Here is a 113,157-nt window from a genome sequence, read left to right as displayed (position 1 = left end):
CGCTGTGGCGTCGGCGTGATAGCATGCGCGCCCATTTGGAGGACCCATGGTCGAACACGATTTCCGCTACAGCCTATTCAACCCTCAACACACCCTGACCGAATGCCGGGCACTGGTGCCTGGGCGCTATCAGGTCACCGGCAACGGCGGCTCGATCAAGGCCGACGACGTGTTGCTGGTCACGCTCAAGGGCTCGAAAACCCTGTCGATGCGCCTGACCGTCGAGAAAGTTCGCCACCTGATCAATCCGCCCGGGCAGTGGACGGCGGTGGCCAAGGGGCCGGTGTTCGGCGAGTTGTCGATTCATGAATGGAAGGTGCAGTGCGACAGCTGCAGCACCGAGCTGACGTTCGAGTTCGCCGTTGATGCCAAGCTGGATCCCAAAGCCCAGCAACCGGCGGCCGTTGCACGGATTGCGGAACTCGGCTGGCGCACCACGGGCGAACAGCATCGCTGCCCGAAATGCCAGGCGGTCGCCGACTGATCCGAAGGATGCGCCGCTTGGGCCGGCCTCTTCGCGAGCAAGCTCTGCTCCCACAGACCTCATAGGAACAATCTTGCTTGCGAAGGCGGCCTAGCACCTGTGGGAGCGAAGCTTGCTCGCGAAGGCGGCCGACCTGACGCCACCGAAGCTCACCCCTGTCGCAACGCCTTCAACCTTGCCTGCACCCCCGCCGCCGTCTGCTCGCCCACCAGTTGGTCGCGCACCTTGCCCTTGCTGTCGATGATATAGGTCACCGGCAAGCCCTCGCTTTGCGGCAGATCGAAGCGCGACGCCGGATCATTGGCCAGCACCGTGAAATGAATCCCCAGATTATCCGCCGCCTGTTTGAGGTCCGCCCCCTGCAGGTTGTCGAAATTGACCCCCACCACCGCCACGCCCTGGCCCTTGAGCTGATCCGCCAGGCTGTTGAGCTGCGGAACCTCGGTGCGACACGGGCCACACCACTCGGCCCAGTAGTTGACCACCAGCCACTGATCGTCGAGCTGTTTCGCCGCCACCGGCCTGCCGTTCTGGTCCGGGCCGTAGTCCGCACCGCAACCGCCCAGCAAGAGCGCCGCCATCAAGGTCAGGCCGCAGATGAAATGCCTTGTCATTGCCGCTTTCCTCTTTATCGATGCCACCACGTGGTTAGAATAGCCGCCACTGAACGCAAGTAATAGGCGCCTACCCATGTCCGACCTGACGCTCTACCACAATCCTCGCTGCTCCAAATCCCGCGGCGCCCTGGAGTTGCTTGAGGCCCGAGGCCTGACGCCGACCATCGTGCGCTACCTCGAAACCCCACCCGACGCCGCCACCCTGCAAGCCCTGCTGGGCAAACTGGGGATCGGCGCGCGGCAACTTTTGCGCACCGGCGAGGACGAATACAAGGCTCTTCACCTGGCTGACAGCAGCCTGAGCGACAGCGCGCTGATCGACGCCATGGTCGCCCACCCGAAACTGATCGAACGGCCGATTCTGGTCAACGGCAACAAGGCCATCATTGGTCGGCCACCGGAACAAGTCCTGGAGATCCTGTAAGTGACCACGCCCTACATTCTGGTGCTGTATTACAGCCGTCACGGCGCCACCCGTGAAATGGCCCGACAAATCGCCCGCGGCGTCGAGCTGAGCGGCCTAGAAGCGCGCCTGCGCACGGTGCCAGCGGTTTCGACCGAGTGCGAAGCGGTCGCCCCCGAGATCCCGGAGCAAGGCGCGCTGCACGCCAGCCTCGACGACCTAAAAGGCTGCGCCGGCCTGGCGATCGGCAGCCCGACGCGCTTCGGCAACATGGCCGCACCGCTCAAGTACTTTCTCGACGGCACCAGCAGCCTGTGGCTCAGCGGTGACCTGGTCGGCAAACCGGCGGGCGTGTTCACCTCCACCGCCAGCCTGCACGGCGGTCAGGAAACCACCCTGCTGTCGATGATGATGCCGCTGCTGCACCACGGCATGCTCATCACCGGCTTGCCCTACAGCGAGTCGGCCCTGCTCGAAACCCGCGGCGGCGGCACCCCCTACGGCCCCAGCCACCATGCCGGCGCCGACGGCAAACGCCCCCTGGACGAACATGAACTGACCCTGTGCCGTGCCCTCGGACAACGCCTGGGCAAGGTCGCAAAGGATCTGGCTTGATGCAAGATTACAAATGGCTGCACGAATTCTGTCTCAACCGCTTCGGTTCGCAAAAGGCCCTCGACGCCCAACTGCCGACGCCGCTCGCCCCGGCCAAGCTGCGCAAGATCAGCGCCGATCGCTATCTCTCGACCATGGCCCTGCGGGTGTTTCGCGCCGGCCTCAAGCACAGCCTGGTGGATGCCAAGTGGCCGGCCTTCGAGAAGGCGTTCTTCGGTTTCGATCCGGACAAGGTGGTGCTGATGAGCGCCGAGCACCTGGAGCGCCTGATGCAGGACAAAAGCATCATCCGCCACCTGGGCAAGCTCAAGAGTGTGCCCCGCAACGCCCAGATGATCCTCGACATCGCCCACGAGCACGGCAGCTTCGGCGCCTTTATCGCCGACTGGCCAGTGACCGAGATCACCGGGCTGTGGCAATACCTGGCCAAGCACGGTACCCAGTTGGGCGGGCTGTCGGCGCCGCGCTTTTTGCGCATGATCGGCAAGGACACCTTCATCCCCACCTGGGACGTGGTGGCCGCGCTCAACGCGCAGAACATCGTCGACAAGGTGCCCAGCAGCAAACGCGACCAGGCACTGGTGCAGGATGTTTTCAACCAATGGCACGCCGACAGCGGCCTGCCCATGTGCCAGTTGTCGGCGATGCTGGCGTTTACCGCCAATCATTGATCCTCTAGCGAGGGGCCGCGCGCCTGGCGCCGCTGTCAGCTACGCCCGCTGTGACTGACACGATGTTTGCGGGCAAGCCCCTCGCCACAGGGGCAACGCGCCGCTTCAGCTTTTTGTACCTCGGCCGATACACCCTTCGAGCACGAGGAATCCCCCATGACTACCGCCCCCAGCAACACCGCCGTCGAGGCCAAGACCGCTGCGCCCGTCCCGGAAGCGCCCAAGCTGCCATGGGATGACGTGCGCCCGGAGCATTTCCAGATGCTGCGCCTGGTGCCCTTGCCGGCCGACCGCAATACCGGCCCGCGACCGCTGCGTTTTATCCAACTGGGCCGCGCTGAACGGCATAACGCCCATTACAGCCTGCTGCGCCTGGAAATCGAGTTGCCGGGGCAACGTACGCGGCCCGAGCAGAACCGCCTGGAAGTGTGGGTCGATCACGAAAAACACACCGTGCACATCATTCCCGAGGTGCTGCAGACCGAACCCGGCAACCGTGGCATCGGCCGCTTTCTGCTGGCCCAGGCGGCGATGTGGGCGCAGCCGAAGTGGTCTGCCTACAGCATCGAAGGCGCCGACCTGCCCAACAAGGAAGCGCTGGTCGAAGGCCATCGCCTGCGCCGCGATCACGTGCTGACCACTCACGGCCTGGAAATCAGCTACGAAGATGCCCAGCACCTCAAGGGCAGCTACAAGGCGCTGAAAGTCGGCGGTTTGCTGGCCACCTGGAACCCGGAACGCATCCAGCCGGTGGAGATTCTCGATGTGGCAACCATGCTGGAACTGGCCGATCACAATCTGGCGGAAAAGGAAGTGCAGCTGCGCAAGCATGAGGAGTCGGTCAGCCAGTACCGTCGCGACGACCACAGCCTGCGTTTCACCATCGCCTGTCTGATTGCGTTCTCGGTGTTTCAGGCTGGTTTGCTGATCTGGATGGCGACGCATCGCTGAACAAATCTAATGCGCTGGCGCTGGCTCTGATTGATGCTCAGGCCCAGGCTCGGGCTCTGTGGTGAGGGGGCTTGCTCCCGAGGGGCCATGGCTGACTCACCGCTGGGTGTCAGTGCCGGCCTATCGGGGGCAAGCCCCCTCGCTACAAGTCAGTGACGGTCCGTCACAGGCCAGTCACTGGTCCGTCACAGGTCCGTCAGACGCGCTCAGCGAACAGAGCCTGATGCTCGCGGCATTGCTGCGCGCTGAGCATGAACACGCCATGACCGCCACGGCTGAACTCCAGCCAGGCGAAGTCCACTTCCGGATACAGCGCCTCGACGTGCACCTGGCTGTTGCCCACTTCGACGATCAACAGACCCTTGTCGCTCAGATGATCAGCCGCGTCGGCGAGCATCCTGCGCACCAGATTCAAGCCGTCAGCACCACAGGCCAGGCCCAGCTCCGGCTCGTGCTGGTACTCCGGCGGCATATCGGCGAAATCCTCGGCGTCGACATAGGGCGGATTGGACACGATCAGATCGAAACGCTGGCCCGGCAGACCGTCGAAGCCATCGCCCTGTACGGTATAGACCCGGGCGTCGACGCCGTGACGCTCGATATTCTGATTGGCCACTTCCAGCGCCTCGAACGACAGGTCGGCCAGCACTACTTCAGCGTTGGCGAACACGTCGGCACAGGCGATACCGATGCAGCCGGAGCCAGTGCACAGGTCGAGAATGCGCGCCGGCTCCTGGGCCAGCCAGGGTTCGAAGCGGTTTTCGATCAGCTCGCCGATGGGCGAACGAGGCACCAGCACGCGCTCGTCGACGATGAAGGACATGCCGCAGAACCACGCCTCACCCAGCAGATACGCGGCGGGGATGCGTTCCTCGACGCGGCGCTTGATCAGGTGCTGGACCTTGCTGATCTCGTCGTCCTCCAGACGGCAATCGAGGTAGCTGTCGGCGATTTCCCACGGCAAGTGCAGCGCCCCCAGCACCAGCTGTCGCGCTTCGTCCCAGGCGTTGTCGGTGCCGTGGCCGAAGAACAAGTCCTCGCCATGAAACTGGCTGACGGCCCAACGGATGTGGTCGCGCAAAGTGCGCAGGCGGGAAGTGATCACAGGCATACTCCAATCGATACGACCGCGGAGTTTATCACGGCTCGTATGGCCAGGCCCTGTAGCGAGGGGGCTTGCCCCCGATAGGGTGTATCAGTTGCAAATTAGTCGGCTGATCCCCCGTATCGGGGGCAAGCCCCCTCGCTACAGGGCCGTCGCGTGCTCCCATACTGGCCACTTGGACAGGCCGCAAAGCCAACAACCACGGGCCGTGCAATCACAATGATTCACAGAACGCGCGAAGCAGTGGAGAATGTCGCAAAAGCCCTAACCAAAGGAGCCCTCGATGTCCGATCCGAAGACGATGTTTCAACTCAGCGGTCGCGGTTACCCGCCTACCAGCCTGAGCCACGCCACCCTGGTGATTATCGATGCGCAGCAAGAGTACCTCAGCGGTCCTCTGGCCCTGTTCGAGATCGATAAGGCCGTCGCGAACATCGCCCTGCTCCTCCAGGCCGCCCGCGCCGCTGGCCGCCCCATCGTCCACGTACGCCACCTCGGCACCGTCGGCGGTCTGTTCGACCCGCAAGGCAACCGCGGCCAGTTCATCGATGGCGTCGGCCCGCAAGGCGACGAGACCGTGATCGAGAAGCGCCTGCCCAACGCGTTCAACAACACCCATCTGCACCAGCACCTTGAAGGCCTGGGCAACGTCGACCTGATCGTCTGCGGCTTCATGACCCATTCCAGCGTCAGCACCACCATCCGTGCCGCCAAGGACTACGGTTATCGTTGCACCCTGGTCGAAGATGCCTGCGCTACCCGCGACCTGCCCTACAAAGGCAGTGTGCTCAGCGCCGAGCAAGTCAAGGCCGTGGGCATGGCGACCATGGCCGACAACTTCGCCTCGGTGAGCACCACCGCCGAACTGATCTGATTTTCATCCTGCGGGCCGACCAGCGCGTTTCGGCTCCCGGGCCCGCACTGCCGGAACATCGGAGCCGCGGCGCAGTCGAAGCCCGACGATCAACCACGTAATGCCCATTGAGGAAAGCGCAATGAAGATATCCGATGGCGGCTTCAATGCCCGTCGGCTTCGCCCTCGCGGCCCAGGCACCTGGCGTATGCGTCTGGCTGCGGCGTTCGCGGCTGTGCTTGCCACCTTGGGGGTATTGCTGACCATGGCCGGGATCGGCAGCCTGCTGGGCCACGCGCCGGCCATCGGCGACCTCAACACCAGCACGATGGGTTCGGGCGTCATTACTGCGGTGGGGCTGCTGGTGCTGTGGCTCGGCGTCAGCCTCTGGCGTGCCTGCCGCCGACGCCTGCGCCGGAGCAGCGCGCTGAACATGTCGCCGCACCTGATGAAAAAGCACGACTGACTCGCGTAAACTCCCGCTCCTGCGCCGGAGGCCGACATGCAAGACGATGATTTTTCCCTGTTCAAGAGCGAAGTGAAAGGCGTCAAGCCGATTCGCCATGACCGTGCCGACACCGGCAAAGCCAAGGTCGACCGCAAAAACCTCAACACATTGCGCCAGGCCGCAACGGTGCGCAGCGATGCCACCCTCGTCGACGGCCTGTCCGACCAGTTCGTCATCGACGTCGGCCCCGAAGACGATCTGCATTGGGCCCGCGACGGCGTGCAGGAAAGCCAGATGCGCAAGCTCAAGCTCGGTCAGATCGGCTTCGAGGGCAGCCTCGACCTGCACGGCATGAACGTCGAGAAAGCCCGGGAGACTCTGTGGGCCTTCCTCGCCGAAGCGGTACGCTTCGAGGTCCGCTGCGTGCGGGTCACCCATGGCAAGGCGGTGCGCCTGGACGGCAAGAAGCCAATGATCAAGAGCCACGTCAACACCTGGCTGCGACAACATGCCCAGGTGCTCGGCTTCACGTCTTGCCAACCCCGTCACGGCGGCGCTGGCGCGGTCTATGTGATGCTCAAGCGCACCATGCTCGAAGGCCGCGACGAATAAGCTTTAACTTGCGGCCCGTGCCTGGGAACCGTACCCTTCGCGTTTGCGAAAAACTTGACAGGTAGATCCATGTCCCTGGAACAGAATTACACCCAGATCCTCGGCCAACTGGGCGAGGATGTGACCCGCGAAGGCCTGCTCGACACGCCCAAACGCGCCGCCAAAGCCATGCAGTACCTGTGCCGCGGCTATGAACAGACCCTCGAGCAAGTCACCAACGGGGCTCTGTTCAGCTCGGACAACAGCGAGATGGTACTGGTCAAGGACATCGAGCTGTACTCCCTGTGCGAGCACCACCTGCTGCCATTCATCGGCAAGGCACACGTCGCCTACATCCCTAGCGGCAAGGTGCTGGGCCTGTCGAAAGTGGCGCGTATCGTCGATATGTATGCCCGCCGCCTGCAGATTCAGGAAAACCTCAGCCGCCAGATCGCCGATGCGGTCCAGCAGGTGACGGGGGCGCTGGGTGTTGCGGTGGTGATCGAAGCCAAGCACATGTGCATGATGATGCGTGGCGTCGAGAAGCAGAATTCGTCGATGATCACTTCGGTGATGCTGGGTGAATTCCGCGAAAATGCAGCGACTCGCAGCGAATTCCTGAGTTTGATCAAGTAAACCACCTGTAGCGAGGGGGCTTGCCCCCGAATGATCCGGATTCCCCATGGTGTGGCAGGATGCTGGTCTTCGGGGGCAAGCCCCCTCGCTACAATGAACGTGTGGAGACCGAAAATCATGTTGATGAAAGCCCTGCGCGTAGGCCTCGGCCAGGTGATCGTGATCGGCGACCTGCTGACCCGTCCGCGCAAGCAAAAACGCAACAGCGCCGACCAGGCCGCTGTCGACATCGCCGCCAAGGGCCTGAGCCTGTATCAGTTCCACGCCTGCCCGTTCTGCGTGAAAACCCGCCGCACCCTGCACAAGCTCAACGTGCCGGTGACCCTGCGCGATGCCAAAAACGACGTCAGCGCCCGCGACACCCTGCTGGCTGAGGGCGGCAAGATCAAAGTGCCGTGCCTGCGCATCGAAGAGAACGGCCAGACCACCTGGATGTATGAATCCAAGGTGATCATCGACTACCTCAACAAGCGTTTCGCCGCGGCCTGATCAGCGCATGCCGACATAGCCTGGCAGCGCCGCGACGCGCTCGAGCCAGGCGCGAATGGCCGGGAATGGCGCGAGGTCGAAGCCGCCCTCATCCGCAACATGGGTGTAGGCATACAAGGCGATATCGGCGATCGAGCACTGCTCGCCCACCAGGAAAGGCGTCAACTCCAGCTGCTTTTCCATCACCCGCAAGGCCTTGTAACCGCGCTTGTGGCAGACCTTGTATTCGTCCAGGCGATCTTCCGGCATCTTCAGGTAGAACTGGATGAACCGCGCCACTGCCACATAGGGTTCATGGCTGTACTGCTCGAAGAACTGCCACTGCAGCACCTGGGTGCGCAGGCGCGGCTCGGTGGGCAGGAAGCGGCTGCCATCGGCGAGAAAATTCAGGATCGCATTGGATTCCCATAGGTAGGTGCCGTCTTCAAGCTCCAGCACCGGGACCTTGCCATTGGGGTTCATGGCCAGGAACTCAGGGGTCTCGGTTTCGCCCTTGAGGATGTCCACCGCGTGCCAGGAGTACTCGAGGCCCAGCAGGTGCAGCATCAGCTTGATCTTGTAGCAGTTGCCTGACAGATAGTCGCCGTAGACCTTGTACATCTCGCGTCTCCCATGGAATAGGCGCTGACTGTAGCAAAGCTGGGGGAGCCGAGGCGAGGATTGGCTGTGCCGGGGCGAAAGGTCGTCCGGTGAATCCGGACCCGAGCGTTTTGCCCAGGCCACTGTATTGCAAAACATTTCCCTACCTGTATCGCAGCCATATCCGCCGCGGCGTTTAGGCTGGCGCCCCTCTGATCGCCCGAGGAGGGTATCCATGCTGTCTCCTGCCCACACGCCCCTGCGACCGCTGGCCGACACCTCGCCGTCGGCGGTGGTCGCCGGGTTCATTGCGATGATGACCGGCTACACCAGTTCGCTGGTGCTGATGTATCAGGCTGGCCAGGCGGCCGGGCTCACGAGCGGGCAGATCTCTTCATGGATCTGGGCGCTGTCGATCGGCATGGCCATCTGCAGCATCGGCCTGTCGCTGCGTTATCGCACACCGATCACCGTAGCCTGGTCGACCCCCGGCGCAGCACTGTTGATCACCAGCCTGGGCGGTGTCAGCTACGGCGAGGCGATCGGCGCCTATATCACCTGCGCAGTGCTGGTGATCATCTGCGGGGTCACCGGCAGCTTCGAGAAGATGGTCAAGCGCCTGCCCTCCTCCCTGGCCGCAGCGTTGCTGGCGGGGATTCTGTTCAAGATCGGCAGCGAGATCTTCGTCGCCGCCCAGCACCGCACCGGGCTGGTGCTGGGGATGTTCTTCACCTACCTGATCGTCAAGCGGGTTTCGCCGCGGTATGCGGTGCTGGCGGCGCTGGTGCTCGGTACCCTGGTCTCGGGCTTGCTCGGGCTGCTGGATTTCAGTGGCTTTGAGCTGCAAGTGGCGGTGCCTGAGTGGACCACGCCGTCGTTCACGCTGGGCGCGACCATCAGCATCGGCATTCCGCTGTTCGTGGTGGCCATGACCTCGCAGAACATGCCCGGTGTCGCGGTATTGCGGGCGGATGGTTATCAGGTGCCGGCCTCGCCCTTGATCACCGCTACCGGCGTGGCTTCGCTGCTGCTTGCTCCCTTCGGTTCCCACGGAGTGAACCTGGCGGCGATCAGCGCGGCGATCTGCACCGGGCCCCACGCCCACGAAGACCCGGCAAAACGCTACACGGCGGCGATGTGGTGCGGGATCTTCTACGGCCTGGCGGGGATCTTCAGTGCCACCCTGGCGGCGCTGTTCGCGGCCCTGCCCAAGGAGCTGGTGCTGTCGATCGCGGCATTGGCGCTGTTCGGTTCGATCATCAACGGCCTGACCCAGGCCATGAGCGAGCCCAAAGAGCGCGAGGCGGCGCTGGTGACCTTCATGGTGACGGCTTCGGGGCTGACGCTGTTCTCCGTGGGCTCGGCGTTCTGGGGCATTGTGGCGGGGGTGTTGACGCTGCTGATTCTCAACTGGCGTAAAGGCTGATTATTGTTGCGCCGGTACGGGCCCCTTCGCGGGCAAGCCCTGCTCCCACAGAGTAGGAGCCGGGCTTGCCCGCGAAGACGTCAAGCACAGCGCCCTGAATCATGTTGTTTGGCCGCCAGCCCCTTCGCGAGCAAGCTTTTTGCTCCCACAGTACAAGCAGACCCTCTAATAGCAAGGCAAGCCGACCCACTGGGGCAAGCATAGGCATCTGAGGGTGCAAGCCGACCCTCTGTGGGAGCAAGGCTTGCCTGCGAAGGGGCCGTGAAGTTCACGCCGTACTACAGCCGAAAATGCCCGACCATGCCCTTGAGCTCGTTGCCCAACTGCGCGAGCTCGATACTTGAGGCGGCGTTGCCCTGCATCGCCACCGCCGACTGATCGGCACTGGCGCGGATGCTGGTGACACTGCGGTTGATCTCCTCCGCCACCGAGCTCTGCTCCTCGGCTGCGGCGGCGATCTGATGGTTCATCTGCTGGATCATCGACACCGCCACGGCAATGCTGCCCAAGGCGCTTTCGGTCTGCAGGGCGTCGCTGACCGCCAGCTTGACCAACTCCTCACTGCTCTGGATCTGCTGCACCGAGGCCTGAGCGCCAAGGCGCAAGGCGCTGACCAGCCGCTCGATCTCTGCCGTCGATTGCTGCGTGCGGCGCGCCAGTGCCCGTACTTCATCCGCCACCACCGCGAAGCCACGGCCCTGCTCACCGGCCCGGGCGGCCTCGATGGCGGCATTGAGCGCCAGCAGGTTGGTCTGCTCGGCCACGCTCTTGATCACCTCCAGCACCGAACCGATGTTCTGGATCTCCGCGCTGAGGCTGGAGATCCCATGGCTGGCCGATTGCGAGCTGCTGGCCAACTGCTCGATACGCTGCATGCTCTGGCGCACCACCTGCTGACCGCTCTCGACCTTGCTGTCCGCCGCCTGCGCCGCGTGTGCCGCCTCTTCGGCATTGCGCGCTACGTCATGGACCGTGGCGGTCATCTGGTTCATCGCCGTGGCCACCTGCTCGGTTTCCTCCTTCTGCGTGCTGACTTCCAGGTTAGTCTGCTCGGTCACCGCCGACAGCGATTGCGCGGAGTGCGCCAACTGATCGATGCCGGTCTGCAAGCCGCTGACGATCCGGCTCAGCCCGGCCCCCATCTGCTGCATCGCCGCCATCAACTGGCCGATTTCGTCACGCCGATCGACGCTTGTCTCGCCGCTCAGATCGCCGTCGGCAATCTGCTGGGCGCGGCGAATCACGCTGCGCAACGGTGCCACGATCAAGCGCGTGATCAACCACGACGCCACTACGCCCACCAACAGCGCCAGGCCCGAGGCCACGATGATCAACAGCCTGTTTTTCTGCAATTCGACCTGCATCGCCTGATTCTGCTCGGCATAGGCCTGATTGACGCGGTTGACTACCTGATTGGCGCGGTCATGCAGTTGCGTGGAGGTCTGTTTTTCCTTGGCCAGCAGATCGGTGTACTCGCCCAGCGTCTGACTGAAAGCGGTGATATGGGTGACCGTCTCGCCGAGCACGGTCTGATACCCCGCGTCTTCAACCTTGGTCTGCAGCTCCTTGGCCTGGGTCAATGCCTCGTCCGCCTGGGTGATGCGGCCTTGGCTGCTGTCGTCCTCTTCGCCCTTGCGGTTCTTGTCGAGGCGTACCCGGGCCTCCTCCATGGCCTGCAGCATCAGCCGGCCAACCTGGCCCACCTGGTTGGCCTGATCGATGAACTCGCTGCCCCTCTCCCCTTGGGATTTCTTCAGCTCATAGGTGCCATCATCGGACAGCCCGGCTTGCAACACATCCAGGTTATTGGCGACGTTGGCCACCGACCAGCTGGCCATCTCCAGCGACAGCTCTTTGCTCTGGCTGATATCGAAAAACTGATCGAACGCGGTGCGGTAGGCCTTGAGGTCGACCTCGGCGCCGCTCATGACCGATTCGTTGGTCGGATTGAGGGTCTTGAGTCGAGCAGCGGTCGCCAGCAACGCGTCGACGCCCTTGCGCAGGGCGTCGGCCTGCTTGGTGTCCGAATGCAGGGCAAAATCCTGTTCCAGCAAGCGGGTGGTCAGCAGCTCGCTCTTGAGCGCCGACATCTGCTGGAGGCCATCGACCCGCTGGCTGATAGCCTGCAAGGACCACACCCCCAGCGCCGCGACCGCCACAGTCAGCAGCAACACCAAGGCGAAGCCCACCGCCAGTTTTTTCGCCATGGCGAGGTTGGCAAACCATCCACTGCTGGCCGACTTCATTGCTTCGCTCCCTTGATGCCCCCCAGTGGGCGGCATTCCTCATACAAGTTTCATGCAGAGTGGGCTGTGTATCAGCGTGGCAACAAGTGTTTGACGTCGGAATAATGGCAAATAGCTATGTGGATGTCGCTTTTGGCTATGTCGGGAGTCGCTCCAGAGGCGCGGCGGATTATTGCCCTAGCTGGGCCACCACATCCGCCAGCGCCTTGGCCGGATCGGCAGCCTGGCTGATCGGGCGGCCAATCACCAGGTAGTCGGAGCCGGCATCCAGCGCCTGACGCGGGGTGAGGATCCGGCGCTGGTCGTCCTGCGCGCTGCCCGCCGGGCGAATGCCCGGAGTGACCAGCTGCAGGCTCGGATGCGCGGTCTTGAGCGCCTGGGCTTCCAGCGCGGAGCACACCAGACCATCCATACCGGCCTTTTGCGCCAGTGCCGCGAGGCGCAGCACCTGCTCCTGGGGCTCGATGTTCAGGCCAATGGCGGCCAGGTCTTCACGCTCCATGCTGGTCAGCACCGTCACGCCGATCAGCAACGGCTTGGCACCAGTGCGCTGGTCCAACACCTCGCGGCAGGCCGCCATCATGCGCAGGCCGCCGGAGCAGTGGACGTTGACCATCCACACGCCCATTTCGGCGGCGGCCTTGACGGCCATGGCGGTGGTATTGGGGATGTCGTGGAATTTCAGGTCCAGGAACACCTCGAAGCCCCGCGCGTTGAGCGTCTCGACGATGCCCGAGGCGCTGCTGGTGAACAGCTCCTTGCCCACCTTGACGCGGCACAGGGCCGGGTCGAGCTGGTCGGCCAGCTTCAGGGCGGCGTCACGGGTAGGAAAATCCAGGGCGACGATGATGGGCGTCTGGCAGGCGGACATGGCGGGGCTCTCAGGGCAAGTCGAAATCGGCGCGCATTGTAGCGGATTTTGCGCGTGCACTGTGCAAGCGTAGCTACCCGTCACACCCCTACAATGGAACCACTGCGACATCAGGTCGCTCCAACGATTATCAGCGCCAGTTCCCCGCAGCCCTTGCGGCGAGTCCGCTGTCTTAGGAGGGTCATATGCCCTGGTATGCCTGGTTGATTCTGTTAGTGGCGATCGGCTCGATCGTCGGGGGCCTGATGGTCCTGCGTCAAAGCGCACAAAAAGTAGAGCTGACGCCTGAAGAGCTCAAGCGAGTTCATGAGCGTAATTCGGAGATGGATGCCAAAGAGGCGCGAGAACGCTGAACGGGTATTTGTATCGTCGCAGCCCGGCGGGATAACGAACCCATGCCTTCTCGCCTTCGGCAAGAAAGTTGCGCCGTCTGCTTTCATTTTTTGCGTCTGTTAACATGTCGACCAACATCCAACTCTCCCCAGCAGAGGTATTTCATGCGTTACTCAGCTGATCACAAAGCGCAGACCCACGAGCGCATCGTCAAGGAAGCCGCAGCGCGCTTTCGCAAGGACGGTATCGGCGCTACCGGTCTGCAGCCATTGATGAAAGCCTTGGGCCTGACCCATGGCGGGTTCTATGCCCATTTCAAATCCAAGGACGATCTGGTGGAAACCGCCCTGTGTTCGGCCGCCGAAGAAATGGGCGCCTTGGTGGCCGGCAAGTTCGCCGAGGACAAGCCGCTGGAAGGGTTCATCGACATGTACCTCAGCGATGCTCATCGCAAGCATCCGGAGCGTGGCTGCCCGCTTCCGACCATGGCCGCCGAGCTCGGCCAGCGCGGCCAACCCAGCCCAGCGGTGGACCGCGCGGTGCATCAGCGCGTGGAGCTGATGGCGCAGGCACTGGGCGACGACGATGAAGCGCAGGTGCAAAGCCTGGTGATGCTCTCGACCCTGATCGGCGCCCTGGTACTGTCTCGCAGCGTGGAAGATCAGGATTTCGCCGCGCGTATCCTCAGCACTGCGCGTGAAGCACTCAAGAGTCAGGCGCGAGCCAGCGCAGATATCCCATGAAACCTTGAATCAGTCTGTGCATAAGCTGGGGGAATAGTTTACCGGGCCTTGTAAACCGCAGCTATCGCCAAGTTGAGCAAAAAACGAGCAGTTTCAATGGCTTGTGCACATTTATGCTGTGTCTGCCTGTGGACAAGCTTGGGAGAACTGGCTGCAGGCCACGGCCCGCAAGGGCTGCGCAAGATCGATCAGTTATTGATCAACAGTAAGCGACTGATGTGGTTAAACCTTCCTGCAATCTTGAACGTTTTAGTTGTTCAGCAAAATCTTGAATGAGCCTGTGCATAAGCTGGGGGAATATGGCGCAACGCCATAGCCCGTATGGTTTTCCACCTGCTGAGCAAAAAACGAACAGTTTCAAAAGCTTGTGCACATTTTCCCTAGCTCTGCCTGTGGACAAGCTTGGGAGAACTGGCTGCAGGCCACGGCGCACAAGGGCTGCAGGAAGCTGGTTGTTTTTTGATCAGTACAGTGCCGGAATCCTGACAGCATCCAGTGCCAAGTCGAGCCCTCTTGGCTGCCTTTGCCGAATACGCGGCCGGCGAACTTGGGCCGTGATCGCTGCAAGGAAGGTTATTCAACAAAAACCTGCACCAGCCTGTGCATAACCTGGGGGAACACCGCGCAACGCCATAGCCGGTGCGGCTTGTAGCGGCTTGAGCAAAAAACGAGCAGTTTCAATAGCTTGTTCACATTTTCCCTAGGGCTGCCTGTGGACAAGCTTGGGAGAACCCGCTGCAGGCCACGGTTTACAAGGCCCGGAGGAAAATGAGTGTTTTTTGATCAGGCACAATCCGTGTGCCTTGATCCCGTCAGGCCGGGCTACTGCGTCCAGCGACGGAAGACGACGCTCGCATTCACGCCACCGAAGCCGAAGCCATTGCTCATCGCGTAATCCATCGCTAACGGTCGCTTCTGACCGTTGACGATATCCAATGCGCCGACGGCCTCGTCAGGGGTCTCGAAGTTGAGAGTTGCCGGCGCCACCTGATCCCGCAATGCCAGCACCGTGAAGATTGCCTCCAGACCACCCGCTGCGCCCAGCAGATGCCCGGTTGCCGACTTGGTCGAGGTGATCGCCACTTTCGCTTGCTCGCCGAACAAACTGCGGATCGCCGCCAATTCGCCCTTGTCTCCCACGGGAGTGGAAGTGGCATGGGCATTCAGGTGGCCGATCTGCTCAGGGGCAATGCCGGCTTGAGCCAGGGCCTGCTCCATGGCTCGACGCGCCCCGCTGCCATCCTCCGGCCCGGCGGTGAGGTGATAGGCATCGGCACTGGTGCCGTAGCCCACCAGTTCAGCGATCGGCTGCGCACCCCGCGCCAAGGCATGCTCCAGCGACTCGATCACCAGCAAGCCTGCCCCCTCGCCCATCACGAAGCCGTCGCGTCCCTGATCGAATGGCCGCGAGGCCCGCTGCGGCGCATGGTTATAGCCGCTGGACAAGGCTCGCGCAGCAGCGAATCCGGCAAGGCTGACCCGATCGATCGCCGCTTCGGTACCGCCACACAGGGCGATATCCGCCTCACCCGCGCGGATCATCCGCGCCGCGTCGCCAATGGCCTGCACCCCCGCTGCACAGGCGGTTACCGGTGCGCCCATGGGGCCCTTGAAACCATGCTGGATGGAAACATTGCCCGCCGCCAGGTTGACCAGAAACGACGGTATGGTGAACGGCGACAACCGTCGCGGCCCGCGGCTGTCAGTGGTGCGTACCGCGTCGGCGATGGCGCCAAAGCCGCCGATGCCAGAGCCGATCACCGTTGCCGTACGTACTTGCTGGGCCTCTGTCTGAGGCGCCCAGCCGGCATGCTGCAAGGCTTCACGGGCCGCCGCCATGGCAAACAGGATGAATCGGTCCATCTTCTTCTGATCCTTGGGCGCGACTGCCGCATCGGCATCGAAGCCGCCCTGTGGATCATCCGCCAGGTCCGGAACCCTGCCGCCCACCTTGCCGGCCAGATCCGCCACCACGGCCTCGGGCAGCAGCCCCAACCCTGAACGCCCTGCGAGCAACCGCTGCCAGACCGTTTCGACGCCGCAACCCAAAGGCGATACCACGCCCATCCCGGTGACTACAATCCTGCGATTCAACATATGACCCTCTACCCATTGGTTCGCCGGCGCACGTGAGCCCGCCGGGCGATTTAAATTACACCCATAATCTAAAAAATGAAATGACGGTCATCATCCAGTCGCTGCGTACCTTGAACGACGCCCATGAAAAAGCCGGTCAATGACCGGCTTCAATACCGCAGATTGCTATCACCCTAATGTCACTCGATCGTCAGCCGATCGCGATTCTTGTCCACCAGTGACTTGCCAATGCCCTGCACTTCCAGCAATTCGTCCACCGAGGCGAATGCGCCTTTGCTTTGTCGATGCTCCACGATGGCGGCCGCCTTGGCATTGCCGATGCCCGCCAGCTCACGCTGCAAGGTGTCCTGATCGGCCGTATTGAGATTGATCTTGCCCATTGGCGCCATCTCGGCCATTTTCCCGGTGTCACTGGCGGGGGGATTGGCTGCGAACGCTGGCACCGTAGAGAAGGTGGTCGCCAGGGCCAGTACCAGGGAAGGAAGCAGATAGTTGCGCATAACGGAGTCTCCATGACATCGATCGAAAAGAAGCGGCGTTCCTGAGCCGCCCACAGACCTTAGAGCAGCCCCCTCCCTGCGGCAAGCAGGCAGAACCGAGGAACTGTTTCCGGTTGTGCCAACATTGCCCTGGCGCCCCACGACGACTAATAAGCCGCGGCTGCCGACCAGCGGCTTAAAGTCCTGTGCCGGTCCGCCGAAAACCCGGTAACACCCCTTTGATGCTGGAGTTCCCATGGCCACCTTCGCGTTGTGCTGGATAGCTGCTTTGGTTGTTGCTTTTTTCATGACGGTCGGCCTGATCCGCGGCGGCAAGCGCCAGCAGGACATGGTCATGGCGCCGATCAAAGTGGACTCGGACGCCGACCCGCGCCGCCGCCGCAAGGGCTGAAATCCGACTCGCACCCTTCTGGCGAAGAACCCGGCCTTGAACACGAGGCCGCAGTCCGTAAGGCCATGAGCGTATCGCCAACCCGCATGGCCTATCGATACGACCGTCTCGCCCGCTACCTGCGTCCTGCGCAATGGCGACGCGTGCTCACATCCAGTAATAGTTAACCTCTCCCCGTTTCTGTAACGAAAATTTAACATTCGTTTTCGCGCATTGACTATAAAAACGGAGAGTCATGATGTTCGCCTTCCTGCGCCCTGCCCCGCACCTGCCCCCCATTGCCCAAGCCGAAATCGACACCACTTACCGGCGGCTGCGCTGGCAGATCTTCGCCGGCATCTTCATCGGCTACGCCGGCTACTACCTGCTGCGCAAGAACTTCTCCTTGGCCATGCCCTACCTGATCGAGGAAGGCTACACCCGCGGCCAGCTGGGCATGGCCATGTCCGCCATCGCCATTGCCTACGGCCTGTCCAAATTCCTCATGGGGCTGGTCTCGGACCGCTCCAACCCGCGCTACTTCCTGCCACTGGGCTTGCTGGTGTCGGCGGCGGTAATGTTCGTGTTCGGCTTTGCGTCATGGGCGACTTCCAGCGTCACCATCATGTTCATCCTGCTGTTCATCAACGGCTGGGCCCAAGGCATGGGCTGGCCACCGAGCGGGCGGACCATGGTGCACTGGTGGTCGCAAAAGGAGCGCGGCGGCGTCGTCTCGGTGTGGAACGTGGCACACAACGTCGGCGGTGGTCTGATCGGGCCGCTGTTTCTGCTCGGCCTGGGCTGGACCAACGATTGGCATGCGGCTTTCTACGTGCCGGCGGCCGTGGCATTGCTGGTAGCGATCTTCGCTTTGGTGACCATGCGCGATACCCCGCAATCGGTCGGCCTGCCGCCCATAGAGCACTACAAGAACGACTACCCCCAGGGCTACGACGAGAGCCATGAAGCGGAATTCAGCGCCCGCGACATCTTCGTCAAATACGTGCTGCGCAACCGAATGCTCTGGTTCATCGCCCTCGCCAACGTCTTCGTCTACCTGTTGCGCTACGGTGTGCTCGATTGGGCCCCGACCTACCTCAAGGAAGCCAAGCATTTCACCGTTGACACCACTTCGTGGGCGTACTTTTTCTACGAATGGGCGGGCATCCCCGGCACGCTGCTGTGCGGCTGGATGTCGGACAAGGTCTTTCGTGGCAACCGTGGCTTGACCGGGATGGTGTTCATGGGCCTCGTCACAGTTGCCACCCTGGTGTACTGGCTCAACCCGCCGGGCAACCCGCTGGTCGACATGATAGCGCTGGTCTCGATCGGCTTTCTGATCTACGGCCCCGTGATGCTGATCGGTCTGCAGGCGCTGGAACTGGCACCGAAAAAAGCCGCCGGTACCGCCGCAGGCTTCACTGGCCTGTTCGGCTATCTGGGCGGCTCGGTGGCGGCCAGTGCACTGATGGGCTACACCGTGGATCACTTCGGCTGGGACGGCGGTTTCGTACTTTTGATTGCAGCGTGCGTGCTGGCGATGGTGTTCCTGGCGCCGACGCTGTGGCATACCCGAGCGGTGAGCCAGGGGCGTGCAACCAGCGCTGGATAGCCGCCGCCCCCCCCGTTCAGGCCCGACCGCGACGGTTACCGCACGGGCCTGACCGCTGAAGGACGGATACAGCAAACCTCAATGCGCATGAGCCAGAAACTTGCTCAGAAACTGCCGGGTGCGTTCTTCCTTCGGCGCAGCGAAAAGCGCCTTGGCTTCGCCCTGCTCGACGACCACCCCCTTGTCGAAAAACACCACGCGGTTGGCCACATCCCGTGCGAACTGCATCTCGTGGGTGACAATGATCATGGTGCGTTTCTCTTCGGCGAGGCTGCGAATGGTGGCCAGCACCTCACCGACCAGTTCGGGATCGAGGGCCGAGGTCGGCTCGTCGAACAGAATCACCTCTGGCTCCATCGCCAGCGCACGGGCAATCGCCACGCGCTGCTGCTGACCGCCGGACATGCGCCGCGGCCAGGCATCTTCCTTGCCCGCCAAACCGACTTTGGCCAGCAGCCGACGACCTAGCGCGAGAGCGTCGGCACGGGGCATCTTCTTCACCACGATCGGGCCTTCGACGACATTCTCTAGGGCGGTGCGATGAGGGAACAGATTGAAGTTCTGGAACACGAAACCCACCTGCTGGCGCAACCGGCGGATCAGCTCCTGCTGACGCGCCAATGGCTGGCTGGCATCTATCTTGATATCGCCCACCTGGATGCGCCCGCCATCGGGGGTTTCCAGCAGGTTCAGGCAGCGCAGGAAGGTGGTCTTGCCGGACCCGCTGGGGCCGATGATAGCGACCACCTCGCCGGGCTCGACCCGCAGGTCGATGTCCTTGAGCACCGGGATGCCGTTGAAATGCTTGCTGAGCTTGTCCACCACAATCATCGCGTGCTGCTCCTCACTGCTGGTCGTGGCGGTTGACCCGCAGTTCAAGACGATGCTGCAAGTGCGCCAAGGCACTGGCGAGCACCCAGTAGATCAGCGCGGCGCCGATGTACATGGTGAAGATTTCGAAGGTGCGGGCGGTAATCAACTGCGCCTGGCGGAACAGTTCAGGCACCTGGATGGTGGCCGCCAACGAGGTGTCCTTGACCAGCGAAATGAAGCTGTTGCCCAACGGCGGCAAGGCCGTGCGAGCCGCCTGAGGCAGGATGGCGCGGCGCAACGTTTGCCCACGGGTCATGCCGATGCTGGCGGCGGCTTCCCACTGCCCGCGCTCGATGGAGCCGATGGCCGCCCGCAGGATTTCACAGGCATAGGCAGCCATGTTCAGCGAAAAACCGATCAGCGCCGCCGGCAGCGGGTCCAGTTCGATACCCAACTGCGGCAGGCCGTAATAGATCACGAACAGCTGCACCAGCAATGGCGTACCGCGAACGAACGACACGTAGATCCGCGCGATCCAGTTCCACGGCTTGAAGGTCGACAGACGCATCAATGCCAGGCAGAAGCCCAGCAACAGGCCGAAGAACATCCCGCCCAGGCTGAGAAAGACCGTGTAGTAGGCGCCCTTGAGCAGAAAGGGCGCCGAGTCGACTATCAGTTGCAGGCTGCTTTCGATCATTGCGTGACGTCAGCGCCGAAATACTTCTTCGACAGGGCCGCCAGGGTGCCGTCGGCACGCAGTTTGTCGATCGCCTGGTCGATCGCTGCGAGCAATTCCGGCTCGCCCTTGCGCAGTGCGACACCGGCTTCCTGACGAGAGAACGCCGGGCCCGCCAGCACCAGGGTATCGTTGGTCTTCTTGATCAGTTCCAGGGCCGCCAGGCGGTCGACCAGGATGGCGTCGATACGGCCGATGCGCAGGTCCTGATATTTGGTAGGGTCATCATCGTAGGTCTTGACCACGGCTTGCGGCACGTTGTCGTGCAGCCATTGCTCGTAGTTGGAGCCCAGGCCCACACCCACCTTCTTGCCTGCCAGGTCCGCAGGCTTCTCGAACTTGCCGGCATCCTTCTTCTGGGCCAGCGCCTGGATACCGGAAACGGTATAGGGCTGGGAAAAATCATACTTCTGCTTGCGTGCCTCGGAGATGGTGACCTGATTGATCACCACGTCCAGACGCTTGGAATCCAGCGCGGCGAGCATACCGTCCCACTTGGTTTCCTGAATCTTGACCTTGACCCCCAGTTGCTTGGCCAGCGCCTGGGCGAATTCGACCTCGAAACCGCTGAGCTTGCCGTTCTCGTCCTGGAAGCTGAACGGCGGATAGGTGCCCTCCACGCCAACACTGAACGAGCCGTTTTTCTGGATGTTCTTCAACTGCTCGCCGGCCACGGCCTGGCCCAGCATTGCCGAGCCGAGCACTACGCCCAGGCTGCCCAGGAGGAGATTTCGACGCCAAGCGGAAAAAGTCATGTACAGCCCCTTTTGTGGTGATGGGAGTCAATGTGCGGCGCCACTATAAGGTGAGCCGCAAAGCACTCAAAAGAATAAAAAATTCGAGTCTTATGCTATTTATTCCAGACCTCGGGATAGGCGAAAAGTGCAGGTGCGCCGCCGGTATGCAAGAAGATCACCGGCCCTTCAGGCAGGCGCCCGCGCTCGATGGCATCGAGCAGACCGGCCATGGCCTTGCCGGTATAGACCGGATCGAGCAACAGTCCTTCCTGACTCGCCAGGCACTTGATCGCCGCCAGGGTGCCGGCATTCGGCTCGCCGTAACGGGGGCCGAAATACTCGTCCCACAGTTGTACGTTGAAGTGCTCGGGCACATCGATATCCAGCAATTGGCAGGTCTGCTCGGCCAGGCGCTGGACTTTCGGCGCTTGGGTCGCATAAGGACGCGACACGGTCACACCGATGACCGGCAGGTGCGGCAGGCTTTCGCTCAGGCCCAAGGCCAGGCCGCTGTGGGTACCGGCGCTGCCGGAGGCCAGCACTACCGCGGCGAAATCCAGGCCGCTGGCACGGATCTGCTTGGCCAGCTCCAGGCCCGCACGCGCATACCCCAACGCGCCGAGGGCGTTGGAACCGCCGATCGGCACTACATAGGGACGCTTGCCGGCCGCCCGCAGGCGCTCGGCGGCGGCGAGCAGTTGCGCGTCGGCGTCGTCCAGGTTGTCGACGTTCTCGACCTCGGTGCCGAACAGGTCCAGCAGCAAGCGATTGCCATTGCCGAGGTAGTCGGCACCGGCACTGTCGCCCAGCGCGTTTTCCAGCAGCGCATGGCAGCCGAGCCCGAGCCTGGCCGCCAGCGCCGCCGTCTGGCGCACATGATTGGACTGCAGCGCGCCGGCGGTCACCAGGGTGTCGGCGCCCTGTGCCAGCGCATCGGCGGCCAGGTATTCGAGCTTGCGTACCTTGTTGCCGCCCATGGCCAGGGTGGTGGTGTCGTCACGCTTGATGTAGACCTCACGGCCCACCAGCGCCGACAGGCGTTCGAGCTTTTCCAGCGCGGTGGGCGCGCCGACCAGTTCGAGACGGGGGAAATGGCTGAGTGCTTGGCTGAGCATGGACGTTTCCAAAGGGTTCTGATCGCAAAGGACTATAGGCACCGCCGGGCAATGGGGCAACTGCGACCCTGCGCCAGCCCATATTGCATCGACGTGCCCTCGGCCGTTGTCTGGCAAATTTGCGCCATCGGAGCGCCGCTGCTTTCCCCGACCGGAGGCGTTGTGAGGCTCGCAGCGATCCTGTACTGTACATAAAAACAGTATATGGAAAATCCCATGCAGCTGATCGACAAGCTCAGCATCCTCGCCGATGCCGCCAAGTACGACGCCTCGTGCGCCAGCAGCGGCGCGCCCAAGCGCAGCTCCGAGGGCAAGGCCGGCCTGGGCGCGACCGATGGCATGGGCATCTGCCACAGCTATACCCCGGACGGGCGCTGCGTCTCCTTGCTGAAGATCCTGCTGACCAACTTCTGCCTGTTCGACTGCCAATACTGCGTCAACCGCCGCTCCAGCGATGTGCCCAGGGCGCGCTTCACGCCCGAGGAAGTGGTGCGCCTGACGCTGGACTTCTACCGCCGCAACTGCATCAGCGGGCTGTTCCTCAGCTCCGGGATCATCCGTTCGGCGGACTACACCATGGAGCAATTGATTCGTGTGGCCAGGCTGCTGCGCGAGGAGCATCAGTTCCGCGGCTATATCCACCTCAAGACCATTCCCGAAGCCGATCCGCTGCTGATCGAAGAAGCCGGCCGCTATGCCGATCGCCTGAGCGTCAATATCGAGTTGCCCACCGATGCCAGCCTGCAGATTCTGGCGCCGGAAAAGGACGTGGGCTCGATCAAAAGGGCCATGGGCACCATCTACACCGGCCAGCAGACCGTGCTCAACGAACCCCGCGCGCCGCGCTTCACGCCGGCGGGGCAAAGCACGCAGATGATCGTCGGCGCCGACCTCACCGACGACAGCACCATCCTTCACAGCGCCGAATCGCTGTACGGCAACTATGGGCTCAAGCGCGTCTATTACTCGGCCTTCAGCCCCATCCCCAACAGCCCGAAGAGCGTGCCGCTGGCTGCGCCGCCGCTCCTGCGCGAGCACCGTCTGTACCAGGCCGATTTCCTCTTGCGCAGCTACGGCTACCGCGCCGACGAGTTGCTTCGCGGGCCGGGTGATCTGGCTCTGGACATCGATCCCAAGCTGGCCTGGGCCCTGGAAAACCGCAGTGTCTTCCCGCTGGACCTCAACCGTGCCGAGCCCGCCCTGATCGCGCGCATCCCGGGCATCGGTATCCGCACCACCAAGCGTCTGGTGGAATTGCGCCGCCAGCGGCGGATTCGCTACGAGGATCTGACCCGCTTGCGCTGTGTACTGGCCAAGGCAAAGCCGTTTTTCATCACCAGCGACTATCACCCGCAGCAGGCAGAAACCTCCACCCTGCTGTTGCGCGAGCAAATGCGTGACCGCCCGCAGCCCCAGCAGTTGGGGTTGTGGGGATGATCAGCCTGGATTGCGATGACCTGTTCGACACCTGGCGCCAGCAGGCGCGCTGGCTGCTCAGTCACCAGATCGATCCGGCCCAGGTGAGTTGGGACACCGTGGCCGATCTGTTCGCCACCGACGAGGTGGTGCCGCCAACGCCGGGGCCCTATCAGGCACGTATTCCGTTGGCACTGATCGAGCTGTTGCAGACGGCGGCGCGCTGTCGTGGCGAACAGCGCTGGAGCCTGCTCTACGAAGTGCTTTGGCGCGTCAGCCATGGCGACCGCACGGCCATGCTGGCGGGGGATGTACTGGGCAGCGAGTTGCACCGGCGCATCAAGCAGGTCACGCGTGAAGCTCATCACCTGCATGCGTTCTTGCGGTTCATCGAGTTGCCGTCCGCGGAGGGCGCACCTGTAGGCCCCGAGTACGTCGCCTGGCATGAGCCTGCCCACGACATCCTTGCCAGTGCCAGCCAGCACTTCATCGGCCGCATGGGGCAAAAGCGCTGGCTGATCGCAACGCCGCAGGACGGGGTCTATTACGACGGCACGCAGCTCATCCACGAGCGTCGCTGCCCACCACAATGGCAACAGTTGGCGCAGGGTGCCGAGGATCCGCAGGGCGAGTTGTGGCTGACCTACTACAGCCACATCTTCAACCCGGCGCGCCTGAATCCCAAGGTCATGCAAGGGCACCTGCCGACGCGATTCTGGAAGAACCTGCCCGAAGGCGCCTTGATTCCCGGCCTGATCAGCGAAGCCCGCACCGGCAAGCAACGGGACGGCCAGGCCCGGGCCATCGGGGCACGCCAGGGCAAACGCATCGGCCGCGAATGATCCGCGGCCGTGGCTTTAGCTCGAAGCTTGCAGCCCGCGGCAGCGTTTAAACCTTGAAACGCCGCACCACCGCGATCAGCTTGTCGTTCGAAGCCGCCAGCGCCGCCGTACTCTGCTCGCTCTGCGCACCGCCCGCCACCAGCTCCTCTACGATATGCCGCACCGCCACCATGTTGCGGTTGATCTCCTCGCTCACCGCGCTCTGCTCCTCGGCCGCCGTGGCGATCTGGGTGCTGAGGTCGTTGATGCGCACTACCGATTCGGCCATGCCGTCCAAGCCCTCATTGACCCTGGAGGTCTTGTCTACCGTAGCCTGGCAACGCTCCTTGGTGTTTTCCATGGCCACCACCGCGGCGCCGACACCCTGTTGCAACCGGGTGAGCATTTCGTTGATTTCCGAGGTGCTGGCCTGGGTGCGTCCCGCCAAAGCCCGCACCTCATCGGCGACCACAGCGAAGCCGCGCCCTTGCTCGCCGGCACGGGCCGCCTCGATAGCCGCGTTGAGCGCCAGCAGGTTGGTCTGCCCGGCGATTTCGCCGATCACGCCGAGCACCGAGTTGATGCGCTGGGCATCCTGCTCCATCGCTCGCACTTTGCTGGTGGCTTCTTCCACTTCGCTGATCAGCTCGCGCACGCTGCTCGAAGCATCCTCGACCACGATCTTCGAGTGCCGGGCCTTCTCGTTGGCGACCTGAGTCATGCTCGCCGTCTGCGCGGCATTGCGCGCCACATCTTCGGCGGTGGAGCTCATCTCGGTGATGGCGGTGACAGCCTGATCGGTCTCGCTGGCATGCCGGACAAGAATCTGGTTGGTGCCATGGGACTGACCACGCAGTTGCTCGATGTTACCGGCGATGACCGATGACGAATCGGACACTTCGGTGATCATCTTTTGCAGGTAGACGATAAAGCGGTTGACCGAATGCCCTACCGCGCCTACCTCGTCTTCGGCACGGATGACGATGCGTCTGGTCAGGTCGGCATCGCCCGCCGACAGCGTATCGATGTTGGCCTTGAGCACCGCCAGGCGCTTCATCAGCTGGCTCAGGGCGAAGACGATCACCAGCAGCATGACGATAACCATGGGGATCTGCAGCATGGCCAAGGTCGTGAGGACCTTGCTGCTCAGCGCTGCCAGTACTGCGGTAGGCTGCGCCACGGCCATCAGCCACGGCGTGCCCTCGATCGGCTGCAGGAACAGGCTGTAGTCCTTGCCGTCGCTGCCGGTGTAGGTGGTATGGGCCACAGCCACTGCCGCAGGGGTTTTCAAAGCGCTTTGCAGGGCTGCCGCAAAGGGGTACTGGCCAGCCAGATCGCTGAGGTTCTTCAGCACGTTGTTGCCGGGGATTTCCGGCTGGTTGCTGAGCACCTTGCCGTCGGCCTCGACGATCATCAATTGAGCGTGAATGTCACGTTCCTTCTGGGCGACCAGGTCGTTGAAGAAACCCAGGGTCACGTCGATGGTCGACACGCCATAGGCGGCGCCATCCTTGGTGATGGCCATGGCGCAGTTGGTGCGCGGCTCGGGGCTGGCATCGTCGCGATAGGCCGCGGCCCAGTTGCACTGACCCGCAGGCGTCTTGAGGCCACCGAGGTACCAGGACTGCTCGAAATAATTCTGCGACTCGGGCGAGTTCCAGTGGGTGTTGACGATCAACTTGCCGCTGGCATCGCGGTGATAGAAGGTGCTGTGCTTGGCCCGCCCGGGAGTGCGTTTGTCCGGCAGCGGCCAGACGCCGCCACCAAACACTTTCAGTTCACCGTACTGGTTGACCATGCTCGGCAACAGCCGATCGATGCTGTCGCTGTCCAGCTGCGGCACCGTCTCGGTGATCACCCGTTGCTGCGCTTGCACCCTGGCCAGTTCGGTCTTGATCACGCCGCTGATCTGCGCCGCCTCGTTGATCAGATGACGTTCGTCCGTCGCGGTGAGGGTCGGGGTGATGAACAGGCTGATGCCAACGCCGGTGAGGATGGCGATCAGCAAAATGAAACCCACGAAAGTAGCGGTATAGCGAGCTTGTATTGTTTTTAGCATGCTGGGGATATCCGCAAGGATTGGAACTGTTGTCAGGTAAACGATGTATCGGCACCGCACGACGCTCCATGAGCCTAGCTGCCCATGAAGTCGCCGTGCTGCCGGTCAGCCTCGCGAATCGGCGCCCTGGGTCAGCCCCGTCAGGGTGTCGGCGATGCTCTTGGTGCGTTGCGCCGTGCCGCCGGTCAGGCGGCTGGAGTCTTCGAGGGTGTCGAGCATTCCACGCAGGGTGCCGACGGCCGTGGACTGGTCCTCGATCTGTTGCGCCACCCGTTGGATCTCACCCGCCAGCAGGTCGATATCGACGCCGATCTCCCCCGCGTTCTTGCGGGTGATTTCCGCCAGCTTGCGTACCTCGTCGGCCACCACCGCGAAGCCGCGACCCATCTCCCCCGCACGCGCCGCCTCGATGGCCGCGTTGAGCGCCAGCAGGTTGGTCTGCCCGGCGATCTGCTGAATCACCTGGACGATGGACTGGATACGCAAACTCGATTGCGCCAGTTCGCGGGCACCGTTGACCGTGTCACCGGCCTGGGTCGACAGCGTCTCGACCGTGGCCCCGGCATCGGCCGCCACCGCGTTCTGCCGCTCGATGGTGTTGGTCAGGTCGTCCATCGACAGGTGCAATTCACCCGAATAATGCTGCAACTGATCGGCGATCTCCTGCTGTTGGTCGCTGGCCTGGGCCAGCACCCGGCCCAGGTCGGACAAGCCGTTGAACACCGGCAGCACGTTTTCATCCATACCATCGGTATCGAGGTAGCTGGTGAAGTCCTTGCGGTTGAGCGCGCCGATCTGCTTGACCACCACGTGATTGAGTCCGGCCAGCTTCTTGATCTGGCGGCGCAGGAAGAACGCCTTGAACTCGCCGTAGTGGGCGATGAAATTGTCGACGTACTCGTCGACGAAGCTGGCGCCCCTGGGCACCCGGAAGAAGAAAATCGCCGTCAGCGTCTGGTTGAGGTTAAGGCCCAGAATTTCCCCGAAGGTCGAGAATCCCGCCAGCGGCACGTTTCCGAAGATACCGGTCATGCTGCCCAGGTCGTTGCCGTTGTTGAGCCGACGCAGGATGCAGTCGTTGAGAATCGCCGCCACCGGCGTTCCCCCCTTGCCCTGCAGGAAGCGCTGATAATCGCTGCGGGTGGTCTCGCGGATCGGCGTGCGCTTGACCATCACCAGCTCTTCACCCGGCGCCACGTCGCAGAACAGCTGCACCATCTGGCGCTCGTAGTCGATGCGGGCAATGGAACGCACGAACAGCTCTTCGCCCACGCGGATGGCGAACGAGTAATCGGCCAACTGCCGTTCGAGGGCGTCCGGGGTGCATTTGAAGGCCTCGCACAGGGCCTGGACCATGGTCTTGATATTGCCCTGGGCGTCGACGATCTGATGAATGGTGCGGTCCTCGACCGAGGCCGTCAGCACGTTGAAGCTCAGGCTCGAGGCCTGGAAGTTCTGGCTCTTGAACACCCCGAAGCGCACGTCGGCCGGCGTCTTGATAAAGACGATCTGGGCGTGGTTCTGGTAGCTACGCTGGCCGTCATGGATCAAGGTCTGCTTGAAGTCGCCCTTGCCACCCGCCGAGCCGCCGACGAACAGGCAGGGAAAGCGGCCGGATTCGTACAGCGCTTCCATGAAAAACGATTCGGAGGCCGACAGACCGTCGAAGACGATATAGGCCAGGGTGTCGCGATGGTCGATGGCCGTCTGGATACGCACCCGCTTGATGTGCCCGACCAGTCTGGCGATGCGTTCGCGCATGGCCAGCCGCTTGCCGCCGCTGCGGATGTCTTCGCATTCGAGGGGTACCATCACCACCTCGGCCGAGGCGATCACGTTGCTGTCGAACAGCTGCAGGACTATCCGGTCCCAGCGCTCGCCCGTCGGGCAGTAGAGCTGACTGGCAGCGTTGCACAGCTCGCCCGAGGTGGTGCACAGACTGACGACGGTGTTGGGGAAGCGTTGCTTGATGCGCCGCGCGACCTGGTCGAGGTCGACATGCGGCGAGACGAAGCCGGTGATCAGCACCGGTGTCAGGCGCAGGCCTTGCAGCTCGCGCTCAAGGTCAGCGGCGGTGCAGACCACGCTGGTGCTGCCCTTGGACGAGGTGTTGGTCTTGTTGAAAAGGCCCGAAAGCTTCATGGCGGTGCTCGACGAAAAAGATTTCAGCCTGACGGCAGTCAGGCCATTGATCTCTTTATCGACTCAGCCTGACGCGGCTTAAGTAACACCCGAGATTTATACGACAAAAAATCGCGCCGGCCGTCTGAAGCTGGGGCCTAGGTCTATGCCCACAAAAAACCCCACTCGAAAGTGGGGTTTGGTCATCACGCAATTACCGTATCAGATACCGACGGTCTGACCCAGGAACCACGCACGCTCTTCAGCCTGGTCGATCCACTCTTCCAGCAAGCTGGTGGTGGACACGTCGTTGGCTTCGTCGGTGATGGTATGGGTAGTGCGCATGAAGGCGGCCAGGGCCTGGTTGTCTTCATGCAACTCGGTGAGCATCTGCTCGGCGGTCAGGTCGGTAGCGTCGCTGCTGGCCAGGCGTTTGATCTGCACGATCTGCTCGAGCGAACGAATGCTCGGCTGGCCGATCTTGCGGGCGCGCTCGGCAATCACGTCGGTGATGGCGTAGATTTGGGTAGCCTGTTCTTCCAGCAGCAGGTGGTAGTCGCGGAAGTGCGAACCGTGCATGTGCCAGTGGTAATTCTTGGTCTTGATGTACAGCGCGAATACGTCCGCCAGGAGCACCGCGAGCTCCTTGCCGACTTCGGGCTGGTTGGAGATGCGCGCATCTTCGCCCTTCTCGGCTTTGCTTTTCACGGCGGATACGGTTTTCAGTTCACTTTTAACGTTGGCGACGGCCATGGTGGATCTCCAGTCGTTTGAACAAGGATGGGGAGTGATCGCGCAAGACGATCATCGCGGTCTGTAGAGTCGACCATAGACCACGCGCAAATGTTCAGCCGAATTTTTCTATGAGCGGTATGGATTGCCTCTATAACGCCTGCCCGCCGGGGGGTTGAACCGGCCATCGGATAAAGCATGGCCCTCTGACAGAATTATTTGCGCGCGCCAAGCTCGAATCCTGTGAACGAACAATTTCCCATTGGAGCTCACATGAACCGCTACCTGATCCCTGCCCTGTTCGCCACCCTCGCGCTGGCCGGTTGCTCGACCGAAACCGTGGTGACCCTGCAAAACGGCACCCAGTACCTCACCCAGGACATGCCGAAGACCAAGACTGCCGATGGCTTTTATGAATTCACCGACGTGGCCGGCAAGAAGGTACGCGTGCGCGCTGACGAAGTGGCAACGGTAAAAGAAGAAGATTGATCCGGATGTTACGAGGACTGAGTGCCACACAGCCCTGTAAAGGCGCCTGGGCTCGATCCTTCATGCAAAAAGTTTCTATCGCACAGGCGCAGGAAGTGCTTGCCGAGACTAGACTTGAAACCGGTATCAGATTCGCCCTACAGCTCCTTCGGAATAAACCCTGAAAAAAGCAGACTATAGCGACTTGCCACTACCCCGGCGCTGAGGCATAACAGCAGTTCGACTCATACAAGGATGTCCGAACTTGCACTTTTTCTATCGTGTTCTGCTGGCGCTTGGTGCGCTTCTGGTGCTGGCCCTCGGGGTGGTGATCCATTACATCATCAACCCCAACCTGCCGGCGTGGCAGCCCGCCGAACGCACTCGCTATCTGCCGCAATGGAGCGACGAGCAGCGCGACGCCTACTATTTCACTGCGCAAGGCACGCAGGTCAAGGGCCTGCACTACGACTGGTTCACCCAGCTGGAAATGCCCTTTTCATCGGCGCGTTTCACCGCCCCGGCCAATATGGGCCGTTTCGGTTTTCTGATCGATCCACCGAGCCCGAGCAACCCGGCACAGCTGCCCGTGGGCTTTACCCGCCACCAGAACCCCGGCGACCCGGCCCAGTACCTGGACATCACCTGCGCCGCGTGCCACACCGGCGAACTGCGCTACAAAGGTACCGCCCTGCGCATCGACGGCGGCCCGGCCCAGCATGTGCTGCCCTCCAGCGTGCCGACCTTGCGCGGCGGAGCATTCGGCCAGGCACTGGTCGCCAGCATGGCCGCCACCTACTACCTGCCTTGGAAATTCGATCGCTTCGCCCGTGCCGTGCTGCAGGATCGCTACGAGGCCGAGCACGAGCAGTTGCGCAAGGATTTCAAAGCGTCCCTCGACACCTTCCTCAAGGTCGCATGGAACGACACCCGCCGCGGCCTTTACCCGACGCTCGAAGGGCCCGGCCGTACCGACGCCTTCGGGCGCATCGCCAACGCCACCTTCGGCGACGCCATTTCACCCAGCAACTACCGTGTCGCCAACGCCCCGGTCGACTACCCCGAACTGTGGGACATCTGGACCTTCGACTGGGTGCAATGGAACGGCTCGGCCCAGCAGCCCATGGCGCGCAATATCGGCGAGTCACTGGGCGTGGGCGCCACCTTGAAGTTCTTCGACGACCACGGCCAGCCACTGCACGGCGCCGATCGCTACCCCTCCAGCGTACGCCTGGCCGACCTGCACCGTATCGAGCAAAGCCTGCAGCACCTCCAGCCGCCGACCTGGCCTGAAGACCTGCTGGGCAAAATCGACTTGCCGCTGGCGAGCCAGGGCCGCGCGCTGTTCGAGGAAAACTGCGCCGTCTGCCACGTGCCGCCGATAGACCGCAGCGGGCCGCGGCCGGTGCAGACCCTCAAGCTCCTGCCCGTGGACTATATCGGCACCGACTCTACCGCTGCCGACAACATCGCCGACTACCGTTACGACCTCAGCGCCCTGCAATGGGACAAGGCCGAACTGGCCAGGCTGGGCGTCGAACTGCACCCGGCCAACCCCGAGCTGGACCTCAACCAACTCTCGTCGGCCAAAGGCCTGGCCTACGTGACCGCCTTCGTCGAGGACCGCGCCTATCGCGAAGCCGGCATCGACGCCGAACAGCGCAAGGTCATGGACGGCTTCGGCCTGCCCATCGGCGTGCGCGAAGAGCGCGCCTACAAGGCCCGGCCACTGGACGGCGCCTGGGCCACTGCGCCCTTTCTGCACAACGGCTCGGTGCCCAACCTCTATCAGTTGCTGTCGCCACAGGACGAGCGTGCCCGCACCTTCTATCGCGGCACCTTCGAGTTCGATCCGGCCCATGTCGGCTATCGCACCGAAGCCTTCCCCGGCGGCTTCCTGTACGACACACGTATCACCGGCAACCATAACAGCGGCCATGAATTCCGCGACGGCCCCCGTGGTCGCGGGGTCATCGGCCGCTTGCTGCAGCCCCAGGAACGCTGGGCGCTGATCGAATACCTGAAAGTGCTGGGCGGGCCACTGGAGGGCCAACTGCAATGAGAGAACGTCGGATGTTCACCCCCGCCCTGCCGAGCCCGCTGGCGCGCCTGTGGCTGCGTTTCGGTCGTCTGCTGGCGCGTCTGCTGCTCTGGCTGCTGGTGCTCGGCGCCCTGGGCTGGCTGGCGAGTACCGCCTGGTACGCCTGGAAGTTCTCCGGCCCGGTCTCGGCCCAGGAGCAGATCCCCCCCGGCGAAGCGGCCATGACCCAGGACATCATCCAGACCGCCGTGCGCATCGTCGATCAACACAAGGAGCAGACCCGCTACCTGCGCGACGCCCATGCCAAGGCCCACGGCTGCGTCAAGGCCGAGGTGACGGTGCCCCAGGACCTGCGCAGCGACCTGCGCCAAGGCGTCTTCGCCCAACCCGGGCAGCGCTGGAACGCCTGGATGCGTCTGTCCAATGGCAACGCCTACCCGCAGTTCGACGCCATCCACGATGCCCGCGGCATGGCCATCAAGCTGCTCGATGTGCCCGGCACACAGCTGTTGCCCGATGCCAAGGGCAGCGACGGCCAGGCGCTGCACGAGCAGGACTTCGTCATGTTCAGCCATCCCAACTTCTTCGTCAGCGACGTCGCCGAGTACCGGCAGAACATCGCGGCCCAGGCGGACGGCAAGCAGGTCATGGCGTTTTTCCCTGGCTGGGACCCACGTACCTGGCAACTGCGTCACCTGATGATCGCCAAGGCCACTCTGGCGGCCGCGCCAGCAAGCCCGACCCAGGCGACCTATTACTCGGTATCGCCGTACAAGTTCGGCAGCGCCAATGCCAAGTTTCGGGTGATCCCCGACCCGGCCAGTTGCCCGGCCTACAGCCTGCCGGCGGAAAACACCGACCTGCCGAATTTCCTGCGCACGGCCTTGTTCCAGCAACTGTCGGCCGATCGCCAACCGGCCTGCTTCGCGTTACAGATCCAGCGTCAGGACGCACGTCGTTATATGCCGATCGAGGACACCAGCATCGAATGGCGCGAGGCCGATGCGCCATTCGAAACCGTCGCCCGCATCCGCGTGCCGGCCCAGGACTTCGATACTCCAGAGCAGAACCTCATGTGTGACAACCTGTCGTTCAACCCCTGGCACGGCCTCGAAGCGCACCGCCCCATCGGCGGTATCAACCGCCTGCGCAAGGCGGTTTATCAGGCGGTCAGCGATTACCGCCATAGCCGCAACGGCAACCCGTGAGACCAGCCTTTACGCACAGGGTCATTCCATGCGGGAATAGACGCCCTGACCCTGTAGCGAGGGGGCTCGCCCCCGAAAGCGATCAACCATGTCCCGACGCCTGACCCCTTCCATGACCGCACTGCAATGCTTCGAAGCAGCGGCACGGCACCTGAGCTTCACCCGCGCCGCCCAGGAGCTGCACCTGACCCAGAGCGCCGTGAGCAAGCAGGTGGCGCAGCTCGAAGAAATGCTCCAGCATCACCTGTTCCAGCGGGTACGCCGGCGCCTGCAACTGACACCGGCAGGCTCGCTGTACCTTACCGAAGTGGACAAGATCCTTACCCAGATCGACATGTCCAGCCGCTACATCCTCTCCTATGGCGCCGAGACCGAGGTGCTGCGGGTTGCCACCCAGCCGACCTTCGGCGCCCGCTGGCTGATCCCCAATCTCAAGGGCTTCGGCAAGCGCTTCCCGCATATTCATCTGGATATCCGCAGCGAACTGGAGCCTTTCGACCTGTTGCAGGCCAAGGCCGACGTGGCGTTCTTCTTCGGCCAGGGCACCTGGCCCGGCGCCACCTGCCTGGGACTGTTCAGCGAAGACGTGGTTCCGGTGTGCGCGCCGGAGCTGCTGGCCGACAACCCGTTCGACCACCCCACGCAACTGGCCGAGCAGGTGCTGCTGCAATGTACCTCACGGCCCGAAGCCTGGCATGAATGGTTCCTGGCGCAGGGCCTGAGTTCGCAGAACAGCTATCACGGGCCGCGCTTCGATACCTTCTACATGTGCATCCACGCGGCGCTGGCAGGCTGCGGCATCGCTCTGATCCCGCGCTATCTGGTAGCCGAGGAGTTACGCGAAGGCAAACTGGTGGTCCCCTTGACTCATGTCACCCCGAGCAACGGCGCGCACTTCATGGCCTACTCCGAGCACGCGGCCGAGGTGCCCAAGGTGAAGGACTTCGTGGACTGGATTCTGGCGCGCTGTTGAAAGCACCCGAATGGCATGACGAAGGTAAACTGTGCAGCTCAATCCATCGGGAAGAAAAATGGACAAATTCGACCGCGCCATCCTCGAAATCCTCCAGGATGACTGCACCCTCGCCATCGGCGCCCTGGCCGAGCGCATCGGCCTGGGCACCACCGCCTGCTGGCGGCGGATTCAGAAGCTCGAAGAGGAAGGCATCCTGCGCAAACGCGTAGCGCTGCTAGATCGCTCGAAGCTCAATATCGGCGTGACGGTATTCGTGTCGATCAAGACCAACCAGCACAGCGCCGAATGGCTGCAGACCTTTCACGCGCGGGTCGCGGAAATCGTCGAGGTGGTGGAGCTGTATCGGATGGCCGGCGACACCGACTACCTGCTGAAGATGGCGGTACCGGACATTGCCGGCTATGACGCGGTATACAAGCAACTGATCCAGATACCCGGGCTGTCGGATATCAGCTCCAGCTTCGCCATGGAGCAGATCAAGTACACCACGGCCATGCCGCTGCGCTACGTGCCCCTGTAGCGGGGGGGCTTGCCCCCGATTGCAGTGCATCGGTCACGTAGCGGTTGCTCGCACTTTTTTCGGGGGCAAGCCCCCTCGCTACAGAATGGGCAAAAAAAAAAGCGACCCGTGAAGGTCGCTTGTTTTTTGCTTCAAGGTGTTCAGTGGGCCTTGAAGCGAGATATGGCGCAGCGGACGGGACTCGAACCCGCGACCCCCGGCGTGACAGGCCGGTATTCTAACCGACTGAACTACCGCTGCGCGATACACTAAGAGAGATTGGTGGGTGATGACGGGATCGAACCGCCGACCCTCTGCTTGTAAGGCAGATGCTCTCCCGGCTGAGCTAATCACCCTTTCACTCTCGGTGTGGCGCGCATTCTACGGACGCCCCCTACCTCTGGCAAGCACTTTTTAAAATATTTTTTTCAGGCCTTCCAAAGACTTAGAACCGGTTGGCCTGAGCGCCCACAGGGAGAATAATGCCCGCCTTGTGTATTAAGGAGAGATTCACCTTATGTGGTTCAAAAACCTGCTTGTCTATCGCCTGACCCAGGATATTCCGTTCGACGCCGAGGCGCTGGAAACCGCACTGGCCACCAAACTGGCGCGCCCCTGTGCAAGCCAGGAGTTGACCACCTATGGTTTCGTCGCGCCCTTCGGCAAGGGCGCCGATGCACCGCTGGTGCACGTCAGTCAGGATTTCATGCTGATCGCCGCGCGCAAGGAAGAGCGCATCCTGCCGGGCAGCGTCGTGCGTGACGCGGTCAAGGAGAAGGTCGAAGAGATCGAAGCCGAGCAGATGCGCAAGGTCTATAAAAAGGAACGTGACCAGATCAAGGACGAGATCATCCAGGCTTTCCTGCCCCGTGCCTTTATCCGTCGCTCGTCGACCTTCGCCGCCATCGCCCCGAAACTGGGCCTGATCCTGGTCAACTCGGCCAGCCCCAAGCGCGCTGAAGACTTGCTTTCCACGGTGCGTGAAGTGATCGGATCGCTGCCGGTGCGGCCGTTGGGCGTGAAGATCGCCCCGACTGCGGTGATGACCGATTGGGTCAAGACCCAAAAAGCCGCTGATGACTTCTATGTACTGGACGAGTGCGAGCTGCGCGATACCCACGAAGACGGCGGCATCGTCCGCTGCAAGCGTCAGGACCTGACCAGCGAAGAAATCCAGCTGCACTTGAGCACCGGCAAGCAGGTGACTCAGCTGTCGCTGGCCTGGCAGGACAAGATCTCCTTCGTGCTGGACGACAAGCTGGTGGTCAAGCGCCTGCGCTTCGAGGAGCTGCTGACCAACGAAGCCGAAGAAAACGGTGGCGAGGACGATCTGGGCCAGCAGGACGCCAGCTTCACGCTGATGATGCTGACTTTCGGTGAATTCCTCCCGGCGCTGTTCGAGGCCTTGGGCGGGGAAGAGATTCCGCAGGGCATCTGATCCGGGTATTCTGCTCCCCGAGTCGAGGGGGCTTGCTCCCGATACGGAGTGCCAGACGCATCGACGCTGTCTGGCACTGCGTATCGGGAGCAAGCCCCCTCGCCAGATTGGATATCTGCCGCTCCTACTATAAAAAAGGACACACACCGCCATGCGTGCACTGGCCGCCTTGAGCCGCTTCGTCGGCAATACATTCGCTTACTGGGTCTTGCTGTTCGCCGTGCTGGCGTTCCTTGAACCGACCTGGTTCGTGGGCTTGAAAACCTGGATCGTGCCGCTGCTGGGGCTGGTCATGTTCGGCATGGGCCTGACCCTAAAGCTGGAGGATTTCGCCGCACTGTCCCGCCACCCCTGGCGCGTCGGCCTGGGGGTGGTCGCGCATTTCGTGATCATGCCGGGCGTGGCCTGGGTGCTGTGCGAGCTGTTTCGCCTGCCGGCGGAAATCGCCGTCGGGGTGATCCTGGTCGGTTGCTGTCCGAGCGGGACCTCATCGAACGTGATGACCTGGCTGGCCAAGGGCGACCTGGCCTTGTCGGTGGCCATCGCCGCGGTGACCACACTGTTGGCGCCGCTGCTCACGCCGGCGTTGATCTGGCTGCTGGCCTCGGCCTGGCTGCCGGTGTCCTTCATGGACATGTTCGTGTCGATCCTGCAATTCGTGATGCTGCCGATCATCCTCGGCGTGGTTGCGCAGCGTCTGTTGGGCGAGCGAGTGCAGCTGGCCGTGGATGTATTGCCGTTGGTATCGGTGGTCAGCATCGTCATGATCGTGTGCGCAGTGGTTGCCCTGAGCCAGGCGAAGATCGCCGAGTCCGGGCTGCTGATCATGCTGGTGGTAATGCTGCACAACAGTTTCGGCTACTTGCTGGGCTACTTCACCGGCAAGCTGTGCAAGCTGCCGTTGGCGCAACGCAAGTCACTGGCGCTGGAGGTCGGCATGCAGAACTCGGGGCTGGGCGCCGCCCTGGCGAGCGCGCATTTCTCGCCTCTGGCGGCGGTACCGAGCGCGCTGTTCAGTGTGTGGCACAACATATCCGGTGCCCTGCTGGCGACCTGGTTCCGTCGCATGGAGGATCCGCAGGCACCGAGTGAGGCGCTGGAGCGCAAACCTGCCGCCCACTGAGGCAACTTGTCCCCGGAGTCGATTTTAGGCACCATAGCCACCACGAAGGACGACCTTCGGCGCTAGGGAGCTGTGAATCCGGGGACGACCCCATCTGCTAACGATGAGGTGTGTCATGTCCTGGTTCATTCTGTTTTGCGCCGGCCTGCTTGAAGTCTGCTGGGCCGTCGGCCTGAAATACACCGACGGTTTCTCCCGCCCCCTCCCTACCGTACTGACCGTTCTGGCCATTGCCTGCAGCATCGGCCTGCTCGGCGTTGCCGTGCGCGAGCTGCCAGTGGGCACCGCCTATGCCGTATGGAGCGGCCTGGGCGCCGTGGGCACGGTCATCGCGGGGGTGATGCTGTTCGGCGAGTCGATGGCACTGATCAAACTGGTGAGTGTGGCGTTGATCGTGATCGGCCTGCTGGGGCTCAAGCTGGCGGCCTGAGGGTGGCCTGCGGCGATTTGCCATCTGGCAGATTTAAGCGACTCATCATCCCCCTGTCATAAGCGCTGAGGTATCCTGTCGGCGCTTGTTCGTAATATTCCAAACATTCCTATCCACGTGGAGCGCCCAAGATGCATGAAATCCCAAACCTCCCCTTCCCGAGCCTGCACCAGCCAGAACCCTCGGAATCCAAGGTCTCAACCAACGAGCGACAGGCCATGAGCCGCGAGAATCGCTCTGAGCCGAAACCGGCCAAACGCGAAGACTAGACGTCGCCCGCTGGCGCAGTGCAAACCTGGGCAGCCGCAGCTGCTTGCCACTGCGCCTCAGACGCCTGCTATGCTGGCGGTCGTTCCCCAGCCTCGACAGACATCACCATGAACCCACCTATCGACGAACATCAGGCCGGCTTGATGGTCGAAACCGCGCAACAGATGCTCGACGTCTGGCAGCGCCTGCCTGCCGCCAAGCAACAAGCGTTGCTGGCCCGCTTCGGCAGCCGTGACAAGGCAGTGGCCGCGCTGGTCGCGACCCGGTTGCTGGCACCTCCGGCACCCACACCCTGACCCACAGCGCTGCCCGGACCGAGTCTTTGGCTGGTAGCGCACGCTTAAAATAATCGTCACGAGGTGTAACTCAGCCCTTGCGCGTCTTATCATAGCCACCGTCACAGCTCCAGCTCTTCCCTTTCGTGCAACAGAGTTGACCCCTACATGCCTGATTCCCAGCGGCCGATGCAGATCACGCTGCAAGTCGTCTCCATTGTTGTCTTCACGTTCATCGGCTACCTCAGCATCGGCATTCCGCTGGCGGTGCTGCCGGGTTATGTGCACACCGACCTGGGTTTCGGAGCGGTCATCGCCGGCCTGGTGATCAGCGTGCAGTACCTCGCGACCCTGATGAGCCGCTCGGTCGCCGGGCGCATCATCGACAATCAGGGCAGCAAGCGCGCGGTATTGATCGGTCTGGCCGCCTGCGGCGTCAGCGGCGCGTGCATGCTGCTCTCGGCGCTGCTGCACAGCTTTGCGATGGCCAGCCTGATCAGTCTGTTTTTCGGCCGCATCATCCTTGGCTTCGCCGAGAGTCTGGTCGGCTCGGGCGCGATTGGCTGGGGGATCGGCCGGGTCGGCGCGGCGCATACGGCCAAGGTGATCTCCTGGAACGGCATCGCCAACTATGGCGCACTGGCCATCGGCGCGCCGATGGGCGTAGTCATGGCAGCGCATCTGGGGCTGTGGAGCGTGGGTGTGAGCATCATGCTGCTGGCCGCCGTGGGCATCGCCTTCGCCTGGAACCGACCACCCGCGCCGATCGTGGCCGGTGAGCGCCTGCCGTTCATGCACGTGCTCTGGAAAGTCTTCCCCCATGGCTGCGGCCTGGCGCTGGGTGGCGTGGGCTTCGGCACCATCGCGACCTTCATCACCCTGTATTTCGGCTCCCAGCACTGGGACAACGCCGCGCTGTCGCTAAGCCTGTTCGGCGGCAGTTTCATCCTGGCGCGACTGCTGTTCGGCAATCTGATCAACCGTATCGGCGGCTTTCGCGTGGCCATCGCCTGCCTCAGCGTCGAAACCGTGGGGCTGTTGCTGTTGTGGCTGGCCCCCAATGCCGAACTGGCCATGGCCGGCGCGGCGTTGAGCGGCTTCGGCTTTTCCCTGGTGTTCCCGGCGCTGGGCGTCGAAGCGGTCAACCTGGTGCCGGCGTCCAGCCGCGGTGCTGCTGTGGGGGCCTTTTCGCTGTTCGTGGACCTGTCGCTCGGCATCACCGGCCCGCTCGCCGGGGCGGTCGCCAGCGGCTTCGGCTTCGCCGCGATCTTTCTGGTAGCGGCGCTGGCAGCCTTGGGCGGCATGGTCCTCAGCCTGCGGCTGTTCCGGCAAAGCCAGCAAGCCACACGGCATCCGGACGTCGCCCTCTAGCGATCAGAAATCCACTCGCCCGCGCCCGGCCTTGATCGCCCCGCGCTTGGTCTTGCCCTCCAGGCGGCGGGTCTTGGAACCCAGCGTCGGTTTGGTCGGACGGCGCTTCTTCTCCACCTTGACAGCACCCAGGATCAACTCGCGCAGGCGCTCGAAGGCGTCGGCGCGATTCTGCTCCTGCGTGCGGTACTGCTGGGCCTTGAGCACGATCACCCCTTCGCTGGTGATACGACTGTCGCGCAGGGCCAGCAGGCGCTCTTTGTAGAACTCCGGCAATGACGACGCTCGAATATCGAAGCGCAGGTGCACCGCGCTGGAGACCTTGTTGACGTTCTGCCCACCGGCCCCCTGGGCGCGAATAGCCGTCAGCTCGATCTCGGCATCGGCGAGGTGGACGTTGTTGGAGATTTCCAGCATGGGTCAGGGGCTCGCAAGGCGTGTCAGGAAAACAGCTCGGAATGGGTGCCGCAGCGTACGAACACCACCATGCCGTGCTTGCCGACATCGTCCAAGGTGTAGATAAGCAGAAAATCCCCGCCAATGTGGCATTCACGGTGACCCATCCAGTCCCCGGTCAACGCATGATCCAACCACTCGGCAGGCAATGGCGCGGTGTTCGCGACCAAGAACAGCATCGCCTCTTTAAGCCGGTTCATATCGAATCGGCCAGAACGGGAAAGGCGCTCCCAATCCTTCAGAAAGGTCTTGGTGTAATCCGAAGCACGGGGCAATGCCGCGCGCTTACTGGCCGCTGTTTTTTTCGAGGTCATCAATCAAGGCATCGGCACTGTCGAAGCGAGCCTGTCGACTCTCGATGATCGCGCGCGCTTCGAGCATCGCCGCGCGGCTAACAGCGTTTGGCGCCTGTATAGCGAAGGGCAATTGCTGGTCAGCAACGACGCGCGTGAGAAACACGCGCACCGCATCGGAAATGGTCAATCCCATCGAGGCCAGGGTCTGCGCAGCCTGAGCCTTGATGTCTTCGTCCACGCGAACGTGAACCATGGTGGTAGCAGCCATGACAGGCTCCTTGATACAGATTGAGATACATCGTATCTCAGGCACGGTACCTCATCAACACGCACCTGTCGGGACATTGGCCTCACCCCAAAAAAAACGCCAACCCTAAGGCTGGCGTTTTTCATCTCGACCCCCGAGTTACTCGGGTTTCGGCTTGCGGCGACCGAAGCCAGGGCGCTGGCCGTCACCGGCAGCAGGGCCACGGCGCTTGCCCGACGGAGCGTCGGTCAGGCCGACACCCGGGCGCTTGGGAGCCGGTTTGGCCGGGCGCTTGGTGGTGTCACGCGGGCGCTCGGCGACCGGCGTACCACGGGTCGGCTTTTCACCGCGTGGCGCATCGGTGCGAGCCCGATCGCCACGCGGGGCATCGGTACGGCTGCGGTCGCCACGGGGCGCTTCGCTGCGGCCACGCTCGCCACGAGGTGCATCACCGCGCGGCGCATCACTACGGCTGCGCTCGGCACGAGGGGCTTCGCCGCCACGGGACTGCTCATCGCGAGGCTGACGAGCCGGACGCTCGGCAGGCGCCGCGCCGTCGTGGGCCGGACGCAATTGACGCACGCGCTCACCGCGACCCATCGGCCGCGAGGATTTGCGCTGCATGCGATCGAGCTTGTCCTTGATCTTGGTGCTGACCGCCGGCTGAGCGACTGGCGTCAGGCCGACTTCAGTACTGAGGGTATCGACCTCGAACTGAGTGAGTTCACGCCAGCGCCCCATCGGCAGGTCGGAATTGAGGAACACCGGACCGAAGCGCACTCGCTTCAAGCGGCTGACCATCAAGCCCTGAGATTCCCACAGACGCCGTACTTCGCGGTTGCGACCTTCCATGACCACGCAGTGATACCAGTGGTTGAAACCATCGCCACCCGGTGCTTCCTGAATGTCGGTAAAACGCGCCGGACCGTCTTCGAGAATCACGCCGTTCTTCAAGCGCAGCAGCATGTCTTCGTCGACTTCCCCGCGCACACGCACCGCATACTCACGGTCCATTTCGAACTTGGGGTGCATCAGGCGGTTGGCCAGTTCACCGTCGGTGGTGAACATCAGCAGGCCGGTGGTGTTGATGTCGAGACGGCCGACGTTGATCCAGCGGCCTTCACGCGGACGCGGCAGGCGGTCGAACACGGTCGGGCGGCCCTCTGGATCGTCACGGGTGCAGATCTCGCCGTCGGGCTTGTTGTAGATGATCACCCGGCGCACGGTCTCGGACGCTTCTTCGCGCTTGATGACCTTGCCGTCGACGGTAATCGCATCGTGCAGATCAACGCGCAGGCCCAAGGTGGCATCACGGCCGTTGACCTTGATACGGCCGGCGGCAATCCAGGCCTCGACGTCACGGCGCGAGCCGACGCCGATGCGCGCCAGGACTTTCTGCAGTTTTTCGCCGGCTGGACCGATTTCCTGATCTTGCTGATCGAGTTCACTCATCTTAAGCACCTCCCGGTGGGTCGAGCCCAGGCGGGCGCCCAGGCTGATAATCAATGGTCTTTTGCGGCGCCAGGATGCGCTGATCCGGCGCTGTTTTAGCGCAAAAGGTCGCGAATCATACGCGCTTGAGCGGCGCTACGCATCCCAGCGTAGTGCAAATAGTCAGTGTTTCTTCTTTTTCCGCTGGCCGGTGGCCTGCATGTCCTTCAGGCGGGCAATGGACAGTTCGTTCACCTCGCGGCGTTCGTCCTTCTCCATTCTTTTCCAGCCCTTGCACTCGGCTTTGGTACGCCCACAGCCGATGCAGACGTTGTCGTCGAATTTGCAGATGTCGATACAGGGATTTTTAGCGCTCATACAGCATCAGACTCGGGACGAATCGTCCGGTTCATCTTCATCTTCATCTTCACCATCGTCGTCGTCTTCATCGGACGATGGATGATCCAGGGTCTGCTGGTACAGGGCCTTGAGCGCTTCACGGGCGGCGGCAACGCTGGCTCGGTGCTCGGCAAAGATCGCCGGGGAGTCGCCAACCACGTTGACCGGCGCGCGGACCGGCGGCGGCTCATCGTCAACCTGCGGGTTCGCGACCGGTTCAGGTTCGGCATCAGGCTCAGGCGCCGCCTCGACCTCCTCCGTGCGCAGGTCATCGAAATCGGTCTTGAGCCCCTGCTCCATCTCGTCCAGCTCCAGCAACAAGGTGCGGAAACTGGTTTCATCGCGCGGCGCCGCCTGTTCGTCTTCGTCGTCCAGACTGGCATCGGCCAAGGCCTGCAAGTGCGCAGGCACCGGCGCATCCTCGACGTCCGCCAGCGGCTCGGGCTCCAGCTCGCGCAAGGCGGCCAGTGGCGGCAGGTCGTCGAGGTTCTTCAGGTTGAAATGGTCGAGAAAGCCCTTGGTGGTGGCGAACATCGCCGGCTTGCCAGGCACGTCACGGTAGCCCACCACGCGGATCCACTCGCGCTCGAGCAGGGTCTTGACGATGTTGCTGTTGACCGCCACGCCACGCACGTCTTCGATCTCGCCACGGGTGATGGGCTGGCGGTAGGCGATCAGCGCCAGGGTCTCGAGCATCGCCCGGGAATAGCGCTGGGGCCGCTCTTCCCACAGGCGGCCGACCCAGGGGGCGTACTTCTCGCGAATCTGCAGCCGATAGCCAGAGGCCACTTCGACCAGTTCGAAGGCGCGGTTGTCGCAACTCTTGCGCAATAGATCGAGGGCTTTCTTGAAAACCGGCGGATCGGGGCGCTCGGCTTCTTCGAACAGTTCGTACAGGCGATCCAGGCCCTGGGGCTTTCCCGAGGCCAGCAGAAAGGCTTCCAGCAGAGATGCCAGTTCGCGGGGTTCATTGAGGTTCATGCATGTGCTCGTTATTCGGCTCGCGCGCGGACATGGATAGCGGCAAAAGGCTCATTCTGCACCAGTTCGATCAGCGATTCCTTCACCAACTCGAGAATGGCCATGAAGGTCACGACCACCCCGAGCTTGCCTTCTTCGGCGGTGAACAGCTCGACGAAGGGCACAAAGCCGCCACCCTTGAGGCGTTCGAGCACTTCGCTCATGCGCTCGCGGGTCGACAGCGCCTCACGGCTGACCTGGTGACTTTCGAACAGATCGCCGCGGCGCAGCACTTCAGCCATGGACAGCAGCACTTCTTCAAGGCTGACCTCGGGCAACAGCTTGCGCGCCTTGGCCTCAGGCGCATCGAGCTTGGGCACGACGATGTCGCGGCCGACGCGGCTGAGGGTATCGATCCCTTCGGCGGCGGCCTTGAAGCGCTCGTACTCCAGCAAACGCCGCATCAACTCGGCACGCGGGTCGCCCTCCTCCTCTTCGACGGCGGCGGAGCGCGGCAGCAGCATGCGCGACTTGATCTCGGCGAGCATGGCGGCCATCACCAGGTATTCCGCGGCCAATTCCAGGCGCACGCTCTGCATCAGCTCGACGTAGCCCATGTACTGGCGGGTAATTTCGGCTACCGGGATGTCGAGGATATCGATGTTCTGTTTGCGGATCAGGTAGAGCAGCAAGTCGAGGGGGCCCTCGAAGGCTTCGAGAAAGACCTCCAGCGCGTCCGGTGGGATGTACAGGTCCACTGGCATTTCGGTGACGGCCTGACCGTACACCAGCGCCAACTGCAGTTGCTGGGGAACGTCGTTCAGCGCTTCAGGGTTCGCGGCGGCGATATCGCTCATGCCTCGACCATGAACGGCGTCGGATCGCCACAACCCACGCGAACCACTTCCGGTTCATCACCGGCCAGGTTGATCACCGTGGAAGCCGAGACGCCACCGAAACCGCCATCGATGATCAGGTCGACGTGCTTTTCCAGCGCCTGGCGCATTTCGTAGGGATCGCTCATCGGCTCGGTTTCGCCGGGCATGATCAGGCTGACGCTCATCAACGGCTCACCTAGCTCCTCGGTCAGCGCCAAGGCGATGGGATGGCGCGGCACCCGCAGACCGATAGTGCGACGCTTGGGATGCATCAGCAGCCGCGGCACTTCCCGCGTGGCGTTGAGGATAAAGGTGTAAGGCCCCGGCGTATGCGCCTTGAGCAGACGAAAGGCACCTGTGTCGACCTTGGCGAACAGGCCCAACTGCGAGAGATCGGCGCAGATCAAGGTGAAATTGTGCTTGTCGTCCAGCTGACGCAGGCGTCGTACGCGCTCCACGGCCGCCTTGTCGCCGATCTGGCAGCCCAGGGCGTAGGACGAATCGGTGGGAAACACCACCACGCCGCCGCGACGGATGATCTCTGCGGCCTGTTTTATCAGGCGCGACTGGGGACTTTCCGGATGTATCTGGAAAAATTGGCTCACGTGCTCTTCCTGGTCAGACGACAAGTGGCTCATGTTTGAAACGCCCCAGTAGCAATGGGAGGTCTTCGGGTACGGGTCGGTAGACACCAATTTCGGCCCATTGATCCGGCGCGTGAAAATCACTGCCGGCACTGACCAGCAGGCCGAACTCCCGCGCCAGGATCGACAGCACCCCGACCTGGTCGGCCGGTTGCAGGCCATTGACCACTTCGATGGCATGGCCACCGGCCTGGATGAACTCGGCCATCAGCCGCCGACGCTTGCTACGGGTGAAATCATAGTTCAACGGATGGGCCAGGCTGACCCAGGCGCCGGCTTCTCGCAGCGTGGCCACGGTGTCTTCGAGAGTCGGCCAATGCAGTTTGACGTCGCCCAGCTTGCCGGCGCCCAGCCATTTGCGAAACGCCTCGGCGCGATCCTTGACGTGACCGGCCTGGATCAGAAAATCGGCGAAGTGCGGGCGCGCCGGAGCATTGCCGCTGTCCCCCAGCGCCTGCTGGATCGCGCGGGCGCCTTCCATGGCCCCGGGCATGCCCTTGAGCGCCAGCTTGCGGCTGATTTCCTCGGCGCGCAGCCAGCGGCCGTGGTGCAGCTTATCGATGGCGGCGAGCAACGGCGGTGAATCGAGGGAGAAGCCATAGCCCAGCACATGAATGGTCGCGCCACCCCAGGTGCAGGACATTTCCACCCCGCTGACCCACTGCATTCCCAGATACTGGGCGGCCTCGCGGGCCTCGGCCAGGCCCTCGAGGGTGTCGTGGTCGGTCAGAGCCAGACAGCGCACGCCATTGTCGAAGGCACGAGCCACCACCGCAGCGGGCGCCAGGGCGCCATCGGAGGCAGTGCTGTGACAGTGCAGATCAACATTCATAGGTGGCGCGCTTTCTCGGTCATTGATGTTTGTTATTATGCCGCCACATCCTGATTCTGGCTGCCTTCCGTGAAACAATTAATCGACTTCATCCCGCTGCTGCTGTTTTTCATCGTCTACAAGGTCCCGGCCCATACCCTCGACCTGGCCGGCTACAGCCTGCAGCTGGGTGATATCTACAGCGCCACCAAAGTGCTGATCGTCAGTTCCGTCGTGGTCTACGGCGCGCTGTACCTCAAGCAGCGCAAGCTCGAGAAGGGCCAGTGGCTGACCCTGATCGCCTGCCTGGTGTTCGGCAGCCTGACCCTGGCCTTCCACAGCGAGACCTTCCTCAAATGGAAGGCCCCGGCGGTCAACTGGATCTTCGCGCTGGTGTTCGCCGGCAGCCATTTCATCGGCGACCGCCTGCTGATCAAGCGTGTCATGGGCCACGCCCTGACTCTGCCGGAACCGGTCTGGACGCGCCTGAACATCGCCTGGATCGTGTTTTTCATTATTTGCGGCGCCGCCAACCTGTTCGTCGCCTTCACCTTCGAGCGCTTCTGGGTCGACTTCAAAGTGTTCGGCAGCCTGGGCATGACCCTGCTGTTCCTGGTGGGCCAAGGCATCTACCTGTCCCGCTACCTCCACGAAAAACCTGCATCCGAGGACTGACATGCTCTACGCCATCATCTCCACCGACGTTGCCGATTCCCTGGAAAAACGCCTGAGCGTGCGCCCTGCCCACGTCGAGCGCCTCAAACAGCTGCAGGCCGAAGGCCGCCTCACCCTGGCCGGCCCCCATCCGGCGATCGAGAGTAACGATCCGGGCGAAGCGGGTTTCACCGGCAGCCTGATCGTCGCCGAGTTCGAGTCGCTGAACGCCGCACAGGCCTGGGCCGATGCCGATCCGTATATCGGTGCCGGCGTCTACCAGCAGGTGCTGGTCAAGCCGTTCAAACAAGTGCTGCCTTGAAGCCCTGCGCCTGAGTACCCCATGAGCGACCTGTTACTGATTGACGATGATGTCGAACTTTGCGAACTGCTGAGTAGTTGGTTGAGCCAGGAAGGCTTCCAAGTGCGTGCCTGCCACGACGGCGCCAGCGCCCGCAAGGCACTGGCCGAGCAGGAACCGGACGCCGTGGTGCTGGATGTGATGCTGCCGGACGGCAGCGGCCTGGAGGTCCTCAAGCAACTGCGCAGCGAGCATGCCGAGCTGCCGGTGGTCATGCTGTCGGCGCGCGGCGAGCCACTGGACCGAATTCTCGGCCTGGAACTGGGCGCCGACGACTACCTCGCCAAGCCCTGCGATCCACGGGAGCTTACCGCGCGCCTGCGCGCCGTGCTGCGCCGCACCCATCCGGCCGCCGCCACCGGGCAGTTGGAGCTGGGCGACCTGTGCTTCAGTCCGGCGCGAGGCGTGGTCACCATCGAAGAGCACGACATCACCCTGACGATCTCCGAAAGCCGCCTGCTCGAAGCACTGCTGCGTCAGCCCGGCGAGCCTCTGGACAAGCAGGAGCTGGCGCAGATCGCCCTGGGCCGCAAACTGACGCTGTACGACCGCAGCCTGGACATGCACGTCAGCAACCTGCGCAAGAAGATCGGCCCTCACGCCGATGGCCGCCCGCGCATCGTCGCCCTGCGCAGCCGCGGGTATTACTACGCCGAATGATCTGTCAGGTTCGAGCAAGCGCCTCTTTACTCAAGCTTTACGCTCGCCTGACTGCTGCTGACCTTGATCTCCCTAAACTGGCCACATCCGGTACAGACACCGGCGACAAGACAAGGAGATACACCATGCGCAAGACCCTGATCGCTCTGATGTTCGCGACCGCACTGCCGACCATCGCCATGGCAGCCCCAGGTGATGGCCCGGACAAAGGCCCTGGCTTCGGTCCAGGCGGTCCAGGTTTCGGTGGCCCGGGCATGGAGCATCGTCGTGGCGAAGGCCCCTTCGAGAAACTCGACCTGAGCCGCGATCAGCGCGAGCAGATCGGCAAACTGATGGGTGAAGAACGCGAGCACAGCCGCGAAATCGCCGACAAGTACCTGCACAAGCTGCCCGCCGCCGATCAAAAGGCGCTGAAGGACGAGATGGACGCCAACCGCACCAAGACCCAGGCCGACGTGCGTGCCGTGCTCAAGCCCGACCAGCAGAAGGCATTCGACGAGATGAAAAAGAAACAGGACGAACGTCGCGCCGAATGGGCCGAGTTCCAGGCCTGGAAAGCGCAGAAAGGCCAGAAGGCTCAGTAAGCGCTGACGCAAGGCCAAGGTCGGCCTTGCCCGGACATCCACCGCCCGGCCCCGCTCATGCGGGCCCGGGCTTTGCTCATTGAGGTGCACGTTGCGTTCATTGTTCTGGCGCATTCTGGCCAGTTTCTGGCTTGCCATCGCGCTCGTCGCCGGGTTGTCGATACTGATGGGCTACTTGTTGAACCAGGATGCCTGGATCCTCAGTCGCCATCCGGCCATCCGCGACTTCGCCGAAACCTGGACGCAGACCTACGAAGCACAGGGCAAAGATGCCGCCCAGGCGCTATTGGAGCAACGTCGCCGGCAATTCCATATCAGCATCCAGGTGCTCAATGAATCCGGTGATCCGGTGGTGCCTGGCACCGTGCCGCCCCGCGCCGAGGCCATGGAAGCGCGCCAGCGCAACGACAACCGCACCGACGATCGCCCCTTGCCATGGCGACGCCTGGCCACTGAATACACCAGTCCGACGTCGGGCGACACCTATCTGCTGATCTATCGCATTCCTTTCCCGGAGCTTGACGAATGGCGCAAGCACAGCCTGTTCTGGCCGCTGTCGGCGCTGGCCATCTCACTGGTGGTACTGACCTTGTTCAGCCTGCTGGTGACCTTGTCGATCACTCGCCCGCTGAACCGCCTGCGCGGCGCCGTGCATGACCTCGGGCAAGCCAGCTACCAGCAGAACAGCCTGGCGCAACTGGCCAATCGACGCGACGAATTCGGCGTATTGGCCACCGATTTCAACCGCATGGGCTCGCGCCTGCAGAGCCTGATCGGCAGCCAGCGCCAATTGCTGCGCGATGTCTCCCATGAACTGCGCTCGCCCTTGGCACGCCTGCGTATCGCCCTGGCGCTGGCCGAACGCGCCGAAGCGCAGCAGCGCGAAACGCTGTGGCCGCGGCTGACCCGCGAATGCGACCGCCTCGAAGACCTGATCAGCGAGATTCTGGCGCTGGCACGGGTCGATGCCGAACACGCCAGCGCCGAAACCGTGGACATCAACATGCTGCTGGGCGGGGTGCGCAAGGATGCGCAATTGAGCGCGGCCGATATCGACGTGCGCATCGATGCGCAGCCAGGCTTGACCTTGCAGGGATGGCCGACACTGGTGGAGCGTGCGGTGGATAATCTGCTGCGCAACGCGCTGCGCTTCAGTCCGGCGGACAAACCGGTCGAAATCAACGCCCGACAGCGCAATGGGCAGATCGAGATTACTGTCCGCGACCACGGGCCGGGGGCATCGGTCGAGCACCTGAGCCAATTGGGCGAGCCGTTTTTCCGTGCGCCTGGGCAGACATCGGCCGGGCACGGCCTGGGCTTGGCGATCGCTCGGCGCGCGGCTGAGCGCCATGGTGGCAGTCTGCAGTTGAGCAATCACCCGGCCGGGGGGTTTGTGGCAAAGCTGGAATTGCCATTGGAGCCGCGGCCTGGGGTTTGATCCTTCAAACTTGCGCCAGCAGTCACGGCCCCTTCGCGGGCAAGCCTCGCTCCCACAGAGAAGCAAGGCCTACTTCCATCGGCAGGCCCTGCACCTGTGGGAGCAAGGCTTGCCCGCGACATCGGCAGGCTCTGCACCTGTGGGAGCAAGGCTTGCCCGCGACAGGGCCATCAGCATCCACGCAAATGACGGGATCTACCAGGCCCGCACGAAATCCGCCGTCGGCAAGGGCTCCGGCACCCGCGCCGCCTTCATCGGCGTGCCCAGGTAAAGGAAAGCGATCAATTCCTCACCCTCCCCCAGCCCCAGCGCCTTGGCGACATGCTCGGTATAACCGAGCTCACCGGTGCGCCATACCGCGCCGATCCCCTGCGCGTAGGCCGCCAGCAGAATGCCATGGGCGGCACAAGCCGCCGCCTGCAACTGCTCATGCTTCGGCACTTTGGGGTGGTCCTGCAGGCGCGCAATCACCACGACCACCAACGGCGCGCGCAACGGCATGGCACGGGCCTTGTCGAGGGCAGCCTGGCTGACTTCGCCGCCCTTGAGCGCCACCGCTTCGGCGAGGACTTCACCCAACTGTTCGCGACGATCGCCTTCGACCGTCAGGAACCGCCAAGGCCGCAACTGCCCGTGATCCGGTGCGCGCAGCGCGGCCTGGAACAATACTTCGCGCTGTTCGGCGCTCGGGGCGGGGGCTTCCAGACGGGGGACCGAAACCCGGTTGAGCAACGCGTCAAGAGCTTCCATCGGTTACCTCCTGTGATCAATGAGCGGCTATTCTAGCGTTTACATGGCCAGGTCCGCAGGTAGAATGGCCGCCTTTCTCCTATGCCCGAGCGGATTCAATGGCCTTGCCGACCCTCAGGATGATCGGTTTCATCATCGGCATCTTCCTTGTCACGCTGGCCATCAGCATGGTCATCCCGATGCTGACGCTGGTGATTTTCCACCGCACCAGCGACATGCACTCATTCCTCTGGGCCAGCCTGATCACCTTTATCTGCGGCCTGGCGCTGGTCATCCCCGGCCGGCCCGACAACGCGCAACTGCGCCCGCGGGACATGTACATGCTGACGGTGAGCAGTTGGGTGGTGGTGGCGATATTCGCCGCCCTGCCGTTTCTGCTGACCCAGCACATCAGCTACACCGACGCCTTCTTCGAAAGCATGTCTGGCATCACCGCTACCGGCTCTACCGTGCTCAGCGGCCTGGACAACATGTCCCCCGGCATCCTCATGTGGCGCTCGCTCTTGCATTGGCTGGGCGGCATCGGCTTTATCGGCATGGCCGTGGCGATCCTGCCGCTGCTGCGAATCGGCGGCATGCGCCTGTTCCAGACCGAATCCTCGGATCGCTCCGACAAACTCATGCCGCGCTCGCACCGCGTCGCGCAGTACATCGTCATGGTGTACGTGGGCATCAGCGCCTTGGGCGCACTGGCCTTCTGGCTGGCCGGCATGAGCCCGTTCGACGCCATCAACCACGCCATGTCGGCGATCTCCACGGGCGGTTTCTCGACCTCCGACCAGTCCCTGGGCAAGTGGTCGCAACCAGCCGTGCACTGGGTCGCGGTGGTGGTGATGATCCTCGGCAGCGTGCCCTTCACCCTGTATGTGGCGACGTTGCGGGGCAATCGCTGGGCGCTGATCCGCGATGAGCAGGTGCAGGGTTTTCTCGGCCTGCTGGTGGTGACCTGGCTGGTGCTCGGCACCTGGTACTGGTGGACCACCCAACTGCCCTGGTGGGAAGCCATTCGCCACGTCGCCCTCAATGTGACCTCGGTGGTGACCACCACCGGCTTTGCCCTGGGCGATTACAGCCTGTGGGGCAATTTTTCGCTGATGCTGTTCTTCTACCTGGGGTTTATCGGTGGGTGTTCGGGATCGACCGCCGGCGGCATCAAGATCTTCCGCTTCCAGGTCGCCTACATCCTGCTCAAGGCCAGCCTCAACCAGCTGATTCATCCGCGCGCGGTGATCAGGCAGAAATACAACGGTCACCGTCTGGACGAAGAAATCGTCCGCTCGATCCTGACCTTTTCGTTCTTTTTCGCCATCACCATCTGCGCCATTGCCCTGACTCTGTCGCTGCTGGGCCTGGACTGGATGACCGCTCTCACCGGCGCGGCCAGTACGGTGTCCGGCGTGGGCCCGGGGCTAGGCGAAACCATCGGTCCGGCCGGCAACTTCTCCAGCCTGCCGGACACCGCCAAATGGATCCTCTCCGGCGGCATGCTGCTGGGCCGCCTGGAGATCATCACGGTGCTGGTGTTGTGCATGCCGGCGTTCTGGCGTCACTGAGGGGATCCGGCGGCTCTTGCTGCCCCAGGCGCGCGCGGTATTCGCCTGGGGTGACATCGAACCAGCGGCGAAAGGCCCGGAAGAAATTGCTCGGGTCGGCGAAGCCCAGCAGGTAGGCGATTTCCAGCAGGGTCATGCGCGGCTGTCCGAGGTACTGCTCGGCCAACTGCCGCCGCGTTTCGTCGAGCAACGCCTGAAAACTCGTGCCCTCCTCCTGCAACCGACGCTGCAAGGTGCGCTGAGACAGATGCAGGCTCTGCGCGACCTGTTCACGCTTGGGCTCGCCGTGGGGCATCATCCGGCACAACGCCTGACGCGCCCGGTGCGTAACCTGACTTTCGGAAAAACGCGCCAGATACTCACCGGCGAATCGATCGTGCAAGGCGGCCATGGCAGCGTTGGCGGTGGGCAGCGGTGCGTCCATGTCTTCGTGGCGAAACATCAACGCGTCATAGGCCGCGTTGAACTCCAACGGCCCATGAAACGCTTCCTGGTAGGGGCCAAGATCAACCGGCGCATCGCCCTGAATCAGCACTTTCATCGGCTCCAGCATCCGCCCGGTCAACCAACTGCACAGCGCCAGTGCCGTGGCCAGTGAGGCCTCGGCACTCTGCCGGGTGGGGGGCAAGAGGTCGCCATGCACCGTGAGGATCAGCAGGTAGCAGTCTGGTAGCCGGCGGAAAATAACATCGGCGCCTTCGGCGATGATGCGTTGATACCGCACCAGCCGCTCGAAACCGTTCGCCAGCGTCGGGCTGGACATCAATACGTAACCGACCACATGAAAGGATGCCGGACGCACCACCTTGCCCATGTTCAGGCCAATGGCCGGATTACCGGATTGCTCCACGGCCAGTTGCCACAGGCGAGTCATGTCGTCTTGAGGGAAACGCGCATCCGGGTCTTGCAGCGCGGCGAAATCCAGGCCCAATTGCTTGAACAGCGCCGCGCAGTCGAGGCCAGCCAGTTCCAGGGCCTTGACGATGCCGGTTGCCCAGCTTGAAGAAGTGGTACGCGCGGCCATGGGGTTTCCCTGCCCTGTCATTGCTTGGGTCTATACCGCAAACAGGGCTCGGCACGCAAGGCAGCTCAACGGTGGGTATTGGTCAAGTGGCTCTGTCGTTATGACCCAGATCCCGTTGCGGATCGATTCGGTCACGCACACGCTGCTTCAGCACCTTGGCCTCGGGGAAGCCGCCATCGGCCTTGCGCTCCCAGATCTGCACGCCGTCGCAGGTGATGGCGAACACGCCACCGGTGGCCGGCACCAGCGTCACGCCGCCCAGATCGTCGGCGAAGGTGCTCAGCAGCTCCTGCGCCAGCCAGGCGGCACGCAGCAGCCACTGGCATTGCGTGCAGTAGGTGATCGCCACCTGTGGTTTGACCGCCTCGTTGGCCATCAGCTGATGCTCGACAGTAGCTGTCGCGCGGCATGCTTGCAGGAGTCATCCCCTTCGCGCAGCAGTTCGAGCAACAGGTCACTGGCCTCGGAAAAATCCCCTTGCTCGATAAGGCCCTGCGCCTGCTCGAGTTTTTCCGCCGATGCCTGCTGACGTTCGAGATCATCGAAATCGACGGTCAAGGCGTCCAGCTCCGGCAAGTCGGCATCGGTGATGAAGCTGTCCAGAAAAGCGTTGTCCAATGCCTCCTGATCGAGCTGATGGGCGTCGGGCTCGTCCAGCTCGATACCCGCTTCGAGATCCACAGGCAGCTGCGGATCGGCGAAGTCGCTGAGAAACTGCTCGTCGGGCATCTCGAAGACTTCCGGCAGCTCCTTCAGATTGGAAGCGAACTCGTGATCGACTTCCGGCGGCGCGGCGGGCGCTTCGGGTACGCTGGCCTTGGGGCGCCCAGGAGTGTCGAACGGGCTGACCATGCCCCAATCGGCGTCCAGTGACAGGTCATCGAGATTGAGCTGGAACTCATCGAAGGATTCCGGCACCGGATCGGCGACAGGTTCGAGCTCGGGTATCTGGTCAAAATCGCCCAGATCGGGGAAGTCATCGGCCTGCAGGTCGACGCTGCCTGCCGGTGACGGATCGGGCTCGGCCACCGCTTCAGCGCCTGACAGCAAATCGAATGCATCGGGGTTGGGTGGCGAACCGACCTGCTCCTGGGCCTCGACGGGCGGCGTGGTCTCGCGATCCAGCGCCTGGGCGGCGGCAACTCCGGCGGCGATGACGCCAGCGGCCAAAGCGGCAGTGGCGGGCGCATGGGCGGCTTCGCCAGGGGCAGTTGGCGATGGCGATGATGCCACGGGCGCCGGCGCCAGTTTGGGGTAACGGGCGCGGGTCTGCTCAAGGGTCGCGGCGCTATAGCCACCCGCCAGCAGCAGGGCCTCCTGCTCGGCATAGCCCTGCGCATCGCCCTGTTGACCCAGCACTTCGAGCATGCGCACGCGCAGATCGGTACGGTTGGGCTCGTTGCTCAAGCCCTCGCGCAGGATGCCCAAGGCTTCGTTGAAACGCCCATAGGCGATATAGATGCTCGCGCCATCCAGCGCATCGGTCGCAGGACCGCTTTCGCGCCGCGCAGGCGCTTGTGCGGCGGGCGCGGGAGTGACCAGCGGCGGCTCGGTCTTGGTCGCGCGATCAGCGCCGTAGCGACTGTTGTCGTCGAGCTGGGTCTCGGTCAGCGCCATGACCGGCGTACGCGCGGTGCGCACCACCACATCGTCGTGCACAGCGGGAGTGGTCAACACCGGTGCGAGGGTGGCCGATTGCTGCTGGCGGCGCCGTCTTGCCAATAGCAACGCGGCGAGCAACAGCAGGACTGCAGCAAGGGCACCGGCAATCAGCAGCCAGGAATTGTCGTCGCTACTGTCTTGCACCACGGGTGCCGCGGGCGCAGGCGTGGCTACAGAGGGGCGCGGTGGGGGCTGATTGGCGCCTGTGGCCGGCTGCGCGGCCGGGCTGGTCGCGGCTGGGACTGCACCCGCTGCTGGCGTCATACCTGCGGCTGCAGGTGCAGGTGCAGGTGCAGCCGCTGCCGGCGCCGTACCCGTAACAGCCGCATTCGGCGCCAGCGCAGGTTGCGGCGAGGTGTTCGCTGGCGGCGCTGCGCCAGGCGTACCGCCTACCCGAGCCTGCAGATCGGCCAGTTGTTTATCCTTGAGCGCGTCTTGCTGCTGTATGGCCTGCAGACGGGCGTTGGCTTCGTCCAGGCTCTGTTGCAGCTGCTGATTCTGCAGCACGGTCGCGGTCAATTGCTCCGGCGTCTGCGCGTTGGCCGCCGCAGCAGGACCGCTCGGCGGGGCGGCGGCATCGGTATCGCTGACCGGGGTCACCTGGTCACCCGCCGCATCCGGCAACACCGCGGAATCCGGCACCCGCAAGCTCTGCCCCACCTTCAACGGCCCCCGCGTGGGGTTCAGCTCGCGCAGCTCCCGTACCAACTGGTTGGGCGGCGTGGTCGTACCGGCGGCGGTGAGTTTCTTGCCGACGGTCCAGAGGGTATCGCCGGCCGCCACGGTGTAACGCTTGTTCTCGCTGGTCGCCGGCACGTTCGCCGCAGGCTTGGCCGCAGCCTTGGCCGGTGGCGGCGCAGACGACGAAGCCGCGGCACGGGTGTAATCGGTACCCTGGTCGGCGCCGGCGGTGCTGCCGGTGGGAATGCTCGCCGGGGCCAGAGATACGGTGCCCGCCGGGTCCAGCAGCACCGTATAGTCACGCAGCAATTGGCCACCCGGGCGACTGACCTGCACCAGAAAGCTCAGATATGGCTCGACGACCGGGCGCACGGAACTGACGTGAATGAACTTGCGATTACCCTGAAACACCGGGGTAAAGCGCAGATCATTGAGAAAGAACGAGCGATCGATGCCAGCGCGGCTGTATTCATCGACACTGGCCAGACCAACGGCCAGGTCACTGCGATCGAGGCCTTCGGCATCGACCAGCTCGATGTCGGCGTTGAGCGGCTGATTGAGCGACGAGTGCAGGCTGATCTCCCCCAACCCCAACGCCGGCGCCAGCGCCGAGTAAAACAGCGCCCCGGCGGCGACCATGGCGGCCAAAAGGGAAACCTTGCGAGAGGGGATGACCCGCCCGAAACCTGACCAAACGCGCTCTTGCATGGGAATCCCTTGAGGAAACTGCTTCCGATGACTCTTTTATAGCGTGCCGCCCTGTTTTCACCAAGCGCGCAAACGCTCGGGGCGCCGGAAGCTGCCCGGGGCCGACACGACCCTGAGCATGGCTCAGGGGGTTATTTTTCCAGATTAGCGAGAATACGCGAATGCACACCCATGGCGATACGCAGCTCTTCATCGTCCACGCCTTGAAACAATTCAACACGCAGGTCGTTGGCGATCGCCTCGATCTGCTCGATGATCGGCAGGGCCGGAGGGCTCAGCGCGATCTTCTTTGCGCGACGGTCTTCCAGTACGGCCTGACGGCTGACCAGCCCCTGGCCTTCCAGGCTGTCGAGCAGACGTGCCAGGGTCGGCCCTTCCACGCCGACGCTCTGGGCCAGTTCGCGCTGGGTCGGCGCTTCAGTGAAACGCGCCAGATGCAGCAGCACCAGCCAGCGCGCCTGGGACAAGCCCATGCCAACCAGCCGCCGGTCGAGCTCCGCGCGCCAGCCGCGAGACAGCTGCGCCAATTGCATTCCAAAACGATGTTGATCGGTCAACGGCATATTCGACTCACGGAGTTACATTACTAATAATTAGTGAGCTAAGCATGGCCGCAGGCCAGACGCAATAGTCATGCCGATATCCATACCCCAGGCGGGCGCAATCAGACTTCGAATTCCGATTGCAGCGCTGCGCGAACACAGTACAAGACCCCTTCCGGCACGCGCCCGGCAAAGAGCTCGGCGACGGCCGCCACCGGCGGCAATTCACCCTCGCCGTCGAGAAACGCGTCCTGCACTTCAGCCATCAGGTCTTCAGGCAGATCCAGCGCCTGTTCCAGCGACAGCTGCTGCGCGGCGATGGCCTCGGCCAGCAGGCTGTAAACGTTCTTTTCGGTGCACTTGAGCTGACCGGCGATCTGCGACGGGGTCATGCCGGCGCGAGCCAGGCTGATGAGTTCGTGACGGATATCGGCAACCACAGGCGCCGCTTCGGCGGTACCGCCCAGCACTTCGAGGAAGGCTTCGCCGTAACGCTCCAGCTTGCGCGCACCGACGCCGCTGACGCGGGCCATGTCGGACATGCTTTGCGGTTGACTGCGCAGCATCTCGAGCAAGGTCGAATCCGGGAAGATGACGTACGGCGGTACCCCGTGCTCTTCGGCCAGTTTGCGCCGCAACGCGCGCAGGGCTTCCCACTGCTCGCGTTCATCGGTACGCACCAGTTGGCTGGCGGGGCTGCCACCGCCACTGCGGGCGACCGTCTGCGGCTTGAGCTCGCGACGCAGCTCCAGGGTCACCTCGCCACGCAGCAACGGCCGGCAGGTTTCACTCAGGCGCAGGCCGCCGTAGCCTTCGAGGTCGATGTCGGCCAGGCCGCGCGCGACCAATTGGCGGAACAGGGTCCGCCAATCGTGCTCCGAGCGGGCGTTGCCCACACCCCAGACCGCCAACTGCTGGTGGCCGAAACTGCGGATTTTTTCGTTGTCCTTGCCCAGCAGCACGTCCACCAGATGGCCGACGCCATAGCGCTGGCCGGTGCGGAATACCGCCGACAGTGCCTGACGCGCAGGCTCGGTGGCATCCCAGGTCTGCACGCCGTCGACGCAGTTGTCGCAATGGCCACATGGATTGGGAAGGTCTTCGTCGAAATACTTGAGCAGCGCCTGGCGACGGCAGCGGGTCTCTTCGCACAGCGCCAGCATGGCATCGAGCTTGTGGTGCTCGACGCGCTTGTGACGCTCATCGCCCTCGGAGTTCTGCAGCATCTGCTTGAGCATCACCACGTCCTGCAGGCCGTAGGCCATCCAGGCGTCGGCGGGCAAGCCATCGCGGCCGGCGCGGCCGGTTTCCTGATAGTAGGCCTCGAGCGACTTGGGCAGATCCATATGGGCAACGAAGCGCACGTTGGGCTTGTCGATGCCCATGCCGAACGCGATGGTCGCCACCATGATCAGCCCTTCTTCGTTGAGAAAGCGCTTCTGGTTGGCCGCGCGCACATCCGACGGCAGGCCTGCGTGGTACGGCAACGCCGGGAACCCTTGCTCACAGAGAAACGCCGCCACCTCGTCGACCTTCTTGCGCGACAGGCAGTAGACGATACCGGCGTCGCTGCGACGCTCGCTGAGGAAGGCCAGCAACTGCTTGCGCGGCTGCTCCTTGGGGACGATGCGATAGAAAATGTTCGGCCGATCGAAACTCGACAGGAAGCGCTCGGCATCCTGCAGGTGCAGACGCGTGACGATTTCTTCGCGGGTGCGCTTGTCGGCGGTGGCGGTCAGGGCAATGCGCGGCACATGGGGGAACTGCTCAGCCAACTGGCCCAGTTGCAGGTATTCCGGGCGGAAATCATGACCCCATTGGGATACGCAATGCGCCTCGTCGATGGCGAACAGGGCGATCTGCAACTGGCCGAGGAACTCCAGCATGCGCGGCTGAACCAGACGTTCGGGGGCGAGATAGAGCATTTTCACTTCGCCACGGCGAATGCGCGCGGCCAGATCGCGCTGCTGCTCGGCACTCAGGGTGGAATTGAGCGCGGCGGCGGATACGCCAAGCTCCTCAAGGGTGGCGACCTGGTCGTCCATCAATGCGATCAGCGGCGACACCACCACCGCCAGCCCCTCGCGAAGCAGCCCCGGAACCTGGAAGCACAAGGACTTGCCGCCACCGGTAGGCATCAGCACCAGGGCATCGCCACCGTTGGCCACGCGTTCGATAATGGCACCCTGGCGACCGCGGAAGCTGTCGTAACCGAAGATGTCCTTAAGAACCCGTTGAGCCTGTTCGAGCATGAAAAACTCCAGAAATCGCAGAACCATTCGGCCGTCAGGCTGAATGAAAAATCATCGCGCTACACTAAAAAACACGTAAGCGAGCGTTACAAGAACACCGCTGCGGTCACAAACCGCAGCAGTATACCCGACCCATTCGCAGCGCAGGGCACCGCCCGTGTGACCGCTGGTAAGCCCATAGTTGAGCGCGCGGGTGGCGCGCAGGCCTTACAAAGCCTAGAATTCACCATCGTATATTCCCAAGGTAGTCATCCCATGTCCTTCGCTGAGCAACTCACCCGCCTGCAAGTCTTCCTCGACGCCGACGAGCTGCACGAAGAAGCGCTGGATTACGTGGCCGCGCATGGTTATCTGACTGCCCTGTCGATCTGCGCCGACGTGGTGCCCGATCGCGAGTGGATCGACGCCCTGTTCGCCGAAGAGCCGCACTACGCCGACGACACCGAGCGTGATGCGATCGAGTCGACCTTGCTGGCCCTCAAGGCCCACATCGCCCGCCAACTGGCCAGCGACGAGGAGTTCGAGCTGCCTTGCGAGCTCGACCTGGGCGACGACCCTGACGACTCCGACCTGCGCGGCTGGTGCATCGGCTTCATGGAAGGCGTGTTCCTGCGCGAAGCAGCCTGGTTCGAGACGGCTGAAGAAGAAGTCAGCGAGATGCTCCTGCCGATCATGGTCGGTTCCGGCCTGTTCGACGAACAGCCCGAGTTCGCCGATATCGCCGCCGATGCCAATCTGATGGACGACATGATCGTGCAGATTCCAGAGGCGCTGACCGCGTTGTACCTGCTGTGCAACGCTCCGGACGAAAAGCCGGCGATCCTCAAACCGCGTCACCACTGATCGCCGACTGCCCTGCCGGGAGGGGGCTCGCCCCCGAAAAAAATCGCTCAGACACCCAGTCGTGTCTGCAGCACCCTATCGGGGCAAGCCCCCTCGCTACAAGAAAGCCTTCTGCCCTGGCGCGCCTGACCTAGACTCCACTGATCTCGATCAGAGAGCGCATTCGCCATGCCTCTTAGCCCGCGACGGCTGGTGTCACGACCGTCCCCCGCAAGGAAAGCCCCCAGGTCACCGAATCATCCCGTGCTTCGGCTGCTCCTGCTGTGCGTGAGCTTCGCCCTTTTCAGCCATCTAGCCGCCAACTGGGACATGGGCCGCATACTCGCCATCGCCCAATCCCAAGGCGCCCTCGGCAGCGCCCAGGAACGCCTGCAGGCCTGGGCGCAATTGCTGCAGAACAGCACCCGCCAACCCGAGCAGCAACAACTGGAAACGGTCAATCGCTTCTTCAATCAGCAGATGGCGTTTCGGGATGACCAGAGCATCTGGGGCCAGGTCGACTATTGGGCCACGCCGGTCGAAGCGCTGACCAAGGGCGCCGGTGATTGCGAGGATTTCGCCCTGGCCAAGTATTTCAGCCTGCGCCAGCTCGGGGTACCGGCCGAGCGCCTGCGCATCACCTACGTCAAGTCGCTCAAGCTCAATCAAGCGCACATGGTGCTCAGCTACTACGTCAGCGACAGCAGCGATCCACTGGTGCTCGACAACCTCATCGGGCAGATCCTCCCGGCTTCTCAGCGCCGCGACCTGTTGCCGGTGTACGCCTTCAATGCCGAGGGACTGTTTCTGATCGATCCGTTCACAGGCGCCATCACCCGCGGCGACCCCAAACAGTTGTCGCGCTGGCAGGGGGTGCTGAGAAAGATGCGCAACGAAGGATTCAACATCGGTGCGGGCTGAGTCCGCACCGGCAGTACCGCAGCAACGTACTCACCGTCGATGGCCGAATGCAGTCAGTGCCAGACAGACCTTGCCCAAGGAGGTATGAATGTCTTTGCTCAAACAACTGTTCCTGGCCATCTGCGTGTTTCTGGTGGTGGCATTCAGCGGCAGTTTCTTCGTCAGCCTCGAGACCTCGCGCTCGCAGTTGACCGATCAGTTACGCGCCCACGCCCAGGACGCCGCCACCGCGCTGGGCCTGACCCTGACCGCCAATATCGACGACCCGGCGATGGTCGAACTGATGGTCACCTCGATCTTCGACAGCGGCTATTACGCCAGCATCCGGGTGATCAACATCAAGGATCACCAGGTCATGGTCGAACGCACCAGCGACCCCGACGATGACGACGGCGCGCCCGCCTGGTTCGCGCGCCTGGTGGACCTGCGCCCCGAGCAAGGCGCGGCGCTGATCATGCGCGGCTGGGAGCAGGCCGCGCAGGTTCAGGTAGTCAGTCATCCCAGGTTCGCCCTGGGGCGGTTGTGGGACATGGCCCTGGGCAGCCTCGCCTGGCTCAGCGGCTGCGCCCTGCTCAGTGCGATTTTCGGCGGCTGGCTGTTGCGTCGCCAGTTGCGCCCGCTGGACGACATGACGCGCCAGGCCGACGCCATTGCCCAGCGCGAATTCCGCCTGCTCGATCACATCCCCCACACCCCGGAACTGCGCCGGGTGGTACTGGCGATGAATCAGATGGTCAGCAAGCTCAAGCAGCTGTTCGCCGAACAAGCCGCGCGCAGCGATCGCCTGCAGGAAGAGGCCTTTCAGGACAGCCTCACGGGGCTGGCCAATCGGCGGCTGCTCGATGCGCGTCTGACCCAGGCGCTGCTGGTAACCGAACACAACGGCCCCGGCTACGTGCTGACGCTGCGCCTGGACGATCTGGCCGGCATCAACCAGCGCCTCGGCGGCCAGCACACCGACGGCCTGATACGCGCGGTCGGCGAATTGCTGCGCGGGCTGATGACCACCCCGCATCGCCAGCAATGGCTGCCCGCGCGCAACCGCGGCGGCGAATTCAGCCTGCTCATGCCGGGTATCACCGCCCAGGACGCCGAGCAGTTGGCCGCTGACCTGGTCCAACGGGTGGCGACCCTGTTCCCGACCGGCGCCAGCGATCACCAACCCGTGGCGCTCATAGGGATCACCGACTATCACCCAGGCCAGACGCTGGAGCAGATCATGCGCGAGCTCGACCAGGCGCTGGCCATGGCGCAGGCCCAGCCCCAACAGCCGTGGGCGGTGTCCACCGATTACCCCCATCCACCGGCGTACAGCCCCCACGATTGGCGCGACTGGATAGACGTGGCGCTGACCGAGGGCAAGTTGCTGCTGTACTGCCAACCGGTAGTGGCCTGCGCCGACCCAGGCACTGTGCTGCATCGCAAGGTGCTCGCGCGGCTGCTGGACCACACCGGTGAAGCCATTGCCGCCGGGCGTTTTCTGCCCTGGATTCAACGCCTCGGATGGTCGACCCGGCTTGACCGGCTGATGCTCGAACACACCCTGGTGGCCCTGCAGCATCAGTCGCAACCCCTGGCGCTGAGCCTGTCCAGCAGCACCCTCAACGACCCGCTGGCGATGGCGGCCATCATCGAGACGCTCAAAGCCCATCCGGCCCAGGCCCGCTGGCTGACGCTGGAGGCAGACGAACGCAATCTGCCGGTCGCCGCCACGCTGCAGTTCCTGGCTCGAGGCATCATCGGCAGCGGCTATGCCTTCGGTTTGCAGCACTTTGGCGGGCAGTTCAGTCAGATCGGCAACCTCAGTCACCTGGGGCTCGCGTACCTCAAGCTCGACGGCAGCTACATCCACGCCATCGACGCCTATCCGGACAAGCGCCTGTTCATCGATGCGGTATTGCGCACCACGCGCAGCATCGATCTGCCGTTGATTGCCGAGATGGTCGAGACCGCCGAGGAGTTCGCGGTGCTGCAGGAATTGGGGGTGTTTGGCGCCATGGGCCGCTGGATCGGGGTGCCGGTGCCGCTGAAGAATGAATGAAAAAACCCTGTGGCGAGGGGGCTTGCTCCCGATACGTTGTGTCAGCCACATCACAGGGACTGCCAGGACGTATCGGGGGCAAGCCCCCTCGCTACAGGGTCAGAGGCTTAGACCGTATCGGCCTTCAACGAATGATCGTTCAGCATGCCGCTGATGATGGTCGCCGTATCATGCCCGTTGGCGACCATGCCCCCCGCCCCGACCTGCACGCCATAATTGCTGGCCACATCGACATGCTCTAGGGAGATGGTCTGCGTGGTCTTGTCGTTGCCCAGGGCGCTGATCTCGATAGTCGACACCAGCCCATCGCCAGTACCGGTCACCTTGAACTGCAGGAAGTTTTCCAGCGAACTGGCCACCGAATTCTCACCGTGCAGCAGTTGCGACAGGTCCAGCGTGTCGCTGCCCAGCTTGAAGTCGGTGACGGTGTCGTGACCGCTGTCGCCGTCCTGCCACTTGAAGGTGTCGCTGCCACCGCCGCCGGTCAGGCGATCATCGCCCTTGCCACCCGTGATGACGTTGTCGTGCATATCACCGACCAGCCAGTCGTTGTGATCCGAACCGATCAGGTTCTGGATATTCGACAGCGTGTCGTGCCCTGCCCCCACCGTGTCCTGGGCGACGTCCACCTGGGTGAGATCGACGTGCACACCCGCTGTGGCCTTTTCGTAGCTGGCGGTGTTGTTGCCGGTACCGCCATCCAGAGTGTCGTTGCCCGCGCCGCCAATCAGCAGGTCGTTGCCATCGCCGCCGGATAGCTGGTCACCCTGATCGCCGGCTACCAGCACGTCGTCGCCCTTGCCGCCTTCGAGCACATTCTGGCCGGCGCCGCCAATCAGTACGTCATTGGCGTCGGTGCCCACCAGATGGTTACCGGCCTGGTAGTGAATGGCCAGCGCACCGGTCGCTGCATCGCCATGAGCGTCGGCAACGCTGTAGGTGTCGTTATGTACCGGTGTGGTCGTGGCGTTGCTGTAGTCGACCGTCAGGGTGAGCTGATAGGTCTCGCCCTGATTGCCCTCGGCGCCGGCCAGGTTGGTGACGTGGATTTTGTAGATGCCATCTTCGGTCGCCGTGAAGTTGCCATCCTTGCCGAGCACGGTGTAGGTGCCGTCCGCAGCCGCCCAGGACAGGCTGGCGTGACTATCGGAGAGGCTGGACTGCAAATGCATCGTCTCGCCCTTTTTCAGCTCCACCGTCAGGGTGTCCGAGGCGAAAGCGCTACCCACAGCGCCCAACTCGCCAAACACCACCAGCGCAGCGGCCATGGGCCCTGCCTGGCGGACCGAGAATTGCGAGCGATCGATATCCAGGCGGTTCGCGGAGGGGCCCCGGAAGGCCACCGGGGTCGTCGAGGTGCTGGTGAAGTCGGCGCCTCGTGGCGCGCCCCAGCCGGTATCGAAGACCGCCGAGCTGGTGAGGTGAGCCCCGGCCGTCCCGTTGGCCAGCAAGGCCGCCGCCGGTACCGTGATACTTGAATCGAGCACGTTGGTGATAATGGTTTCCGTCGGCGCGATCACCGGCGTATCGGCCAGCACATGCACGGTCAGGGCGTTGCTGGCGACGTCGCCGTTGGTGTCGGTGAGGGTGAACAGCACCGTCTCGGTGAACGACTGCGCCGCACCGACCGGTGGCGTGTAGCTGTAGGCGCCCGTGAGCAGGTTGACCTGCAGCAGACCGCCTTCCAGCGTAGTGACCGCCAGCTCGTGGGAAGAAGCGAAATACCGATAGTTGTCGGCCACCGCACCGGCGCCCGCGGCAAGAGTATTGCTGCCATCGAAGCTGTACTGGACGCCATCGACGCTGATCGACTTGACGAAACCGCCGTCGGCACCGAAACCACCGTTATCGGTCAGCGAACCCACCACTGGCTGGCCTTGCACCGTGCCGCCGAGGATATCGGGCAACTGCGTGACGTCGCGCACCAATTGCGGGGCAATATCCTTGCCGGTAACGCCGTCGTAGGCGATCGGGTTGAGGTATTCGGCCTGGACGCTATTGCCGATGCCGATGGCGACCGACTTGATGTCATGCAGCTTGAGGAAGTCCGTCCACACCGCGGCTTCATCGCTGTCAATGCCGTCGCCCAGATTGGTATTGGTCTGGTTGCCGGATTGCTCGCTGGTGACTCTAGGGTTGTCGCTGGACAGGGTCGGATTGCCGTCCGAGACGAAGTAGGACACGGTCTGCACGCCCACGCCTTCGAGCTTGCCGTCCGCGGCGTAGGCGGTCTTGGCGCCATCCAGCGCGTAGTCGTAGTTGGTACCGCCGCCCGCCGTCAGGCCGTTGACCAGGCTGATGGCCTTGGCGACATCGACCCATTCACCGCTGACCTGATGGGTCTGGTTATTGAAGGTAGTGACCTGCACTTTCACATCGCCGATATCAGCGTACTGCTGGAGCATCTTGTCGACGGCCTGCTTGGCCAGATCGAGGCGCGTCAGGTTGGTGCCCTTGACCACGTCGTTCATGCTGTTGGACACATCGATCACCAGCAGCACGTTGGCGCCGGTGGCACCGGAAGTGACGGTGGCCTCCTGAGCGGCGGCGACGGGAATCGGGTCGCATTTGACATCGATCACCAAATTGGCGGTGGTCGAGTCGCCGTCACCATCGGTGAGGGTATAGGTGAAGGTTTCAGTCGCAGTCTGGCCATACGCCAGGGCCTGATAGTCCGGCGAACTGGGGTCGAGGGTGTAGGTGTATTTGCCGTCGGTGCCCATTTCCAGCGTGCCGAAATGGCCCTCGAGGCTGGTCACCACATTGCCGCTGGCGTCCTTGAGGGAGACCGGCGTGGCGTTGCTGTCGGCGCCGACCTGATCGTTGGTCAACACGTCGCCGGTGATGCTCAGCAGCTTGGTGCTCAGGACGCTGTCGCCTTGGTCGTTGCTGGCGACCGGTGAATCGTCCTTGATGGTGATGTTGATCCACGCCGAGGCGGTATCGCCGTCGCTATCGGTGGCGGTGAGCTTGAAGTCGTCCGACAGCTGCGTTTCGGCCAGCGGGTCGTTGCTGCCGGGGGCATTGTTGTGGCCCGGCTCGGCCAGTGTGTAGCTGTAGCTGAGCACGCCGGTGTCCGGATTGTAGCCGGTGATGGTCAGGTTGTTGCCCGACTCGCCAGGCACCACTACCCCTTGCGGGTTGACCAATGCGCCATTGGATACCACCAGGGTGGTCACGGTCTGGCCGTTGACCAGCGTGTCGATGCTCAAGGTGGCCAGGCCGTCCTTGGCATCGATGTACACGCTGCTGTGGTCGGTCAGGAAGTTGGCCTTGTCGGGCCCAGTATTGGTGCCGCCGGGCAGGTCGGCTTCCTTGAACTCCAGATCGCCGCCAGTGCTGCCCAGCCAGTTGAAAATCACCGAGTGGTTGGCGCCGACATCGATGGTCAGATTGGCGGTGGTGGAGTCGCCATCGCCATCGGTCAGGGTGTAGGTGAACACTTCCTTGTCGCCGAGGCCGGAGGCCTTCAACGCCTTGAACGCATCGCTGCCGGTGTTCAACACGTAATCGTAAGTGCCGTCGGCATTCAGGGTCAGGGTGCCGTATTTGCCGTCGACGGTCTGGCCATGCACATTGAAATCAGGGTTGTCCGAGGCCTTGATGCTGACCGGGGTCGCATTGCTATCGGCGCCGACCTGGTCATTGGCCAGCACAGAGCCCGTGAGCTCCGGCGCCTTGTCGGTAACCAGGCTAGCGCCCACATCGTTGCTGGCGATGGGCGCGTCGTCCTTGATGGTGATGTTGATCCAGGCCGAGCCAGTGTCGCCATCGGTGTCGGTACCGACCAGCTTGAAGTCGTCCGACAGTTGCAGGTTGGCCAGGTCTCCCGCGCCAGGCGGATTGTTGTGACCTGGTTCGGACAGCACATAGGTGTAGCTGAGGATGCCGGTAACCTTGTCGTAGCCGGTAATGGTCAGGATATTGCCCGACTCGCCGACCAGGGCCACCCCTTGCGCGTTGACCAGATTGCCGTTGGCGACCACCTGGGTGCTCTGCAACTGGCCGTCTCTATAGACTTCGATACTCAAGTTGGCCAGTCCGTCCTTGGCATCGATATAGACGCTGCTGTGGTCGGTCAGGAAGCTGGCCTTGTTCGGCTCGACGCTGGTGCCGTTGGGCAGGTCGGCCTCGCTGAAGATCAAATCACCGCCGCTGGCGTGCAGCCAGTTGAAGACCACCTGGTGATTGGCGGCGATGTTGACGGTCAGGGACGCGGTGGTCTTGTCGCCATCGCCGTCGGTCAGGGTGTAGGTGAAGGTTTCCTTGGCGGCCAGGCCCGAGTCCTTGTACGCCTGGAACGCTTCGCTCTCGGGGTTCAGCACATAGGTATAGGCGCCATCGGTACCTAAGGTGAGGGTGCCGTAGGTGCCGATGATGGTCTGGCCCGACACGGTATAGCCCGGGTTGAGCGCCGGATCGATGCTGACCGGATTGGCATTGGTGTCGGCGCCGACGAAATCGTTGGTGACCACATTGCCGGTGATCTCCGGCGCTTGCTGGGTCACGGTGCTGCCGACGTCATTGTTGGCGATCGGGCTATCGTCGGTGATGCGCACGTTCAGCCAGGCATCGCCGGCATCGCCATCGGTATCGCTGGCCACCAGGTGGAAGTCTTCCGACAGCTCGGTGTTGCTGGTGGTCTGGTTGTTCTGCTGATCCACCGACAGCACGTAGGTGTAATTGAACACGCCGGTGGCGGGGTCGTAGCCGGTAATGGTCAGGGTGTTGCCGAGCTGGCCGACGATCTGCACGGTGCCATCGGCGGTATTGCTGACCAGCGCGCCATTGCTGACGACCTGCACGCCATCGATGGTCAGAGAAGCCAGGCCATCCGGCGCGACCACGCTGAACACATCGCTGCGGCTCAGGTCGCCGCCTTTGCCTTGCGCGGTGTTGGTGCCGTTGGGCAGATCCGCCTCGAACACCCGCTGCTCGCCGCCATCACGGTACAAATCGACAAAGGTGATGCCGTTGTCGGGCGGCGTGGCCGGAGGAGTCACCGGCGTGGTATCCGGGGGCGTTACCACCGGCGGCACATCCGGCGGCACGATGACGGGCGGCACCACGGGCGTGGTGATGCCGGCATCGGCGTTCTGGAACAGATCACCCACGGGCTCCTGAGCATCCAGCAACGCGAAGCCCAGGCCATTGGTCGGGAAGCCGACTGTGGGTGAAACGCTGCCGCCCGTCTCGGTCAACAGCACGAAACTGTGGCCGCCTCCCAGCTCGCCGGCTGGGGTACTTGTGTACACGCTGGTGGCCGGGCCAGCCGCTGTCGCTTCGAGCGTCTGGGTGGGGTCAGCCCCCGCCGCGATGGCTTGCTGGATCTGCTGCACTTCGGTCAGCTGCGATCCATCGGGAGCGGTGGCCTGATCGTGAACGACGATGTTAGGCGGCTGATCGCTCAACAACTGCTGAGTCAACTGCAGGCTGCTGCCACGCCCTAGGGTCAGATCGCTACCATTGGTCAGATGAACGGCCACCGCGCCAGCGGTGCCGGTGTCGAGCGTGTCCCCTGCGAACAGGCGTTCGCCATCCACCGCGGCCCGTCGCGAACCATCGCCATGAATCACGAACACCTGCCCGATCACACCTTTCACCACACCGATCAATACTGCCATTGCCATCCTCCGTTGCTACGCGCGCGTAACATTCAGGCTATGGGCTAAGACCGGAACCGACACGAAAGTGACGGACGCCGCGCAACGCCGGGCCCGTCAAAAGACTCAAACACAGAACAAAATATGAATAAATTCAACGGCATTCAGTTCACAGACTCTTTTATTGGAATCCACCAGGCTCTACAAGAATCATGCCTTCCTGACAATATTCCGTCGCCTGATAGCCCCCTCCTCTTCCTGTGCAGTTCCCCTGCCTTTTGCGCCACAAATATTATTGAACTTTCCGAGTTGCGCTCAGCACCAAGCAGTGCGCAGTTATTAGCTGCACCTTGGAGCTAACAATGTCCGTAAAGGTGCCGCTCGCATAAGTTTATTTTTGCATAAGCCTTATTCTAAATTCTTCTTAGCACTCTGAAAACTTGTTCTGCGATAGTGTGTTACAAGCTCCAATCAAATATCGATGGTTATCAGTCAGATTTCTGACGCCCATTATAAGACCTTCACACGGAGAAGTACCCGATGCGCATTTTGACCCCTCTGTGCAGCGCTATGTTGTTAGCGATGATGGGCGCCAATGTTCAAGCAATGAGCCTGCAGGAAGCGATTCAAACCACCATCGATTTCCACCCCGACCTGCAGTCCAATATCCATAATCGGCTCTCTGCCGATGAAGACGGCAAAGTCGCCAGCAGCGGCTACTTGCCAACGGTCGACCTGGTCGGCGGATATGGCCGCGAACGCTCCGACAACCCTACTACTCGGTTTCAGGGTGGCCACCACACTGAAAGCCTGAATTACACCCAGTCGGAATTGCGCCTGCGCCAGATGCTCTTCGACGGTTTCAACACCCCGAATGAAAAGGCCCGCACCTCAGCCGTCTCTACGTCGCGCGCCTACTACGTGCAGGGCAGCGCCGAAGATCTGGCCTTGCGGACCATCCAGGTTTACCTCGAAGTGCTCAAACAGCGCGAGTTGGTGGCCTTGGCCAAGAACAACTTGCAAGCTCACTTGCGCATCAACGACCAGATCGGCCTGCGCAGCCAGCAGGGCATCGGCAGCACCGCCGACACCGACCAGTCCCGCGCGCGTCGCGCGCTGGCCGAGAACAACTTCTACACCGCGCAGGTCAATCTGTCCGACGCCGAGGCCAACTTCTACAGTGCCGTAGGGCGCATGCCCGACGAGCTGGAAACCCCCGCTTCGATCAAAGGTGAATTGCCCACCGATCTACAAGCGGCGCGCAAGGACATGATGAGCAACAACCCCTACCTGAAATCGGCCCAGGCCGACGTTCAGGCCGCAGAGAGCCAATACGAAGTCGCCAAGTCGCCGTTCTATCCACGGCTCGACGGCGAGCTGGCGGTGGGCGCCAACAACAATATTTCCGGTGAAGAAGGCCACAACAACAGCTGGCGAGCCGGTGTGGTGGTCAACTACAACCTGTTCCGCGGCGGTGGCGACAAGGCTCGGTTGCAGTCCGATGCCTACAAGATCAACCAGGCCATGGACATCCGCAACAATGCCCTGCGCCAGTTGAACGAGAACATGTCGCTGAGCTGGAACGCCATGCTCAACGCTCGCCAGCAAACCCCTTACGCCCGCGAATACGCCGAAACCACCACCCGTGTGCGCGCCGCGTATCAGGACCAGTTTGGCCTGGGCCAACGCACCCTGCTCGACTTGCTCGACAGCGAAAACGAGCTGTATACCGCCAACAGCCGTTATGTCGAAGTGCGCTACACCGAGGAATACGCGATGTACCGCGTGCTGGCCAACATGGGTGATCTGATCTCCAAGACCCGCGTCGTGCTGCCGCCCGAAGCCATCGCCCAGACCGAAGTGAAGAGCGAGGCGCAGCTGTTGCCGGAGATGCGTTGAGCGGGCCTTTCGGGGCGCTGTAGCGAGCAGGCAGCGCCCAAGGCGGTGCCGAGTCACTTGTAGAGAAGTACTGGCAGAAGTACCGCTGGAGTAAAGCCGTTGACCACGATGCACAGCCCCACGCCTGACCCCACACCTGAACGGGCGCCGACCAGCGGCGACCCGCGGCAATCGTTCGACGACCCGTTGCTCGATGGCTTGCTGATCCTGTGCAAGCTGCACGGCTGCACCGTCAGCCGTGCCAGCCTGAGCGCCGGGCTGCCGCTGGCTCAACAGCGCCTGGGCAAGGATCTGCTGCCGCGCGCCGCCGCGCGCGCGAGCCTGCAGGCGCGGGTGCTGCGCCGCGAGCTGGACAGCATCAACGCGCTCAATCTGCCGGTGCTTCTGTTGCTCAAGGAAGGCCGCTGCGCGGTGCTGCGACGCTGGGGTGAGGATGGCCAGGCGCTGATCCTGCCTAGCGAGGCCGAGGGCGGCGAACAATGGCTGAGCCGTGAAGAGCTCGCCAGCGTCTACACCGGCGAAGCCCTGTTCGCCCGCCCTCGCCACGAACTGGAAGACCTGCGCACGCCGCTGATGCCCAGGGTCGACTCTTGGTTTCGCGACACCCTCAAGCTGTCGCGCTGGCTCTACAGCGACGCCCTGCTGGCCAGCCTGATGATCAATCTGCTGGGCCTGATGGTGCCGCTGTTCGTCATGCAGACCTACGATCGCGTGGTGCCCAACCAGGCCACCTCGACCCTGTGGGTACTGGCCGCCGGCCTGCTGGTGGGCACCTGCTTCGAGTTGATCTTGCGCGTGGTTCGCGCCCACCTGCTGGACCAGGCCGGCAAGAAGACCGACCTGATTCTCTCGGCAACCCTGTTCGAACGCATCACTGGCATGTCCATGAAGGCCCGCCCCACCTCCATCGGCGGCTTCGCCCAGAGCATCCACGACTTCCAGGGCCTGCGTGAATTTCTCACCGCGGTCACCCTGACCAGCATCATCGACCTGCCTTTCGCCGTGCTGATGCTGGTGGTGATCGGCCTGCTGGGCGGCTGGCTGGTGATCATCCCGGCGCTGGCGTTCCCGATCACCATCATCTTCGCTCTGCTGATCCAGATTCGCTTGCGTGACACCGTGCAGAAGAGCCTGACCCTGGGCGCCGAGCGCCAGGCGCTGCTGATCGAAACCCTCGGCGGCCTGGAAACCCTCAAGGCCTGCAACGCCGAGAGCGAGCGTCAGCATCATTGGGAATCGACCCACGGCGCCCTCACCCGCCTCGACGGCCACGCCCGCGATCTGGCGGCGCTGGCCACCAATGGCACCTTGTTCATCCAGCAGTTCTGCGGCATGAGCACCATCGTCGCCGGGGTCTACAGCATCATCGCCGGCAACCTCAGCGTCGGCGCGCTGGTGGCCACCTACATGCTCGGCAGTCGGGTACTCGCGCCGCTGGGGCAAATCGCCGGCCTGATCACTCGCTATCAGCAAGCGCAGCTGACCATGCGCAGCACCGATCAATTGATGGCCTTGCCGCAGGAGCGAGACATCAAGCAAAGGCCGCTCGATCGCACGCAGTTGCAGGGCGGTGTCGGCCTCAGCCAAGTGGTGTTCAGCTATGCCGGGCAAAACACCCCGGCCTTGAGCACCGTCACCTTCAGCATCAAGCCCGGCGAGCGGGTCGGCATCATCGGCCGCAGCGGGTCGGGTAAAAGCACCCTGGCGCGTCTGTTGATGGGTTTCTACGAGCCGGCTGAAGGGCAGATCCTGCTCGACGGCCTGGACCTGCGCCAACTGGACGTGGCCGACCTGCGTCAGCAAATCGGTTATGTCGCCCACGACCTGCCGCTGCTGGCCGGCAGCCTGCGCGACAACCTTACCCTTGGCGCGCGCTACGTGAGCGATGCACGCATGCTCGAAGTGGCGCAACTGACCGGCGTCAGCGAGCTCGCGCGGCAACACCCGCAAGGCTTCGACCGCCCGGTGGGCGAGCGTGGTCAACTCCTATCCGGTGGCCAGCGCCAGGCCGTGCTGCTGGCCCGGGCGATGCTGCTGGAACCGCCGATCATGGTGCTCGACGAACCCACCAGCCACATGGACAACAGCAGCGAAGACCTGCTGCGCCAACGTCTCCATGCGTGGATGCCGGGTAAGACTCTGCTGCTGGTCACCCATCGCACCACCATGCTCAGCCTGGTCGATCGCCTGATCGTGCTGGACAACGGCCGCATCGTCGCCGACGGTCCCAAAGACACCGTCATCGAAGCGCTGCGCAAAGGCCGCGTCGGCACCGCACCCACTCAGGAGGGCTGAACATGAGTACGCCAACCGGTGGCCTGCGCGGCTACCTCGACAGTTTCGGCAAGACCGGCGAACGGGAGTTCATGCCCGAACTCGCCAGCGCCGCCCTCAACGACTCGCCGCGGCGCTCGCGGATCACCGTGTGGATCGTCGCGGCGCTGATCATCTGCGCCCTGGTGTGGGCCAAGCTGGCGGTGATCGAAGAAGTCACTACGGGTGAAGGCAAGGCCATTCCGTCAAGCAAGGTGCAGGTCATCCAGAATCTGGAGGGCGGCATCGTCTCGGAGATTCTGGTGCGCGAGGGGCAGATGGTCGAGAAAGGCGACACGCTGCTGCGTCTCGACGACACTCGCTACCTGTCCAATCGCGGTGAAAGCGAGGCCGATCGCTATACCTTGATGGCCCAGGTCGATCGGCTGGCGGCGGAGGCCACCGGCAAGCCATTTGTAGTGTCGGATGAAATCAAGGCCAAGGCGCCACAGGTGGCCGCCGATGAAATGGCCTTCTATACCTCGCGCCAAAGCAAGCTGGCCAGCGAGCAGAACACCCTCAACCAGCAGCTGGTGCAGAAGACTCAGGAGCTGGCCGAGTTCCGCTCCAAGCAGGCGCAGTACCGCAACAGCCTGGCGCTGCTGCAGCAGGAGATGGACATGTCGACGCCGCTGATCAAGTCCGGGGCGGTGTCGCCGGTGGAGATCCTGCGGCTCAAGCGCAGCGCCGTGGAGGCTCGCGGGCAGATGGACGCCACCAGCCTGGCCATCCCCCGCGCCGAGGCGGCCATCGCCGAGATCCGCAGCAAGGTGCAGGAGTCGACCCTGGGCTTTCGCTCCGATGCTTCCAAGGACCTCAACGACAAGCGCACGGAGCTGGCCAAGATCACCGCCACCACCATCGCCATCGATGACCGCGTGACGCGCACCACGGTGGTGTCGCCGGTCAAGGGCATCATCAAGCAGATGAAGGTCAATACCATCGGCGGCGTGGTCCAGCCGGGCAGCGATATGCTGGAGATCGTGCCTGTGGAAGACAACCTGCTGATCGAAGCCAAGGTGCGGCCACAGGACGTTGCCTTCCTCCATCCAGGGCAGAAAGCCATGGTCAAATTCAGCGCCTACGACTACACCATCTATGGCGGGCTGAAAGCGAAGCTGGAACTGATCAGCGCCGACACGGTGACGGATGAAAAAGGCAACAGCTTCTATCTGATCCAGGTGCGTACCGATCTCAATCACCTGGGCGGCGACAACAAGCCGCTGCTGATCATCCCGGGCATGACCGCCACGGTGGACATCATCACGGGAGAGAAAAGCGTGCTCGATTATGTGCTCAAGCCGGTGCTCAAGGCGCGGACTGAGTCGTTGCGCGAGCGGTGAGTTGACGGATTTTGTGTGGACTGGGCTGGCCACTTCGCGGGCGAGCCCGGCTCCTACAGGGGGGAGTCAGGGGATTCTGTGTTGGCTGGGCCGGCCCTTTCGCGGGCAAGCCCGGCTCCTACAGGGGTGAGTCAGGGGATTCTGTGTTGGCTGGGCTGGCCCTTTCGCGGGCAAGCCCGGCTCCTACAGGGGTGAGTCAGCGGATTCTGTGTTGGCTGGGCCGGCCCTTTCGCGGGCAAGCCCGGCTCCTACAGGGGTATGGCCTGTGGGAGCAGGGCTTGCCCGCAAAGGGGCCCCATCACGGGCGCAAACCCGAGGTTTCATGAATCTTTCATGTTGGTCTAGATCAGCGTCTCGTCGACGATCAGCACCACCTTGCCGCTGATCTGGTTGCCGGCCAGTTCGTTGAAGGCATCTTCGGCATCGACGATCGGGAAGGTCCGTACCACCTGCGGACTCAAGCGCCCTTCAGTGAACAACGGCCACACATGCTGGCCCAGATCGCTGAGCAGATCGGCCTTGAACTGATCGTCGCGACTGCGCAACGTCGAGCCCAATAAATGAATGCGTTTGCCCAATACCGCGCCCAGATCGAGCTGCGCCTTGGTGCCGCCCATCAAGCCGATCATCACCCAGCGCGCATCCAGCGCCGCCACCTTGATATTCAACTCGGCATAGTTGCCGCCCACCGGGTCGAGGATCACGTCGAAGGGCCCGAGGTCGCGCAGCGCCTCCAGATCGACGCTGCGGACCACGCCGCCCTGCGCGCCCAGTGCCTCGCAGTAGGCCAGACGCTCGGCCGATCCGACGCTGACCCAGGTCGGGTTGCCGAACGCCTTGCACAGCTGGATCGCCGCCGAGCCAATGCCACTGGCGCCAGCGTGCAGCAGCACTTTCTCCCCCGGCTTGAGCGCCGCCAGCTGGAACAGGTTGAGCCAGACCGTGGCATAGACCTCGGGAATCGCCGCCGCGTCGATCAGGCTCACACCCTCCGGCACCGGCAACACATGACGGCCATCGACCACCACTTCCTCGGCCATGCCACCGCCCGCCAACAAGGTGCAGACTCGGTCACCCACCTGCCAGGACGACCCCGGCCCGACTTCGGCGATAATCCCCGAACACTCAAGTCCGAGAATATCGCTGGCACCCGGTGGGGGCGGATAGTGACCCGCGCGCTGCAGCAGATCGGCGCGATTGAGCCCAGCCGCCGCCACGCGAATCTTCACTTGACCTGCATCACAGGTTGGGCCTGGCTGCTCAACCCACTCGACATGTCCTTCAACGCCTTGCAATGCCTTCACAGTGCCTCCATAGTTGACTCATGACTGAGCCCGGCGCCTTGGCGCCGGGCTTTTCGCATTATGCGTCCGGCTTCAACGGAACCGGCGAATTCAAAGACGGCCTAATATGCGTTATCAATTGCCCCCGCGTCGAATCAGCATGAAGCATTTCTTACCCAGTTCCGCCCTCGCCCTGTGCATTGGCCTCGGCACCCTGTCGATGTCGGCCAATTCGTTTGCCGACAACAGCTGGGACAAGTTGCAGCCTGATCGCGATGAGGTAATCGCCAGTCTCAACGTCGTCGAACTCCTCAAACGCCACCACTACAGCAAGCCGCCATTGGACGATGCCCGCTCGGTCATCATCTATGACAGCTACCTGAAGCTGCTCGATCCCTCGCGCAGCTACTTCATGGCCAGCGACATCGCCGAATTCGACAAGTGGAAAACCCAGTTCGACGATTTCCTCAAGAAGGGCGATCTGGACGCGGGCTTCACCATCTACAAGCGCTATCTGGATCGCGTCAAGGAGCGTCTCGACTTCGCCCTGACGGTGCTCGGCAAGGGCGTCGACAAGATGGACTTCAACGGCAATGAGACTCTTGAAGTCGATCGCAAGAACGACCCGTGGCCCAAGGACCAGGCCGAACTCGACAGCCTGTGGCGCAAACGCGTCATGGACGAAGTGCTGCGCTTGAAGATCGCCGGCAAAGACCCGAAAGCCATTCAGGACCTGCTGGTCAAGCGCTACAAGAACCAGTTGGTGCGCCTCGACCAGACGCGCGCCGAGGATATCTTCCAGGCGTACATCAACACCTTCGCGATGTCTTACGACCCGCACACCAACTACCTGTCGCCTGACAGCGCGGAAAACTTCGACATCAACATGAGCCTGTCGCTCGAAGGCATCGGTGCGGTGCTGCAGAGCGACAACGATCAGGTCAAGGTCGTGCGCCTGGTACCGGCCGGCCCTGCCGACAAGACCAAGCAGCTGGCGCCCTCCGACAAGATCGTCGGCGTGGCCCAGGGCGACAAGGAAATGGTCGATGTGATCGGCTGGCGACTGGACGAAGTGGTCAAGCTGATCCGTGGCGCCAAAGGCTCGGTGGTGCGCCTCGAGGTGATTCCGCATACCAATGCGCCGAACGACCAGACCAGCAAGATCGTGTCCATCACTCGCGAAGCGGTGAAGCTCGAAGAACAGGCCGCCAAGAAGTCGATCCTCAACCTCAAGCAGGATGGCAAGGACTACAAGCTCGGTGTGATCGAGATTCCGGCCTTCTATCTGGACTTCAAGGCGTTCCGCGCTGGCGATCCGGACTACAAGAGCACCACCCGCGACGTCAAGAAACTGCTGACCGAGCTGCAGAAGGAAAACGTCGACGGCGTGGTCATCGACCTGCGCAACAACGGCGGCGGTTCCCTGCAGGAAGCCACCGAACTGACCAGCCTGTTCATCGAGAAAGGCCCCACGGTGCTGGTGCGCAACAGCGACGGCCGCGTCGACGTGCTCGAGGACGAAAACCCCGGCGCCTTCTACAAAGGCCCGATGGCACTGCTGGTCAACCGCTTGTCCGCCTCGGCTTCGGAGATTTTCGCCGGCGCCATGCAGGACTACCATCGTGCGTTGATCGTCGGTGGCCAGACCTTCGGCAAGGGTACCGTGCAGACCATTCAGCCGCTCAACCATGGTGAGCTGAAACTGACGCTGGCCAAGTTCTACCGGGTGTCCGGGCAGAGCACTCAGCATCAGGGCGTACTGCCGGATGTCGCCTACCCGTCGATCATCGACACCAAGGAAATCGGCGAAAGCGCGCTGCCCGAAGCCATGCCGTGGGACACCATCCGCCCTGCGATCAAGCCCGAAAGCGATCCGTTCAAGCCGTTCCTGGCCCAGCTCAAGGCGCTGCATGACAAGCGCACCGACAACGACCCGGAGTTCATTTTCATCCGTGATCGCCTGGCCCTGGCGCAGAAGCTGATGGAAGAGAAAACCGTCAGCCTCAACGAAGCGGCGCGTCGCAAGCAGCACACCGATATCGAGAACCAGCAGTTGGCCCTCGAGAACACCCGTCGCAAAGCCAAGGGCGAAGCGCCTTTGACCGAGCTGAAGAAGGAAGACGAAGACGCTCTGGCTACCGATCCTAACGATACCAAGCCGGAAAACGACGCCTACCTGAGTGAAACCGGTCGTATCCTGCTGGACTACCTGCGGTTGAACACCTCGGTGGCCAAGAAGTAGGCTCGATGAAACAACGCTGAATGATGGCAACCTGTCATCAAGTAGTCATGAAGCTGTCGTGAAATAGCCGGGCGCCGAAAAGGCGCCCGGCTTTTTTATGCCCCGTGGCGAGGGCGCTTGCCCCCGAAAATCATACTGTCACCCCTATGCATGGGGCTGACCCTATTTTCGGGGGCAAGCCCCCTCGCTACGGTTGGGGTTCGCTCGTCGAGGATTTCATGACCATTACCGAACAGCTCAGTGCCCTGGGGGCGATCCTCGCCCAAGGCAATCTTCACAGCCTGTTCCAGCCCATCGTGTCGCTGTCGGAGCGACGCATCCTTGGTTACGAAGCGCTGAGCCGCGGCCCTTCGAACAGCCCGCTGCATTCCCCGATCAATCTATTCGCTGCCGCCCGTCATGCCGGGCGCTTGAGCGAACTGGAAATGGCCTGCCGGGAAAAAGCCTGCCGCAGCTTCAGCGAGCAGAAACTCGGCGCCAAGCTGTTCCTCAATGTCTCCCCCGAGTCATTGCTCGAACCCATGCATCAGTCCGGGCGTACCCTGTCGCTGTTGCAGCGCTATGGCATCGCACCCAGCCAGGTGGTCATCGAACTGACCGAGCAAACGCCCACCGACGACTTTCATCTGCTGCACACCGCACTGCATCACTACCGCGCCATGGGCTTTTCCATTGCCCTGGATGACTTGGGCGCCGGCTATTCGAGCCTGCGACTGTGGTCGGAGCTGCGCCCCGATTATGTGAAGATCGACCGGCACTTTATCGACGGTATCCACCAGGACGCAGTGAAGCGCGAATTCGTCGGCTCGATCCTGCAGATCGCCCGCGCCTCGCGGGCCGAGGTGATCGCCGAGGGCATCGAACTGGTGGAAGAGCTGGCGGTGCTCAGTGACATGGGCGTCGATCTGGTCCAGGGCTATCTACTCTGCCGCCCGCAGGAGGCGCCACCCCGGGACGCCCGCAGCCTGCTGCCGCGGCTGGACAACAACCCACCGTCCCTGACCGAAGAGCGGCGCGACCTGTCCGACCTGCTGATCGATCAAGCCGCCGTGCCCAGCGACACGCCGACGCCCAAGGTGCTGGAAGCATTTCGCCTGCAAGCCAACCTCAACTCCCTGGCGGTGCTCGACGATCAACAACGCCCCGTCGGCATCGTGCATCGGCATTCGTTGTCTGACGCCCTGCTCAAGCCTTTCGCCACCGAGCTGTATGCCCGCAAGCCGATCAGCCGGTTGATGACCGATGATTTTCTCGCGGTGGAGCAAAGCCATTCGCTGCAGCAAGTCAGCCGCCTGATCACCAGCCGCGCACGACAGCGCATCGAAGAGGACTTCATCATCACCCAGGGCGGCCGTTATCTGGGCCTCGGCCGGGTAATCGACGTGCTCAAATTGATCACCGAGCTGAAGATCCAGCAAGCGCGCCATGCCAACCCGCTGACGCTGCTGCCCGGCAACGTGCCGATCCAGCAATGCCTGACGCGTTTGCTCCAGCAGAATCTGTCGGCGGCGATCTGCTATGTCGACATCGACAGTTTCAAACCCTTCAACGATCTGTACGGCTACGCCCGCGGTGATGAGGTATTGCTGTGCCTGGCCCATTGCCTGAGCGAGCGAATCGACCCCAGCCGCGATTTCGTCGGGCACATCGGCGGCGACGATTTCATGCTGGTGCTCGGCTCCAGCGACTGGCGCAAGCGGCTGGGGCAGCTGTTCGAGGATTTCCAGATGCAATGCCGACGCTTCTACCGCGCCGAGCACCTGGAGGCGGGCTACTTCGTCAGCCATAACCGTCAGGGTGTGCGCGAGGAATTCCCACTGCTGTCGCTGTCGATCGGCGTAGTCGACCTACAGGCCCGTGACTGCCCGCAGCTGGATGCCCAGGTGCTGGCAGAAATGGCCTCGCAGGCCAAGCATCTGGCCAAGAAGGTGCCGGGATACAGCATTCATGTAATCGAGACGAGTACCACACCGACCTGTAGCGAGGGGGCTTGCCCCCGATAGCCATATGGCTGACACACCGCTATCGGGGGCAAGCCCCCTCGCTACAGGTGGTCAGGCAGGCTCGGGCCCGATAGGGAAGAACTGACCATGGCTCCAGACGCCGAGCCAGGGCTGGCCATCGATGAGCCGGGTGACCGCCAGATCGACCAGCTGATAGAAGATGTTGCGATGGATCAGCGCCTCGAGGTTGGTCCGCACCCGCACGTAGGGCGAAGGCTCCTGGCTGTCGGCATCGATGTGTACGCGCAGCGGATGCTCGGCACTGGCCTCGCAGCTGTCATCGACATTGGTAAAGAAGCGCAGACGCTGTTGCTCACCCTGCCCCTCGACTTCCAGCCGGATCGCCACGAAGGGCGCGTCTTCGACCTGGATGCCGACCTTCTCCACCGGCGTCACCAGAAAGTAATCGTCTCCGTCGCGGCGCAGAATGGTGGAAAACAGCCGCACCATGGGTGCACGGTCGATCGGCGTACCTTGGTAGAACCAGGTGCCATCACGGGCGATGCGCATGTCGATGTCACCGCAGAAATCCGGGTTCCACAGGTGCACGGGGGCGGGGCCCTTGGCGGGGGGAATTTGCGCCAATAGATTGCTGGCGTCGGTCATCGCGTGCTCCTCGAAATCGCCGCCGGGGGGCGAGCGCCAGTTTCGCCGAGCAGGCCAATGACACGACTGCGCGACTAGCGCTCTACACCCAGCAAACGTCGAGCGTAATCGGTCAGGGGTGGCCCAAGCAAATCCTGCGGTTTTTTGTCGTGCAGCGTCAGCAAACCGCCACGCAAGCGAATGGTCGCGGTATCGATCAAATAACGGGTACTGGTCTCGATCACCATCACCTGGATGACGGCGTGGTCCACGCCCAGACGATCGAGGGCTTCCTGGTCCTGCCATTCATCGGTATTGCCGATACGGTCATCGGCGTTGGCAAAGCGCGTGTACAGCAGGTAATGCGCCCCGGCATCGCGAGCCTCGTTCATGGCGTCGTCCAGGCCCTCGGGAGCGCGGGCCCGGCGGACCATGGGAAAGTACTGGATAAAGCCGTTGAAGGCTTCCTCGGCCACTACGTTGGGCCGTGGGTAGGCTCCGCCCGGCGGGACGAAAGGCCCCTGAGCGATGAAGATGAAAGAGTCGGGTTGCAGACGGAAATTGGTCGAGCGCTTGGTATCGCTGTGATCCAGCACTCCGGCATCGCTCAACTGATCGTGCGCCACCACACCCATGTCGCTGACGCTCATACAACCGCCCAGCGCCGCGAGCGCCAGTACCAAGAGCAGATTACGCATCATTCCTCCAGAGACCGGCGACGAAAAACCGGCGAATAAGCGGCGTGATGCAGCTTTTGCGCCAGTATCCGTAGCGAGGGGGCTTGCCCCCGAAAATCGGCCAACAAACATCAATGCTGGCGGCACGATGATCGGGGGCAAGCCCCCCCGCTACACGGGATCGCTATCGCGCTTGCGCTTGTTGCCCATACGCACGCCGATGTCCATGAGGAACTGGAAGAAGCCTTCCTGATCTTCCAGCACATTGCTCCAGAACGGCGAGTGATACAGCGCCACTGCGCCGTGCACCAGGGCCCAGGCGGCGCAGTAATGGAAGTACGGCGGCACGTCTTCGAGCTTGCCCTCGTCGATGCGGCCCTTGATCAGCTGGGTCAAGTGCTCGAAATTGGAGGCGCGGATCGCATGCAACTGCTCGACCATCTCCGGCACCTGATTGCCCTTGACCACCTTCTCCTCGAGACGATCGAATAAGCGATAGCGCTGCGGGTCGCGCATGCGGAACTCGAAGTAGGCGCGGGACAAGGACTCGCGGTCATTCTCGACGTCGGACGACAGCAGCAGCTGATTCAAATCGCGCTCGTAGTCGAGCATCAGGCGCAGATAGATCTCGGCCTTGGACTTGAAATGCTTGTAGATCGTGCCTTTGCCGATACCCACGGCATCGGCGATCATTTCCACCGTGACGCTGTCTTCTCCCTGCTCGAGGAAGAGCTTGAGGGCGGTATCGAGAATTTCCTGTTCGCGGCGACGAAACTCGCGGACCTTGCGGGGTTCTTTCTGCATAAAGAAGGACTGGGTCAAAATCGAAGCGAAGTATTATGCCTATCTTGCGCGAAATTGCACGGATCATCCGCTGATCACGCAGATCCGACGCGTCCTTGGGATCAGGCCATTGGTGCTGAGCAGCGGCCTGCCTATTTCAAAATTGTTTAAAAAACGATCAATAACTACTGGCGCAGCGCCAAACCTCAACGATACTCAAGCATGTTGACGCGCCATATCCCCCAAGTGACGTGCCAATAAAGGTGTCGATGGACCGCGCGCCTTTGTTTTACTCCTAATGGTCTTAACCCGGATTCACCCCCCAGAACCCGGGTTTTTTTTGCCTGTCGATCCGCTATTCGGCCTGCACGTGCGCCAGGGGAAACAGGCGCTTGAAGTTCTCGGTGGTCTGCGCCGCGAATGCTTCGTACGGCACGCCGCGCAGCATGGCCAGGTACTCCGCCACTTCGCGCACGTACTGCGGCAGGTTGGGCTTGCCGCGGTACGGAATCGGCGCCAGATAAGGCGAGTCGGTCTCGACCAGCAAGCGGTCGGCTGGCACCTGCCGAGCCACATCGCGCAGAGCATCGGCGTTGCGGAAGGTGACGATCCCGGACAACGAGATATAGAAGCCCAGATCCAGGGCCGCCTTGGCCATGTCCCAGTCTTCGGTGAAGCAGTGCAGTACACCGCCCTGTGGCAGCTGTGCTTCGCGCAACAGTGTCAGGGTGTCGGCGCGGGCGCCGCGGGTATGCACGATCACGGGTTTGCCGGTGGCGTTGGCGGCCTGCAGGTGCAAGCGGAACGACGCCTGTTGCAGCTGCGCCGCCTCGGGTTCGTAGTGGTAATCCAGGCCGGTCTCACCGATGGCCACCACCCGCGGGTGGTCCAGCTCGCGCAGCAACCAGTCCAGGGCGGGCTCCTCACCTGGCTTGAGGTCCAGTGGGTGGATGCCCACCGAGCAGTCGACGTCGGCGTACTTGTCGGCCAGCGCCTTCACCGCCGCGGCGTTGTCGGCGCTGACCCCGATGCATAGAAAGTGCCCTACCCCTCGAGCGCGCGCGGCGTCGAGGGCGCGATCAAGCGAGCCATCGTGGGCACTCAGGTCGAGGCGATCGAGGTGGCAGTGGGAATCGACGAGCAAACGGCTATCGGCAGACATGGGCAACTACATCGTATGAGTGGGACGGTCGGACTTCAGGGCGCCCGCCAGGTAGGTTTCAATCTTGTTGCGCGCGGTGTCGTCGCCATCGTTGAACTGCACACCGACGCCGGCGGCGCGGTTACCCTGGGCGCCCTTGGGGGTAATCCAGGCGACCTTGCCGGCCACGGGAATCTTCTCGCCTTCATCCATCAAGTTGAGCAGCATGAACAGCTCGTCGCCCAACTTGTAGCTTTTGCTGGTGGGAATGAACAGGCCGCCGTTCTTGATGAACGGCATGTAGGCCGCGTAAAGCACGGCCTTGTCCTTGATGGTCAGGGACAGGATACCGTTGCGCGGGCCCGGATTGACTGGCTGATTCATGCGGCTTCCTTCACTGCGGCCGGGCATCGAAGCCGCGGACACGCTGGGTTGAATCGACTGAAGCAATATCGACAACTGATGGCACTTTGAACATCAGACCGCCAAAATACCACAATGCTCCATTAGCCGTTGCCCGGCAAGGCCGCCCAGGAAACCAGCAGCGCCTCAAGCAACAGCACCCGATTGAGGTTGGCCTTGGCGAGCACCTTCTGGCGTTGCAGCAGAATCCAGTCCTGCACGCTCAGGACCTTGACCTGAGGGGTTTTGTGCGCCAGATACTGCACCACCTTGCGCATGTCCGCCAAGCCCAGGCCGGCTTCGTCATCGGTGAGCTGATAGCGCAGGATCAGGTTCGACCAGTCGCAGAACCAGTCGAACAGCAGCAACAGCGGCACCGCGTTCCAGCCTTCGGCCAGCTGCGTGGGCGAGGCCTGCTGCTTGAGCAGCTTCTTGACCCCCTCCACCACCAACGCGCGCTGTTCGCGCACACCCTGGGCTTGCAGATCGACGGCAGCCAGCGGCGAGCCCGCAGCCAGGGTGAGCAATTCGTCGCGCTCGTCCTGGCTCAGCGCCGGCAGCGCCTCGGCCAGCCATGCCAGACTTTGCTCGCGCCCGGGCAACGGACAGGCCTGCTGCACGCAACGGCTCTTGATGGTCGGCAACAGGCGGCTGGGCTGGTGGCTGATCAGCAGCAGCACGGTATTGCCGGACGGCTCCTCAAGGCTCTTCAGCAGGGCGTTGGCGGCGTTGACGTTCATCGACTCCACCGGTTCGATCAGCACTACCTTGCGGCCGGCCAGTTGCGCAGTCTGCACCACGAAGCCGACCAGATCGCGGACCTGATCGACCTTGATGGCCTTGTCGGCTTCTTCGGGCTCCAGCACGTAATTGTCGGGATGGGTGCCGGCCGCCAGCAGCATGCAGGATTTACAGCTGCCGCAGGCGTCCTCGGGGCGTGGGTGCTGGCACAGCAGCAAGGCCATCAGCCGCTCGGCCAGCGCGCGCTTGCCGATGCCCTTGGGCCCGTGCAACAGATAGGCGTGGGCGTGCTGGGCACGCCCCGCGAACTGCTGCCACAACGCCTGCTGCCAGGGGTATTCAGCCACGGGCCGACTCCAGCATCACCGGCACCAGCGCGTCCAGCGCCAATTGCACCTCAGCGAGGGACCGCGAGGCATCGACGATGCGATAACGCTGGGTGTCGGTGGCGGCGCGGGCCAGATAGGCACTGCGCACGGCGTCGAAGAAGACGCGGCCCTCCTGCTCGAAACGATCCAGCCGCCCCCGTGCGCTGGCCCGCGCCAGGCCGACTTCGATGGGTAGGTCGAAAATCAGCGTCAGGTCAGGCTGCAGGTCACCTTGCACGAAGCGCTCGAGGGTGGCGATACGCTCTGCCGGCAGGCCGCGACCGCCGCCCTGATAGGCGTAAGTAGCATCGGTAAAACGATCACAGAGCACCACGGCACCCCGCTGCAACGCCGGGCGTATCACCTGGGCGATGTGCTGGGCACGGGCGGCGAACATCAGCAGCAATTCGGCGTCGGCGTTCATGGGCTCGTCGCTGGGCGCCAGCAGCACTTCACGGATGCGCTCGGCCAGTGGCGTGCCGCCGGGTTCGCGGGTCAGCACCACATCCAGGCCGGCGGCGCGCAATTGCAGGGCAAGGTATTCACGATTGGTGCTCTTGCCGGCCCCTTCGGGACCTTCAAGGGTAATGAACAGACCGGTCACTGGGCGTCCTTATCTTGTGCAGTGGGGCCAGGCTCGGTGGCCTGGGCTGGCAGCGCCGGCGGCGTGGCGACATCAGTGGGCGTCTGCTCAGGATTGGGAGCAGGCACCGGGATGGGCGCCGGGCTGGAGCGATAATCGGCGCGGCGCTTGAGCTGGAACTCGCGCACGGCGTTGTTGTGGGCGTCCAGGTCGTCGGAGAACACGTGGCTGCCATCACCGCGGGCGACGAAATACAGGCTGGTGCCGTCCTGCGGATTGAGCGCCGCATGAATTGCCTCGCGGCCGACCATGGCAATAGGGGTCGGCGGCATGCCGGCGTTCAGGTAGGTGTTGTAGGGTGTCGGCTGCTTGAGGTCGGCGCGGCTGAGTTTGCCGCTGTAACGCTCGCCCATGCCATAGATGACGGTGGGGTCGGTCTGCAGCAACATGCCCGTACGCAGACGACGGATGAATACACCGGCGATTTCGCCGCGTTCCTGCGGCACGCCGGTTTCCTTCTCGACCATCGAGGCCATGATCAGTGCCTGATAAGGCTCGGTGTAAGGCAGATCGTCGGCACGCTGGCTCCACTCCTGAGCCAGCACCTCGTCCAGACGCTTGTAGGCCTGGGTGAGGATTTCGGCATCGGTCATGCCGCGGGTGAACTTGTAGGTGTCGGGGAAAAACCGGCCCTCGGGAAACACCCCGGGATGGCCGAGCTTGTCCATCAGCTCACTGTCGCTGAGGCCGGCGAGGGTCTGCTGGAGTTTTTCCTGCTTGGCCAGGGCGCCGCGGACCTGACGGAAATTCCAGCCTTCCACCAGCGTCAGGCTGTACTGCACCACTTCACCGCGCTGCCACACGCCGAGCATGTCGCGTACGGTCATGCCGGGTGTCAGGCGATACTCGCCGGTGTGCAACGGCTGGCCTTCGAGGTTGAAGCGCCAATACAGACGCAGCCACCAGGCATCGTCGATCAGGCCGTCGGCCTCCAAGCGATTGAACATGCGCCCCGGGGTCGAACCGCTCGGGACTTCAACCAGGGTTTCGTTGGCCATGGTCAGCGGCTGGTCCAGCGCGTGTCGGGTTTTCCATGCGGCAGCGCCCACCACCAGGACTGCGACGATCAGCACGGTTTCGAGCAGTACCAAGAATTTACGTATCACAGATCACAGGTCCAATAGTGCACAGGCGAGGGTTTGCAGTTTACGGGTCAGCGGACCGGCCGACCAGCGGAGCGCATCGGCGCCCAGGACTGGCCAGATGCCGTAGACGCTGTTGCACACGAAGACTTCATCCGCAGCGGCAAGATCCTGCAATGTCAGGTCACAGACTTTCACGCGGATGCCCAGTGCCGGGGCCTGATCCAGCAGCTCTGCGCGCAAGGTGCCCGCCACGCCACAGCGGGCCAGATCGGCTGTGTACAACATGCCGTCACGGACCAGAAACAGATTGCTGTAGACGCCCTCGATCACCCGGCCCTGCCCGTCGCACATCAAGCCCTCGGCATAGTCGCTGCCTTGCCATTCGTTACGGGCCAGCACTTGCTCCAGGCGATTGAGATGTTTGAGACCGGCCAGCAGCGGTTGCTCGGCCAGACGCGTACGACAAGGGAATAGCCGCACACCCTCGGCGCCGTGAGCGGCCGGATAGCTGGGCAACGAACTGGCTTGCAAGATACGCCGGGCTGGCGCTCGAGGGTCGGCGGCATAGCCGCGAGGGCTGTCGCCACGGGTCAGGATCAGCTTGAGCACACCCTCGCCCATCGCCGCAGAGTACGCGAGGACTTCCTCGCGCACCTGCTGCGGGTCGGCCACCAGCGCCAGGCGCTCGCAGCCCGAGTGCAAACGCTGCAGATGCCGGTCGAGCAGCATGGGCCGCCCGCTACGCACGGCCATGGTCTCGAACAGACCATCACCATAAGCCAGGCCGCGGTTGTTCAGCCCGACCTGCGACTGCGCAACGCCGTCGACCCAGCTGTGCATCAAGCGACGAACCGGCGCAGCACCAGCGAGCCGTTGGTGCCACCAAATCCGAACGAGTTGGACAGCACCACATCGATCGGCATCCGCCGTGCTTCATGGGGAACGAAGTCGAGATCGCAGCCTTCGTCCGGCTCATCGAGGTTGATGGTCGGCGGCGCCACCTGGTCGCGGATCGCCAGCACGCTGAAGATCGCCTCGACGGCGCCCGCAGCACCCAGCAGATGACCGGTCATGGATTTGGTCGAGCTCACCGCCAGGCTGTGCGCGTGCTCGCCGAATACCGACTTGATCGCCTGTACTTCGGCCAGGTCACCGACCGGCGTCGAAGTGCCGTGGGCGTTGATGTACTGCACCTCATTCGGGTTGACCTTGGCATCGCGCAGGGCGTTGGCCATGCAGCGCGCGGCACCGGCGCCGTCTTCGGGCGGCGAGGTCATGTGGAAGGCGTCGCCACTCATGCCGAAGCCGATCAGCTCGGCGTAGATGGTGGCGCCGCGAGCCTGAGCGTGTTCGAGCTCTTCAAGCACCAGGGCGCCGGCACCGTCGGCCAGCACGAAACCGTCACGGCCCTTGTCCCAAGGGCGGCTGGCGCGTTGGGGTTCGTCATTGCGCGTGGACATTGCCCGCGCCGCGCCGAAACCGCCCATGCCCAGGCCGCAGGCGGCCATCTCGGCACCGCCGGCAATCATCACGTCGGCTTCGCCGTAGGCGATATTGCGAAAGGCCATGCCGATGCAATGGGTGCCAGTGGTGCACGCCGTGGCGATGGCGAAGTTGGGACCTTGTACACCCAGATGGATGGACAGAAATCCGGAAATCATGTTGATGATCGAGCCAGGCACGAAGAACGGTGAAATCCGTCGTGGGCCGGAATCATGCAAGGTGCGGCTGGTTTCCTCGATATTGGTGAGGCCACCGATACCCGAGCCCATGGCCACGCCGATACGCTCGCGGTTGGCATCGGTGACGACCAGGCCCGCATCGCGAACTGCCTGGAAACCCGCTGCCAGGCCGTATTGAATGAACAGATCGAGCTTGCGAGCCTCCTTGACCGAGAGGTACTCCTCGACCTTGAAGTCCTTGACCGAGCCGCCGAAACGGGTCGAATAGGCAGAAAGATCCGTATGTTCGATCGGACCAATACCACTGCGGCCAGCCAGAATGCCCTGCCAGGTGCTCGGCACGTCAGTGCCCAGCGGCGACAGCATACCCAAACCAGTGACCACGACGCGTCTACGCGACACAGTACTCTCCTTATTCTATTGACGACGGCGCGCCTGCCATCTAAAGAAAAAACCGCACGCCAGCAAAGGCAGTGCGGTTTTTCCGAGACAGCAAAGCGACGATTACACAATCATTACGCCTGGTGGGCAGTAACGTAATCGATGGCCGCTTGTACAGTCGTGATCTTCTCAGCTTCTTCGTCTGGAATCTCGGTCTCGAATTCCTCTTCCAGAGCCATCACCAGCTCAACGGTATCAAGGGAATCGGCACCCAGGTCTTCTACGAAAGAAGCACTGTTGGTGACTTCTTCTTCCTTAACGCCCAGTTGCTCGGCAACGATTTTCTTGACGCGTTCTTCGATGGTGCTCATACCTTGTTTTCACTCCTAATGGACATAAGTCAGGCAGCTGGCCGGTGCGTAAGTTTATCGAAAGCGCTCGGCTTTTCAAACTGAAAGCGTCGCAGCGATCTAACATTGGCCCGCTGCCCCGAATTGGGTTGCAGCTTTATAACGGATTTTTGCTCGCCTCGTATGACATTTTTAGCGAAAAAATGTCGCACACAGCTTACATGTACATGCCGCCGTTCACCGGAATTGTAGCTCCGGTCACGTAAGCTGCACCCTCGGAAGCCAGAAAAGCGACCACTTGCGCGATTTCCTCGGCCTGGCCCAGACGGCCCAGCGGGATTTGCGTCAGCAGTGCTTCGCGTTGTGCTTCAGGCAGCTCACGGGTCATGTCGGTGTCAATGAAACCAGGCGCCACCGAGTTGACCGTGATCGACCGGGAGCCCACTTCACGCGCCAGAGCGCGGCTGAAACCTTCGAGCCCGGCTTTCGCGGCGGCGTAGTTTACTTGGCCTGCGTTGCCCATTGCACCCACTACCGAACCGATACTGATGATTCGGCCCCAACGCGCTTTGGTCATGCCGCGCAAAACGGCCTTGGACAGGCGGAACAGGCTGTTGAGGTTGGTGTCGATGACGTCGTACCACTCGTCGTCCTTCATGCGCATCATGAGGTTGTCGCGCGTGATGCCAGCGTTGTTCACCAGAATCGCCGGTACGCCGAATTCGGCGGTGATCGCGGCCAAGGTCGCGGTGACCGACTCGTCGCTGGTGACGTTGAGTTCCAGGCCGGTCCCGGTGATGCCATGCTCCTTGAGCGTGGCGGCAATACGTTCGGCGCCCGACGCGGACGTCGCGGTGCCGATCACGGTGGCGCCCTGACGGCCCAGTTCAAGGGCGATGGCCTGGCCGATGCCACGGCTGGCGCCGGTCACCAGCGCAACTTTACCTTGCAAGCTCATGCAACTATCTCCTGCTTCAAGCCTGCGCCGCAGCAGCGGCGGCGAAGGCATCGGGGGTATCCAGATTGGTCGTGCTGACGCCTTCGGCGCAGCGCTTGTTGAGGCCCGCGAGCACTTTGCCCGGGCCGCATTCGACCAGGTTGACGGCGCCCTGGCTGGCCAGGAAGGCCACCGATTCGACCCAACGAACCGGCATGTACAACTGCTTGAGCAAATCGCTCTTGAGGGTGGCGACGTCGGTCGCCACGCTGGCGCTGACGTTCTGCACCAGCGGGATGCTCGGCGCCTGCCAGTCGATGGCTTCGATCGAGGCGGCGAACTTTTCCGCCGCCGGGCGCATCAGCGCGCAGTGCGACGGCACGCTGACCGGCAGCGGCATGGCGCGCTTGGCACCGCGGGCCTTGCAGCCTTCAATGGCACGCTCGACCGCGGTTCTGGAGCCGGCGATCACCACCTGGCCAGGGGAGTTGAAGTTGACGGCACTGACCACCTCGCCCTGGGCCGCTTCGGCGCAAGCAGCGATCACCTCGGCATCCGCCAGCCCCAGAATGGCGGCCATGCCGCCCATGCCTGCCGGCACGGCTTCCTGCATCAGCTGACCGCGCTTTTCCACCAGCTTGACGGCATCGGCGAGGCCAACACTGCCAGCGGCGACCAGCGCGCTGTATTCACCCAGGCTATGGCCGGCGACGAATGCCGGCTGCTTGCCGACTTGCGCTTGCCACAGGCGCCACAGCGTAACGGAGGCGGTGAGGATGGCGGGCTGGGTCTTGTCGGTCTGGTTCAGCAACTCGACCGGGCCGCGCTGGGTCAGGTCCCACAGGTCGTAACCCAGGGCGGCTGACGCTTCAGCGAACGTATCGACGACCAGCGGATGCTGGGCGCCCTGCTCGGCAAGCATGCCGAGGGACTGGGAACCTTGCCCAGGAAAGACGAATGCGAGGGATGCAGACATGAAACGAGCCCTTAATGATCGTGTCGTCACGGAGTTGACGGCCCAACACGCAGGCCGCGCGAAACTGACAATTGGATGGCAATTGAAACCGGGTGGTCACATTTAAGCATTCCTTGGCCGATCATGCCTAAGGCAAACGATCGGCAAGGCAGCCTTGCAGGCGTCGCGGCAGATCTTCGCGAATCTCCACCACGGCGCGCTCGATGGCGCTGCGAAAGCCTTCCGCACCGGCCGAGCCGTGGCTCTTGATGACGATGCCCTGCAGCCCGAGAAAGCTCGCGCCGTTGTGCCGCGCCGGCGCCAATTCGCTGCGCAGGCGCTTGAGCAGCGGCAAGGCCACCGCCCCCGCCAGGCGCGAAAAGATCCCGGAATTGAACACCGCCTCGGTGCGCGCAGCGATCATGCTCGCCAGCCCCTCGCTGGACTTGAGCAGCACGTTGCCGACGAATCCGTCGCACACCACCACATCGGCCTCGCCGCGGTACAGACCGTCGCCTTCGATAAAGCCGATGTAGTTAAGGTCGCGCGCCGCCTGCAGCAACGCCGCCGCCTGCTTGACCTGCTGGTTGCCCTTGATGTCTTCGGTGCCGATGTTGAGCAGCGCCACGCGCGGCCGAGCAATGCCCAGCGCTTGAGCGGCCACGGAGCCCATGACGGCGAACTGCAACAACTGTTCGGCGCTGCAATCGACATTGGCGCCCAGATCGAGCAACTGACAGTGGCCGGTCTGGGTCGGCAGCGCCGCGACCATGGCCGGGCGATCGATGCCCGGCACGGTCTTGAGCACGTGACGCGACAACGCCATCAACGCCCCGGTATTGCCGGCGCTGACCATCGCCTGGACCTTGTCGTCGCGCACCAGTTCCAGCGCCACCCGCATCGATGAGTCAGGCTTGCCACGCAGCGCTACGGAGGGCTTGTCGTCCATGCCGACCACTTCGCTGGCCGTAGCAATCTGCAGACGCGAGCGGTCCACACCACGATGCTGGGCGAGAAGCTGTTCAAGGAGTTGGGGTTGACCGACGAGGGTCAGGTACAGCGAGGGGTTTGCAGACAGGCAGGCGAGGCAGGCCTCGACAATGCTGCGGGGACCGAAGTCCCCGCCCATTGCGTCGATCGCGATGATCTGAGCGGACAAGTAATTACTCGTCAGCGCCCTTGTCGATCACTTTACGGCCACGGTATACGCCTTCTGGCGATACGTGGTGACGCAGGTGAACTTCACCGGTGGTTTTTTCTACAGACAGAGTGCTAGCCTCGAGAGCGTCGTGGGAACGGCGCATGTCGCGGGCAGAGCGGGATTTTTTGTTCTGCTGAACAGCCATAATTGATTAACTCCTAAACGTTTGGGTCACGCTTTAACTGCGCCAATACACTGAACGGGTTGGACCGCGTTACCTCGTCCTCGCTCGGCTCGGGCTCATCTGCTCCCGCCGGCTGCTGGCATTCTTCCGGATGATGAGCAGGCACAATGGGCAAGGCGAGCAGAAGCTCCTCCTCGATCAATGCCTGCAGATCCAAAGGATCTTCGCCCAGTTCCAGCACGTCATAGCCTGACGGCAACGACTGGGTATTCGCACCCTCCTTCACCACAGCGTAACTGCATTCGCTATGGATCGGCAGGGTGACCAGCTCAAGACAACGCTGGCAAACCATTTTGACTTCGGTGTCGATAAAGCTGTGGATGACCACGGCTTTACGTTCATCTCGTTCAAAAACGAATTTAGCCTGCACCGTACCGACATTGTCGGAAAGCGGGTCGCAGAGTCTCTCCAAATCGGCCAGCAGCAATTCACCTTGGAGGGTGGTGCCACGATCTGCCAATTTGCGCGGGTCAACGTGAGGTGGAATCGGGTCATTCAACATAGGCGCAGCATTCTAGGGATGCCCCCCTCACCTGTCAAAGGAAATTCAGCCCAAGGCTGCATGCTAGAATGACCGCTCATCGTCAGGAGCCGCGCATGCTGCCTTTATTACTCGCTTCCAGCTCACCTTATCGTCGCGAATTGCTCTCGCGGCTGCGCCTGCCGTTCGTTTGCGCCTCGCCGGATATCGACGAAAGCCGCCTGCCCGACGAGAACGCCAGCGACCTGGTGCGGCGCTTGGCGAGGCTCAAGGCCGAGGCGTTGGCGGCGGCCTATCCTGGCCACCTGATAATAGGCTCCGATCAAGTCGCGGTGCTGGGCGAGCAGATTCTGGGCAAGCCCCACGGCTTCGACAAGGCTTGCGAGCAATTGCTGGCCGCCAGCGGCACCAGCGTGACCTTTCTGACTGGCCTGGCACTGCTCAACAGCCACAGCGGCGAATGCCAGGTCGACGTGGTGCCCTTCACGGTGCAGATGCGTGAACTGGACCTGCCGCGCATCGAGCGTTATTTGCACGCCGAGCAGCCTTACGACTGCGCGGGCAGCTTCAAAGCGGAGGGCCTGGGCGTGAGCCTGTTCCGCAGCACCCACGGCGACGATGCGACCAGCCTGGTCGGGCTGCCGCTGATCAGGTTGGTGGATATGCTGCTCAAGGAAGGCGTGCAGGTGCCCTGAGGCCACCACCTGTAGCGGGGGGGCTTGCCCCCGAAAATGCCAGCCTCACATAACTGCTGAGCCCGGACGAATTTTCGGGGGCGAGCCCCCTCGCTACAGGTATTAACGCAACGACGGGCCATTGAAGCCCATGTACATCGCCACACGATCGGCCACGCTGGTGCCGAGCTTCTTGGAGAAGCGATCGAAGGCCGACTCTTCAACGGTGAAATCGACCATGTCCTTCTCGCCGATGACATCCCGCGCCACCGAACTGCTGCTGCCCAAACCGTCGATCAAGCCCAGCTTCAGCGCCTGCTCGCCCGACCAGATCAACCCGGAGAACAGGTCCGGGTTGTCCTTGTCCTTCAGGCGATCGCCGCGCCCTTGCTTGACCATGGCGATGAACTGGTTGTGGGTGGTGTCGAGCACACCCTGCCAGAACTGCGTCTCGTCAGGCTTCTGCGGCTGGAACGGGTCAAGGAACGACTTGTGCGCACCCGAGGTGTAAGGGCGGCGTTCCACACCGAGCTTTTCCATGGTGCCGACAAAGCCGTAGCCCGCCGCCGTCACACCGATGGAGCCCACCAGACTGGCCTTGTCGGCATAGATCTCGTCGGCCGCGCTGGCGATGTAGTACGCACCCGATGCGCCCAGGTCTGCGATCACTGCATAGACCTTGACCTGCGGATGCAAGCCGCGCAGACGACGAATCTCGTCATAGACGTAGCCGGCCTGCACCGGGCTGCCGCCCGGGCTGTTGATGCGCAGGATCACACCCTTGACCTTGGGGTCATCGAACGCCGCGCGCAGGGCACCGACCAGGTTGTCGGCGCTGGCCGCTTCCTTGTCGGCGATCACGCCACGCACATCGATGACAGCCGTGTAACGATCACCCTTGCCCGCGGACTTTTCCATGCCACTGAACAGCGGCGTGAACATCGCCAGCACACCGAGCAGATAAGCGAACGTCAGGAACTTGAAGAAAATTCCCCAACGCCTTGCGCGCCGCTGCTCCTGAACGCTGGCCAGCAAGGTCTTTTCCAACAGCTTCCAGCTACGGTCGTTTTCACGGCGCTCGCTTTGCGGCGACTGCTCGTCGGCGTCGGGCGCCTTCCATTCGTCTGACATCTATCAACTACTCCAGCAGTCTTCGGGAACACGGATACTGCGCAACACCCTTGCGCGTTGCAATGGGAAGGATTGCCCTATTGCGGATTATCGAGCCATTGCCCCAGCTGAGCGAAATGCTCGATGCTCAGGGTCGGCTCGAATTCGCGCAAGGCCGACAGCGGCAAGGCGCCATAGCCGACGGCCACCGAGTCCATGCCGGCGTTGCGGGCCATTTGCAGGTCGAAGGCCGAGTCGCCGATCATCAACGCCTGATCGGCACTGACCTGGCAGTGGGCGAGAATCTCTTCGAGCATCAGAGGATGTGGCTTGCCTTGGGTTTCATCGGCAGCGCGGGTAATGTCGAAAAATTCGCTCCAACCATTGGACTGCAACACCCGATCCAGGCCGCGGCGGGCCTTGCCGGTGGCCACCGCGAGCTTGTAGCCCTGCTGGCGAAAAGCTTGCAGCGACTCGCGAACCGCTGGAAACAATGGCGACGGCTGCTCGTCCAGGGCCTTGTAGACATCCGCGTATTGCTCACGAAAGGCCGCGACCTGCCCAGCATCCAGCGCCGGATACAGCACGCTGATGGCCTCGGACAACGACAGACCGATAATGGCCTTGACCGCCACCGCATCCCGCTCGGGATAGCCACAGGCCACCGCGGACAGGTTCATCGCCTCGACGATACGGCCAATGGAATCGGCCAACGTGCCATCCCAATCGAAGATCAACAGCTGGTACTTACTCGGCACTCAAGCGGTCCACGGTCTTGGCCCAGACGTCATCCACCGGGGCCTGCAATTTCAGCTCGCCACCATCGGGCAGCGGCACGGTCAGGGCGTAGGCATGCAGGAACAGGCGCTTGCCGCCCAGCTCGCGGATTTCACGACTGAAGCCTTCTTCGCCGTACTTGCTGTCCCCGGCGATGCAATGCCCGGCGTGCAGGGTGTGCACGCGAATCTGGTGGGTGCGACCGGTGATCGGCCGGGCCTCGACGATGGTGGCGAAGTCGCCGAATCGGCGCAGCACCTTGAACATCGTCAAGGCCTCTTTGCCCTCAGGGTTGACCTCGACCATGCGCTCGCCGGAGCGCAGATTGCTCTTGAGCAGCGGCGCGTTGACGGATTTCTGCGCGGTCGGCCAGTTGCCCCGCACCAACGCCATATAGCGCTTGTCGACGCCATCGCCACGCAAGGCGGCATGCAGATGGCGCAACATGCTGCGCTTCTTGGCGATCATCAGCAGGCCGGAGGTATCGCGGTCGAGGCGATGCACCAACTCCAGCTCCTTGGCATCCGGCCGCATCTGCCGAAACGCTTCGATGACCCCGAAGTTCAAGCCGCTGCCACCGTGCACGGCAATCCCGGCCGGCTTGTTGAGCACGATCAGGGCCTTGTCTTCGTAGACGATGGCCGCTTCGAGGCGCTGCAGCAGCCCCTGAGCCACGGGTACCGGCTCGTCACGCTCGGGCAATCGGACCGGTGGCACGCGCACGATATCGCCCGCCTGCAACTTGTACTCGGGCTTGATACGCCCTTTGTTGACGCGCACTTCGCCCTTGCGCAGGATCCGGTAGACCAGGGTCTTGGGGACGCCCTTGAGCGCAGTGATGAGGTAATTGTCGATGCGTTGGCCGGCATATTCCGGTGCAACCTCGATCAGCTGGACGCCGGAGGTTGGGGGAGTTGTAGTCGTCATTTGCGAATGATAGCAATTTTTTAGGCAATTGAAGCACTTAATCAATGCTGCTATAGTCGCGAACGCCGCCTAAAGCGGCTGGGAAGTGGATAGGCGACATTTGATTGCCCCTTACCCACGCAGTTATCGAGGACGCGAGGCCGTCCGACGGGGCTTTCGCTTGTTTACGGGTGTTTAGCAATCGCCAGTAGCGCACCCGGGAGAAGTCCGAAAAGAGGTGAAAAAAGCAGTGCAGGTTGCACGCATTTCATCGAAATTTTCCGACGCCAGATCTCCCGCGCCGGCGTAGCACCCGATCCAGGTGAATGTTTCGGAAACAGAGCCTTAGCCATGATGCGTCAGCTCCCGACAAGAGCTGGCGATAAAAGCCAACCCGTTGCGGATTCAGCGCGCGGCAGCACCCGAATTATCAGGGATACGTGTAGGGTGGAGATGCACAACGTTCGGACCGTGTAGCACCGCGTCCCTGCCGGGAGTGGCCAAAGGCCCTCCCTCATTGACCCGGGTCTTGATCAAGATGCCTGCGGGTATCCACGGCCAGAAGTTGATTCCTCCTCCTGACTGAGTGCTTTTGACACCACAGCAAGCAGGACGCGTCGTCGCACCCCCTGGCCCCACTGGACCCTCAGTACCGGCCAGGCCTGCCTGACACTGGAGTGGCCAACGCTCCTGACGCACCTGACACCGACCGTGAGAAGTCGTGTGTGCCGAACGCCGTTTCCGGCAGCCCGGAAACCGACGGTACTACATGAAAAGAATGCTGATTAACGCGACTCAACCCGAAGAGTTGCGTGTTGCCCTCGTAGACGGCCAGCGCCTCTACGACCTGGATATCGAATCCGGCGCCCGCGAGCAGAAAAAGGCCAACATCTACAAGGGCCGCATCACTCGCATCGAACCTAGCCTTGAAGCCGCTTTCGTCGACTTCGGCTCCGAGCGCCACGGCTTCCTGCCCCTCAAGGAAATCTCTCGCGAGTATTTCAAGAAGGCGCCCGAAGGCCGTGTGAACATCAAGGAAGTCCTGAGCGAAGGCCAGGAAGTCATTGTTCAGGTCGAGAAAGAAGAGCGCGGCAACAAAGGCGCTGCCCTGACCACCTTCATCAGCCTGGCCGGTCGCTACCTGGTGCTGATGCCTAACAATCCCCGTGCCGGCGGTATCTCCCGTCGCATCGAAGGTGAAGAACGCAACGAACTGCGTGAAGCACTGAACGGCCTGGTCGCTCCTGCCGACATGGGCCTGATCGTGCGCACCGCCGGCCTTGGCCGCAGCAGCGAAGAAATGCAGTGGGATCTCGACTACCTGCTGCAACTCTGGACCGCAATCAAGGAAGCCTCGCTGGATCGCTCCGCGCCGTTCCTGATCTACCAGGAAAGCAACGTCATCATCCGCGCCATCCGCGATTACCTGCGCCAGGACATCGGCGAAGTGCTGATCGACAGCGTCGAAGCCCAGGACGAAGCCCTGACCTTCATCCGCCAGGTGATGCCGCAGTACGCCAGCAAGATCAAGCTGTACGAAGACAGCGTGCCGCTGTTCAACCGTTTCCAGATCGAAAGCCAGATCGAGACCGCCTTCCAGCGTGTCGTCGAACTGCCTTCCGGTGGCTCCATCGTCATCGATCCGACCGAAGCCCTGGTGTCCATCGACATCAACTCGGCGCGCGCCACCAAAGGCAGCGACATCGAAGAAACCGCCCTGCAGACCAACCTTGAAGCCGCCGAAGAAATCGCCCGTCAGTTGCGCCTGCGCGACATCGGCGGCCTGATCGTCATCGACTTCATCGACATGACCCCGGCCAAGAACCAGCGCGCCGTGGAAGAAAAGGTCCGCGAAAGCCTCGAAGCCGACCGCGCCCGCGTCCAGGTCGGACGCATCTCGCGCTTCGGCCTGCTGGAAATGTCCCGTCAGCGCCTGCGCCCATCGCTGGGTGAAAGCAGCGGCATCGTCTGCCCGCGTTGCAACGGTACCGGCATCATTCGCGACGTCGAATCGCTGTCGCTGGCGATCCTGCGCCTGATCGAAGAAGAAGCCCTGAAGGACCGTACCGCCGAAGTACGTGCCCAGGTGCCGATCCCGGTCGCCGCGTTTCTGCTCAACGAAAAACGCAACTCGATCACCAAGATCGAAATGCGCACCCGTGCGCGCATCATCATCCTGCCGAACGATCACCTCGAGACGCCGCACTTCGAAGTGCAGCGCCTGCGTGACGACAGCCCGGAAGCGCTGAACAACCAGTCCAGCTACGAAATCGCTGCCGCCGAAGTCGAAGAAGCCCCGGCCGCACCGGCGTCGACTCGCACCTTGGTTCGCCAGGAAGCCGCGGTCAAGACGGCTCCGGCCCGTGCCAACGCACCGGTTCCGGCCGAAGAAGCCGCGCCAGTCGTCGCTGCCCCTGCTCCGGTGGTCGCCGAGCCTAGCCTGTTCAAAGGCCTGGTGAAATCGCTGGTCAGCCTGTTCGCCACCAAGGAAGAGCCGGCTGCACCGGTCGTGGCTGAGAAGCCTGTCGCCGCGCCAGCGCCGCGCCCTGCCCGCAATGACGAGCGCCGTAACGGTCGCCAGCAGAGCCGCAGCCGCAACGGCCGTCGTGATGAAGAACGTAAACCGCGCGAAGAGCGTGCGCCACGTGAGGATCGCGCCCCGCGTGAAGAGCGTGCGCCTCGCGAAGACCGGGCCCCGCGTGAAGACGCTCCGGCCGCTCGCGAAGAACGCGCACCACGCCAGCCACGCGCTCCGCGTGAAGAACGTCGTCCGCGTGAAGATCGCCCGGTCCGCGTACTGCGCGAGCCACTGGATGCCGAGCCAGCCGCCTTGGGCGAAGAACGTCCCGAGCGCGCACCGCGCGAAGAGCGTGCCCCGCGTGAGGAGCGAGCGCCTCGTGAAGAGCGTGCACCACGCGAGCCACGTGAAGAACGTGCGCCACGGGAACCGCGCGAAGAGCGTGCGCCTCGTGAAGAACGCGCCCCGCGCGCGCCTCGCGAAGAGCGTCAACCACGCGCCGAGCTGGCAGCCGAGGCCACTGGTGAAGAGGCACTGCCGAACGAAGAGTTGTTGCAGGACGATACTCAGGAAGGCACCGATGGCGAGCGTCCTCGTCGCCGCTCCCGTGGTCAGCGTCGCCGCAGCAACCGTCGCGAGCGTCAACGTGATGCCAACGGCGATGTGATCGAAGGCTCTGAAGGCTCCGAAGAAGGTCAGGAAGGCGAAGGCAACAATGTTGCGGCAGTCGCTGCCGGTACCGCTGCTGCCGTCGTGGTCGCTGAAGGCGTCATCAGCGCCAACGCCGAAGCCGAGGCCCATCAGCAAGCCGAACGCGCTACCGCTTCGACGCTGGAAAGCACCGAACTGGCCGCGCCGGAAATCGTCGTGACCCCGACCACCGAAGTGCAGGAATCCTTTGCCTTCGCACCAGTGGCCGATGTTCAGCCAGAAGCCCAACCAGTGACTGCCCAGCCTCAGGCCGCTTTCGAGCCAGTGGCCGAGCAAGCACCGGTGGTCGAAACCCCGGCTCCAGTAGAAGCCGAGCCATTGGCTGATGCTGCTCCGGCCTTCGAAGCCGCTCCGGCCTTTGAACCTGCCCCGGTTCAAGCGCCAGAGCCGGTGGTCGAAGCCCCTGCCGCCGATGCCCCTGCCCGCGAGTCGTACGCAGCGCCTGTGACCGAAACCGTCGAAGCCCCAGCGGCCGAGCCAGTGGTGGTCGAGCCTGTGTCCGAAGTCAGCTTTGCACCTCAGGTGCAAGAGCCTGTGGTCGAAGCGCCGGCGGTCGAAGTGCACGCCAGCGAGCCCGTCGTCGAAGCGCCAGTGGTGAGCGAGCCAGCCACCTTCGTCGAAGCCGAACCTGTGGCTCACGCTGCGGCGCCTGAAGCAGCAGAGCCAGCTGCACCGGCTGCCGAACCTGTGGTGGTAGAGCCGCAAGTGCCTGCACCGACACCGGTCGTCGAGCTGCCAAGCAACGGTCGCGCCCCGAACGACCCGCGTGAAGTACGTCGCCGCAAGCGCGAAGCTGAACTGGCCGCAGCCGCTGCCAAGGAAGCCGAGCAGGCAGTGTCGTTCAACGCTGCCAAGGTCCACGCCGAAGAAAGCCAAGAACCTAAACCGTTCGGCTGATTTCAGCGGCAACTGAAAACCCCCGCTATCGAAAGGTAGCGGGGGTTTTTTATTGCGGCTGGTTAAAGGAGATTGGCGGGAATATCGATGTCGCGATAGATGCCAGGGTCCGTGACCGCTACTTCAGTCACACGGTCGGGAGCGAACAGCCTGCGAGCCCCCTGGTCACCCTCGAGCCCTGACAGTGCAGCACCAAACTCACGACCAAAGCCGACGGGGTGCCCATAGCCGCTTGTTCCCGTCGCCACCGCGATACGCTCATCGGTCATGGCGTCGATGACCGCATCAATGGTCGCGCCCGCGATGAACGGCATGTCGCCCAATACCATCAACCATCCTGACGCCTCGGCACTGGCTGCCACAGCGGCCGCTACACTGTCGCCCATGCCGGTCGAATCCAGCAACAACACCTCACAACCGTAGGCGCCAGCCAGGGCGATGACAGCACTGTTTTGGGGACGGGTGATGACTAGGCGACGAGTTACGCGATCGCTTAGATTCATGAGGACATGTTCGAGGACCGGACGCTCATCGCCGTTCAAGCCGCGGCACGGCGCCAGGAGCTTGTCCTGAGCAGCCCCTGCCACGGCGCGGAAGCGACTGCCCTGCCCGGCGGCGAGGATGATAGCGACGGGGTTGGACATGGCGATGACCTTGTGCGGTGTCAGTGGACTATCGGGTATCCGGGCGGCCCTCTTCGCGGGCAAGCCCTGCTCCTACAGGTGTACGGCATTGCATCGGCTGTGAGAGCAAAGCTTGCTCGCGAAAGCGCCAGCAGCCTCACCCACATTCAATACAGATTAGGCTCCATCTCCAACTCCACACCGAAACGCTCGGCGATGTCCGCCTGGATACGTAACGCCAGCGCCTGCAACTGTTGGCCGGTCGCGCTGCCATAGTTGACCAGCACCAAGGCCTGCAGACGGTGAACGCCAGCATCGCCCTCACGAAAGCCTTTCCACCCAGCCTGCTCGATCAGCCAACCGGCCGCCAGCTTGACCTCATCGCCCTGGGGATACGCCACCAGCCCGGGATACTCGAGCTTCAATGCGGCAGCCTGGGCGGCGGGAATCACCGGATTCTTGAAGAAGCTGCCGGCATTGCCCAGTTCGGCAGGGTCCGGCAATTTTTCCAGACGAATGCTGCAGATCGCCTGACTGACGTCCATTGCCGTCGGCTCGCTGATGCCTTGCGCCTGCAAGCGCTGGCGTACCGGGCCATAGTCCAGATGCAATGTGGCCTCCCGACTGAGGACAAAACGCACCCGCAGGATCAACCAGCGCCCGGGGTTCTGCTTGAACAGGCTGTCGCGATAGCCGAACGCGCACTCATGACCGAGAAAATCGCGCACCTCGCCGGTTTGCCGGTCCAGCGCGGTAAGGCTGTGGAACACGTCCTTGATCTCGACCCCATAGGCACCGATGTTCTGCATCGGCGCGGCGCCGACGGTGCCCGGTATGAGGCTGAGGTTTTCCAGCCCGCACAGACCCAGCTCGAGGCAATGGACGACGAACGGATGCCAGGGCTCGCCCGCCTCCGCTTCAATCACTACCTGCCCCGCCCTTTCGCTGACGATCCGCACGCCACGGCTGGCCATGCGCATCACCAGGCCTTCGCGATCACGAGTCAGCAGCAGATTACTGCCACCGCCGATCACCAGCAATGGCATCTGCCGCGCTTCGGCGTACTGCAAGGCCTCGCGTATCTGCGCATCGTCGTGCACATCGACGAACTGCTCGGCCGTCACGTCGATGCCAAAGCTGTTGTAAGGCTTGAGGGAAAGGTTGCTGCGTATCTGCAGGGTCATGACCGGCCCTGCAGTTCGCGCACCAGCCCACGGCAGCCGTGCTCGATCAGATCCAGCACTTGGTCGAAGCCGTCATCGCCGCCGTAATACGGATCCGGGACTTCATCCACCGCTGCCTGGTAGCGACGCAGGAACAGATCCACCTCAGCCTTGCCGCCGACCGGTTGCAGGCGCTTGAGGTTGCTCAGGTTGCTCTCGTCCATGGCAAGAATCAGGTCGTACTCATGAAAGTCATCGACGCTGACCTGCTGGCCACGCAGGGCCGACAGATCATAGCCACGGCCGGCCGCAGCCTGCTGCGCGCGCCGATCCGGCGGCTTGCCGACATGCCAGTCACCGGTGCCCGCCGAGGCCACCTCGACACGCCGGTCGAGGCCCGCCGCCTGCAATTGATGACGCAGCACGCCCTCGGCTGTGGGCGAACGGCAGATGTTGCCCAGGCACACGAACAAAACCCGCATCACGCCTCCAGCAAGCGCCTTACGCGCTCCAGGTCTTCAGGGGTATCGACGCCGGTGGGCGGTGCTTCAAGAGCGTCGGCCACATGAATGCGGATGCCGTGCCAGAGCGCGCGCAGTTGCTCCAGGTTTTCGGTGTTTTCGAGCCAGCACGGACCCCAGGTCACGAAATCCTGCAAAAAGCCGGCGCGGTAGGCGTAGATGCCGATGTGGCGGCGATAGGGTACGCCGGCGGGCAGTTCGTCGCGATTGCGTGCCAGGGCATCGCGCGCCCAAGGCAACGGCGCACGGCTGAACGTCAACGCCAGGCCATTGATATCGGCGGCGACCTTGACCACGTTCGGATTGAACAAGCTGTCGATATGCTCGATGGGCTCGGCCAGAGTGGCAATCCCGGCTTCCGGATGCGCCGCCAGATTGCGCGCCACCTGATCGATCACCGCCGGAGGAATCAGCGGCTCGTCGCCTTGCACGTTGACCACGATGGCATCGGCGGCCAGCCCCAGAGCCAAGGCCACTTCAGCCAGGCGATCGGTGCCGGAGTTGTGGTCGATACGGGTCATCAGCACTTCGGCGCCGAAACCCTGGCATACCTCGAAGATGCGCGCGTCATCGGTAGCAATGACCACACGCTCGGCACTGCTCTTGCGCGCCTGCTCCCAGACCCACTGGACCATGGGCTTGCCGGCGATGCTCTGCAGCGGTTTGCCAGGCAGGCGGCTGGAAGCGAAACGGGCCGGAATGACGACGGTGAAGGCTGCGGTCATTTGTCCAGACGCTCGTCATCGGTCAGGGTACGGGCTTCGGTCTCCAGCATCACGGCGATGCCGTCGCGAATCGGATAGGCGAGGCCGGCGCCTTTGCTGATCAACTCGGTCTTGTCGGCGCTGAGTTTCAGCGGGCCTTTGGTGATGGGGCAAGCCAGGATATCGAGCAGTTTGGTGTCCATGGGGAAATCCTTGCAGGTGGGCCGCAGCCCGGAATCAGGGCGGTGTAAGGGGGGCACAGAGGCGCGACAGTTGCTGGTCGAACCAGGTGACGAAGGCCGGCGACGGCACCGCGTCCACCGCCAGGTACCACCAGTCCTGAGCAGCGAAGGCACGGCACTTGACCGCGTCCTTTTCCGTCATTACCAGTGGCAGCGCGGGCTCGAACGTCAGGGCCCGCTCGCTGAACACCGCGTGGTCGGCGAAGGCGTGTGCCAATGGGCGCCAGTGTAGCGCTTCCAGGGTATTGAAGAAACGTTGCGGATTGCCGATGCCCGCCACGGCGTGCACTGCCTGGCCAGGGGGAAAATAACCGAGCGGCTGGCGCTGGCCGCTGGCCACATGCACCAGGGCCGTGGGCTGCAAGGTGAAGGCATAGCCGCCATCGCGATCGGCCGCCGCACCGTTGTAAAGCACGGCGTCGACGCTGCCCAGGCGCTCGCGAGGTTCGCGCAACGGGCCGGCCGGCAAACAGTGGCCGTTGCCGAGGCCGCGGGCGTTGTCGATCAGCACCAGCTCCAGGTCGCGGGCCAGGCGGTAATGTTGCAGGCCGTCGTCGCAGAGGATCAAGTCCAGGGGCTCGGCGTCCAGCAAGGCGCGCACCGCCGCACTGCGATCCGGATCGATCACCAGCGGTACGCCGCTGCGTTGCACGATCAGCAACGGCTCATCGCCGCTGTGCTCGGCACTGTGATCGGCGCGCACTCGCCAAGGCAGCTGCGGCGGCTTGGCGCCATAGCCGCGACTGACCACGCCGACGCGCAGGCCACGCTGGCGGCAATGCTCGATCAGCCACAGGATCAATGGGGTCTTGCCGGTGCCGCCGACGGTGATATTGCCCACCACCAGCACCGGTACCGGCGCCTTGTAGGAAGGGCTCTGGCCGCTGAGAAAGCGCTCGCGCTTGCGACCGGCAATGTGCCGATAAAGGCATTCCAGCGGCCGCAGCAACGCCAGGCCAGGATGCCCCTCGTACCAGGCGCGCAACAAACGATCAGAAAAGGCCATCAGGGCGCGCTCTGCGCCTCGACGGTGGTCATGCTCAGGTGGCTGAAACCCAGCTTGCCCGCGGCATCCATGGCGGTGATGACCGCCTGATGCGGGGTCTTGCCGTCGGCACTGATGGACAGCGGCAGTGCGGTGTCGCCATCGGACTCTTTCTGCAACGCATTCATCAGGGTGGAGAGGTCGCTCTTGGGCAACAGCTGGTTGTTCAGCGAGTAGATGCCGTCGGCGCTGATGGCGATGTCCAGGCGCTTGCTGGCGTTGTCCGCCGGCGCACCGGTGACCGCCTCGGGCAGATCGACGCGCAGTTGAGTTTCCCGTGTGAAGGTGGTGGTCACCACGAAAAACAGCAGCAACACGAACACCACGTCGATCAATGAGATCAGGTTGAGCTCGATGTTCTCGCGGGAGCGGCGGCGGAATTTCACGCGTCGTCCTCGCTACGCTCGCCTTGCACCACCTCGACCAGCTTGATCGCTTCCTGCTCCATGCCGACCACCAGATCGTCGATGCGCCGTTGCAGCAGGCGGTGAAAGAACAATGCCGGAATGGCCACGATCAGGCCCGACGCAGTGGTCACCAGCGCCTTGGAGATACCTCCGGCCATGACCGCCGGGTTGGTCGCCATGTTGGTGCCCATGAACGAGCTGAAGATATCGATCATGCCCAGTACCGTGCCCAGCAGGCCGAGCAGAGGCGCCATGGCCGCGATGGTCCCCAGGGTACTGATGTAGCGCTCCAGCTCGTGAATGACCCGCGAAGCGGCTTCTTCGATGCTCTCCTTCATGATTTCGCGACCATGCCGGGAGTTGGCCAGGCCGGCGGCGAGGATCTCACCCAGGGGCGAATCTTCGCGCAGCTCCTTAAGCTTGTCCTTATTGAGTTGCTTGTCTTTCATCCAGCGCCATACCTGGCCGACCAGATGGGCCGGAGCCACGCGGCTGGCGCGCAAGGTCCAGAGGCGTTCAGCGGTGATAGCCAGGGCGACGATCGAGCTCAGAATAATCGGCAGCATCATCCAGCCACCGGACTTGACCAATTCCCACACAGTAACCACCCCCTCGAAAAAGTCCGCCACTCTACCATAGGGGGTTGCGGGGTCGAAGACCGGCACATCGCCATCCCCCCATCACTCGTCCCTCGCGCCACTTGGCGAGCGCCAGAATCGGCGATTCTCGCGCCAGCCGCGGGCGCCCTCGAAGCTCCCCAACGGCAGATGAATGGCGCCGTCCAGGGCCGTGTCATGGACTTCAAGCCCCAGTGCGGCATAACGCGCGAGGACTTCTCGGTGCGGATGCCCGAAGGAGTTGCCGTAGCCGCGAGGGATCAGCACCCCGCGCAACCGCAAGGCCTGCAGGAGTGCCAGCGACGATGACGTGCGGCTGCCATGATGGGGCGCCTGCAGCCAATGCGCCTGCAAGTTCGGAAGCGAGCGCAGCAACTCGCGCTCGGCGGCGGCATCGATATCGCCGCTGAGCAATAACCGCTCACCGTTGGCCTCTATCAGCAGCACGCAGGAGGACGGATTGCTCTCCCGCGCCCCTGGCCAGCGCCACAGGCTGAAATGGACACCGTCCCACTGCCATTGCTGGCCGGAGATACAGGCCTGCGCGCCCGCCATTTTGTCCGCTTCGCCCGCGATCACCGTGCCCACCGGCAAGCTGCGACGCAGGCTGGCGGCACCGCCGGAATGATCGAGATGAGCGTGGCTGATGAGCATCTTGTCGAGCCGCTCGACACCCAACTTGCGCAGGGTGGGCAGCACCACTCGCTCGCCTGCATCCATTTCCCCCAGGCGCGGCCCGGTGTCGTACAGCAAGGTGTGCTCGCGCGTGCGAACCAGCACGGCCAGGCCCTGACCGACATCGAGTTGCCAGACTTGCGCGCGCCCATGGGCGATACGCTCCGGCGCCGGCCATAGCGCCAGCAGCAACAGCGGCAAGCCCATGGGCCGCAACGGCACACCGCTGGGCAACAACACCATCAACGCGCCCAGGCACACCAGCAGCCAGTGCCAACCCGAAATCAGTAGCGGCTGCCAGGCCGGCAGCCAATTCGCCATCCAGGCCAGCCACCGAAACAAGCCATCGAGCAGCCCCCCGGCCAGCCACAGTATCGGCTCGGCCAGCGCAGGGACAGGCAGCAACACGGTGCCCAGCAAGGCCAGCGGCAGCACCAACAGGCTGACCCACGGCACCGCCAGCAGGTTGGCCAGCGGGCCACTGAGGCTGACCGGCAGGCCGAGGATCAACAGTGCCGGGAGCAAGCCGATGGCGATCATCCACTGAGCTCGGGTCCAGGTCTGCCACCAGGGCCAGCCCCCCAGGCGTGCGGAAAACACCAGCATCAGTATCGCCACCGCCGTGAACGATAACCAGAAGCCCGGCTGCAGGCTGGCCAATGGCTCGACTACCAGTACCCCATTGACCGCCACCAGCAACGGCACCCCCAGCCCCAGATGCCGAAAGCGCCAGCGCCACAACAGCACCATGCCGATCATGGTGCACGCCCGTCGTACAGGGACCTGAAACCCGGCCAGCAGCCCGTAGCTCAACGCCGCGGCGAAGGCCAGCAGACAGGCGCAAGGCAACCAGGGCAATCGTGGCGGCCACAGCCCGAGCCGCGCCAGCACGCTGATCAGCCCATACACCAGCCCCGCCAGCAAGCCAACGTGCTGGCCGGAAATCACCAGCAGGTGCACGGTGCCGGTGTCCTGCAGGATCTGCCAGTCATCACGCGGCACACCCGAATCGTCACCCAGCACCAGGGCCGCCAGGCTACCCTCCCTGCCCTGCGCATCCACGGCCAGCAGACGCTGACGTACCGCATCGCGCCAGGCACCCGTGGCCGGTGCCAGCCGCTCGCCATCCTTGACGCTGCCCAACGCGCCGATGCGTCGCGCGAGCAACCAGGCCTCGAAGTCGTTGCCACCCGGGTTGATCAGCCCACGCGGGCGCTTGAGTTTGATCGCCAGCCGCCAGCGCTCGCCACTCATGACCGGCGGACCGTTATGCCAGCTGACCCTCAGCGTGGCGGGCAGTGCCTCGCGCCGCGACTGGAGCTGCTCCAGCTGGAAACGCACCGTACCGTTCTGGCTACTGGGCAGTCCGGCGACCCTGCCCTCGACCCAGAGCGTACGACCATCGAGTGCCGGCGATAATCGATCATCCAGCGCCCATTGCGCCGATGTGCAGGCCCACGCGAAGCCCACAAGCGTGAAGCCCAGCCAATGCCCGCGGCGGCAGACAAGTACCACGCCCAACAGCGCGATACCGATGACCATCCAGACCGACGGCAGCGCCGGTAGCCAGCGAATCGCCAGCAATCCCGCCGCCAGTGCGACCATCCTTGGGCGCATAAGCTTGAACCTCGAGTCGCGGTGTTGAAAACAACGGGCAGCCTAGGCCAATGGCTCACCACTCGCGCCTCAAGATTTGTCACAAAGTCTGACCCGCCCCGCACGCCGATCTTGGGCATACTGCGCGACTCGTCACTCTCTTCAGGCTAGCGCCATGCCCCGCGAGTTGCTGAAACGCTACATGCCGGACCCCGCCAGTATCCGCGAGCATCGATCGCTGCGCTTTCTGGGGTGCCTGCTTTACGACCAGAATCTCTGGCAGCTCAACCGTCGATCGGTTTCTCGCGCCATGGGCGTCGGGCTGTTTGCAGCATTCATCCCCATCCCCATGCAAATGCTGCTCGCCGCGTGCTTGGCAATCATGGCCCGCGCGCACCTGCCGATCGCCGCCGGCCTGGTCTGGATCACCAACCCGTTGACCATGCCGCCAGTGTTCTACTGCACCTACAAACTCGGGGCGTGGTTGCTGGATACGCCGCCCCGCCAGTTGCCTGACAGCATGACGCTGGAATGGATCGGCAGTCAGTTCAGCAGCATGTGGCAGCCGTTCCTGCTGGGCTCGGTCTTGACTGCATTACTGATGGGGGCGTTGGGATATGGTGTGACGCAGGGGTATTGGCGGTGGTGGGTGGGGCGACAGTGGCGACGACGTCAGGGGCGTGGCTAGCGCAAGCATGCCCCCCCGCTTCGGAGGGGCGCAGGGTTCAGGTACGCATGCCACGGCCACTGACCAACAGGCGCACGCAGCCAAAATACAGTACTACCGTGGCCACTAGCATGAAGGTCAGCGCGCTGCTGATCTTGATATCCGAGACACCGAGGATGCCGTAGCGAAAGGCGTTGACCATGTGCAATACCGGATTGGCCAGGGAGATCGTCTGCCAGATCGGCGGCAGCAAGGTAATCGAATAGAACACCCCGCCCAGGTAGGTCAACGGCGTCAGCACGAAGGTCGGAATGATAGAGATGTCATCGAAATTGCGCGCGTACACGGCGTTGACGAAACCCAGCAACGAAAAGATCGTCGCCGTCAGAATCACCACCAACAAGGTGACCCCCAGGTGGTGGACCTGCAGATGAGTAAAGAACAACGACAGCAAGGTCACGATGATGCCGACGATCAGGCCACGCAATATCCCGCCCAGGGCATAACCCACCAGAATCGTGTGCGGCGACACCGGCGACACCATCAATTCCTCAATGGAGCGCTGGAACTTGCTGCCGAAGAAACTCGAGACAACGTTGCCGTAGGAGTTGGTGATCACCGACATCATGATCAGCCCCGGCACGATGTATTCCATGTAGGTAAAGCCATTCATGTCGCCAATCTGGCGACCAATCAAGTTACCGAAAATGACGAAGTACAGCACCATAGTGATCGCCGGAGGCAGCAGCGTCTGCGGCCAGATCCGCATGAAACGCCGGACTTCACGATAAACAATGGTATTGAGCGCGACCCAGTTGGCCGAGAATTCCGAACTCATATCGCTACCTTCGCCAGATTTTTTTCCACCAGGGAGACGAACAGTTCTTCCAGGCGATTGGTTTTGTTGCGCAAGCTCGCGACCTCGATGTTCTGCACGGCCAGCTGGGTGAACAGCGCGGTGATGCCGACGGTCTTGTCCACCTGCACTTCCAGCGTATGCGGGTCCAGCAACTTGCACGGATAGCCTTGCAGTTGTGGGGCAGCCGTCAGGTCCTGGCGCAGATCGAGCAAAAAGGTCTCGACATGCAATTTGCCCAGCAGATTGCGCATGCTGGTGTTCTCGACGATGGTGCCGTGATCGATGATGCCGATGTTGCGGCACAGCTGCTCTGCTTCTTCGAGGTAGTGGGTGGTCAGGATGATCGTGATGCCTTTCTGATTGAGTTCGGTCAGAAAGGTCCACATCGAGCGACGCAATTCGATATCCACGCCCGCGGTGGGCTCATCGAGAATCAGCAGCCGTGGCTCATGGATCAGCGCCCGGGCGATCATCAAACGGCGCTTCATGCCGCCAGACAGCGACCGCGAAGGCACATCGCGCTTGTCCCACAAGCCCAACTGGTTGAGGTACTGCTCCGCGCGCTCCTTGGCGACTTTCGCAGGGATACCGTAGTAACCGGCCTGGGTCACGACGATATCGAAGGTCTTCTCGAACTGGTTGAAGTTGAACTCCTGGGGCACCACGCCGATGGAGCGCTTGAGCGCCGCCGGTTGTTTGTCCAGGTCGTGGCCAAAGACGCTGACGCTGCCGCTGGTCTTGTTGACCAGGGTAGAGAGGATGCCGATGGTGGTCGATTTGCCGGCGCCGTTAGGGCCGAGCAGTGCGAAAAAGTCACCTTCGGCTACATCGAGGTCAATGCCGTTGAGGGCCTGAAAACCATTGCCGTAGGTCTTGGTAAGCTGCCGGATGGACAGAGCAGAACTCATAGAAAGTATTTGCACCCTATTGATACGGAAGAATGACAAGGGGCTGCGCGCTAGCGATACAACCGCCGTGAAAAACGTTTCTTGTGGACCGGGCGACGCGTTGCGTCCGATAGATGTTGCTGAATGAGACAATGCTGACGCGCCCGACGCCACAAGTACAGTGACGCCGGTTAATAGTAGCTATCAGGTCAACGCGGTCATCACCGCTGAACGGTAAGCCGGGCGGGTCTTGAGCCGTGCGTACCAGGCTTCGAGGTGAGGCATGGGCTTACGCTCGATGGGCATTTCGAACCAGGCGTAGGCAAAGCTCCCGAGCGGGATGTCGCCCATGCCGAACTCGCTGCCCGACAGGTATGGCTGCGTCGCCAGGGCCTGATCGGCCATGGCCAGCAACTCCGTGCAGACGTCCTGCGCGGCATTGATCGCTGCCCAGTTCTGCTCGGCCGGTGGCGTGCGCAACACACCCCAGAACACGTCGCGAAACGGCGCAGCGAGTGAGGAAGTCATCCAGTCCATCCAGCGATCGGCGCTGGCGCGCTGACGAATATCGGCGGGCAGCAATGAGCTGCCCATTCCATCGCGATTCACCAGATAACGCACGATGGCATTGGATTCCCACAGTACGAAGCCATCGTCCTCGATCACCGGCACCCGGCCGTTCGGGTTCATGGCTCGGTAATAGGCCTCGTTGACCACCCCGAAGGTGCCTCCGGCATCGACCCGCTCGTAGGCCAGCCCCAACTCCTCTGCGCACCACAGCACCTTGCGAACATTGCTGGAATTGGCGCGTCCCCAGACCTTGAGCATGCTTTTCTCCTTGTGAAATTATCCGACCAGTGTACTCGGGCGGGGTTCAGAGAATACGTTGGGCGGGCGAATTTCATCCAGGGACCAGGCTGAAATTCCGGGGTGCGGTGCATTGGCCCGCAGTCAGCACCGGACTGCAGAAGCCAGGACAAATCCCGAAACACTCGAACTCCCCGAAACCCCCAGGGTCACTACACTGTCGCCATACCTGTCGTCACGGAGGAATGCATATGCTGCTGTTGTGGTTGGTCGTACTGGTCATCGGCCTTGCCTGGCTGGCCCATCGGCGGGTCGACGTGGTGCCCGCACTGGGCATCGTCGCGGTCTATCTCATCGCCATGGGAATCTTCACCCATGGTCACAGCGCCATCCGTGCGGTGGTATTGGCAGTGCTATGGATTCTGCTGATTGCTGCAGCGGCATTCGTGTTGCTACCTGACCTGCGCCGCAAACTCTTCAGCGCCCGCCTGTTCGCCTGGTTTCGCAAGACGCTGCCGCCGATGTCGGTCACCGAGCGCGAGGCGATCGACGCCGGCACCGTGTGGTGGGACGGCGAGTTGTTCAGCGGCCGGCCGGACTGGCATCAGCTGCTCAGCTACCCCAAAGTGCAACTGACCGAGGAAGAACAAGCCTTTATCGACGGCCCGACAGAAGAGCTCTGCGCCATGGTCAGCGACTGGCAGATCGGCCAGGACATGGACCTGCCCCCCGAGGCGTGGGCGCACATCAAATCCAACGGTTTTTTTGCCCTGATCATCCCCAAGGAGTTTGGCGGCAAAGGCTTTTCGGCCTATGCCCACTCACAAGTGGCGATGAAACTCGCCACCCGGAGCGGCGACCTCGCTTCCACGGTGATGGTGCCAAACTCCCTCGGCCCGGCCGAACTATTGCTGCACTACGGCACCGACGAGCAACGTAACCATTACCTGCCACGGCTCGCACGCGGCGACGAGATCCCCTGTTTCGCGCTCACCGGGCCGCTGGCAGGCTCCGACGCCGGGGCCATGCCGGACACCGGCGTGATCTGCAAAGGCCAATGGCAAGGCGCAGAGGTGATAGGCCTGCGCCTGAACTGGGAGAAGCGCTACATCACCCTCGGCCCGGTCGCCACCCTGCTCGGCCTGGCGTTCAAGGCTTACGACCCTGAGCACCTATTGGGTGAGCGGGAGGATCTAGGCATCAGCCTCGCACTGATCCCCACCGACACACCAGGCGTCGAGATCGGCCGTCGACACTTGCCGCTGGGTGCGGCGTTCATGAACGGTCCCAACTCCGGCAAGGACGTATTCATTCCGCTGGAATACCTGATTGGCGGGCAAGACATGCTCGGCAAAGGCTGGATGATGCTGATGAACTGTCTGTCGGTGGGCCGCTCCATTTCCCTGCCCGCCGTAGGCACCGGTGCCGCCAAGTACACCAGTCTGGTAACTGGCCAATACGCCCGGGTACGCGAACAATTCAATGTGCCGCTAGCGGCCTTCGAAGGTATTCAGGAATCGCTAGCCCGCATCGGCGGCAACGCCTGGCTCATGGATAGCGCCAGAATGCTCACCGCCAACGCGGTCGATCTGGGCGAGAAGCCGTCTGTATTATCGGCCATCCTCAAGTACCACCTGACAGAACGTGGCCGCGAGTGCATCACCCACGCCATGGACGTGCACGGTGGCAAGGGCATCATCATGGGGCCCAACAACTACCTTGGCCGCAACTGGCAGGGCGCGCCGATCTTCATCACCGTCGAAGGGGCCAACATCCTTTCGCGCAACCTGATGATCTTCGGCCAGGGAGCTATTCGCTGTCATCCTTTCGTGCTCAAGGAAATGGCCCTCGCGTCGCGGCCCGACCAAGGCCAGGCGCTGGTCGAGTTCGACCAGTTATTGCTCAAGCATATCGGCTTCGCGCTCAGCAATGCCGGGAGTACCATCGCCCTGAATCTCGGCCTTGGGCATTTCGAACGTCGCCCAGGCAATGCCATCAGCCAAGACTACTTCCGTGCCCTCGACCGCCAGGCCGCCGCCTTTGCCATGCTTGCCGACTTGAGCATGATGCTGCTCGGCGGCGAACTGAAACGCCGAGAACGCCTGTCGGCCCGCCTGGGCGATGTGCTCAGCTATCTCTATCTGGGCTCCGCAGCGCTCAAGCGCTACCACGATCTTGGCTCCCCTGAGCACATGGAACCGCTGCTGCGCTGGGCGATGGCCGAAAGTCTGGGCAAAGCCGAGCACGCCCTCGAGCAATTGATGCGCAACTTCCCGAGCCCGGTGCTGGGTTGGCTATTGCGCCGTATCGTCTTCCCGTTCGGCCGTCGGCATACCGGCCCTACCGATAGAATGGATGCGGACGTCGCGCAAGTGCTGGGCCGTGCTCCAGGCGATGCAACCCTGCAGGAACTGCTGACAGGCTGCTATCAACCGCAAGACCCACAAGATGCAGTAGGTGCCTTACACGATGCAGTGACTCAACTGAATACCGCCCTGCCCCTGCACAAGAAGCTGCATCAGGCCGCCAAAGCTGGCCAGCTCAAGCCGGTACCGGGACAATCGCTCATCGACGTGGCCCTGGAAGCTGGGGTTCTGCAGGCTGCTGAAGCTCAGACATTGCGCCAGGCTGAAGCCGCGCGGCGCAAGGTCATCGATGTCGACGACTTCAGCAAAGACGAGCTTCTACCCACCGATGGGCGGATTCGCTGACGACAGCGGGCGCAGGGAGACTTATACTCCCGCGCCCGTTTTGCTCAAGAGGACCCCACCATGGCGACCCAAATCATCGAACACCACCTGGTGCTTCTGGACCATCTGCGTACCATTCTGGTAGCCCTGGGTGAAGCGGATCAGGTGCCGGAAGAAAGCCATGCGCTGTTCCTCGAACGCTATGACGAACTCCGTGCCCTGCTGCCGATAGACCCGATCGAGAGCCAGTATCTGGGTCAGGATCTGATCTGTCAGGTGATTCAGCGTTATCCGCAGATTGCTCATCTTATTCCGCGGGACTTGCTGTGGTTCTTTGCCGGGGACTGCCTGCATTACATGCCGGATGAGGAAATTGCCTTGTATCAGGCGTTGGAAGAGCGCCGCTATGAGGCTGAGCAGGATGATGAGCCGTTTGATTGGAATCAGGAGAAGCAGTTGTTGGCGATGTCTATGGATGGTAGCAAGCACTGAATCGCCGCCAGGTGACCGCATACCGGCGCATAGCTTGACTCTGGTATAAAAAAACGCCGCTGACTTCAGCGGCGTTTTTTATGATTCAGTCAATATTTTTCAAGCACAAACAAAAACGCCGCTCATCTCTGAGCGGCGCTTTCATCAAATATGGAGCGGGAAACGAGACTCGAACTCGCGACCCCGACCTTGGCAAGGTCGTGCTCTACCAACTGAGCTATTC

The 113,157-nt window shown here is 62.8% G+C and carries 108 protein-coding genes, 2 tRNA genes and 1 pseudogene; 46 read left to right on the top strand and 65 right to left on the bottom strand.

What is annotated here, in order from left to right:
* The first annotated feature begins 46 nt into the window (after positions 1–46).
* A complete protein-coding gene (locus AC3WJP_RS08230; RefSeq protein ID WP_493720984.1) occupies positions 47–484 on the top strand; it encodes a hypothetical protein in 438 nt (145 codons plus the stop codon).
* A 149-nt stretch (positions 485–633) separates the two neighbouring features.
* Here the strand turns inward: AC3WJP_RS08230 and AC3WJP_RS08225 are convergent, their stop codons facing one another.
* Positions 634–1,098: a TlpA disulfide reductase family protein gene (locus tag AC3WJP_RS08225; RefSeq protein ID WP_493720983.1), complete on the bottom strand. Its 465-nt coding sequence runs from the start codon at positions 1,096–1,098 to the stop codon at positions 634–636.
* A gap of 76 nt (positions 1,099–1,174) precedes the next feature.
* Between AC3WJP_RS08225 and arsC the strand changes: the two genes are divergently transcribed.
* The 4 genes from arsC (at position 1,175) to AC3WJP_RS08205 (ending at position 3,741) form a co-directional block, all read left to right on the top strand.
* Entirely contained in the window at positions 1,175–1,525 is a 351-nt protein-coding gene (gene arsC, locus AC3WJP_RS08220) for an arsenate reductase (glutaredoxin) (RefSeq protein WP_493720982.1), read from the top strand.
* Positions 1,526–2,119 carry an NAD(P)H:quinone oxidoreductase gene (gene wrbA, locus AC3WJP_RS08215; RefSeq protein ID WP_493720981.1) on the top strand — a complete coding sequence of 198 codons (594 nt, stop codon included), beginning with the start codon at positions 1,526–1,528 and terminating at the stop codon, positions 2,117–2,119. It abuts the gene before it with no gap.
* Positions 2,119–2,790 carry a DNA-3-methyladenine glycosylase I gene (locus AC3WJP_RS08210; protein WP_493720980.1) on the top strand — a complete coding sequence of 224 codons (672 nt, stop codon included), beginning with the start codon at positions 2,119–2,121 and terminating at the stop codon, positions 2,788–2,790. Before wrbA ends, AC3WJP_RS08210 begins: the two co-directional genes overlap by 1 nt.
* Before the next feature lie 156 nt (positions 2,791–2,946).
* Positions 2,947–3,741 carry a hypothetical protein gene (locus AC3WJP_RS08205; protein ID WP_493720979.1) on the top strand — a complete coding sequence of 265 codons (795 nt, stop codon included), beginning with the start codon at positions 2,947–2,949 and terminating at the stop codon, positions 3,739–3,741.
* 196 nt (positions 3,742–3,937) lie between these two features.
* Here the strand turns inward: AC3WJP_RS08205 and prmB are convergent, their stop codons facing one another.
* Positions 3,938–4,846 (bottom strand): 50S ribosomal protein L3 N(5)-glutamine methyltransferase, encoded by a 909-nt coding sequence (gene prmB, locus AC3WJP_RS08200; protein ID WP_493720978.1) that lies wholly within the window; start codon positions 4,844–4,846, stop codon positions 3,938–3,940.
* A gap of 283 nt (positions 4,847–5,129) precedes the next feature.
* Here prmB and AC3WJP_RS08195 point away from each other — a divergent pair, with 283 nt between their 5' ends.
* From AC3WJP_RS08195 to AC3WJP_RS08175, 5 genes are all read left to right on the top strand, one after another.
* Entirely contained in the window at positions 5,130–5,720 is a 591-nt protein-coding gene (locus AC3WJP_RS08195) for a cysteine hydrolase family protein (RefSeq protein WP_493720977.1), read from the top strand.
* A 121-nt stretch (positions 5,721–5,841) separates the two neighbouring features.
* Positions 5,842–6,165 (top strand): hypothetical protein, encoded by a 324-nt coding sequence (locus AC3WJP_RS08190; protein WP_493720976.1) that lies wholly within the window; start codon positions 5,842–5,844, stop codon positions 6,163–6,165.
* A gap of 36 nt (positions 6,166–6,201) precedes the next feature.
* Entirely contained in the window at positions 6,202–6,759 is a 558-nt protein-coding gene (locus AC3WJP_RS08185; protein ID WP_493720975.1) for a Smr/MutS family protein, read from the top strand.
* 69 nt (positions 6,760–6,828) lie between these two features.
* Positions 6,829–7,374, top strand: a complete 546-nt coding sequence (folE, locus tag AC3WJP_RS08180) for a GTP cyclohydrolase I FolE (RefSeq protein ID WP_493720974.1) — start codon at positions 6,829–6,831, stop codon at positions 7,372–7,374.
* 117 nt (positions 7,375–7,491) lie between these two features.
* The gene (locus tag AC3WJP_RS08175) at positions 7,492–7,863 is read left to right on the top strand and encodes a glutathione S-transferase N-terminal domain-containing protein (protein ID WP_493720973.1); all 372 of its coding nucleotides are present in this window, start codon (positions 7,492–7,494) and stop codon (positions 7,861–7,863) included.
* Here the strand turns inward: AC3WJP_RS08175 and AC3WJP_RS08170 are convergent, their stop codons facing one another.
* A complete protein-coding gene (locus AC3WJP_RS08170) occupies positions 7,864–8,463 on the bottom strand; it encodes a glutathione S-transferase family protein (protein ID WP_493720972.1) in 600 nt (199 codons plus the stop codon).
* A 214-nt stretch (positions 8,464–8,677) separates the two neighbouring features.
* Between AC3WJP_RS08170 and AC3WJP_RS08165 the strand changes: the two genes are divergently transcribed.
* A complete protein-coding gene (locus AC3WJP_RS08165; protein ID WP_493720971.1) occupies positions 8,678–9,868 on the top strand; it encodes a benzoate/H(+) symporter BenE family transporter in 1,191 nt (396 codons plus the stop codon).
* Positions 9,869–10,146: 278 nt separating this feature from the next.
* Here the strand turns inward: AC3WJP_RS08165 and AC3WJP_RS08160 are convergent, their stop codons facing one another.
* The 3 genes and pseudogenes from AC3WJP_RS08160 to pyrF form a co-directional block, all read right to left on the bottom strand.
* Positions 10,147–10,851, bottom strand: a complete 705-nt coding sequence (locus AC3WJP_RS08160) for a methyl-accepting chemotaxis protein (RefSeq protein ID WP_493721174.1) — start codon at positions 10,849–10,851, stop codon at positions 10,147–10,149.
* Between the two features lie 204 nt (positions 10,852–11,055).
* Positions 11,056–11,232: pseudogene (locus AC3WJP_RS08155) on the bottom strand (HAMP domain-containing protein); the annotation flags it as partial.
* Positions 11,233–12,283: 1,051 nt separating this feature from the next.
* Entirely contained in the window at positions 12,284–12,985 is a 702-nt protein-coding gene (pyrF, locus tag AC3WJP_RS08150) for an orotidine-5'-phosphate decarboxylase (RefSeq protein ID WP_493720970.1), read from the bottom strand.
* A gap of 185 nt (positions 12,986–13,170) precedes the next feature.
* On the opposite strand from pyrF, the gene AC3WJP_RS08145 reads away from it, so the two are divergent.
* Positions 13,171–13,338, top strand: coding sequence for a DUF2897 family protein (locus AC3WJP_RS08145; RefSeq protein WP_493720969.1), 168 nt, complete (start codon positions 13,171–13,173; stop codon positions 13,336–13,338).
* Between the two features lie 144 nt (positions 13,339–13,482).
* Positions 13,483–14,061 carry a TetR/AcrR family transcriptional regulator gene (locus AC3WJP_RS08140; protein ID WP_493720968.1) on the top strand — a complete coding sequence of 193 codons (579 nt, stop codon included), beginning with the start codon at positions 13,483–13,485 and terminating at the stop codon, positions 14,059–14,061.
* Between the two features lie 822 nt (positions 14,062–14,883).
* On the opposite strand, the gene fabF (AC3WJP_RS08135) is transcribed toward AC3WJP_RS08140, so the two are convergent.
* Positions 14,884–16,155, bottom strand: a complete 1,272-nt coding sequence (fabF, locus tag AC3WJP_RS08135) for a beta-ketoacyl-ACP synthase II (RefSeq protein WP_493720967.1) — start codon at positions 16,153–16,155, stop codon at positions 14,884–14,886.
* A gap of 182 nt (positions 16,156–16,337) precedes the next feature.
* Entirely contained in the window at positions 16,338–16,658 is a 321-nt protein-coding gene (locus AC3WJP_RS08130) for a ComEA family DNA-binding protein (protein ID WP_493720966.1), read from the bottom strand.
* Positions 16,659–16,893: 235 nt separating this feature from the next.
* Here AC3WJP_RS08130 and AC3WJP_RS08125 point away from each other — a divergent pair, with 235 nt between their 5' ends.
* Positions 16,894–17,049: a hypothetical protein gene (locus AC3WJP_RS08125; protein WP_493720965.1), complete on the top strand. Its 156-nt coding sequence runs from the start codon at positions 16,894–16,896 to the stop codon at positions 17,047–17,049.
* A gap of 238 nt (positions 17,050–17,287) precedes the next feature.
* On the top strand, positions 17,288–18,640 hold the full coding sequence (glpT, locus tag AC3WJP_RS08120; RefSeq protein WP_493720964.1) for a glycerol-3-phosphate transporter: 1,353 nt from the start codon (positions 17,288–17,290) through the stop codon (positions 18,638–18,640).
* Between the two features lie 78 nt (positions 18,641–18,718).
* Here glpT and tcyN read toward each other — a convergent pair whose 3' ends face one another.
* The 4 genes from tcyN to AC3WJP_RS08100 form a co-directional block, all read right to left on the bottom strand.
* Positions 18,719–19,471: an L-cystine ABC transporter ATP-binding protein TcyN gene (gene tcyN / locus AC3WJP_RS08115; RefSeq protein WP_493720963.1), complete on the bottom strand. Its 753-nt coding sequence runs from the start codon at positions 19,469–19,471 to the stop codon at positions 18,719–18,721.
* Between the two features lie 13 nt (positions 19,472–19,484).
* Positions 19,485–20,150: a cystine ABC transporter permease gene (gene tcyL / locus AC3WJP_RS08110; protein ID WP_493720962.1), complete on the bottom strand. Its 666-nt coding sequence runs from the start codon at positions 20,148–20,150 to the stop codon at positions 19,485–19,487.
* Positions 20,147–20,944, bottom strand: coding sequence for a cystine ABC transporter substrate-binding protein (gene tcyJ / locus AC3WJP_RS08105; RefSeq protein WP_493720961.1), 798 nt, complete (start codon positions 20,942–20,944; stop codon positions 20,147–20,149). Before tcyJ ends, tcyL begins: the two co-directional genes overlap by 4 nt.
* Before the next feature lie 95 nt (positions 20,945–21,039).
* On the bottom strand, positions 21,040–22,041 hold the full coding sequence (locus tag AC3WJP_RS08100) for a D-cysteine desulfhydrase (protein ID WP_493720960.1): 1,002 nt from the start codon (positions 22,039–22,041) through the stop codon (positions 21,040–21,042).
* Positions 22,042–22,257: 216 nt separating this feature from the next.
* Between AC3WJP_RS08100 and AC3WJP_RS08095 the strand changes: the two genes are divergently transcribed.
* On the top strand, positions 22,258–23,478 hold the full coding sequence (locus AC3WJP_RS08095; RefSeq protein ID WP_493720959.1) for a putative DNA modification/repair radical SAM protein: 1,221 nt from the start codon (positions 22,258–22,260) through the stop codon (positions 23,476–23,478).
* The gene (locus AC3WJP_RS08090) at positions 23,475–24,299 is read left to right on the top strand and encodes a TIGR03915 family putative DNA repair protein (protein ID WP_493720958.1); all 825 of its coding nucleotides are present in this window, start codon (positions 23,475–23,477) and stop codon (positions 24,297–24,299) included. Before AC3WJP_RS08095 ends, AC3WJP_RS08090 begins: the two co-directional genes overlap by 4 nt.
* A 46-nt stretch (positions 24,300–24,345) precedes the next feature.
* Here AC3WJP_RS08090 and AC3WJP_RS08085 read toward each other — a convergent pair whose 3' ends face one another.
* The 3 genes from AC3WJP_RS08085 to AC3WJP_RS08075 form a co-directional block, all read right to left on the bottom strand.
* Positions 24,346–26,337, bottom strand: coding sequence for a methyl-accepting chemotaxis protein (locus AC3WJP_RS08085; RefSeq protein WP_493720957.1), 1,992 nt, complete (start codon positions 26,335–26,337; stop codon positions 24,346–24,348).
* A 105-nt stretch (positions 26,338–26,442) separates the two neighbouring features.
* The gene (locus AC3WJP_RS08080) at positions 26,443–28,479 is read right to left on the bottom strand and encodes a methyl-accepting chemotaxis protein (protein ID WP_493720956.1); all 2,037 of its coding nucleotides are present in this window, start codon (positions 28,477–28,479) and stop codon (positions 26,443–26,445) included.
* A 201-nt stretch (positions 28,480–28,680) separates the two neighbouring features.
* The gene (locus AC3WJP_RS08075; RefSeq protein WP_493720955.1) at positions 28,681–29,211 is read right to left on the bottom strand and encodes a Dps family protein; all 531 of its coding nucleotides are present in this window, start codon (positions 29,209–29,211) and stop codon (positions 28,681–28,683) included.
* A gap of 252 nt (positions 29,212–29,463) precedes the next feature.
* Between AC3WJP_RS08075 and AC3WJP_RS08070 the strand changes: the two genes are divergently transcribed.
* The 5 genes from AC3WJP_RS08070 to AC3WJP_RS08050 all read left to right on the top strand — a co-directional run bounded on the left by AC3WJP_RS08070 (position 29,464) and on the right by AC3WJP_RS08050 (position 34,403).
* Positions 29,464–29,679, top strand: a complete 216-nt coding sequence (locus AC3WJP_RS08070; RefSeq protein ID WP_493720954.1) for a YgdI/YgdR family lipoprotein — start codon at positions 29,464–29,466, stop codon at positions 29,677–29,679.
* Between the two features lie 244 nt (positions 29,680–29,923).
* Positions 29,924–31,720: a di-heme-cytochrome C peroxidase gene (locus tag AC3WJP_RS08065; RefSeq protein WP_493720953.1), complete on the top strand. Its 1,797-nt coding sequence runs from the start codon at positions 29,924–29,926 to the stop codon at positions 31,718–31,720.
* A gap of 11 nt (positions 31,721–31,731) precedes the next feature.
* Positions 31,732–32,907 carry a catalase family protein gene (locus AC3WJP_RS08060; RefSeq protein WP_493720952.1) on the top strand — a complete coding sequence of 392 codons (1,176 nt, stop codon included), beginning with the start codon at positions 31,732–31,734 and terminating at the stop codon, positions 32,905–32,907.
* An 88-nt stretch (positions 32,908–32,995) separates the two neighbouring features.
* Positions 32,996–33,880 carry a transcriptional regulator GcvA gene (gcvA, locus tag AC3WJP_RS08055; RefSeq protein WP_493720951.1) on the top strand — a complete coding sequence of 295 codons (885 nt, stop codon included), beginning with the start codon at positions 32,996–32,998 and terminating at the stop codon, positions 33,878–33,880.
* A gap of 58 nt (positions 33,881–33,938) precedes the next feature.
* Positions 33,939–34,403: an Lrp/AsnC family transcriptional regulator gene (locus tag AC3WJP_RS08050; protein ID WP_493720950.1), complete on the top strand. Its 465-nt coding sequence runs from the start codon at positions 33,939–33,941 to the stop codon at positions 34,401–34,403.
* A 163-nt stretch (positions 34,404–34,566) separates the two neighbouring features.
* Here AC3WJP_RS08050 and AC3WJP_RS08045 read toward each other — a convergent pair.
* Positions 34,567–34,643: transfer RNA gene (locus AC3WJP_RS08045), tRNA-Asp, on the bottom strand.
* A gap of 19 nt (positions 34,644–34,662) precedes the next feature.
* Positions 34,663–34,738: transfer RNA gene (locus AC3WJP_RS08040), tRNA-Val, on the bottom strand.
* Positions 34,739–34,899: 161 nt separating this feature from the next.
* Here AC3WJP_RS08040 and rdgC point away from each other — a divergent pair.
* The 5 genes from rdgC to AC3WJP_RS08015 all read left to right on the top strand — a co-directional run bounded on the left by rdgC (position 34,900) and on the right by AC3WJP_RS08015 (position 39,289).
* Positions 34,900–35,820 carry a recombination-associated protein RdgC gene (rdgC, locus tag AC3WJP_RS08035; RefSeq protein ID WP_493720949.1) on the top strand — a complete coding sequence of 307 codons (921 nt, stop codon included), beginning with the start codon at positions 34,900–34,902 and terminating at the stop codon, positions 35,818–35,820.
* A gap of 151 nt (positions 35,821–35,971) precedes the next feature.
* On the top strand, positions 35,972–36,943 hold the full coding sequence (locus AC3WJP_RS08030; RefSeq protein ID WP_493720948.1) for a bile acid:sodium symporter family protein: 972 nt from the start codon (positions 35,972–35,974) through the stop codon (positions 36,941–36,943).
* Between the two features lie 115 nt (positions 36,944–37,058).
* Entirely contained in the window at positions 37,059–37,373 is a 315-nt protein-coding gene (sugE, locus tag AC3WJP_RS08025) for a quaternary ammonium compound efflux SMR transporter SugE (protein ID WP_493720947.1), read from the top strand.
* Between the two features lie 377 nt (positions 37,374–37,750).
* Positions 37,751–37,939, top strand: a complete 189-nt coding sequence (locus AC3WJP_RS08020) for a hypothetical protein (RefSeq protein ID WP_493720946.1) — start codon at positions 37,751–37,753, stop codon at positions 37,937–37,939.
* Positions 37,940–38,086: 147 nt separating this feature from the next.
* Entirely contained in the window at positions 38,087–39,289 is a 1,203-nt protein-coding gene (locus AC3WJP_RS08015; protein ID WP_493720945.1) for an MFS transporter, read from the top strand.
* 3 nt (positions 39,290–39,292) lie between these two features.
* Here the strand turns inward: AC3WJP_RS08015 and arfB are convergent, their stop codons facing one another.
* The 9 genes from arfB to AC3WJP_RS07970 all read right to left on the bottom strand — a co-directional run bounded on the left by arfB (position 39,293) and on the right by AC3WJP_RS07970 (position 45,432).
* Positions 39,293–39,706, bottom strand: coding sequence for an alternative ribosome rescue aminoacyl-tRNA hydrolase ArfB (gene arfB / locus AC3WJP_RS08010; protein WP_493720944.1), 414 nt, complete (start codon positions 39,704–39,706; stop codon positions 39,293–39,295).
* Positions 39,707–39,729: 23 nt separating this feature from the next.
* Complete coding sequence (locus AC3WJP_RS08005) at positions 39,730–40,059, bottom strand: type II toxin-antitoxin system YafQ family toxin (protein ID WP_493720943.1); 330 nt, start codon at positions 40,057–40,059, stop codon at positions 39,730–39,732.
* Positions 40,031–40,309: a type II toxin-antitoxin system RelB/DinJ family antitoxin gene (locus tag AC3WJP_RS08000; RefSeq protein WP_493720942.1), complete on the bottom strand. Its 279-nt coding sequence runs from the start codon at positions 40,307–40,309 to the stop codon at positions 40,031–40,033. Before AC3WJP_RS08000 ends, AC3WJP_RS08005 begins: the two co-directional genes overlap by 29 nt.
* A 138-nt stretch (positions 40,310–40,447) precedes the next feature.
* The gene (gene rluB / locus AC3WJP_RS07995) at positions 40,448–41,740 is read right to left on the bottom strand and encodes a 23S rRNA pseudouridine(2605) synthase RluB (RefSeq protein WP_493720941.1); all 1,293 of its coding nucleotides are present in this window, start codon (positions 41,738–41,740) and stop codon (positions 40,448–40,450) included.
* 162 nt (positions 41,741–41,902) lie between these two features.
* Positions 41,903–42,097 (bottom strand): DUF1289 domain-containing protein, encoded by a 195-nt coding sequence (locus AC3WJP_RS07990; protein WP_493720940.1) that lies wholly within the window; start codon positions 42,095–42,097, stop codon positions 41,903–41,905.
* A 6-nt stretch (positions 42,098–42,103) separates the two neighbouring features.
* Positions 42,104–43,099 (bottom strand): SMC-Scp complex subunit ScpB, encoded by a 996-nt coding sequence (scpB, locus tag AC3WJP_RS07985; protein ID WP_493720939.1) that lies wholly within the window; start codon positions 43,097–43,099, stop codon positions 42,104–42,106.
* An 11-nt stretch (positions 43,100–43,110) separates the two neighbouring features.
* Complete coding sequence (locus AC3WJP_RS07980) at positions 43,111–43,935, bottom strand: segregation and condensation protein A (protein WP_493720938.1); 825 nt, start codon at positions 43,933–43,935, stop codon at positions 43,111–43,113.
* Positions 43,932–44,561: an L-threonylcarbamoyladenylate synthase gene (locus AC3WJP_RS07975; RefSeq protein WP_493720937.1), complete on the bottom strand. Its 630-nt coding sequence runs from the start codon at positions 44,559–44,561 to the stop codon at positions 43,932–43,934. Before AC3WJP_RS07975 ends, AC3WJP_RS07980 begins: the two co-directional genes overlap by 4 nt.
* Positions 44,562–44,574: 13 nt before the next feature.
* Positions 44,575–45,432, bottom strand: a complete 858-nt coding sequence (locus AC3WJP_RS07970; protein ID WP_493720936.1) for a PHP domain-containing protein — start codon at positions 45,430–45,432, stop codon at positions 44,575–44,577.
* A 69-nt stretch (positions 45,433–45,501) separates the two neighbouring features.
* On the opposite strand from AC3WJP_RS07970, the gene AC3WJP_RS07965 reads away from it, so the two are divergent.
* From AC3WJP_RS07965 to AC3WJP_RS07945, 5 genes are all read left to right on the top strand, one after another.
* Positions 45,502–46,086: a septation protein A gene (locus AC3WJP_RS07965; protein WP_493720935.1), complete on the top strand. Its 585-nt coding sequence runs from the start codon at positions 45,502–45,504 to the stop codon at positions 46,084–46,086.
* Position 46,087: 1 nt separating this feature from the next.
* A complete protein-coding gene (locus AC3WJP_RS07960; protein WP_493720934.1) occupies positions 46,088–46,387 on the top strand; it encodes a YciI family protein in 300 nt (99 codons plus the stop codon).
* A 21-nt stretch (positions 46,388–46,408) separates the two neighbouring features.
* Positions 46,409–47,086, top strand: coding sequence for a response regulator transcription factor (locus AC3WJP_RS07955; RefSeq protein ID WP_493720933.1), 678 nt, complete (start codon positions 46,409–46,411; stop codon positions 47,084–47,086).
* Positions 47,087–47,211: 125 nt separating this feature from the next.
* Positions 47,212–47,670: a Spy/CpxP family protein refolding chaperone gene (locus AC3WJP_RS07950; protein WP_493720932.1), complete on the top strand. Its 459-nt coding sequence runs from the start codon at positions 47,212–47,214 to the stop codon at positions 47,668–47,670.
* Positions 47,671–47,761: 91 nt separating this feature from the next.
* Positions 47,762–49,108: a sensor histidine kinase gene (locus tag AC3WJP_RS07945; RefSeq protein WP_493720931.1), complete on the top strand. Its 1,347-nt coding sequence runs from the start codon at positions 47,762–47,764 to the stop codon at positions 49,106–49,108.
* Positions 49,109–49,303: 195 nt separating this feature from the next.
* Here the strand turns inward: AC3WJP_RS07945 and AC3WJP_RS07940 are convergent, their stop codons facing one another.
* Positions 49,304–49,858, bottom strand: a complete 555-nt coding sequence (locus AC3WJP_RS07940) for a nitroreductase family protein (RefSeq protein ID WP_493720930.1) — start codon at positions 49,856–49,858, stop codon at positions 49,304–49,306.
* Positions 49,859–49,956: 98 nt separating this feature from the next.
* Between AC3WJP_RS07940 and AC3WJP_RS07935 the strand changes: the two genes are divergently transcribed.
* A complete protein-coding gene (locus AC3WJP_RS07935; RefSeq protein WP_493720929.1) occupies positions 49,957–51,411 on the top strand; it encodes a TrkH family potassium uptake protein in 1,455 nt (484 codons plus the stop codon).
* On the opposite strand, the gene AC3WJP_RS07930 is transcribed toward AC3WJP_RS07935, so the two are convergent.
* From AC3WJP_RS07930 to recQ, 5 genes are all read right to left on the bottom strand, one after another.
* Positions 51,368–52,435: an AraC family transcriptional regulator gene (locus AC3WJP_RS07930; RefSeq protein WP_493720928.1), complete on the bottom strand. Its 1,068-nt coding sequence runs from the start codon at positions 52,433–52,435 to the stop codon at positions 51,368–51,370. The two genes, AC3WJP_RS07935 and AC3WJP_RS07930, sit on opposite strands and share 44 nt — an antisense overlap.
* Before the next feature lie 82 nt (positions 52,436–52,517).
* Positions 52,518–52,811, bottom strand: a complete 294-nt coding sequence (locus AC3WJP_RS07925; protein ID WP_493720927.1) for an Rdx family protein — start codon at positions 52,809–52,811, stop codon at positions 52,518–52,520.
* On the bottom strand, positions 52,811–55,486 hold the full coding sequence (locus tag AC3WJP_RS07920) for a FimV/HubP family polar landmark protein (RefSeq protein ID WP_493720926.1): 2,676 nt from the start codon (positions 55,484–55,486) through the stop codon (positions 52,811–52,813). The genes AC3WJP_RS07925 and AC3WJP_RS07920 overlap by 1 nt, the downstream gene beginning before the upstream one ends.
* Positions 55,487–55,617: 131 nt before the next feature.
* The gene (locus AC3WJP_RS07915) at positions 55,618–56,049 is read right to left on the bottom strand and encodes a MarR family transcriptional regulator (protein ID WP_493720925.1); all 432 of its coding nucleotides are present in this window, start codon (positions 56,047–56,049) and stop codon (positions 55,618–55,620) included.
* A gap of 101 nt (positions 56,050–56,150) precedes the next feature.
* The gene (gene recQ, locus AC3WJP_RS07910; protein ID WP_493720924.1) at positions 56,151–58,280 is read right to left on the bottom strand and encodes a DNA helicase RecQ; all 2,130 of its coding nucleotides are present in this window, start codon (positions 58,278–58,280) and stop codon (positions 56,151–56,153) included.
* 255 nt (positions 58,281–58,535) lie between these two features.
* Between recQ and AC3WJP_RS07905 the strand changes: the two genes are divergently transcribed.
* From AC3WJP_RS07905 to AC3WJP_RS07895, 3 genes are all read left to right on the top strand, one after another.
* Positions 58,536–59,123, top strand: a complete 588-nt coding sequence (locus AC3WJP_RS07905; protein WP_493720923.1) for a UPF0149 family protein — start codon at positions 58,536–58,538, stop codon at positions 59,121–59,123.
* A gap of 168 nt (positions 59,124–59,291) precedes the next feature.
* The gene (locus AC3WJP_RS07900; protein ID WP_493720922.1) at positions 59,292–60,023 is read left to right on the top strand and encodes a transglutaminase-like cysteine peptidase; all 732 of its coding nucleotides are present in this window, start codon (positions 59,292–59,294) and stop codon (positions 60,021–60,023) included.
* An 88-nt stretch (positions 60,024–60,111) separates the two neighbouring features.
* Complete coding sequence (locus AC3WJP_RS07895) at positions 60,112–62,064, top strand: EAL domain-containing protein (protein WP_493720921.1); 1,953 nt, start codon at positions 60,112–60,114, stop codon at positions 62,062–62,064.
* A 107-nt stretch (positions 62,065–62,171) separates the two neighbouring features.
* Here the strand turns inward: AC3WJP_RS07895 and AC3WJP_RS07890 are convergent, their stop codons facing one another.
* Positions 62,172–67,688, bottom strand: a complete 5,517-nt coding sequence (locus tag AC3WJP_RS07890) for a retention module-containing protein (RefSeq protein ID WP_493720920.1) — start codon at positions 67,686–67,688, stop codon at positions 62,172–62,174.
* A 519-nt stretch (positions 67,689–68,207) separates the two neighbouring features.
* Between AC3WJP_RS07890 and AC3WJP_RS07885 the strand changes: the two genes are divergently transcribed.
* The 3 genes from AC3WJP_RS07885 (at position 68,208) to AC3WJP_RS07875 (ending at position 73,222) form a co-directional block, all read left to right on the top strand.
* Positions 68,208–69,566 carry a TolC family outer membrane protein gene (locus AC3WJP_RS07885; protein ID WP_493720919.1) on the top strand — a complete coding sequence of 453 codons (1,359 nt, stop codon included), beginning with the start codon at positions 68,208–68,210 and terminating at the stop codon, positions 69,564–69,566.
* A 108-nt stretch (positions 69,567–69,674) separates the two neighbouring features.
* On the top strand, positions 69,675–71,861 hold the full coding sequence (locus AC3WJP_RS07880; protein WP_493721173.1) for a type I secretion system permease/ATPase: 2,187 nt from the start codon (positions 69,675–69,677) through the stop codon (positions 71,859–71,861).
* A gap of 2 nt (positions 71,862–71,863) precedes the next feature.
* Positions 71,864–73,222, top strand: coding sequence for an HlyD family type I secretion periplasmic adaptor subunit (locus AC3WJP_RS07875; protein ID WP_493720918.1), 1,359 nt, complete (start codon positions 71,864–71,866; stop codon positions 73,220–73,222).
* 341 nt (positions 73,223–73,563) lie between these two features.
* Here the strand turns inward: AC3WJP_RS07875 and AC3WJP_RS07870 are convergent, their stop codons facing one another.
* On the bottom strand, positions 73,564–74,526 hold the full coding sequence (locus AC3WJP_RS07870; protein ID WP_493720917.1) for an alcohol dehydrogenase catalytic domain-containing protein: 963 nt from the start codon (positions 74,524–74,526) through the stop codon (positions 73,564–73,566).
* 139 nt (positions 74,527–74,665) lie between these two features.
* Here AC3WJP_RS07870 and AC3WJP_RS07865 point away from each other — a divergent pair, with 139 nt between their 5' ends.
* Together AC3WJP_RS07865 and AC3WJP_RS07860 are read left to right on the top strand one after the other, a co-directional pair.
* Positions 74,666–76,747, top strand: coding sequence for a carboxy terminal-processing peptidase (locus AC3WJP_RS07865; protein WP_493720916.1), 2,082 nt, complete (start codon positions 74,666–74,668; stop codon positions 76,745–76,747).
* Between the two features lie 218 nt (positions 76,748–76,965).
* Entirely contained in the window at positions 76,966–78,750 is a 1,785-nt protein-coding gene (locus tag AC3WJP_RS07860) for a bifunctional diguanylate cyclase/phosphodiesterase (RefSeq protein ID WP_493720915.1), read from the top strand.
* A gap of 51 nt (positions 78,751–78,801) precedes the next feature.
* Here AC3WJP_RS07860 and AC3WJP_RS07855 read toward each other — a convergent pair whose 3' ends face one another.
* From AC3WJP_RS07855 to AC3WJP_RS07780, 16 genes are all read right to left on the bottom strand, one after another.
* On the bottom strand, positions 78,802–79,356 hold the full coding sequence (locus AC3WJP_RS07855; protein ID WP_493720914.1) for a DUF1285 domain-containing protein: 555 nt from the start codon (positions 79,354–79,356) through the stop codon (positions 78,802–78,804).
* A 74-nt stretch (positions 79,357–79,430) separates the two neighbouring features.
* Complete coding sequence (locus AC3WJP_RS07850) at positions 79,431–80,033, bottom strand: DUF4823 domain-containing protein (RefSeq protein ID WP_493720913.1); 603 nt, start codon at positions 80,031–80,033, stop codon at positions 79,431–79,433.
* 150 nt (positions 80,034–80,183) lie between these two features.
* Positions 80,184–80,816 carry a TetR/AcrR family transcriptional regulator gene (locus AC3WJP_RS07845; RefSeq protein ID WP_493720912.1) on the bottom strand — a complete coding sequence of 211 codons (633 nt, stop codon included), beginning with the start codon at positions 80,814–80,816 and terminating at the stop codon, positions 80,184–80,186.
* A gap of 334 nt (positions 80,817–81,150) precedes the next feature.
* Positions 81,151–81,939 carry a TatD family hydrolase gene (locus tag AC3WJP_RS07840; RefSeq protein WP_493721172.1) on the bottom strand — a complete coding sequence of 263 codons (789 nt, stop codon included), beginning with the start codon at positions 81,937–81,939 and terminating at the stop codon, positions 81,151–81,153.
* A 24-nt stretch (positions 81,940–81,963) separates the two neighbouring features.
* Positions 81,964–82,320: a PilZ domain-containing protein gene (locus tag AC3WJP_RS07835; protein WP_226503383.1), complete on the bottom strand. Its 357-nt coding sequence runs from the start codon at positions 82,318–82,320 to the stop codon at positions 81,964–81,966.
* A 122-nt stretch (positions 82,321–82,442) separates the two neighbouring features.
* On the bottom strand, positions 82,443–83,426 hold the full coding sequence (locus tag AC3WJP_RS07830) for a DNA polymerase III subunit delta' (protein WP_493720911.1): 984 nt from the start codon (positions 83,424–83,426) through the stop codon (positions 82,443–82,445).
* Positions 83,419–84,051, bottom strand: coding sequence for a dTMP kinase (tmk, locus tag AC3WJP_RS07825; RefSeq protein ID WP_493720910.1), 633 nt, complete (start codon positions 84,049–84,051; stop codon positions 83,419–83,421). The genes AC3WJP_RS07830 and tmk overlap by 8 nt, the downstream gene beginning before the upstream one ends.
* Entirely contained in the window at positions 84,048–85,196 is a 1,149-nt protein-coding gene (gene mltG / locus AC3WJP_RS07820) for an endolytic transglycosylase MltG (protein WP_493720909.1), read from the bottom strand. The genes tmk and mltG overlap by 4 nt, the downstream gene beginning before the upstream one ends.
* A gap of 3 nt (positions 85,197–85,199) precedes the next feature.
* Positions 85,200–86,015: an aminodeoxychorismate lyase gene (gene pabC / locus AC3WJP_RS07815; protein WP_493720908.1), complete on the bottom strand. Its 816-nt coding sequence runs from the start codon at positions 86,013–86,015 to the stop codon at positions 85,200–85,202.
* Complete coding sequence (gene fabF, locus AC3WJP_RS07810; RefSeq protein WP_493720907.1) at positions 86,015–87,259, bottom strand: beta-ketoacyl-ACP synthase II; 1,245 nt, start codon at positions 87,257–87,259, stop codon at positions 86,015–86,017. Before fabF (AC3WJP_RS07810) ends, pabC begins: the two co-directional genes overlap by 1 nt.
* A gap of 113 nt (positions 87,260–87,372) precedes the next feature.
* Positions 87,373–87,609 carry an acyl carrier protein gene (gene acpP / locus AC3WJP_RS07805; RefSeq protein ID WP_016973676.1) on the bottom strand — a complete coding sequence of 79 codons (237 nt, stop codon included), beginning with the start codon at positions 87,607–87,609 and terminating at the stop codon, positions 87,373–87,375.
* 196 nt (positions 87,610–87,805) lie between these two features.
* The gene (fabG, locus tag AC3WJP_RS07800) at positions 87,806–88,546 is read right to left on the bottom strand and encodes a 3-oxoacyl-ACP reductase FabG (protein ID WP_493720906.1); all 741 of its coding nucleotides are present in this window, start codon (positions 88,544–88,546) and stop codon (positions 87,806–87,808) included.
* Positions 88,547–88,562: 16 nt separating this feature from the next.
* Positions 88,563–89,501, bottom strand: coding sequence for an ACP S-malonyltransferase (fabD, locus tag AC3WJP_RS07795; RefSeq protein ID WP_493720905.1), 939 nt, complete (start codon positions 89,499–89,501; stop codon positions 88,563–88,565).
* A 127-nt stretch (positions 89,502–89,628) separates the two neighbouring features.
* A complete protein-coding gene (gene plsX, locus AC3WJP_RS07790) occupies positions 89,629–90,639 on the bottom strand; it encodes a phosphate acyltransferase PlsX (RefSeq protein WP_493720904.1) in 1,011 nt (336 codons plus the stop codon).
* Between the two features lie 4 nt (positions 90,640–90,643).
* On the bottom strand, positions 90,644–90,826 hold the full coding sequence (gene rpmF / locus AC3WJP_RS07785; protein ID WP_003179396.1) for a 50S ribosomal protein L32: 183 nt from the start codon (positions 90,824–90,826) through the stop codon (positions 90,644–90,646).
* A 13-nt stretch (positions 90,827–90,839) separates the two neighbouring features.
* Entirely contained in the window at positions 90,840–91,367 is a 528-nt protein-coding gene (locus AC3WJP_RS07780) for a YceD family protein (protein ID WP_311969165.1), read from the bottom strand.
* A gap of 95 nt (positions 91,368–91,462) precedes the next feature.
* Between AC3WJP_RS07780 and AC3WJP_RS07775 the strand changes: the two genes are divergently transcribed.
* On the top strand, positions 91,463–92,041 hold the full coding sequence (locus tag AC3WJP_RS07775) for a Maf family protein (RefSeq protein ID WP_493720903.1): 579 nt from the start codon (positions 91,463–91,465) through the stop codon (positions 92,039–92,041).
* 102 nt (positions 92,042–92,143) lie between these two features.
* On the opposite strand, the gene AC3WJP_RS07770 is transcribed toward AC3WJP_RS07775, so the two are convergent.
* The 3 genes from AC3WJP_RS07770 to rluC all read right to left on the bottom strand — a co-directional run bounded on the left by AC3WJP_RS07770 (position 92,144) and on the right by rluC (position 94,834).
* Entirely contained in the window at positions 92,144–93,151 is a 1,008-nt protein-coding gene (locus tag AC3WJP_RS07770) for a S49 family peptidase (protein WP_493720902.1), read from the bottom strand.
* A gap of 77 nt (positions 93,152–93,228) precedes the next feature.
* Positions 93,229–93,888: an HAD-IA family hydrolase gene (locus AC3WJP_RS07765; protein WP_493720901.1), complete on the bottom strand. Its 660-nt coding sequence runs from the start codon at positions 93,886–93,888 to the stop codon at positions 93,229–93,231.
* A complete protein-coding gene (gene rluC, locus AC3WJP_RS07760; protein WP_493720900.1) occupies positions 93,878–94,834 on the bottom strand; it encodes a 23S rRNA pseudouridine(955/2504/2580) synthase RluC in 957 nt (318 codons plus the stop codon). The genes AC3WJP_RS07765 and rluC overlap by 11 nt, the downstream gene beginning before the upstream one ends.
* Positions 94,835–95,582: 748 nt before the next feature.
* On the opposite strand from rluC, the gene rne reads away from it, so the two are divergent.
* Positions 95,583–98,939 carry a ribonuclease E gene (gene rne / locus AC3WJP_RS07755; RefSeq protein WP_493720899.1) on the top strand — a complete coding sequence of 1,119 codons (3,357 nt, stop codon included), beginning with the start codon at positions 95,583–95,585 and terminating at the stop codon, positions 98,937–98,939.
* 62 nt (positions 98,940–99,001) lie between these two features.
* On the opposite strand, the gene AC3WJP_RS07750 is transcribed toward rne, so the two are convergent.
* The 9 genes from AC3WJP_RS07750 to AC3WJP_RS07710 form a co-directional block, all read right to left on the bottom strand.
* The gene (locus AC3WJP_RS07750) at positions 99,002–99,583 is read right to left on the bottom strand and encodes a nucleotidyltransferase family protein (protein ID WP_493720898.1); all 582 of its coding nucleotides are present in this window, start codon (positions 99,581–99,583) and stop codon (positions 99,002–99,004) included.
* 146 nt (positions 99,584–99,729) lie between these two features.
* On the bottom strand, positions 99,730–100,746 hold the full coding sequence (murB, locus tag AC3WJP_RS07745; RefSeq protein ID WP_493720897.1) for a UDP-N-acetylmuramate dehydrogenase: 1,017 nt from the start codon (positions 100,744–100,746) through the stop codon (positions 99,730–99,732).
* Positions 100,743–101,207 carry a low molecular weight protein-tyrosine-phosphatase gene (locus AC3WJP_RS07740; protein WP_493720896.1) on the bottom strand — a complete coding sequence of 155 codons (465 nt, stop codon included), beginning with the start codon at positions 101,205–101,207 and terminating at the stop codon, positions 100,743–100,745. The genes murB and AC3WJP_RS07740 overlap by 4 nt, the downstream gene beginning before the upstream one ends.
* A complete protein-coding gene (gene kdsB, locus AC3WJP_RS07735; protein ID WP_493720895.1) occupies positions 101,207–101,971 on the bottom strand; it encodes a 3-deoxy-manno-octulosonate cytidylyltransferase in 765 nt (254 codons plus the stop codon). Before kdsB ends, AC3WJP_RS07740 begins: the two co-directional genes overlap by 1 nt.
* The gene (locus AC3WJP_RS07730; protein ID WP_226503365.1) at positions 101,968–102,153 is read right to left on the bottom strand and encodes a Trm112 family protein; all 186 of its coding nucleotides are present in this window, start codon (positions 102,151–102,153) and stop codon (positions 101,968–101,970) included. The genes kdsB and AC3WJP_RS07730 overlap by 4 nt, the downstream gene beginning before the upstream one ends.
* A gap of 34 nt (positions 102,154–102,187) precedes the next feature.
* The gene (gene lpxK, locus AC3WJP_RS07725; RefSeq protein ID WP_493720894.1) at positions 102,188–103,198 is read right to left on the bottom strand and encodes a tetraacyldisaccharide 4'-kinase; all 1,011 of its coding nucleotides are present in this window, start codon (positions 103,196–103,198) and stop codon (positions 102,188–102,190) included.
* On the bottom strand, positions 103,198–103,623 hold the full coding sequence (locus tag AC3WJP_RS07720; RefSeq protein WP_493720893.1) for an ExbD/TolR family protein: 426 nt from the start codon (positions 103,621–103,623) through the stop codon (positions 103,198–103,200). Before AC3WJP_RS07720 ends, lpxK begins: the two co-directional genes overlap by 1 nt.
* Entirely contained in the window at positions 103,620–104,243 is a 624-nt protein-coding gene (locus tag AC3WJP_RS07715; RefSeq protein ID WP_493720892.1) for a MotA/TolQ/ExbB proton channel family protein, read from the bottom strand. The genes AC3WJP_RS07720 and AC3WJP_RS07715 overlap by 4 nt, the downstream gene beginning before the upstream one ends.
* Positions 104,244–104,324: 81 nt before the next feature.
* Complete coding sequence (locus tag AC3WJP_RS07710; RefSeq protein WP_493720891.1) at positions 104,325–106,553, bottom strand: DNA internalization-related competence protein ComEC/Rec2; 2,229 nt, start codon at positions 106,551–106,553, stop codon at positions 104,325–104,327.
* Positions 106,554–106,707: 154 nt separating this feature from the next.
* Between AC3WJP_RS07710 and AC3WJP_RS07705 the strand changes: the two genes are divergently transcribed.
* A complete protein-coding gene (locus AC3WJP_RS07705; RefSeq protein ID WP_493720890.1) occupies positions 106,708–107,220 on the top strand; it encodes a DUF2062 domain-containing protein in 513 nt (170 codons plus the stop codon).
* Between the two features lie 37 nt (positions 107,221–107,257).
* On the opposite strand, the gene AC3WJP_RS07700 is transcribed toward AC3WJP_RS07705, so the two are convergent.
* From AC3WJP_RS07700 to AC3WJP_RS07690, 3 genes are all read right to left on the bottom strand, one after another.
* On the bottom strand, positions 107,258–108,037 hold the full coding sequence (locus AC3WJP_RS07700; RefSeq protein WP_493720889.1) for an ABC transporter permease: 780 nt from the start codon (positions 108,035–108,037) through the stop codon (positions 107,258–107,260).
* Positions 108,034–108,966, bottom strand: coding sequence for an ABC transporter ATP-binding protein (locus AC3WJP_RS07695; RefSeq protein WP_493720888.1), 933 nt, complete (start codon positions 108,964–108,966; stop codon positions 108,034–108,036). The genes AC3WJP_RS07700 and AC3WJP_RS07695 overlap by 4 nt, the downstream gene beginning before the upstream one ends.
* Positions 108,967–109,149: 183 nt before the next feature.
* The gene (locus AC3WJP_RS07690; protein ID WP_493720887.1) at positions 109,150–109,773 is read right to left on the bottom strand and encodes a glutathione S-transferase family protein; all 624 of its coding nucleotides are present in this window, start codon (positions 109,771–109,773) and stop codon (positions 109,150–109,152) included.
* Between the two features lie 230 nt (positions 109,774–110,003).
* Between AC3WJP_RS07690 and AC3WJP_RS07685 the strand changes: the two genes are divergently transcribed.
* Together AC3WJP_RS07685 and AC3WJP_RS07680 are read left to right on the top strand one after the other, a co-directional pair.
* On the top strand, positions 110,004–112,463 hold the full coding sequence (locus tag AC3WJP_RS07685) for an acyl-CoA dehydrogenase (protein WP_493720886.1): 2,460 nt from the start codon (positions 110,004–110,006) through the stop codon (positions 112,461–112,463).
* 60 nt (positions 112,464–112,523) lie between these two features.
* A complete protein-coding gene (locus AC3WJP_RS07680; RefSeq protein ID WP_493720885.1) occupies positions 112,524–112,934 on the top strand; it encodes a PA2817 family protein in 411 nt (136 codons plus the stop codon).
* Positions 112,935–113,157 lie beyond the last annotated feature (223 nt).

It is taken from the genome of Pseudomonas sp. GW821-FHT01A09 (assembly GCF_058986725.1).
This window is presented reverse-complemented; position numbering and strand designations above follow the sequence as displayed.

Excerpts from the sequence above, each read along its gene's own strand:
- AC3WJP_RS08230 (WP_493720984.1), top strand. The coding sequence starts at position 47 with ATGGTCGAACACGATTTCCGCTACAGCCTATTCAACCCTCAACACACC.
- AC3WJP_RS08225 (WP_493720983.1), bottom strand. The coding sequence starts at position 1,098 with ATGACAAGGCATTTCATCTGCGGCCTGACCTTGATGGCGGCGCTCTTG.
- arsC (WP_493720982.1), top strand. The coding sequence starts at position 1,175 with ATGTCCGACCTGACGCTCTACCACAATCCTCGCTGCTCCAAATCCCGC.
- AC3WJP_RS08210 (WP_493720980.1), top strand. The coding sequence starts at position 2,119 with ATGCAAGATTACAAATGGCTGCACGAATTCTGTCTCAACCGCTTCGGT.
- AC3WJP_RS08205 (WP_493720979.1), top strand. The coding sequence starts at position 2,947 with ATGACTACCGCCCCCAGCAACACCGCCGTCGAGGCCAAGACCGCTGCG.
- AC3WJP_RS08195 (WP_493720977.1), top strand. The coding sequence starts at position 5,130 with ATGTCCGATCCGAAGACGATGTTTCAACTCAGCGGTCGCGGTTACCCG.
- AC3WJP_RS08190 (WP_493720976.1), top strand. The coding sequence starts at position 5,842 with ATGAAGATATCCGATGGCGGCTTCAATGCCCGTCGGCTTCGCCCTCGC.
- AC3WJP_RS08185 (WP_493720975.1), top strand. The coding sequence starts at position 6,202 with ATGCAAGACGATGATTTTTCCCTGTTCAAGAGCGAAGTGAAAGGCGTC.
- folE (WP_493720974.1), top strand. The coding sequence starts at position 6,829 with ATGTCCCTGGAACAGAATTACACCCAGATCCTCGGCCAACTGGGCGAG.
- AC3WJP_RS08175 (WP_493720973.1), top strand. The coding sequence starts at position 7,492 with ATGTTGATGAAAGCCCTGCGCGTAGGCCTCGGCCAGGTGATCGTGATC.
- AC3WJP_RS08170 (WP_493720972.1), bottom strand. The coding sequence starts at position 8,463 with ATGTACAAGGTCTACGGCGACTATCTGTCAGGCAACTGCTACAAGATC.
- AC3WJP_RS08165 (WP_493720971.1), top strand. The coding sequence starts at position 8,678 with ATGCTGTCTCCTGCCCACACGCCCCTGCGACCGCTGGCCGACACCTCG.
- AC3WJP_RS08160 (WP_493721174.1), bottom strand. The coding sequence starts at position 10,851 with ATGACCGCCACGGTCCATGACGTAGCGCGCAATGCCGAAGAGGCGGCA.
- pyrF (WP_493720970.1), bottom strand. The coding sequence starts at position 12,985 with ATGTCCGCCTGCCAGACGCCCATCATCGTCGCCCTGGATTTTCCTACC.
- AC3WJP_RS08145 (WP_493720969.1), top strand. The coding sequence starts at position 13,171 with ATGCCCTGGTATGCCTGGTTGATTCTGTTAGTGGCGATCGGCTCGATC.
- AC3WJP_RS08140 (WP_493720968.1), top strand. The coding sequence starts at position 13,483 with ATGCGTTACTCAGCTGATCACAAAGCGCAGACCCACGAGCGCATCGTC.
- AC3WJP_RS08130 (WP_493720966.1), bottom strand. The coding sequence starts at position 16,658 with ATGCGCAACTATCTGCTTCCTTCCCTGGTACTGGCCCTGGCGACCACC.
- AC3WJP_RS08125 (WP_493720965.1), top strand. The coding sequence starts at position 16,894 with ATGGCCACCTTCGCGTTGTGCTGGATAGCTGCTTTGGTTGTTGCTTTT.
- glpT (WP_493720964.1), top strand. The coding sequence starts at position 17,288 with ATGTTCGCCTTCCTGCGCCCTGCCCCGCACCTGCCCCCCATTGCCCAA.
- tcyN (WP_493720963.1), bottom strand. The coding sequence starts at position 19,471 with ATGATTGTGGTGGACAAGCTCAGCAAGCATTTCAACGGCATCCCGGTG.
- tcyL (WP_493720962.1), bottom strand. The coding sequence starts at position 20,150 with ATGATCGAAAGCAGCCTGCAACTGATAGTCGACTCGGCGCCCTTTCTG.
- tcyJ (WP_493720961.1), bottom strand. The coding sequence starts at position 20,944 with ATGACTTTTTCCGCTTGGCGTCGAAATCTCCTCCTGGGCAGCCTGGGC.
- AC3WJP_RS08100 (WP_493720960.1), bottom strand. The coding sequence starts at position 22,041 with ATGCTCAGCCAAGCACTCAGCCATTTCCCCCGTCTCGAACTGGTCGGC.
- AC3WJP_RS08095 (WP_493720959.1), top strand. The coding sequence starts at position 22,258 with ATGCAGCTGATCGACAAGCTCAGCATCCTCGCCGATGCCGCCAAGTAC.
- AC3WJP_RS08090 (WP_493720958.1), top strand. The coding sequence starts at position 23,475 with ATGATCAGCCTGGATTGCGATGACCTGTTCGACACCTGGCGCCAGCAG.
- AC3WJP_RS08085 (WP_493720957.1), bottom strand. The coding sequence starts at position 26,337 with ATGCTAAAAACAATACAAGCTCGCTATACCGCTACTTTCGTGGGTTTC.
- AC3WJP_RS08080 (WP_493720956.1), bottom strand. The coding sequence starts at position 28,479 with ATGAAGCTTTCGGGCCTTTTCAACAAGACCAACACCTCGTCCAAGGGC.
- AC3WJP_RS08075 (WP_493720955.1), bottom strand. The coding sequence starts at position 29,211 with ATGGCCGTCGCCAACGTTAAAAGTGAACTGAAAACCGTATCCGCCGTG.
- AC3WJP_RS08070 (WP_493720954.1), top strand. The coding sequence starts at position 29,464 with ATGAACCGCTACCTGATCCCTGCCCTGTTCGCCACCCTCGCGCTGGCC.
- AC3WJP_RS08060 (WP_493720952.1), top strand. The coding sequence starts at position 31,732 with ATGTTCACCCCCGCCCTGCCGAGCCCGCTGGCGCGCCTGTGGCTGCGT.
- gcvA (WP_493720951.1), top strand. The coding sequence starts at position 32,996 with ATGTCCCGACGCCTGACCCCTTCCATGACCGCACTGCAATGCTTCGAA.
- AC3WJP_RS08050 (WP_493720950.1), top strand. The coding sequence starts at position 33,939 with ATGGACAAATTCGACCGCGCCATCCTCGAAATCCTCCAGGATGACTGC.
- rdgC (WP_493720949.1), top strand. The coding sequence starts at position 34,900 with ATGTGGTTCAAAAACCTGCTTGTCTATCGCCTGACCCAGGATATTCCG.
- AC3WJP_RS08030 (WP_493720948.1), top strand. The coding sequence starts at position 35,972 with ATGCGTGCACTGGCCGCCTTGAGCCGCTTCGTCGGCAATACATTCGCT.
- sugE (WP_493720947.1), top strand. The coding sequence starts at position 37,059 with ATGTCCTGGTTCATTCTGTTTTGCGCCGGCCTGCTTGAAGTCTGCTGG.
- AC3WJP_RS08020 (WP_493720946.1), top strand. The coding sequence starts at position 37,751 with ATGAACCCACCTATCGACGAACATCAGGCCGGCTTGATGGTCGAAACC.
- AC3WJP_RS08015 (WP_493720945.1), top strand. The coding sequence starts at position 38,087 with ATGCCTGATTCCCAGCGGCCGATGCAGATCACGCTGCAAGTCGTCTCC.
- arfB (WP_493720944.1), bottom strand. The coding sequence starts at position 39,706 with ATGCTGGAAATCTCCAACAACGTCCACCTCGCCGATGCCGAGATCGAG.
- AC3WJP_RS08005 (WP_493720943.1), bottom strand. The coding sequence starts at position 40,059 with ATGACCTCGAAAAAAACAGCGGCCAGTAAGCGCGCGGCATTGCCCCGT.
- AC3WJP_RS08000 (WP_493720942.1), bottom strand. The coding sequence starts at position 40,309 with ATGGCTGCTACCACCATGGTTCACGTTCGCGTGGACGAAGACATCAAG.
- rluB (WP_493720941.1), bottom strand. The coding sequence starts at position 41,740 with ATGAGTGAACTCGATCAGCAAGATCAGGAAATCGGTCCAGCCGGCGAA.
- AC3WJP_RS07990 (WP_493720940.1), bottom strand. The coding sequence starts at position 42,097 with ATGAGCGCTAAAAATCCCTGTATCGACATCTGCAAATTCGACGACAAC.
- scpB (WP_493720939.1), bottom strand. The coding sequence starts at position 43,099 with ATGAACCTCAATGAACCCCGCGAACTGGCATCTCTGCTGGAAGCCTTT.
- AC3WJP_RS07980 (WP_493720938.1), bottom strand. The coding sequence starts at position 43,935 with ATGAGCGATATCGCCGCCGCGAACCCTGAAGCGCTGAACGACGTTCCC.
- AC3WJP_RS07970 (WP_493720936.1), bottom strand. The coding sequence starts at position 45,432 with ATGAATGTTGATCTGCACTGTCACAGCACTGCCTCCGATGGCGCCCTG.
- AC3WJP_RS07960 (WP_493720934.1), top strand. The coding sequence starts at position 46,088 with ATGCTCTACGCCATCATCTCCACCGACGTTGCCGATTCCCTGGAAAAA.
- AC3WJP_RS07955 (WP_493720933.1), top strand. The coding sequence starts at position 46,409 with ATGAGCGACCTGTTACTGATTGACGATGATGTCGAACTTTGCGAACTG.
- AC3WJP_RS07950 (WP_493720932.1), top strand. The coding sequence starts at position 47,212 with ATGCGCAAGACCCTGATCGCTCTGATGTTCGCGACCGCACTGCCGACC.
- AC3WJP_RS07940 (WP_493720930.1), bottom strand. The coding sequence starts at position 49,858 with ATGGAAGCTCTTGACGCGTTGCTCAACCGGGTTTCGGTCCCCCGTCTG.
- AC3WJP_RS07935 (WP_493720929.1), top strand. The coding sequence starts at position 49,957 with ATGGCCTTGCCGACCCTCAGGATGATCGGTTTCATCATCGGCATCTTC.
- AC3WJP_RS07930 (WP_493720928.1), bottom strand. The coding sequence starts at position 52,435 with ATGGCCGCGCGTACCACTTCTTCAAGCTGGGCAACCGGCATCGTCAAG.
- AC3WJP_RS07925 (WP_493720927.1), bottom strand. The coding sequence starts at position 52,811 with ATGGCCAACGAGGCGGTCAAACCACAGGTGGCGATCACCTACTGCACG.
- AC3WJP_RS07920 (WP_493720926.1), bottom strand. The coding sequence starts at position 55,486 with ATGCAAGAGCGCGTTTGGTCAGGTTTCGGGCGGGTCATCCCCTCTCGC.
- AC3WJP_RS07915 (WP_493720925.1), bottom strand. The coding sequence starts at position 56,049 with ATGCCGTTGACCGATCAACATCGTTTTGGAATGCAATTGGCGCAGCTG.
- recQ (WP_493720924.1), bottom strand. The coding sequence starts at position 58,280 with ATGCTCGAACAGGCTCAACGGGTTCTTAAGGACATCTTCGGTTACGAC.
- AC3WJP_RS07905 (WP_493720923.1), top strand. The coding sequence starts at position 58,536 with ATGTCCTTCGCTGAGCAACTCACCCGCCTGCAAGTCTTCCTCGACGCC.
- AC3WJP_RS07900 (WP_493720922.1), top strand. The coding sequence starts at position 59,292 with ATGCCTCTTAGCCCGCGACGGCTGGTGTCACGACCGTCCCCCGCAAGG.
- AC3WJP_RS07895 (WP_493720921.1), top strand. The coding sequence starts at position 60,112 with ATGTCTTTGCTCAAACAACTGTTCCTGGCCATCTGCGTGTTTCTGGTG.
- AC3WJP_RS07890 (WP_493720920.1), bottom strand. The coding sequence starts at position 67,688 with ATGGCAGTATTGATCGGTGTGGTGAAAGGTGTGATCGGGCAGGTGTTC.
- AC3WJP_RS07885 (WP_493720919.1), top strand. The coding sequence starts at position 68,208 with ATGCGCATTTTGACCCCTCTGTGCAGCGCTATGTTGTTAGCGATGATG.
- AC3WJP_RS07880 (WP_493721173.1), top strand. The coding sequence starts at position 69,675 with ATGCACAGCCCCACGCCTGACCCCACACCTGAACGGGCGCCGACCAGC.
- AC3WJP_RS07875 (WP_493720918.1), top strand. The coding sequence starts at position 71,864 with ATGAGTACGCCAACCGGTGGCCTGCGCGGCTACCTCGACAGTTTCGGC.
- AC3WJP_RS07865 (WP_493720916.1), top strand. The coding sequence starts at position 74,666 with ATGAAGCATTTCTTACCCAGTTCCGCCCTCGCCCTGTGCATTGGCCTC.
- AC3WJP_RS07860 (WP_493720915.1), top strand. The coding sequence starts at position 76,966 with ATGACCATTACCGAACAGCTCAGTGCCCTGGGGGCGATCCTCGCCCAA.
- AC3WJP_RS07855 (WP_493720914.1), bottom strand. The coding sequence starts at position 79,356 with ATGACCGACGCCAGCAATCTATTGGCGCAAATTCCCCCCGCCAAGGGC.
- AC3WJP_RS07850 (WP_493720913.1), bottom strand. The coding sequence starts at position 80,033 with ATGCGTAATCTGCTCTTGGTACTGGCGCTCGCGGCGCTGGGCGGTTGT.
- AC3WJP_RS07845 (WP_493720912.1), bottom strand. The coding sequence starts at position 80,816 with ATGCAGAAAGAACCCCGCAAGGTCCGCGAGTTTCGTCGCCGCGAACAG.
- AC3WJP_RS07835 (WP_226503383.1), bottom strand. The coding sequence starts at position 82,320 with ATGAATCAGCCAGTCAATCCGGGCCCGCGCAACGGTATCCTGTCCCTG.
- pabC (WP_493720908.1), bottom strand. The coding sequence starts at position 86,015 with ATGCACAGCTGGGTCGACGGCGTTGCGCAGTCGCAGGTCGGGCTGAAC.
- acpP (WP_016973676.1), bottom strand. The coding sequence starts at position 87,609 with ATGAGCACCATCGAAGAACGCGTCAAGAAAATCGTTGCCGAGCAACTG.
- fabG (WP_493720906.1), bottom strand. The coding sequence starts at position 88,546 with ATGAGCTTGCAAGGTAAAGTTGCGCTGGTGACCGGCGCCAGCCGTGGC.
- fabD (WP_493720905.1), bottom strand. The coding sequence starts at position 89,501 with ATGTCTGCATCCCTCGCATTCGTCTTTCCTGGGCAAGGTTCCCAGTCC.
- rpmF (WP_003179396.1), bottom strand. The coding sequence starts at position 90,826 with ATGGCTGTTCAGCAGAACAAAAAATCCCGCTCTGCCCGCGACATGCGC.
- AC3WJP_RS07780 (WP_311969165.1), bottom strand. The coding sequence starts at position 91,367 with ATGTTGAATGACCCGATTCCACCTCACGTTGACCCGCGCAAATTGGCA.
- AC3WJP_RS07775 (WP_493720903.1), top strand. The coding sequence starts at position 91,463 with ATGCTGCCTTTATTACTCGCTTCCAGCTCACCTTATCGTCGCGAATTG.
- AC3WJP_RS07770 (WP_493720902.1), bottom strand. The coding sequence starts at position 93,151 with ATGTCAGACGAATGGAAGGCGCCCGACGCCGACGAGCAGTCGCCGCAA.
- rluC (WP_493720900.1), bottom strand. The coding sequence starts at position 94,834 with ATGACGACTACAACTCCCCCAACCTCCGGCGTCCAGCTGATCGAGGTT.
- rne (WP_493720899.1), top strand. The coding sequence starts at position 95,583 with ATGAAAAGAATGCTGATTAACGCGACTCAACCCGAAGAGTTGCGTGTT.
- AC3WJP_RS07750 (WP_493720898.1), bottom strand. The coding sequence starts at position 99,583 with ATGTCCAACCCCGTCGCTATCATCCTCGCCGCCGGGCAGGGCAGTCGC.
- murB (WP_493720897.1), bottom strand. The coding sequence starts at position 100,746 with ATGACCCTGCAGATACGCAGCAACCTTTCCCTCAAGCCTTACAACAGC.
- AC3WJP_RS07740 (WP_493720896.1), bottom strand. The coding sequence starts at position 101,207 with ATGCGGGTTTTGTTCGTGTGCCTGGGCAACATCTGCCGTTCGCCCACA.
- kdsB (WP_493720895.1), bottom strand. The coding sequence starts at position 101,971 with ATGACCGCAGCCTTCACCGTCGTCATTCCGGCCCGTTTCGCTTCCAGC.
- AC3WJP_RS07730 (WP_226503365.1), bottom strand. The coding sequence starts at position 102,153 with ATGGACACCAAACTGCTCGATATCCTGGCTTGCCCCATCACCAAAGGC.
- lpxK (WP_493720894.1), bottom strand. The coding sequence starts at position 103,198 with ATGGCCTTTTCTGATCGTTTGTTGCGCGCCTGGTACGAGGGGCATCCT.
- AC3WJP_RS07710 (WP_493720891.1), bottom strand. The coding sequence starts at position 106,553 with ATGCGCCCAAGGATGGTCGCACTGGCGGCGGGATTGCTGGCGATTCGC.
- AC3WJP_RS07705 (WP_493720890.1), top strand. The coding sequence starts at position 106,708 with ATGCCCCGCGAGTTGCTGAAACGCTACATGCCGGACCCCGCCAGTATC.
- AC3WJP_RS07700 (WP_493720889.1), bottom strand. The coding sequence starts at position 108,037 with ATGAGTTCGGAATTCTCGGCCAACTGGGTCGCGCTCAATACCATTGTT.
- AC3WJP_RS07695 (WP_493720888.1), bottom strand. The coding sequence starts at position 108,966 with ATGAGTTCTGCTCTGTCCATCCGGCAGCTTACCAAGACCTACGGCAAT.
- AC3WJP_RS07690 (WP_493720887.1), bottom strand. The coding sequence starts at position 109,773 with ATGCTCAAGGTCTGGGGACGCGCCAATTCCAGCAATGTTCGCAAGGTG.
- AC3WJP_RS07685 (WP_493720886.1), top strand. The coding sequence starts at position 110,004 with ATGCTGCTGTTGTGGTTGGTCGTACTGGTCATCGGCCTTGCCTGGCTG.
- AC3WJP_RS07680 (WP_493720885.1), top strand. The coding sequence starts at position 112,524 with ATGGCGACCCAAATCATCGAACACCACCTGGTGCTTCTGGACCATCTG.